General features: G+C 44.7%; 88 protein-coding genes, 1 other RNA gene and 2 pseudogenes. 75 read left to right on the forward strand and 16 right to left on the reverse strand.

The genetic code is table 11. From position 1 onward, the window contains the following. Positions 1-209: 209 nt before the first annotated feature. From HMPREF0581_RS05795 to HMPREF0581_RS09050, 4 genes are read right to left on the reverse strand one after another with little or no spacing between them, the layout of a single operon-like run. Positions 210-749, reverse strand: a complete 540-nt coding sequence (locus tag HMPREF0581_RS05795; protein ID WP_009644396.1) for a 2-oxoacid:acceptor oxidoreductase family protein — start codon at positions 747-749, stop codon at positions 210-212. Beyond that, entirely contained in the window at positions 746-1,483 is a 738-nt protein-coding gene (locus HMPREF0581_RS05800; RefSeq protein ID WP_009644387.1) for a thiamine pyrophosphate-dependent enzyme, read from the reverse strand. The genes HMPREF0581_RS05795 and HMPREF0581_RS05800 overlap by 4 nt, the downstream gene beginning before the upstream one ends. Then, the gene (locus HMPREF0581_RS05805; protein WP_009644412.1) at positions 1,473-2,573 is read right to left on the reverse strand and encodes a 3-methyl-2-oxobutanoate dehydrogenase subunit VorB; all 1,101 of its coding nucleotides are present in this window, start codon (positions 2,571-2,573) and stop codon (positions 1,473-1,475) included. The genes HMPREF0581_RS05800 and HMPREF0581_RS05805 overlap by 11 nt, the downstream gene beginning before the upstream one ends. Before the next feature lie 21 nt (positions 2,574-2,594). Next, on the reverse strand, positions 2,595-2,810 hold the full coding sequence (locus HMPREF0581_RS09050; protein ID WP_083844344.1) for a 4Fe-4S binding protein: 216 nt from the start codon (positions 2,808-2,810) through the stop codon (positions 2,595-2,597). A 231-nt stretch (positions 2,811-3,041) separates the two neighbouring features. Here HMPREF0581_RS09050 and HMPREF0581_RS05810 point away from each other — a divergent pair, with 231 nt between their 5' ends. From HMPREF0581_RS05810 to HMPREF0581_RS05820, 3 genes are read left to right on the forward strand one after another with little or no spacing between them, the layout of a single operon-like run. Beyond that, positions 3,042-4,193 (forward strand): Glu/Leu/Phe/Val dehydrogenase dimerization domain-containing protein, encoded by a 1,152-nt coding sequence (locus tag HMPREF0581_RS05810; RefSeq protein ID WP_036381318.1) that lies wholly within the window; start codon positions 3,042-3,044, stop codon positions 4,191-4,193. 39 nt (positions 4,194-4,232) lie between these two features. Beyond that, positions 4,233-6,356 (forward strand): acetate--CoA ligase family protein, encoded by a 2,124-nt coding sequence (locus HMPREF0581_RS05815; protein ID WP_009644445.1) that lies wholly within the window; start codon positions 4,233-4,235, stop codon positions 6,354-6,356. Positions 6,357-6,400: 44 nt separating this feature from the next. Further along, entirely contained in the window at positions 6,401-7,672 is a 1,272-nt protein-coding gene (locus HMPREF0581_RS05820; RefSeq protein ID WP_009644431.1) for an MFS transporter, read from the forward strand. A gap of 64 nt (positions 7,673-7,736) precedes the next feature. On the opposite strand, the gene HMPREF0581_RS05825 is transcribed toward HMPREF0581_RS05820, so the two are convergent. Beyond that, a complete protein-coding gene (locus tag HMPREF0581_RS05825; RefSeq protein ID WP_051426955.1) occupies positions 7,737-8,378 on the reverse strand; it encodes a GntR family transcriptional regulator in 642 nt (213 codons plus the stop codon). A gap of 209 nt (positions 8,379-8,587) precedes the next feature. Between HMPREF0581_RS05825 and HMPREF0581_RS08565 the strand changes: the two are divergent. The 7 genes and pseudogenes from HMPREF0581_RS08565 (at position 8,588) to HMPREF0581_RS05865 (ending at position 16,437) form a co-directional block, all read left to right on the forward strand. Continuing rightward, positions 8,588-9,287: pseudogene (locus HMPREF0581_RS08565) on the forward strand (DUF3114 domain-containing protein). Continuing rightward, the gene (locus HMPREF0581_RS05840) at positions 9,265-9,651 is read left to right on the forward strand and encodes a hypothetical protein (protein ID WP_036381324.1); all 387 of its coding nucleotides are present in this window, start codon (positions 9,265-9,267) and stop codon (positions 9,649-9,651) included. Before HMPREF0581_RS08565 ends, HMPREF0581_RS05840 begins: the two are co-directional and overlap by 23 nt. Positions 9,652-10,082: 431 nt before the next feature. Continuing rightward, complete coding sequence (locus tag HMPREF0581_RS05845) at positions 10,083-10,616, forward strand: gamma carbonic anhydrase family protein (protein WP_051426956.1); 534 nt, start codon at positions 10,083-10,085, stop codon at positions 10,614-10,616. 694 nt (positions 10,617-11,310) lie between these two features. Continuing rightward, on the forward strand, positions 11,311-11,577 hold the full coding sequence (locus tag HMPREF0581_RS05850) for a YdbC family protein (RefSeq protein WP_009644446.1): 267 nt from the start codon (positions 11,311-11,313) through the stop codon (positions 11,575-11,577). Between the two features lie 22 nt (positions 11,578-11,599). Then, positions 11,600-14,698 (forward strand): VaFE repeat-containing surface-anchored protein, encoded by a 3,099-nt coding sequence (locus tag HMPREF0581_RS05855; RefSeq protein WP_036381327.1) that lies wholly within the window; start codon positions 11,600-11,602, stop codon positions 14,696-14,698. A gap of 30 nt (positions 14,699-14,728) precedes the next feature. After that, complete coding sequence (mtaB, locus tag HMPREF0581_RS05860) at positions 14,729-16,081, forward strand: tRNA (N(6)-L-threonylcarbamoyladenosine(37)-C(2))-methylthiotransferase MtaB (protein ID WP_036381330.1); 1,353 nt, start codon at positions 14,729-14,731, stop codon at positions 16,079-16,081. A 14-nt stretch (positions 16,082-16,095) separates the two neighbouring features. Next, on the forward strand, positions 16,096-16,437 hold the full coding sequence (locus tag HMPREF0581_RS05865; protein WP_036381332.1) for a histidine triad nucleotide-binding protein: 342 nt from the start codon (positions 16,096-16,098) through the stop codon (positions 16,435-16,437). Positions 16,438-16,692: 255 nt separating this feature from the next. Here the strand turns inward: HMPREF0581_RS05865 and HMPREF0581_RS05870 are convergent, their stop codons facing one another. Next, positions 16,693-17,073, reverse strand: coding sequence for a desulfoferrodoxin family protein (locus HMPREF0581_RS05870; RefSeq protein ID WP_036381334.1), 381 nt, complete (start codon positions 17,071-17,073; stop codon positions 16,693-16,695). 794 nt (positions 17,074-17,867) lie between these two features. Here HMPREF0581_RS05870 and rpsJ point away from each other — a divergent pair. The 43 genes from rpsJ to HMPREF0581_RS06075 all read left to right on the forward strand — a co-directional run bounded on the left by rpsJ (position 17,868) and on the right by HMPREF0581_RS06075 (position 46,777). Beyond that, entirely contained in the window at positions 17,868-18,179 is a 312-nt protein-coding gene (rpsJ, locus tag HMPREF0581_RS05875; protein ID WP_009644436.1) for a 30S ribosomal protein S10, read from the forward strand. Between the two features lie 80 nt (positions 18,180-18,259). Then, a complete protein-coding gene (gene rplC / locus HMPREF0581_RS05880; RefSeq protein ID WP_036381337.1) occupies positions 18,260-18,895 on the forward strand; it encodes a 50S ribosomal protein L3 in 636 nt (211 codons plus the stop codon). 23 nt (positions 18,896-18,918) lie between these two features. Further along, positions 18,919-19,542, forward strand: a complete 624-nt coding sequence (gene rplD, locus HMPREF0581_RS05885) for a 50S ribosomal protein L4 (RefSeq protein WP_009644409.1) — start codon at positions 18,919-18,921, stop codon at positions 19,540-19,542. Continuing rightward, a complete protein-coding gene (gene rplW / locus HMPREF0581_RS05890) occupies positions 19,542-19,832 on the forward strand; it encodes a 50S ribosomal protein L23 (RefSeq protein WP_009644401.1) in 291 nt (96 codons plus the stop codon). The genes rplD and rplW overlap by 1 nt, the downstream gene beginning before the upstream one ends. 17 nt (positions 19,833-19,849) lie before the next feature. Then, entirely contained in the window at positions 19,850-20,683 is an 834-nt protein-coding gene (gene rplB, locus HMPREF0581_RS05895) for a 50S ribosomal protein L2 (protein ID WP_009644440.1), read from the forward strand. A 14-nt stretch (positions 20,684-20,697) separates the two neighbouring features. After that, complete coding sequence (gene rpsS / locus HMPREF0581_RS05900; protein ID WP_009644437.1) at positions 20,698-20,967, forward strand: 30S ribosomal protein S19; 270 nt, start codon at positions 20,698-20,700, stop codon at positions 20,965-20,967. A gap of 17 nt (positions 20,968-20,984) precedes the next feature. Further along, complete coding sequence (gene rplV / locus HMPREF0581_RS05905) at positions 20,985-21,371, forward strand: 50S ribosomal protein L22 (RefSeq protein ID WP_009644447.1); 387 nt, start codon at positions 20,985-20,987, stop codon at positions 21,369-21,371. Further along, positions 21,355-22,218: a 30S ribosomal protein S3 gene (gene rpsC / locus HMPREF0581_RS05910; protein WP_036381340.1), complete on the forward strand. Its 864-nt coding sequence runs from the start codon at positions 21,355-21,357 to the stop codon at positions 22,216-22,218. Before rplV ends, rpsC begins: the two co-directional genes overlap by 17 nt. A gap of 22 nt (positions 22,219-22,240) precedes the next feature. Continuing rightward, positions 22,241-22,672 (forward strand): 50S ribosomal protein L16, encoded by a 432-nt coding sequence (gene rplP, locus HMPREF0581_RS05915; protein WP_009644393.1) that lies wholly within the window; start codon positions 22,241-22,243, stop codon positions 22,670-22,672. Beyond that, the gene (gene rpmC, locus HMPREF0581_RS05920) at positions 22,672-22,869 is read left to right on the forward strand and encodes a 50S ribosomal protein L29 (RefSeq protein ID WP_009644418.1); all 198 of its coding nucleotides are present in this window, start codon (positions 22,672-22,674) and stop codon (positions 22,867-22,869) included. The genes rplP and rpmC overlap by 1 nt, the downstream gene beginning before the upstream one ends. 17 nt (positions 22,870-22,886) lie before the next feature. After that, positions 22,887-23,141 carry a 30S ribosomal protein S17 gene (gene rpsQ / locus HMPREF0581_RS05925; RefSeq protein ID WP_009644423.1) on the forward strand — a complete coding sequence of 85 codons (255 nt, stop codon included), beginning with the start codon at positions 22,887-22,889 and terminating at the stop codon, positions 23,139-23,141. 14 nt (positions 23,142-23,155) lie between these two features. Then, entirely contained in the window at positions 23,156-23,530 is a 375-nt protein-coding gene (gene rplN, locus HMPREF0581_RS05930; RefSeq protein ID WP_009644425.1) for a 50S ribosomal protein L14, read from the forward strand. A gap of 11 nt (positions 23,531-23,541) precedes the next feature. Further along, positions 23,542-23,847, forward strand: coding sequence for a 50S ribosomal protein L24 (rplX, locus tag HMPREF0581_RS05935; protein ID WP_009644415.1), 306 nt, complete (start codon positions 23,542-23,544; stop codon positions 23,845-23,847). Positions 23,848-23,863: 16 nt separating this feature from the next. Then, a complete protein-coding gene (gene rplE / locus HMPREF0581_RS05940; protein ID WP_009644411.1) occupies positions 23,864-24,406 on the forward strand; it encodes a 50S ribosomal protein L5 in 543 nt (180 codons plus the stop codon). 14 nt (positions 24,407-24,420) lie between these two features. Then, positions 24,421-24,606, forward strand: coding sequence for a type Z 30S ribosomal protein S14 (locus HMPREF0581_RS05945; RefSeq protein ID WP_009644441.1), 186 nt, complete (start codon positions 24,421-24,423; stop codon positions 24,604-24,606). 68 nt (positions 24,607-24,674) lie between these two features. Further along, positions 24,675-25,073: a 30S ribosomal protein S8 gene (gene rpsH / locus HMPREF0581_RS05950; protein ID WP_036381345.1), complete on the forward strand. Its 399-nt coding sequence runs from the start codon at positions 24,675-24,677 to the stop codon at positions 25,071-25,073. Between the two features lie 12 nt (positions 25,074-25,085). After that, positions 25,086-25,631: a 50S ribosomal protein L6 gene (gene rplF, locus HMPREF0581_RS05955; protein WP_009644414.1), complete on the forward strand. Its 546-nt coding sequence runs from the start codon at positions 25,086-25,088 to the stop codon at positions 25,629-25,631. A 19-nt stretch (positions 25,632-25,650) separates the two neighbouring features. Next, a complete protein-coding gene (rplR, locus tag HMPREF0581_RS05960; protein ID WP_009644419.1) occupies positions 25,651-26,016 on the forward strand; it encodes a 50S ribosomal protein L18 in 366 nt (121 codons plus the stop codon). Positions 26,017-26,029: 13 nt separating this feature from the next. Continuing rightward, positions 26,030-26,533: a 30S ribosomal protein S5 gene (gene rpsE, locus HMPREF0581_RS05965; protein ID WP_009644448.1), complete on the forward strand. Its 504-nt coding sequence runs from the start codon at positions 26,030-26,032 to the stop codon at positions 26,531-26,533. Positions 26,534-26,546: 13 nt separating this feature from the next. Next, the gene (gene rpmD / locus HMPREF0581_RS05970; RefSeq protein ID WP_009644444.1) at positions 26,547-26,729 is read left to right on the forward strand and encodes a 50S ribosomal protein L30; all 183 of its coding nucleotides are present in this window, start codon (positions 26,547-26,549) and stop codon (positions 26,727-26,729) included. Positions 26,730-26,742: 13 nt separating this feature from the next. Then, complete coding sequence (gene rplO / locus HMPREF0581_RS05975) at positions 26,743-27,183, forward strand: 50S ribosomal protein L15 (protein WP_009644390.1); 441 nt, start codon at positions 26,743-26,745, stop codon at positions 27,181-27,183. A gap of 2 nt (positions 27,184-27,185) precedes the next feature. After that, positions 27,186-28,466 (forward strand): preprotein translocase subunit SecY, encoded by a 1,281-nt coding sequence (gene secY / locus HMPREF0581_RS05980; protein WP_009644399.1) that lies wholly within the window; start codon positions 27,186-27,188, stop codon positions 28,464-28,466. Between the two features lie 14 nt (positions 28,467-28,480). Next, positions 28,481-29,143, forward strand: a complete 663-nt coding sequence (locus tag HMPREF0581_RS05985; RefSeq protein ID WP_009644405.1) for an adenylate kinase — start codon at positions 28,481-28,483, stop codon at positions 29,141-29,143. Between the two features lie 2 nt (positions 29,144-29,145). After that, a complete protein-coding gene (gene map, locus HMPREF0581_RS05990; protein ID WP_009644417.1) occupies positions 29,146-29,895 on the forward strand; it encodes a type I methionyl aminopeptidase in 750 nt (249 codons plus the stop codon). 13 nt (positions 29,896-29,908) lie between these two features. Continuing rightward, positions 29,909-30,130, forward strand: coding sequence for a translation initiation factor IF-1 (gene infA, locus HMPREF0581_RS05995; RefSeq protein ID WP_009644424.1), 222 nt, complete (start codon positions 29,909-29,911; stop codon positions 30,128-30,130). 17 nt (positions 30,131-30,147) lie between these two features. Then, on the forward strand, positions 30,148-30,261 hold the full coding sequence (gene rpmJ / locus HMPREF0581_RS06000) for a 50S ribosomal protein L36 (protein WP_009644389.1): 114 nt from the start codon (positions 30,148-30,150) through the stop codon (positions 30,259-30,261). Between the two features lie 121 nt (positions 30,262-30,382). Continuing rightward, positions 30,383-30,748 (forward strand): 30S ribosomal protein S13, encoded by a 366-nt coding sequence (gene rpsM, locus HMPREF0581_RS06005; RefSeq protein WP_009644385.1) that lies wholly within the window; start codon positions 30,383-30,385, stop codon positions 30,746-30,748. A 20-nt stretch (positions 30,749-30,768) separates the two neighbouring features. Beyond that, positions 30,769-31,164 (forward strand): 30S ribosomal protein S11, encoded by a 396-nt coding sequence (gene rpsK / locus HMPREF0581_RS06010; protein WP_009644391.1) that lies wholly within the window; start codon positions 30,769-30,771, stop codon positions 31,162-31,164. A 22-nt stretch (positions 31,165-31,186) separates the two neighbouring features. Then, complete coding sequence (gene rpsD / locus HMPREF0581_RS06015) at positions 31,187-31,774, forward strand: 30S ribosomal protein S4 (RefSeq protein WP_009644406.1); 588 nt, start codon at positions 31,187-31,189, stop codon at positions 31,772-31,774. Between the two features lie 77 nt (positions 31,775-31,851). Beyond that, the gene (locus HMPREF0581_RS06020) at positions 31,852-32,799 is read left to right on the forward strand and encodes a DNA-directed RNA polymerase subunit alpha (RefSeq protein WP_036381350.1); all 948 of its coding nucleotides are present in this window, start codon (positions 31,852-31,854) and stop codon (positions 32,797-32,799) included. A 21-nt stretch (positions 32,800-32,820) separates the two neighbouring features. Then, positions 32,821-33,162 (forward strand): 50S ribosomal protein L17, encoded by a 342-nt coding sequence (gene rplQ, locus HMPREF0581_RS06025; RefSeq protein WP_009644403.1) that lies wholly within the window; start codon positions 32,821-32,823, stop codon positions 33,160-33,162. Positions 33,163-33,427: 265 nt separating this feature from the next. Continuing rightward, on the forward strand, positions 33,428-34,102 hold the full coding sequence (locus HMPREF0581_RS06030; protein WP_156791979.1) for a YhgE/Pip domain-containing protein: 675 nt from the start codon (positions 33,428-33,430) through the stop codon (positions 34,100-34,102). Then, complete coding sequence (locus HMPREF0581_RS06035; protein WP_009644442.1) at positions 34,086-34,394, forward strand: hypothetical protein; 309 nt, start codon at positions 34,086-34,088, stop codon at positions 34,392-34,394. The genes HMPREF0581_RS06030 and HMPREF0581_RS06035 overlap by 17 nt, the downstream gene beginning before the upstream one ends. A 21-nt stretch (positions 34,395-34,415) precedes the next feature. Continuing rightward, positions 34,416-34,661: a CPBP family glutamic-type intramembrane protease gene (locus tag HMPREF0581_RS09105; protein ID WP_178978042.1), complete on the forward strand. Its 246-nt coding sequence runs from the start codon at positions 34,416-34,418 to the stop codon at positions 34,659-34,661. 447 nt (positions 34,662-35,108) lie between these two features. After that, complete coding sequence (locus HMPREF0581_RS06040) at positions 35,109-35,585, forward strand: pyridoxamine 5'-phosphate oxidase family protein (protein ID WP_009644416.1); 477 nt, start codon at positions 35,109-35,111, stop codon at positions 35,583-35,585. Positions 35,586-35,748: 163 nt separating this feature from the next. Further along, a complete protein-coding gene (locus HMPREF0581_RS06045) occupies positions 35,749-36,288 on the forward strand; it encodes a pentapeptide repeat-containing protein (RefSeq protein WP_276324512.1) in 540 nt (179 codons plus the stop codon). Positions 36,289-36,577: 289 nt separating this feature from the next. Beyond that, positions 36,578-37,300, forward strand: coding sequence for a hypothetical protein (locus HMPREF0581_RS06050; protein WP_036381357.1), 723 nt, complete (start codon positions 36,578-36,580; stop codon positions 37,298-37,300). Between the two features lie 143 nt (positions 37,301-37,443). Beyond that, positions 37,444-37,612: signal recognition particle sRNA large type (gene ffs, locus HMPREF0581_RS08575), an RNA gene on the forward strand. A 48-nt stretch (positions 37,613-37,660) separates the two neighbouring features. Then, a complete protein-coding gene (gene dnaX, locus HMPREF0581_RS08340; protein ID WP_051426957.1) occupies positions 37,661-39,451 on the forward strand; it encodes a DNA polymerase III subunit gamma/tau in 1,791 nt (596 codons plus the stop codon). Positions 39,452-39,482: 31 nt separating this feature from the next. Continuing rightward, positions 39,483-39,845, forward strand: coding sequence for a YbaB/EbfC family nucleoid-associated protein (locus tag HMPREF0581_RS06060; protein ID WP_009643313.1), 363 nt, complete (start codon positions 39,483-39,485; stop codon positions 39,843-39,845). 17 nt (positions 39,846-39,862) lie between these two features. After that, positions 39,863-40,465 (forward strand): recombination mediator RecR, encoded by a 603-nt coding sequence (gene recR, locus HMPREF0581_RS06065; protein ID WP_009643307.1) that lies wholly within the window; start codon positions 39,863-39,865, stop codon positions 40,463-40,465. A 60-nt stretch (positions 40,466-40,525) separates the two neighbouring features. Then, entirely contained in the window at positions 40,526-41,383 is an 858-nt protein-coding gene (mutM, locus tag HMPREF0581_RS06070) for a bifunctional DNA-formamidopyrimidine glycosylase/DNA-(apurinic or apyrimidinic site) lyase (protein WP_009643319.1), read from the forward strand. Between the two features lie 315 nt (positions 41,384-41,698). Continuing rightward, positions 41,699-46,777 (forward strand): leucine-rich repeat protein, encoded by a 5,079-nt coding sequence (locus HMPREF0581_RS06075; protein ID WP_036381360.1) that lies wholly within the window; start codon positions 41,699-41,701, stop codon positions 46,775-46,777. A gap of 166 nt (positions 46,778-46,943) precedes the next feature. Here the strand turns inward: HMPREF0581_RS06075 and HMPREF0581_RS06080 are convergent, their stop codons facing one another. Then, on the reverse strand, positions 46,944-47,705 hold the full coding sequence (locus HMPREF0581_RS06080; protein WP_036381417.1) for a tRNA threonylcarbamoyladenosine dehydratase: 762 nt from the start codon (positions 47,703-47,705) through the stop codon (positions 46,944-46,946). Between the two features lie 284 nt (positions 47,706-47,989). Here HMPREF0581_RS06080 and HMPREF0581_RS06085 point away from each other — a divergent pair, with 284 nt between their 5' ends. From HMPREF0581_RS06085 to HMPREF0581_RS06135, 11 genes are all read left to right on the forward strand, one after another. Further along, positions 47,990-48,868: a DUF445 domain-containing protein gene (locus HMPREF0581_RS06085; protein WP_036381363.1), complete on the forward strand. Its 879-nt coding sequence runs from the start codon at positions 47,990-47,992 to the stop codon at positions 48,866-48,868. 244 nt (positions 48,869-49,112) lie between these two features. Then, positions 49,113-49,589 (forward strand): peptidylprolyl isomerase, encoded by a 477-nt coding sequence (locus HMPREF0581_RS06090; protein ID WP_009643297.1) that lies wholly within the window; start codon positions 49,113-49,115, stop codon positions 49,587-49,589. A gap of 114 nt (positions 49,590-49,703) precedes the next feature. Further along, positions 49,704-51,359: a putative manganese-dependent inorganic diphosphatase gene (locus HMPREF0581_RS06095; protein WP_009643295.1), complete on the forward strand. Its 1,656-nt coding sequence runs from the start codon at positions 49,704-49,706 to the stop codon at positions 51,357-51,359. Between the two features lie 24 nt (positions 51,360-51,383). After that, positions 51,384-52,142: a threonine/serine exporter family protein gene (locus HMPREF0581_RS08930; protein WP_009643324.1), complete on the forward strand. Its 759-nt coding sequence runs from the start codon at positions 51,384-51,386 to the stop codon at positions 52,140-52,142. A gap of 1 nt (position 52,143) precedes the next feature. Next, on the forward strand, positions 52,144-52,605 hold the full coding sequence (locus tag HMPREF0581_RS08935) for a threonine/serine exporter family protein (protein ID WP_009643300.1): 462 nt from the start codon (positions 52,144-52,146) through the stop codon (positions 52,603-52,605). A 93-nt stretch (positions 52,606-52,698) separates the two neighbouring features. Continuing rightward, entirely contained in the window at positions 52,699-53,508 is an 810-nt protein-coding gene (locus HMPREF0581_RS06110) for a GDSL-type esterase/lipase family protein (protein ID WP_009643292.1), read from the forward strand. Continuing rightward, positions 53,508-54,005 carry a DUF4358 domain-containing protein gene (locus HMPREF0581_RS06115; protein WP_009643308.1) on the forward strand — a complete coding sequence of 166 codons (498 nt, stop codon included), beginning with the start codon at positions 53,508-53,510 and terminating at the stop codon, positions 54,003-54,005. The genes HMPREF0581_RS06110 and HMPREF0581_RS06115 overlap by 1 nt, the downstream gene beginning before the upstream one ends. Next, positions 53,995-55,398, forward strand: coding sequence for an MBOAT family O-acyltransferase (locus HMPREF0581_RS06120; protein ID WP_009643286.1), 1,404 nt, complete (start codon positions 53,995-53,997; stop codon positions 55,396-55,398). The genes HMPREF0581_RS06115 and HMPREF0581_RS06120 overlap by 11 nt, the downstream gene beginning before the upstream one ends. 68 nt (positions 55,399-55,466) lie before the next feature. Next, on the forward strand, positions 55,467-56,663 hold the full coding sequence (locus HMPREF0581_RS06125) for a DHHW family protein (protein ID WP_051426958.1): 1,197 nt from the start codon (positions 55,467-55,469) through the stop codon (positions 56,661-56,663). A 242-nt stretch (positions 56,664-56,905) separates the two neighbouring features. After that, entirely contained in the window at positions 56,906-58,162 is a 1,257-nt protein-coding gene (locus HMPREF0581_RS06130) for a PTS sugar transporter subunit IIC (RefSeq protein WP_207637011.1), read from the forward strand. Then, positions 58,128-58,991: an alpha/beta hydrolase gene (locus HMPREF0581_RS06135; protein WP_009643318.1), complete on the forward strand. Its 864-nt coding sequence runs from the start codon at positions 58,128-58,130 to the stop codon at positions 58,989-58,991. Before HMPREF0581_RS06130 ends, HMPREF0581_RS06135 begins: the two co-directional genes overlap by 35 nt. A gap of 76 nt (positions 58,992-59,067) precedes the next feature. Here the strand turns inward: HMPREF0581_RS06135 and HMPREF0581_RS08350 are convergent, their stop codons facing one another. Then, positions 59,068-59,787, reverse strand: coding sequence for a TIGR01906 family membrane protein (locus tag HMPREF0581_RS08350; protein ID WP_051426959.1), 720 nt, complete (start codon positions 59,785-59,787; stop codon positions 59,068-59,070). Positions 59,788-60,126: 339 nt separating this feature from the next. Here HMPREF0581_RS08350 and rd point away from each other — a divergent pair, with 339 nt between their 5' ends. Then, entirely contained in the window at positions 60,127-60,291 is a 165-nt protein-coding gene (gene rd, locus HMPREF0581_RS06145; protein WP_009643306.1) for a rubredoxin, read from the forward strand. Between the two features lie 58 nt (positions 60,292-60,349). Here rd and HMPREF0581_RS06150 read toward each other — a convergent pair whose 3' ends face one another. After that, the gene (locus tag HMPREF0581_RS06150) at positions 60,350-61,081 is read right to left on the reverse strand and encodes a DUF134 domain-containing protein (protein WP_009643309.1); all 732 of its coding nucleotides are present in this window, start codon (positions 61,079-61,081) and stop codon (positions 60,350-60,352) included. Positions 61,082-61,282: 201 nt separating this feature from the next. Between HMPREF0581_RS06150 and HMPREF0581_RS06155 the strand changes: the two genes are divergently transcribed. Together HMPREF0581_RS06155 and hisC are read left to right on the forward strand one after the other, a co-directional pair. After that, positions 61,283-61,597: a YerC/YecD family TrpR-related protein gene (locus tag HMPREF0581_RS06155; protein ID WP_009643302.1), complete on the forward strand. Its 315-nt coding sequence runs from the start codon at positions 61,283-61,285 to the stop codon at positions 61,595-61,597. A gap of 53 nt (positions 61,598-61,650) precedes the next feature. Continuing rightward, positions 61,651-62,709, forward strand: a complete 1,059-nt coding sequence (gene hisC / locus HMPREF0581_RS06160; protein WP_036381369.1) for a histidinol-phosphate transaminase — start codon at positions 61,651-61,653, stop codon at positions 62,707-62,709. 253 nt (positions 62,710-62,962) lie between these two features. Here the strand turns inward: hisC and nadE are convergent, their stop codons facing one another. Both nadE and hydF read right to left on the reverse strand, forming a co-directional pair. Beyond that, positions 62,963-63,700 (reverse strand): NAD(+) synthase, encoded by a 738-nt coding sequence (gene nadE / locus HMPREF0581_RS06165; RefSeq protein WP_036381372.1) that lies wholly within the window; start codon positions 63,698-63,700, stop codon positions 62,963-62,965. Then, a complete protein-coding gene (gene hydF / locus HMPREF0581_RS06170; RefSeq protein WP_036381375.1) occupies positions 63,690-64,925 on the reverse strand; it encodes a [FeFe] hydrogenase H-cluster maturation GTPase HydF in 1,236 nt (411 codons plus the stop codon). The genes nadE and hydF overlap by 11 nt, the downstream gene beginning before the upstream one ends. A 130-nt stretch (positions 64,926-65,055) precedes the next feature. Between hydF and HMPREF0581_RS06175 the strand changes: the two genes are divergently transcribed. The 5 genes from HMPREF0581_RS06175 to HMPREF0581_RS06195 all read left to right on the forward strand — a co-directional run bounded on the left by HMPREF0581_RS06175 (position 65,056) and on the right by HMPREF0581_RS06195 (position 71,335). Next, a complete protein-coding gene (locus tag HMPREF0581_RS06175) occupies positions 65,056-66,015 on the forward strand; it encodes a 3'-5' exoribonuclease YhaM family protein (RefSeq protein WP_036381377.1) in 960 nt (319 codons plus the stop codon). Positions 66,016-66,042: 27 nt separating this feature from the next. Further along, positions 66,043-68,268 (forward strand): SF1B family DNA helicase RecD2, encoded by a 2,226-nt coding sequence (gene recD2, locus HMPREF0581_RS06180; RefSeq protein WP_036381380.1) that lies wholly within the window; start codon positions 66,043-66,045, stop codon positions 68,266-68,268. 12 nt (positions 68,269-68,280) lie between these two features. Beyond that, a complete protein-coding gene (locus HMPREF0581_RS06185) occupies positions 68,281-69,093 on the forward strand; it encodes a ComF family protein (protein WP_156791930.1) in 813 nt (270 codons plus the stop codon). A gap of 253 nt (positions 69,094-69,346) precedes the next feature. Beyond that, positions 69,347-70,720, forward strand: a complete 1,374-nt coding sequence (locus HMPREF0581_RS06190; protein WP_036381383.1) for a class II fumarate hydratase — start codon at positions 69,347-69,349, stop codon at positions 70,718-70,720. 12 nt (positions 70,721-70,732) lie between these two features. Then, positions 70,733-71,335 (forward strand): hypothetical protein, encoded by a 603-nt coding sequence (locus HMPREF0581_RS06195; protein WP_009643316.1) that lies wholly within the window; start codon positions 70,733-70,735, stop codon positions 71,333-71,335. Between the two features lie 340 nt (positions 71,336-71,675). Here the strand turns inward: HMPREF0581_RS06195 and HMPREF0581_RS06200 are convergent, their stop codons facing one another. Continuing rightward, the gene (locus HMPREF0581_RS06200; protein WP_036381386.1) at positions 71,676-71,897 is read right to left on the reverse strand and encodes a hypothetical protein; all 222 of its coding nucleotides are present in this window, start codon (positions 71,895-71,897) and stop codon (positions 71,676-71,678) included. Positions 71,898-71,978: 81 nt separating this feature from the next. Further along, the gene (locus HMPREF0581_RS06205; protein ID WP_036381389.1) at positions 71,979-72,497 is read right to left on the reverse strand and encodes a hypothetical protein; all 519 of its coding nucleotides are present in this window, start codon (positions 72,495-72,497) and stop codon (positions 71,979-71,981) included. A gap of 413 nt (positions 72,498-72,910) precedes the next feature. On the opposite strand from HMPREF0581_RS06205, the gene HMPREF0581_RS06210 reads away from it, so the two are divergent. Continuing rightward, positions 72,911-74,005, forward strand: coding sequence for a M24 family metallopeptidase (locus HMPREF0581_RS06210; protein ID WP_036381391.1), 1,095 nt, complete (start codon positions 72,911-72,913; stop codon positions 74,003-74,005). A 27-nt stretch (positions 74,006-74,032) separates the two neighbouring features. Beyond that, positions 74,033-74,926: a proline iminopeptidase gene (gene pepI / locus HMPREF0581_RS06215; RefSeq protein ID WP_009643218.1), complete on the forward strand. Its 894-nt coding sequence runs from the start codon at positions 74,033-74,035 to the stop codon at positions 74,924-74,926. A 290-nt stretch (positions 74,927-75,216) separates the two neighbouring features. Here the strand turns inward: pepI and HMPREF0581_RS06220 are convergent, their stop codons facing one another. From HMPREF0581_RS06220 to HMPREF0581_RS09055, 3 genes and pseudogenes are all read right to left on the reverse strand, one after another. Then, complete coding sequence (locus HMPREF0581_RS06220) at positions 75,217-76,032, reverse strand: hypothetical protein (protein WP_009643189.1); 816 nt, start codon at positions 76,030-76,032, stop codon at positions 75,217-75,219. A 32-nt stretch (positions 76,033-76,064) separates the two neighbouring features. Next, positions 76,065-77,108 carry a hypothetical protein gene (locus HMPREF0581_RS06225; RefSeq protein ID WP_009643231.1) on the reverse strand — a complete coding sequence of 348 codons (1,044 nt, stop codon included), beginning with the start codon at positions 77,106-77,108 and terminating at the stop codon, positions 76,065-76,067. Positions 77,109-77,406: 298 nt separating this feature from the next. Beyond that, a pseudogene (locus HMPREF0581_RS09055) lies at positions 77,407-77,559 on the reverse strand (helix-turn-helix domain-containing protein); the annotation flags it as partial. A 773-nt stretch (positions 77,560-78,332) separates the two neighbouring features. Between HMPREF0581_RS09055 and HMPREF0581_RS08585 the strand changes: the two are divergent. Further along, a complete protein-coding gene (locus HMPREF0581_RS08585) occupies positions 78,333-81,695 on the forward strand; it encodes an IS3 family transposase (RefSeq protein WP_084645365.1) in 3,363 nt (1,120 codons plus the stop codon). Positions 81,696-81,817: the final 122 nt, after the last annotated feature.

Below are 81,817 nucleotides of genomic sequence, written 5' to 3' on the forward strand. Positions count from 1 at the left end.
CAGAGAAGGCGGAAGAACAGTAGGCTCCGGCGTAGTAACGGAGATCATCGAGTAATCCCGATATAGGAGAAAGACCGCCAAAAGAGTAAAAAGTACGGCTGTCGCACAAAATGTGTGACAGCCGTACTTTTTGTCAGAATATTCTTGCAGTGGAGAGGTGCCCCCTGCATTCGGTATCGGATATATCGGTTAATATGGGAGCGTCAGCTTTAGACAAAATCATACCCCGCTTTTAATGCTGCAGTATTTTTAGCGGTAAAAGCGGACTTCCCTTTATCGCTAAAATATTTAGTCATAGCATCGTTATATGCATCAAAAGATAAAATATGAGTCTTTTTCAACATAGCGCCGATCATTGCTATGTTAGCGCCCTTCGGATTATTAACTTCCGCAGCAAGAGCTTCGGTATCAACCTTTGTTACGTTAATATCCTCTCTATATTCCCTGTCATCAGGAACAAGCGAGGCATTAACAAAAAGATGACCGCCGCATTTGATTTGACCTTCAAACTTTGTAATTGCAGGTTCATTCAAAGTAACAAGTATGTCTATGTTTTTTACATATGGGCTCGCAATTTCACTGTCGCTCGCTTTAACCATGCAGTTGGCTGTTCCCCCTCGCATCTCCGAACCGTAAGACGGGTACCAAGTGATATTTTTACCGCTACGGTGAAAAGCATATGCCATCAGCATACCTGTAGTTAACACGCCCTGACCACCGAAGCCGGAGCAAATTATCTCAATATTCATACTTTTTCACCATCCTTTATAAACTCTCCCAACGGATAAACCCCTTTAACAACATTCTTCATATGATGAATTGCATCTATTGGAGTAACATTCCAGTTTGTAGGACATGGAGATAGGATTTCGATTAATGAAAAGCCTTTGTTATCCATCTGATTTTTAATCCCCTTGGCAATATAGGCTTTGGTTTTTCGTATATCTGAAGGGGTATCAACACTTCCTCTTGCAAGATATGCTATTTTATAGGGCTTAAGAGCCTCGGTAATATCAAATGGAGGACCGCTTCTTTTGATATCCCTGCCTGATGGAGAAGATGTTGTTTTTTGCCCTTCAAGAGTAGTAGGTGCCATTTGTCCTCCAGTCATTCCGAACACCTGGTTGTTCACCACAATTACCGTTATGTTTTCATTCCTTATCGCACTCCACACTGTGTGAGACATACCTATTGAATATGCTGCACCATCGCCGTGATATGCTGTAACCAGGTTTGATTTTCTGGCACGCTTAACCCCGGAAGCTGTAGGAAGAACTCTTCCATGAGCGGCTCCTACGAAATCCGCATTTGTGGAGTACATTAAAAGCGAGCAACAAGCTACGTCTACAACGGTAACTGAATTTTCTTCATAGCCCATCTCTACAATGTTTTCAAATAGCAGACGTCCAATAATGCCATGACCGCAACCCGGGCAAAATGACGTATTTCCCTGCATAATTAAGTCAGGTGCCTTAAGGTTCATAAACTAACACCTCCTCTGCATCATCGTTTAAAATCTTCTTTGCAATATCCTCTGTGACGCTGCTTTCAGGTACATCAACGGAGCTTAAATATGCGTATATCGGCAGTCTCCCTTTTGTTGCCACTACTACATCGGATTTTAACTGTGCTGATATACTCATTTCCACAAGTAATATTCCCTTGCAGTGATCGGATAGATGCTCAAAGGCTTTGGCAGGAAACGGTGTGGCTGTTTTTAATCTAATTAAACCAAGCTTAACGCCGTCTTTACGTGCGGATTGTACAGCCTCTTTACAAATCCTTGAACTGATTCCGTACGCAACGGCTACGATATCGGCATCTTCAACCTGAACTGATTCCCAACGTTGCTCATTTTCAGAAATCAATTTGATTTTATCTGCATAGATTTTTTCGTAGCCATAATAAGCTCCTTCGCAGAAATATGATACGTTAGTGATCTTTTTTCCGACTGTATTATTACTGCAGCCTTTTACAGTCCAATCAAATTTGTCAATATCATGTTCTCTCATTTCAGGGAGAACCACACCCTCCATCATTTGACCTATTGCAGCATCTGATAGAATTAAGACAGGATGTCGATATTTTTCTGCGAGATCATATGCAAGCAGGACGAAATCTACTGTCTCCTGAACAGATGCAGGTGTAAGAGTGATCACTATTGTGTCACCGTGACCATTCCCTTTTGTTGCTAATTCGTAGTCGCTTTGGCTTTGAAAAATATCTCCGAGTCCGCTACCCAGTCTGGCAACATCTACGATAACTGCCGGAAGATCTGCAGCAACCAGATAAGATATTCCTTCCTGGAGCAACGAAAAACCGGGACCTGCAGAGGTTGTCAAAACACGAGCCCCTGTCGCACTCGCTCCATATATCATATTGATTCCGGATAATTCATCTTCTGTCTGTATAAACTCACCTTCAACCTCCAACATACGCCAGGACATGTATTCCAGTATCTCCGTTTGAGGTGTTATAGGATATCCGCTGTAGAACCTGCAACCGGAGCGTATCGCAGCTTCAGCGAGAGCTTCGTTTCCTTTCATAATAACAGAGTTGCCTGTATTGCTCATAAATAATTCACCCTCCACATATCATATTGCTTTTTTAATAACGGTTAGTGCGTAATCAGGGCAAACGACGTAACATGTGCCGCAGCTTACACATTTCTCTTGATTGATTGATATCATCTCGTAACCGTTTTCGTTTGTTTGTCCCGATAAGGAAATCGCTTTTGTAGGACAATTATGGAGACAATACAAACAACCTTTACAACGAGATGAATCATAGTATACTTTTTGTTCAATCATTTAAATCTCCTTTCTCTGTCTTGCAACCAAATATAATTAATACATGTATACATATATTAGGTGTTTTTAGCAAACATGTTAAAAACAAAGGGATACAAGTCGAAATATCATGAATAATAGCGGCTATAAAATTAAAATCAAAGATTTTAATTTATGTTGACTATAGTTTAATGCAAGTATACAATAAAAGCAACCATTAAAGCGTTAATTGTTTGGACAGGAGGAGCAACCATGAAAGAATTAAAACCTTATGTGACTGTTGAATGGAATGATACCGAATCTGATGCTAAAGGATGGTTGTGTGCTTTTAATTTTGTTAACCATTATTGTGGCGGTGGTACGAGAATGCATCCTACCGTGACAAAAGAAGAAGTTGAGAGACTTGCTACTACAATGGGCTATAAGTATAAAGCATGCGAATCTTTGACAACAGGCGGTTGCAAAGGAGGCATTGTATATGATTACAAAAAGCCTGATGCAAAGGATGTACTCAGAAGATATATCCAAGCGATGGCTCCTTATATTAAAGCAGGAGTATCGTTGGGTGGCGATTTGGGTGTTGATTATGCGGATGTTCTGGAGATCTTTGATGATATGGGCATCGGACTTCCGGCTACACAGGAGATGAGAAATAATCCCAAAATCCAACAGGGAATTAAGGATCATGACTATCTGTGCGGTCAGAAATATGACGGTTTTCTGATGTACGATATGATAACCGGATACGGCTGCGCAGCAGGACTTGATGAAGCTTGGAAGGCTATGGGTAACGACAAGCCGGGAAGCGTTGTTGTTCAGGGCTTTGGTTGCGTTGGAGCATCAATGTGCAATTCTCTCGATAAGATGGGGTACAAAATAGTGGGAATTGCGGATGCCAATGGATTGGTTGAATGCCAAAGCGGACTTGATGTCAAAAAACTGATAGCTGGCAGGATGCCAAAGGGAGAACTGAATAAGAACGATTTTGAAGATAACTATATTTGGAGAAAAAACTCAGAGTGGCTTGATGTTGAATGCGATATTTTAGTGCCTGCCGCATTAGAGGATGTGATCAATGAAGACAATGTAGATCAAGTAAAGGCACAGCTTATTGTTGAAGCTGCGAATATTCCGGTGACTGAAGAAGCGGAAAAAATTCTGGAGTCGCGAGGTGTAAATATCGCGGTTGATTTCATAGTTAATCTGGGGGGAATAAGAATTTATGAGGTTTCTGTATTCGGGCTTGTGGAATGCAAACCGGAGCTGATCGTGAAAGACACAGAAGATTTGGTAAGAAAAGATATCAGAATTGTATATGAAAAAGCGAAGGCCGAAGGGAAGACTGCCAGAGAGGTTGCTCGTGAACTTTTCAGACCTGATACTTTTGACACGCCTGATATTTAGGGTTTAAAAGCGTTAAATGCGGTAGACAAGGGGTGTGATATGAGTATCGACAAATTGTTAAGGCCTAAGAGAGTAGCCGTGATAGGTGCAAGTGAACAAGAGGGCTTCGGAGGTGATACCTGTCGAAATATAATAGACATTATGGATAAAGACAGGTATTACTTTGTTAATCCAAACAGAGATCATGTTCTCGGTATAAAGTGCTACCATTCCGTGGAAGAGATTCCAAATAATATAGATTTGGCTGTCATTTGCACACCGATGAGAACAGTGGAAGACATTATTAAAAGCTGTGCAAAAAAAGGTGCGGGAGGCGCTGTAGTATACGCAAGCGGCTACAGCGAAGTAGGAACGGCTGAAGGCAAAAGGGCGGAGGACAGCCTCAAGAAGCTATGCGATGAACTGGACGTTTCTCTTATGGGACCAAATTGTGCTGGCTTTATAAACTATATTGACGAGGTGAGTTCCTTTGCCTTTATTTCAAACAAAAGAGATAGACGTGGGCACGTTGGTTTTATTTCTCAAAGCGGACAATTAGTATTGAGCATGATGGACAGGCCTGGAACCGGTTTTTCTTATGTTATTTCGGCCGGTAACAGTAAACTCGTTACTATGGACGATTATCTTGACTTCCTGGTGGATGATGAGGAAACAAGAGTTATAGCTATGTATTTGGAGGGTGTTAAGAATCCTTATACATTTGTGAAGGCTTTAAAAAAGGCAAGAGTAAAAAATAAACCTGTGGTCATATTAAAAACAGGGAAATCGAGAAAAGCTCAGGAAATCGCGGCATCGCATACCGGAAGTCTGTCGGGAAGCGATAATGTATTTGATGCGCTTTTTGAAAAGTACGGGGTAATCAGAGTTGATGATTTAGAAGAATTAACCTCTACATCTCAGGCCATTGCGTGTTTAAAGGATATGCCGAAGGGACATAAGCTGGCTTCCATCAGTCTTTCCGGCGGAGAGACCGGGATATGTGCCGACTTAGGAGAAATTTACGGTGTAGAATATGCGGATTTATCACAGAAGACAATGGACGATATAAAGGAGATTATTCCGCCTTATGCAGATCCCAACAATCCCCTCGATATAACTGCAACTCTGTCATATGACATTGGAAAGTTTTCCAAAGCACTGGAAATTTTGATGAAAGATCCAGAGGTTGCGATGGTGGCGATTGGTTATACGCTCCTTGATAAGATTGCAGATAACGCTATTTACTATATGTACGAGTCGATGAAAATAGTATCAGGGAATACGTGGACGAAGCCGATGGTCATGGTTCCTTTTGTTGAAATGTCGAGGAATATCGAGTATGTAAATAAGCTGAAGGGGATCCATGTTCCGGTTCTACCGCCTGCCCAGTACGCATTTAAGATAATATCAAATATTTTGAGACTATCGCTCAGGCATCCTCAGGATTATGAATTCATCCCTGACGACGGTTTAAAAAAAGAATGGACGGCATCGGAGGAAAGGATTGCATTGTCCGAGTACGAGAGCAAAAAATATCTTGAAGCAAGGGGAATCAAGCTTGATCTATACGATTTAGCAAAAAGTGAAGATGAATCTGTTGAAATCTTTGACAGGATAAGGCGAATGACCAATAATCCGTCAGCTAAAGTTGCAGTTAAAATTGACAGCAGGGATATTTTGCATAAATCGGATATAGGTGGTGTAATTTTGAATCTTGATACTGGAGAAGCCGTCAGGCATGCGTATAGAACTGTTCTTGACAGAGCTGAGCGGGAATGCCCGGAAGCTGTGATCAACGGTGTTCAAGTCGTCCTGATGGCAGAACCGGGGGTTGAAATGATCATAGGAGTCAATAACGATAAGAGCTTTGGACCGACAATTCTGTGTGGGCTCGGCGGCATATTTGTCGAGCTGTTTAAGGATGTTTCTCTGTCTATCGCTCCTCTTTCAAGAAAAGAGGCAGAAAACATGCTATATAAACTTAAGTCTTTTAAATTACTTGATGGATATAGAGGGGCTCCTAAATGCAACATCGACGATATGATCGACGTTTTAATTAAGATTGCAGATCTTGCCTTCAGAGAGAGAGAGAGTTTGTTAGAGCTTGATATTAATCCTGTGTTTGTAAGAGAAGATGGCATAACTATTGCAGATGCATTGGTTGTGTGTAGAGGAATTCGCTGAAAGATAAAAGATATAAGTCGCAGAAGGAGGACATAGCGGTAGCTATGTATGATGCTATGAACACGAATAATAGTAGAGCACAAAAATATTTGAGTATAATGGCACTGGGATTTGCGGGAGGAAGTATTTATTTAATTCCATTTATAAGGTATGTTTTTTATACATGGCAAGCCGATGCCATGATGATTACGAATCAACAATTAGGGATTCTGAGCACGATGTACGCTATAGGTAATACCCTTCTTTACATACCCGGTGGAATTGTATCGGACAAGTTTTCTACAAAGAAATGTTTGTTGTTCTCGCTTATGTCGACAACAGTACTGACATTTATGTTTGCCATGAGGGTTAATTCTTATTCGTTGGCTTTGGTCATTTGGTTGTTATTCGCATTTACTACTACCTTTCTTTTTTGGTGCGCTTTGATGAAAACGATACGCATGTTAGGCAGTGAAAGTGAGCAGGGCTTTCTGTTCGGACTGTATTATATGGGTAACGGACTTTCGGGCGCACTGATTAACACGATTGCTCTAAAGTTCACATCGGAAGGAGCAAGTGCTGTAAGTAATTTTAAAGTGGGAGTATATGTGTATGGAGCTTCCACATTGGTTGCATTTATCTTGATATTCTTTTTCGTAAAGGATACGAGAGGGAGCGAAGAAGCGGAAGATGAAAAATTCAGATTCAATCAGGTTGGAGCCTTATTGAGAAATCCGGCGTTATGGTTGTTTTCAGCCATCGTATTTACCGGGTATGCGCTGTTTTCATCTGCAAGTTATTTGACCCCGTATTTAACTGATGTAGTTGGACTTTCACCTACGCAGTCCGGTTATTTATCCATTGTTCGTTCATATATTTTCTATATTTTTTCACCTATTAGCGGCATTATAGCGGATAAAGTCTTCAAATCTACAAGCAAATGGTTTATGTTGTTGTACGTGATATTAACCTTGCTATATATAGGAATTATTTTGATTCCATCTTCTGTAAGTTCAGGTTTCATAGGCTTATATTCTTTGCTTCCGGGACTGTTCGGATTGGCGTTATATGGCATAATATTTTCAGTTGCCAGCGAAGCAAAAATACCGGTTGCATTAATGGGAACGGCAGTGGGAATTGTATCAATCGTAGGTTACTCATCGGACTTCTTTGCGCCGGCTTTATTCGGAAGATGGATTGACAATGCTGAGAAAGCGGGGAGCTTGACGCTGGGATATAATAAAATATTTATATTCTTAGCGATATGTTGTATTGTAGGATTAGTTGCTTCCGCATTGATATTCAGAAATACCAAAAGAAAAGCGAAAGAATGCTAATTGATATCAAAGGGTGTCTTGAAATTGGTTTTTAGACACCCTTTTGCGATTTGCGTAGCACCCGCTAAATCATGTCGGTATGTGCTGCATCCCAATGATTTTTCACCAGAAAATTTCTTAATTCCATCGTTTTCTTTTGTTTGATCAGACTTAATATCTCTCTATGCTGTGCGTTTAATTCTCTCAATACCGAAAACAGTTTATCACCCTCGGTTGAATGATAAAGATAAGTTGGAATACTTGATTTAACATATTCTAATATTTTGATCAGTGCATAATTATCGCATTTGTTTACATAGACATTGTGGAAAGCCTCTTGATGAGAGTTGTAGCTTTCGAATTTTCTATATTTTATGTCAATATCCATCAGATCAATATATTCGTTCATAAGAAGATAATCCTCTTCTTTTAAATTATCCAGAGAAAGCATAGCTGCATTTGCATCAAGTATTGCAATTACATAGTATGTGTCCAGTTTAGTTTTTATATCAAACTCCCTAACTTTATACCCTTTTTGAGGGACCTTGTCGAGCAGGTGACTTGCCGAAAGATGAATTAATGCTTCTCTTACAGGTGTTCTGCTTACATTGAGTTCTTCACATATTTTCGATTCTGAAATTATAGTATTCTCATCATATACGCAATTTCTTATTCTGGTAAGAATTTCATTCTCTATATACTCTTTTGTGGAAATCAAAGTATTCACTCTAGTTTTCCTCATAATAAAATAAATTTCCTATACATCTACGCACACATTCTAGCATATCTTTGTGTCTAAATCAATTTATACAATTCACAATTCGTTTCTTTATTAAAGAATGTGTAAGATCCTTTGTTAATATCAATAAATAGAAGTATGTGGTAAAATCATAGATAAATCAGCTTAGGGCAGTGGCAGGAAAGATATCCAAAGCCATGAGTTCTGATGATAAATTCTGGCGCAGCCTGGCAGGGACTGTAGAAACTGCCTTTTATCCGAGCGGGATGAAAGGCAACTTAGGCAAGCAGATTCATCTGTTCAGGTACATAATATCTTATCAGCAAGCAAAGTATATAGTGGATAACTACAAGGGCCGAACAGATGAAGAAAAGCTGATCAACTATAATAGTAAAAGAAAAAATCTGGAACTGGACAGCAGAAGAATCTGCAAGACTGCATCAAAAAGCGTACTACGATTCTGAAAAAGGAAAATTTATTTATCCAGAGGGTCACAGCACCACAAATGGAGGAATAAACCTCAAAGTTGTAACAAATGATAGATTTCGTTCTGAGTTTATCATTAATGGCGATGGGAAATTTCTCACTCTTTTGGACGAAGATGCTACACAGGATGGCAAGGTCAACTGCTCAAGTTTCAATTATGCACGTCATAATGATGATGTTCATAAGATTCTTGATGTTGAACCGTCAACCCCTAGCTTTGAACCTCAGTTTAGAGAGGAATCTCGTTATCAGCATGATAAAAATGGAAATAGAATAAAAGATAGTGATGGTAAAGAAACGAAGTTTGAGGTCTCAAAAGAGGTTAGTAAACAATATTATAATATAGATTGGGAGAAACGTGTAATTAACTTTGAAGCGAGGTGTAGTCATGGTAAGACTAACAGAACATAAAAAAGCAATTGTCGTTTGTATAATCCTGATTTTTATAATTACCACTATGGTGGACGTTATGTTACCAAAAAGAACTACTGAAATAAAGAAAAACACTGTATATATGAGTGGTGTGTATCTAGAATATCCTGACAAAGATGATCCAAGATATTACCTTGAGTTTAAAGATGACAATACATATGTATTAATGTACGATGATAGCAGACGTCGTGAAGAGAATTATAATGAAGACGGTGATGGTAGCCATCCTCGTATATGGATATACTTTGGCAAATATGAGGTAAAGAACAATAATTATCTTATTAAACCAACAGAAAGTGGGATGGTAGGATTTAAAGATACTGCTAATGTAAAAAAATTATAATTAACAGTTATGGCTGCAGAAATTATAAAAATGATAAGAGTATAAAAGGAAGAATCATATTTAAAACCAAGAAAGGGCATTATATATTGGGGGTGCCAAATGATAGCAGATCATCGTATAGAAGAGATACGCCTTATTCCATGCTCTACAATAAATCCGACATAAAGAAACTCCCTAGCTCCGTAGAAGAGTTCCGAAAGCAGTTCAAAATGGATAAGAAAGCAGAACAGGACCTCTTAAAGCGGCAAAGTAGCTAACATATTTATTATGGGAAGTTTGGCAGAAAGTTTCATATACTATGAGCTTTCTGTTCAAATTTAGGACTGACGAGCGTAAGGAAAGTCTCGAGATGCTTGAGAGGGGCTGGGAACTCGAGAGCAGCTTCGGTGACGGGCGATAATCTTAGATGATTGGAAAGAGGGCTATGTAATATGGATAATAAGGAAATAAAAAAACTGGGACTCTACGATGACAGTGTGTTTATCGCAGATGGCGTTCAAATAAGCGATCCGGAGGATATAAAACTCGGTGAGAATGTAAATATCTGGTATAATTCCGTTCTTCGCTCTAGCGGTAAGGAGATTGTGATCGGTGCGAGAACCAACATTCAGGACGGCTCTGTTGTTCACGTCTCGAATACCGGCGGGACCTGCATCGGCCATGACGTTACAGTCGGACACATGGCACTTATCCATGGATGTACAATTGGCAACTCAACACTTATAGGAATGGGAGCAATAATCATGAACGACGCTCACATTGGCAGCGAATGTATCATCGGTGCTGGATCGCTTGTGACGCAGGGGATGGTAATTCCTGATGGGATGCTTGCTGTGGGACGTCCTGCAAAGGTGATAAGAGAGCTTACCGGAGAGGAGCGTGCAAGCCTTCCGGGTGAAGCAGCCTCTTACGTCGAAGCAGCGAGCGCAGAGCAAAGCAATGCCCGCGAGCGCGAGATCAGGTAAGACAGGAAGTCTTCAATCGCGGCTGCGGAAGGTGCGACATTATCGCTGTTAAAAATCGGTTGAAAGCTACCTGCAGGAATCCACAACTTTACCATGAAAATAAAGTTGTGTCACTCACACCGTCCCGACTTTCCGAAAACCATCGCGATTTTCGTGCAAATCTCGCCACAATATACCGGTGTGCAGGTAGAGAAAATCTACACCTCAATACGCAAAAAAAGACTCCTATGTGTCATTCGGAACAAAAAATGTGCGTTTCATGACATGAGCAAACCTTTTCCAGCACACTTATGCTACTATCAAAACGTAATAAGTGTGTTAAATATAAATATCGCCATAAGGCGCTGAGGACCTCGCTCTGTGCAGAGGCCCTTTTAATTTTTTGATTTGAATCTGATATTTCGGTAAGAAAATTTTAAGAAGTGCAGCTACAAACAGATATAATAAAATGGTTTATCTGTACATAACCCTGCACTCTTTATAAAGCGAGTCCGGTTTAAAACCGTACCATTTAATCAATAAAATTCAACCGTAATTTCGCGAATTTTTTGCATCATAATTTCTTCACTAATAGTGCGCGCATCGTCATAAAAGGTGCATTTCTTGCATTGTTGAGCAACCGATAGAGTCATATAATTTGCCTACAAATAAGTGAGGTGCAGCTGCACCGTGTATAAATGGAAGGAGTTTTAGAATGGCAACTAATAGTGAAAGAAGTGTAACGTACAAGATTTTGGATCACATCGGAGTGCTCGCAACCTACAAAAACAATTGGAGCAAGGAACTCAACCTTATCCAATGGAATGACCGAAGTCCCAAGTTTGATATTCGCGACTGGGATGCCGAGCACGAGCATATGAGCAGAGGTATTACTTTACATGAAGATGAAGCGAGGGAGTTATCCAAGCTCCTTGGGGCGCGTTTTGAAGATATGGCACCGGTCAACAGTGAAGGTAACTAGGTTTTCAGACTTGAGGTGCGCAATGAATATCAGAAGATTATATAGATGTATTACATTCATGCTGTGTCTGGTTCTATTGCTCGGCACATCGCGAGTATTTGCACTTAATTCCGGAGCGGCTCCGGACGGAAGTGTAAATATCATTCCGCCTGACGCTACTGCTCGACTGCAGGTCAAATTGACGAATGCCGGGTCAAGGTTGTCGATAACAAAGGTTGGAAGCAAGATCAGTTCCGATTTGGACGCCGGCGGAACCTTCATCAAGAACGCGCGTCCGGGCGAGGAGTTTCAGATCAGTTACAGCAATGAAGCTGGTACAGGATTTAATATGACAGCAGAGGGTGAGTCCGCGGGCGCTAATGTGTATGGTGATCTTGATATGGCAGGAAGCTCTGCGACAAGCTTTAGGAGCAACAAACAGGAAGGACGCATAAATATACGTCTTACCGGCGGAGATGCGAGCTTCGTGATTAAGACTTATAGAAGCGAAGCTGACCAAGGTACAGCTGGAAGATCCGCAGTTGGCGATAGCGCAGGAGGACAAAAGGCTGAATCCAATATTGTTCTAACAGGTGAGTTTGACGGTACTAAGGGTAGAAGAGGTTCAGTTCACAACACCGCAAGCCTCGATTCGATTCCCGAAGCATTCTCGTATGATAGAATCAGCACTCGCATTACTATGAATGTAAAAAGGATGGCTGCGCCGGCCAGTGCAGAGCATGAATATACCAGCGGCACGGTGACATGGCACAAACAGTACAAGGACAACCACCACAATCATGCAAGTATATTTAAGCTCAACATAGGCGGTGTTATCCATGATGCAGCTTGTGCCGATGGCAAGAACTGGAAGACAGCCGAGACGGGACAGGCGGTATCATTGGCGAGGAAGGATGCCGGTACACTGTTTGCCAAGATTGCATACCTGGCAAGCATCGATACCTGGCAGAAGAGCAATTACAACGAACTTGACTATTATTTTGCTCTTGTCTGCGCAGCTAGAAGAGCTAACGGCAGGATCGCTCACGAGAGAGCCTTCTCCAAGCCTTTGACCGACAGGATGATGCGTGACGCTCAGAACTATTCGGGGACAATTCCTGATAACTTTAGAACGTATCTGGCATCCCCGACTAATGGCGCTCAAATGATGCTCGCATGGGGGCTCAGACCTTATGGAAAAATTGAGGTCATCAAGGCAGTTGGCAATAACGTCAGGATTACCGGCGAATGCGCAGGAGCATATTCACTCGCAGGAGCAGTCTATACAGTATATGATGAAGCCGGCAACGTTGTGGGAACTTTGACGACGGACCAAAATGGCAAGACAGGGTCGATAGATGTAAAGCCGGGGAAGTATACCGTCAAGGAGACAACGGCTCCGGTTGGATACGAACTGGATCACACAGTATATTCGGTTGAAAGCAAGGCTGATACGACCAGTATCGTCAAGTCGTATGACACACCGGTATTCGCCCCGGTCAAGATTTTCCTCGAGAAGAAATCCGGTGGTGACAGTTATATGAACCCCGGAGACATGACAGGCGCAGAGTTTGAGGTGAAATACTACGACACCATTGGCAAGCTGGACAATGTAAAAGCAATTCGCACTTGGAAGCTAAGAACGGGCAAGGATGCTTCCGGCAAATACGTCGCTGAGCTTAGAGCTAAGAATCTGGTAAAGGGCAGCGACGAGCTGTTCGTGACCGAGCAGGGAGATGCCGTAATTCCTAGGGGCACCGTCACAATTCGTGAGACAAAAGCTCCTGCAGGATATCTGCTTGACAAGACCGTTTATACCAAGAAAATTGATGGAGACGGAACAGGTTCAGTTGTATATTTCAACTCAGGTGTTCCATCGTCTCATGTTAACAATCCTGCTATACCTAAGATTGGCACCAGGGCTATAGATGTGGCAACTAAGGATTCGGTGGCTATGTACGGTCCGGAGACAACTATTCGCGACATAGTAAGCTTTACAGGGCTGTATGAAGGTGAGACATATACCGTTGAAGGCATCGTAATGGATAAGAGTACGGGAAAGCCGTTGGAGCAAAACGGTAAGAAGATCACTGCCGGCAGAGAATTTACAGCAACTGCACAGAACTCTAACATAGAGAACGGCATCGCCTCAGGTCATGTTGAAGTAGAATTCAAACTCGATACGACCAAGTTGGGCGGCAAGAATATTGTAATATTTGAAACGCTAAAATACAGAGGCAAGGAAATCGCAAACCATCGTGATTTACAGGATAGTAATCAGACGCTGCATCATCCCGCAGTCAAGACAGAGGCGCATTCCGCGGACTCCGGGGATAATACGGGCTCCCCGAGCAAGGAGGAGCTGGTAGTTGATAAGGTTAAATATTCTAATCTGGTTGTGGGTAAGAGATACAAAGTGTCCGGCGTACTTATGGATAAGGATCGCAAGAAGCCTATTCTGAACAAGGATGGAAATGAAATAACATCCGAAAAGGAGTTTTTGGCAGAGCATCCGAGCGGCGAAATAGAGCTGGAGTTCCGGTATGATTCAAGGCTGCGTCAAGATAAGACGACAGTGGTATTTGAAACTTTGCTTCATGAGAATGTTCCTGTGGCTGTTCATGCAGATATTAACGACGAAAGCCAATCTGTGCGTTATCCGCGCGTGGGCACTCAACTGACGGGGAAAGACGGAGTCAAACTGGTAGGTAAGTCAAAATTCGCGTCGCTGATAGATTCGATTAAGTACGAGAACTTGATAAGAGGGCGCAGTTATACAGCGCGAGGGGTGTTAATTGACAAATCAACCGGGAAGCCATATGAAGAGGATGGCAAGGCAGTGACAGGAAGTACGACATTTACGAGTGAAGGAACTTCGACGGTTCTGGTGGAATTTAAGCTAAACACATCCAAGCTAGCTGGCAGAGAGCTTGTGGCATTTGAAAGAGTGTACGATGACAAGGGACAGCTGATAGCTGCTCACGAGGATGTCAATAACCGCGACCAGACAATCATAGTAGCTCCACCTACAATCCCTAGAACCGGTGATGAAGCCTCACTATTCGCATATATAGTAATATTGATTACCGCATTCCTGACACTGGCTTCGTTGACCGCTATAAGGAGGTGTGTTAGACTTTAACCCATCATTTGTAAAGGACGGTTAAAGTACATGAAAATTGCTTTTCATACGCTTGGATGCAAGGTCAACCAGTATGAAACAGAGGCGATGAAGGAGGAATTCTCCTCTCACGGAGCGGAGATTGTTGGGGAGGACGAGGTTGCAGATGCCTACATTATCAACACATGCACTGTAACGAGTGTAGCTGACAGCAAGTCTAGAAAATATATAAGGAGAATGAAGAAGCTTAGTCCGGATTCTCTCATGGTCGTAACAGGCTGTTACGCACAGACTGCCGGTGAAGAGCTTAAGGCGATGCCTGATGTCGATATGGTGATTGGCAACAATCTTAAATCTACTATCTGCGACGAAGTAATATATCAACTAACACTGCGTGATGCGGGTAAGGGATTTGTAAAGGAGAGCAAAGTTTTACCGTTCGGCGAGCTTGTTGGATATGAGGAATATGGCATAGTCGTATCAAGTGAATCGCAGATGCAGAGAGCCTATATCAAGATTGAGGAAGGCTGTAACCGCTTCTGTGCTTACTGCAAGATTCCATACGCAAGGGGAACAGTTAGAAGCAGAGGCCTTGAAGAGATCATCATAGAAGCAAAGGCACTCGTAGGAAGAGGCTACAAGGAACTGGTGCTGACTGGAATCAATACAGCTCTATATGGATGCGAAGAAGGCTTCAAATTTGATAGACGTGCAGATGAGGTATGTCTTACAGGAATAGAAGCCGTGCTGAAGAGGCTTGATGAGCTGGACGGAGATTTTAGGGTAAGACTGAGTTCACTGGAGCCTAACGTCGTAGATAAAGAGCATATAGAGCGAATCGTTAAATACAAGAGGCTTTGCAGGCATCTTCATTTATCGATACAGAGCGGAAGTGACAAAGTCCTCAAGGCGATGAAACGCAGATACACAAGAGCAGAATATCTCGACATTGTTGACGAGCTGCGCTCATTCGACCCTATGTTTGGGATCACAACAGATATAATTGTTGGATTCCCGGGAGAAAGTGAGGCTGATTTTAATGATACGCTGGATCTGATTAAGCGTGTGAAGTTCGGCAAGGTGCACGCATTCAAATTCTCGCCTAGAAAGGGTACAGAGGCTGCTGCGTATAAGGAAACGGTGACGCCGACAGAGAAGACTGCCCGTATCAATAAGCTGATTGAAGAAGCTGAGAGCGTAGCTTGTGAATATCAGTCACGTAATTTCGGAACAGTACAGAGAGTTCTTGTTGAAACTTTTGAAGAAGATTATGCGACAGGATATACATCAAACTACATAAAGGTGTATATTAGAGACGGGGAGCGCAAGCTGGCCGCGGGCGAATTCGCAGAGGTTAGACTGGTCGCCATCTACAAAGAAGGCTGCTTGGCAGAAGTGGTCTAGAAAGGAGGAGTCGTATGGAAGATTGCATTTTCTGTAAGCTTGCAAATGGAGAAATTCCTACAGATGTGGTTTACGAAGATGACCTGATCGCGGTTTTCCGTGATGCTGCTCCGGAGGCACCTGTACACGTACTTATGGTTCCTAAGAAGCATATAGCATCTCTAAATGATTTAACGGCCGATGACATGAGGCTGATGGGACACATGATGCTCAAAATCAAGGAGATAGCAGTTCGGGAAGGGCTGGATAATGGCTACAGAACCGTTATCAATACAGGAGAGGATGGTCAGCAGACTGTGCAGCATCTGCATATCCATATTCTGGGCCGCAGAAAGATGACTTGGCCGCCGGGCTAAGCCAATCTATGCTCTGTAAAGCGGGTGCATATGCACTGCGAAGTGAGGATAAATGAGCGGAAGGCGTGGCCTTCCGCTCATTTTACACACATTTACACACAATTGCTATAAGTTAGGGACTGCGGGGATATCGCTGCCCGCTGTCTTGCAGTATTTCACCGGCAATATTGTCCTAATGTGTTGATGTGTTGCTGATTGATTCATTAACCCGGCATCAGGACAGCATCGGCTTTGCGATACTCGCGACAAATGTTGCTAATTTAGTTCATTAAACCAGAATCCATGCAGGTTGCAGTACTCATACGCCGCAACGACCTTTTCACCATCCTGAACAGCAAATGTAGCAACAGGTGCTCCGTCGGACTTGAGGCTCTTCCTTTGGAAACCGAGATTTGTCTCCAGGATTATAAACTGAATGTGATGCTCTTCCGTCATTGGATGAAGTGTGCTTCCTACGGTAACAGTAACTAGGTTGCCATTGCATTCAACTACAGGAACATGCTTCTCATTTGCCATCTCGGCGGTCTTAGGCACTAACTCGTCCATCTCTTCTCCGCAACATACCAGTGTGCCGCCACCATCGTATACCTTGCCTACGATGTTTCCACAGCGGTTGCATTTGTATAGCTTCTTCATTTTGTTAATACTCCTCTCAAAAATACTGAATACTCAATATCTTTCAAGTGGATTGTATCATATCCAAGCTGCGGTAGTCATCGACAAAAATATAAATACGGAAATATACAAAAATACACAAGCGTGTATGCCCTGCCTTGTGAGATGCAGCTGCGAAATAATGTAAAAGTTGCGAATATGCGAATAATTATAAAAACAGGTGTTTTGTTGTCACTGCTGTGAATAGCAAAATGATTTAAAAATAGTGATTTAACTCGAAAAAGTCATAACTATTACGCTGAAATTCCGGAGAAGGCCGAGGAAATATCAAACAAAAATATGCATTTTTTTTAAAACATAGCGAAAAGCCTCAGGTATCTATAATCGATCAATTAACGGAAACCGGTGGAAAATCGTTAGATTTATACAAAAAACATAAAAAAATAACCGGATTTTGATGAAAACTCAACAGTGAAGAAACGCACGAAAGAGTGTTAGAGCGATAGTCCTTGAACCGCTTGAAAACACTACACTCAGTTTCGCAAAAAAGTGTAAAAAAGCCTTGCATTGCAAAACTCACCAATGTATAATCTAAAAGCTTGTTTAAGGCGATGAAGCAGGAAGTTGCTGAGCTATCAGGTAATTTCTGCGGAGAATTGTCCTCGCGGGACGAGGGCGAGGGGGTTCGCCATTTTTAATTTGTGTAAACCTCGAGGAAACGCACGAAAGAGTGTAAGGAGCGAGGCGCAGCGAATAAAAACGGGCGGAGTCCTGTACAAGCATAGCGAAAACAGTACAAACAGGAGGAACTACTAATGAGCGAATTACAGAAAATCAGAATCAGACTGAAGGCTTATGACCATGCTCTATTGGACAAGTCGGCAGCAAAGATTGTTGAGACTGCGGAGAGAACAGGCGCTACAGTATCAGGCCCTATTCCGCTTCCCACTGAGAAGGAAGTCGTGACAATCATCAGAGCTGTCCACAAGTACAAGGACAGCAGAGAGCAGTTTGAGCAGAGAACTCACAAGCGTCTAATCGACATTACAAATGCTTCGACAAAGACAACCGACGCTCTTGCTAAGCTCGATATGCCGGCAGGCATTGACATCGAAATCAAGCTCTAAGCTAGATTTTAGAAAGATCGCATGAGAGGGCAATAGGGCCAAACCAGGGCGATCCGCTGTAAGACACTAGGAGGAGAATTATGAAAACACTTTTGGGCAAGAAGGTCGGCATGACACAGATCTTCAATGAGGACGGCGCTGTTGTACCAGTTACCGTAATCGAAGCCGGACCTGAAATAGTAACACAGGTCAAGACAGTCGAGACTGACGGCTACAACGCTGTACAGGTCGGCTACGAGGAGCAGAAGCCGCAGAGACTCAACAAGCCGATGACTGGGCATTTTGAGAAGGGCGGCACAACCCCTAAAAAGTACCTCGCTGAGTTCAGAGTTGAAGACGGAGAAACTTACGAGGTAGGACAGGAAATCACAGTTGCTGATTTCGAAGAAGGAATGAAGCTTGACGTTACAGGTGTTTCCAAAGGTAAGGGAACACAGGGTAACATCAAGAGACACGGACACCGCAGAGGACCTATGACTCACGGCTCCAAGCATAAGAGACTTGCAGGTGCTCTTGCTGCCGGTACATATCCATCAAGAGTCTTCAAGGGCAACAAAGCTCCGGGAAGAATGGGTAGAGATACCGTTACAGTACAGAACATCGTTCTCGTAAAGGTTATCGCTGATCGCAACCTACTTCTCGTTAAGGGTGCTGTTCCCGGCAAGAAGGGCGGACTCCTTAAGGTCAAGGGAGCGGTTAAAGGACAGAATAAATAAAAGGCAGAAAGGAGGAATCACTAATGGCAAAAGTAACAATGCTTAACATGGCCGGTGCTGAGGTGGGCGAAATTACATTGAACGATGAGATCTTTGGAATTGAGCCTAATGAATTCGCAGTACAGACTGTAATCAAGAATTACTTGGCAAACCAGAGACAGGGAACCCAATCTGCCAAGACAAGAAGTGAAGTAAGAGGAGGCGGACGCAAGCCTTTCAGACAGAAGGGAACAGGTCGCCATAGACAGGGAAGCACAACAGATCCTACACAGGTAGGCGGTGGAATTGTCTTCGCACCAAAGCCAAGGGATTACAGATATTCAGTCCCTAAGAAAGTAAAGAGACTTGCTCTTAAGTCCGTGCTCTCGGCAAAGGTTGCTGACAATGAGATCATCGTGCTCGATGAGCTGAAGTTTGACGAGCCTAAGACCAAGGAGATGGTCAAGGTTCTTGATAACATCAAGGCTGACAAGAAGACCCTCATAGTTATGGATGAGAAGGACGAGAACGTTGTCAGATCTGCTTCTAACATTCAGGGTGTGAGAACTGCACTTGTAGGCACAATGAATGTATATGAGATCATCAATCATTACAGCCTCGTGCTCACTAAGGCAGCAGCTGAGAGAATTGAGGAGGTATACGCATAATGAAGAACGGTTACGACGTAATACTTAAGCCTATCATCACCGAGCAGAGCATGGACATGTCGGCTGACAAGAAATATGTTTTCAGGGTTGCTGATACAGCTAATAAGACCGAGGTTAGGCAGGCTGTCGAAGATATCTTCGGAGTTGAGGTGGCTAAGGTAAATATCATGAACGTTAATGGTAAGGTTAAGAGAATGGGAAGAACAGTAGGAAGAACGGCTTCTTATAAGAAGGCAATCGTTACTCTGGCTAAGGACAGCAAAGAGATCGAGATCTTCCGGGGACTGTAAGATAGGAGGAGTAAATAATGGGAATTAAGAAATACAATCCAACCACTCCTGGTCTGAGAGGCATGACTGTTTCGACTTTTGAGGAGATTACAGTTAGCAAGCCGGAAAAATCCCTTACAAAGACTCTGAAGAAGCATTCAGGAAGAAACGTAAGAGGCAAGATCACCGTAAGACATAGAGGTGGCGGATACAGACCTAAGTACAGAATTATCGATTTTAAGAGAAATAAAGACGGAATTCCGGCAACAGTTAAGACTATCGAGTACGACCCAAACAGATCTGCAAACATTGCACTTCTGGTTTATGCAGATGGCGAGAAGAGATACATCATCGCTCCTAACAAGCTAAGCGTTGGAGATGTAATAGTTTCCGGCCCGGATTCGGATATCAAGGTAGGAAATGCTCTGCCAATTGCGAACATCCCGGTAGGTACTATCCTCCATAATATCGAGCTGAAGCCCGGAAAGGGTGCTCAGCTTGTAAGATCAGCCGGGAACGGAGCTCAGCTCATGGCTAAGGAAGGCAACTACGCTCAGGTGAGGCTACCGTCCGGCGAGGTCAGAATGGTAAGAATCAACTGCAGGGCTACAATCGGAGAGGTCGGCAACATCGAGCACGCTAATATCCAGATTGGTAAGGCCGGCAGAAAGAGACACATGGGTTGGAGACCTACAGTAAGAGGTTCTGTAATGAACCCTAACGATCACCCACACGGCGGTGGTGAAGGTAGAGCACCTGTTGGACGTAAGAGCCCGGTTACACCTTGGGGCAAGCCAACACTTGGTTACAAGACGCGTAACAAGCACAAGGATTCCAACAAGTACATCGTTAGAAGAAGAAATGCTAAATAAGAAAGGAGCATATAATGGGAAGATCGCTTAAAAAAGGCCCTTTCGTCGAAAAGAAACTCCTTAAGAGAATCGAAGCGATGAACGAGTCAAATGAAAAAAGTGTAATCAAGACATGGTCGAGACCATCGACGATTTTTCCTCAGATGGTTGGACATACGATCGCCGTTCACGACGGCCGCAAGCATGTTCCTGTATACATCACAGAAGATATGGTAGGTCACAGACTTGGAGAATTCGCTCCAACCAGAACTTACAAGGGTCACGCCGGTGACAAGGCTAAATAAAGAAAGGAGAAGCTGATATGGAAGCAAAAGCAATTGCTAAGTATGTAAGAATGTCTCCCAGCAAACTAAAGCCTGTTACTGACCTGGTAAGAGGAAAAGATTTGAACGAGGCATTGACAATCCTCAAGTTCACACCCGGAAGGGGCGCAGAGCTTGTAGAGAAGGTTGTTCAGTCCGCAGCAGCAAATGCTGAGAATAACTTTGACATGAATCCAGATGAGCTCTACGTTGCAGAGGTATATGCAAATCAGGGTCCTACGATGAAGAGGTTCAGAGCGGGAGCTCAGGGTAGAGCATCGATGATCCTCAAGAGGACAAGCCACATTGGTGTAACTCTTAAGGAAAAGGCTGCTAAAACAGTAGAAACAGTAGAAGGAGGTCAGCCAGATGGGTCAGAAGGTTAATCCACATGGATTAAGAGTTGGAGTCAACAAGAATTGGAGCTCAAAGTGGTACGCTGACAAGACTAACTTTGCTGATTTCCTTGTTGAGGATAATAAAGTAAGAAATTACGTTAAGAAGAAGCTTTACGCTGCCGGCGTTGCAAGTGTCGTAATTGAGAGACCTGCAGCCGATAAGGTGAAGATAATTATAGCAACAGCCAGACCGGGAATGGTAATTGGAAGAGCCGGAGATGGAATTGACGAGCTCAAAAAGAGTCTCATTAAGCTCACGGGCAAGACCGTAGAGATTTCCATCGAAGAGGTAAGAAGATCAGAGCTCGATGCGCAGCTGACAGCTGAAAGCATTGCACAGGCACTCGAGAGAAGAGTTTCTTTCAGAAGAGCTATGAAGTCCGCAATCCAGAGAACAGTTAAGGCCGGAGCTAAGGGCATCAAGGTTCTTGTTTCAGGAAGACTTGGCGGTGCTGAAATCGCCAGAAGTGAGAAGTACAGCGAAGGGAATGTTCCGCTACACACGCTCAGAGCTGATATCGATTATGGATTTGCAGAGGCTGATACTACTTACGGTAAGATCGGTGTTAAGGTGTGGATTAACCACGGCGAGATTCTGGATAAGGGTCTCAAGGAGACTATTCCTGAGCAGTCAAAGAACGATAGAAGAGATCGCAAGCAGAGAAGAAACGACAAGAGAGACAGAAAGAGAAGCTTCGGAAACAGAAGAAATGATCACCGCGAAGCAAGACCTGAGGTAAAGCCGGCAACCACAAGGGTTAGAAAGGCACCTAAGGTTACTGAGGCGGCTCCTGCTCCTGAAGTAGCTGAGACAGCACAGGGAACAGAAGAATAATCATAGAAAGGAGAGACTTGCCATGTTAATGCCAAAGCGCGTTAAACGCAGAAGAGTCCACAGAGGCAGAATGAAGGGTGTTGCGACAAAGGGCAACACCGTTACATACGGAAAGTTTGGTCTAGTTGCCGAAGAGCCTGCATGGATTGACTCCAAGCAGATTGAGGCTGCCAGAATTGCGATGACCAGATCTATCAAGAGAGGCGGAAAGGTTTATATCAAAATCTTCCCACATAAGCCAATCACTAAGAAGCCAGCAGAAGTTAGAATGGGATCCGGAAAGGGTGCTCCTGAATATTGGGTAGCAGTCGTTAAGCCGGGCAGAGTAATGTTCGAACTTGAGGGCGTAACTGAAGCACAGGCCAAGGAGGCTTTGAGACTTGCTTCTCACAAGCTGCCTATCAAGTGCAAGTTCGTTGTCAAGGGCCAGGAAGCAAAGGGTGGTGACGAATAATGGATCTGAATACAATAAGAAAGATGACTGATCAGGAGAGAACAGCCGAGCTCGCCAGAATGAAGCAGGAGCTCTTCAATCTGAGATTCCAGCACGTTACCGGACAGCTTGACAATCCTGTGAAGATGAGAGAGATCAGAAGAGATATTGCCAGAGTAAAGACTATAATCAGGGAAATGGATAAGCCTGAAGCTTAAAGGAAGGAGGATGTACAATGGAAAGAAATAGCAGAAAGACCAGAACTGGAGTAGTTGTAAGCGACAAGATGGATAAGACAGTTGTTGTTGCTACAAAGGATTCAGTAAGACATTCTCTTTACGGAAAGGCTGTTAAGAGAACTAAGAAGTTCAAGGTTCACGACGAGAACAATGAGTGTGGCATCGGCGATAGAGTAAGAATTATGGAGACAAAGCCTCTTTCTAAGGATAAGAGGTGGAGACTTGTCGAGATAGTTGAGAAGGCTAAATAGGGAGGCGACAAATCATGATACAGACAGAAACAAGATTGAGAGTTGCCGACAATTCCGGAGCTAAGGAGCTCCTTTGCATTCGTATCCTTGGAGGCACAGGCCGCAAGTATGCTAATATTGGAGACATCATTGTTTGCTCCGTTAAGGATGCTGCTCCAGGTGGAGTTGTTAAGAAAGGTGACGTTGTAAAGGCAGTTGTAGTTAGATCGAAGAGCGGAGCCAGAAGAGATGACGGAAGCTACGTTAAGTTCGATCAGAACGCTGCTGTAATTATCAAAGACAGAAGCGATAAGAACCCTGTAGGAACACGTATTTTTGGACCTGTTGCAAGGGAGCTTAGAGATAACGGCTTTATGAAGATTGTGTCTTTGGCACCGGAAGTATTATAGGGGGTGTACAAATGCAGATTAGAAAAGGCGATACAGTCGTAGTTATCTCGGGAAAGGACAAGGGCAAGGTTGGAACAGTTCTAAGAGCTATTCCAAAGGCTAACAAGGTTGTTGTTGAGGGCGTTAACGTACAGACTAAGCACGCAAAGGCTACAAGAACATCCGCATCCGAGATTAAGCATATAGAAGGGCCTATCGACGCATCCAATGTTATGTTCTACGAGAAGGACAGCAAGCAGGGTGTAAGACTGGGAACTAAGATAGAAAACGGCAAGAAGGTTAGATATTCTAAGAAAACCAATGCCGTAGTAGACTAGGAAAGGAGGAGAGACAGTGTCAAACAGACTAAGAGTTAAGTATGACGAAAGTGTTTTTGCAGCACTCAAGGAGAAGTTCAACTACTCCAACAGTATGGAAGTTCCGAAGCTGGAGAAGATCACAATTAACATGGGTCTTGGCGAAGCTAAGGACAATTCCAAGATCCTCGAAAGCGCTGTAAAGGAACTCGCTCTCATCTCCGGACAGAGACCTGTAGTTACTAAGGCAAGAAAGTCCATCGCTAACTTTAAGGTTAGACAGGGAATGCCTGTAGGAGCTAAGGTCACTATTAGAGGTGACAGAATGTACGCATTCGCAGATAAGTTCTTCAATCTTTCTCTTCCTAGAGTTAGAGACTTTAAGGGCGTTAGCAAGAATTCTTTCGATGGTAGAGGCAATTATTCAATGGGAATTAGAGAGCAGCTTATTTTCCCGGAAATCGTTTACGATGATGTAGAGACTATCAAGGGAATGAACATTGTATTTACCACAACAGCTAAGACAGATGAGGAAGCACAGGCGTTACTTGAGCTCCTCGGAATGCCTTTTGAGAAGTAATTTAGGAGGGGAACATGGCTAAAACTTCACTGAAAGTTAAGCAGACCAGAAAGCCTAAGTATTCAACAAGGGCTTATACAAGATGCAAGATTTGTGGAAGACCACATTCGGTTCTGAAGAAGTATGGCGTCTGCCGTATCTGCTTCAGAGAGCTTGCTTACAAGGGTGAAATCCCGGGTGTTAAGAAAGCAAGCTGGTAGGTTATTTTGCGCAGGCCTGTCACGCTTAACACGTGCAGGAACCACGTAGAGAAAGGAGAAACACTGTAATGGCAATGACAGATCCAATAGCAGATATGCTAACAAGAATTAGAAATGCCAACACAGCCGGACATGCTACGGTAGAAATCCCTGCATCCAAGATGAAGAAGTCTATCGCGGAGATCCTCAAGAACGAGGGCTTCATCAAGGATTACTCAGTCGCTCAGGACAATGCACAGGGGACCATCACTGTAGAGCTTAAGTACGGCCCAAATAAGGAAAAGACAATCTACGGGATCAAGAAGATCTCGAAGCCGGGTCTGAGAGTTTATGCAAAGGCAGACCAGGTACCTAAGGTGCTCGGCGGCCTCGGAATTGCTATCGTATCTACATCTAAGGGTGTTATCAGCGATAAGGAAGCGCGTAAGCTCGGAGTCGGCGGCGAAGTTATTTGTTACGTTTGGTAGGAGGTATAGGATATGTCAAGAATAGGCGTTAGACCAATTACAATTCCTGCCGGCGTGGAGATAGCCGTAGAGGAAAATAATGTAATTAAGGTAAAAGGCCCTAAGGGTGAGCTTTGCCACAAGATAGGTGAGACACTGACTGTGGAGATTGAGGAAAACGTCCTCACCGTTAAGCGACCATCCGATTCTAAGTTCGACAAGGCTCAGCACGGACTTGGAAGGACACTCATCAACAACATGATTGAGGGTGTTTCCAAGGGCTTTGAGGTAAAGATGACTGTTAACGGTGTAGGTTATACCGTTGCAAAGCAGGGTGACACACTCGTTATGAAGCTCGGATTCTCACATCCGGTTGAGATGAAGGATCCGGCAGGAATCACAACAGAGACTCCTGATGCAACCACCATTATTGTAAAGGGTTGCGATAAGGCGGAGGTAGGAAACTACGCTGCTAATATCAGAGCTTGGAGAAAGCCTGAGCCATATAAGGGCAAGGGAATCATCTACGATGGAGAAGTTATACACAAGAAGGAAGGAAAGAGCGGAGCTTCCGCATAGAGAAGGGAGGATTTGAAAAATGGCAAAAGCAAGCAGAAATGACAGAAGACTCAAGAGACATGCCAGAGTCAGAAAAGACGTTTTTGGAACTCCCGAGAAGCCAAGACTGTGCGTATTTAGATCAAACAGCAATATCTCAGCTCAGGTCATCGATGATGTTAACGGAACAACTCTTGTTGCCGCTTCGTCTCTCGATAAGGAGCTTAAGGCGAGCATTGTAAACGGTGGAAATAAAGACGCAGCTAAGCAGGTAGGCAAAGCGGTAGGCGAAAAGGCTGTAGCTAAGGGCATCAAAGAGGTTTGCTTCGATAGAGGCGGATACCTTTATCACGGCAGAGTTAAAGAACTCGCTGATGGTGCACGTGAAGCAGGATTAGAATTCTAAGGGAGGATACAGAATGCGCACGAGAATAGATGCATCTAAGCTTGAACTTACTGAAACCATCGTAAACATCAGACGTGTTTCGAAGACTGTTAAGGGCGGTAAGAACATGAAGTTCTCCGTAACTCTAGTAGTTGGAGATGGCGCAGGCCATGTAGGCATTGGCCTCGGAAAGGCTCAGGAGATCCCTGAAGCTGTAAGAAAAGCAACTGAAGATGCTAAGAAGAAATTAATATTCGTACCTATGGTAGGAACAACAGTTCCTCACCAGACTGTAGGAATTTTCGGAGCAGGCAAGGTTTTGATCATGCCTTCAGCAGAAGGTACCGGAGTTATCGCAGGATCTTCCGTACGTACAGTATTGGAAGCTTGCGGACTCAAGGACGTGAGAGCTAAGTCGCTTGGTTCGAGCAACACAGGAAATATGGCGCTGGCAACACTAGAGGGACTGAAAAGTCTTACAACAGTAGATGAGGTTGCTAAGCGTCGCGGTAAGACACCTGAGGAAATTTTAGGATAGGAGGAAGACGCAAATGGCAAAGACATTAAAGATTACTTTAGTAAAGAGTGTTATTGGCGCAACTCCTAAGCAGAAGAAGACAGTAGAAGCTCTTGGCCTCAAGAAGCTGCATCATTCGGTTGAATTAGCTGATTCATCCGCGACGCGCGGTGCAATTGCTAAGGTTTCTCATCTTCTAGATGTGGAAGAACTATAGGAGGTGCAGGACAATGAGACTTCACGAATTAAAGGCAGCTGAGGGAGCAACCAAGGTTCGCAAGAGAAGAGGTCGCGGTCAGGGTACCGGCCAGGGAACCACCGGCGGCAGGGGTATGAACGGTCAGAACTCGAGAAGCGGAGGCGGAGTACGTCTGGGCTTTGAGGGTGGACAGATGCCACTATACAGAAGAATTCCTAAGAGAGGATTTACAAATCGTTTCGCTAAGGAATTTGCTGAGGTTAATGTTGTAGACCTAAACAGATTTGAAGAAGGTACAGTCGTAGATTTCGACCTTATGCTTCAGTCCGGACTTGTTAAGCAGGTTAAGGATGGCGTTAAGGTTCTTGGTAACGGCGAGTTGAAGAAGAAGCTAACTGTAAAGGCTGAGAAATTCAGCAAGAGCGCTGCCGAAAAGATTGAAAAGGCAGGCGGAAAGGCAGAGGTTATCTAGTCATGGAACTTCTCAAGACACTCTCTAAGGCATGGCACGTAAAGGAGATTCGCGCGAAGATTCTTTTTACTCTCATGATAATGCTGATTTTCAGGATTGGATCCAACATTCCGGTTCCAGGGATTAATAGAGATTATCTTGCTCAGATGTTCAAGGGTCAGACAGGGCTTCTCGACTTGTTTGATTTGTTTTCCGGAGGAGCGTTTAGCAATTTCACAATATTTGCTTTGAGTATCACTCCGTATGTAACCGCTTCAATTATCGTCCAGCTCCTTACAATAGCTTTCCCGTACTTTGAGAGACTCTCGAAGGAGGGCAATGAAGGTCGTAAGAAGATGGCGACTATAACGAGATATTTAACCATAGTACTAGGATTGATTCAGGCAACGGGTTTGACGATTGGTCTTTTCAGGAGAGCGATTGTCAACCGCAGCGCCTTCTCGATGATCGTAATTATTATGGTCCTGACAGCAGGAACCGCGTTCCTAATGTGGCTAGGAGAGCAGATTAACGAATACGGAGTCGGAAACGGCATCTCGCTAATCATCTTCGGCGGCATTATTGCAAGGATTCCAACAGCTATTCGAGGAATTCACACGCAGGTCAAAGAAGGGGCACTAAGTGTAGTAGCTGTAATTGCATTAGTCATTGTGGCAGTGTTAATAACGGTTGTAATCATACTGATGCAGCAGGGAACAAGAAAGATTCCGGTACAGTACGCTAAGCGTATGGTAGGAAGAAAGATGTATGGCGGTCAGTCGACACACATCCCTATGAAGGTTAACCAAGCGGGAGTTATTCCAATTATCTTCTCGCTGTCGTTGCTTCAGTTCCCGCTCACTATAACTTATTTCGTTCCACAGTCTGCGTTTGCAAAGTGGATGTCGAAGTATCTATCCCCATCAGGAGATCCGGGAATCTGGGTTTATGCAATATTAAATATCACGCTGACACTGTTCTTCACATATTTCTATACGGCAATTACATTCAAGCCGGAAGAAGTTGCGGATAATATGAGACAGAGCGGCGGTTTCGTTCCGGGAATTAGACCTGGTGCAGCAACTGAGGAGTATTTATCCAGAATTATGTCGAGACTTTGCTTCGTAGGAGGCGTGTTCTTGGCAGCAGTAGCTACTATACCAACGGTAATGAGCGAGTTCACTCCGTTACAGCTATCGTTTGGTGGAACATCACTGCTTATCGCTGTAGGTGTAGCATTAGATACAGTGCAGCAGATTGAAAATCAGATGCTCAATAGGAACTATCAAGGATTTCTTAAGTAACCGTTTAGGAAAGGATGGCAAAGAAGATGCTAAGAGCTGTTTTACTTGGCCCTCCTGGAGCCGGCAAAGGCACACAGGCAGCCAAGGTAATTGAAAAATACAATGTTCCACATATCTCTACAGGGGATATCTTCCGAGCTAATATCAAGGAAGGAACGGAGCTTGGTAAAAAGGCACAGGGCTACATTAATGAGGGTAAGTTAGTGCCGGATGAGCTGGTAGTTGACCTAGTTACAGACAGACTTCAGCAGGATGACTGCAAGGATGGTTTCCTCCTCGACGGCTTCCCAAGGACGATCCTCCAGGCTGAGCAGCTGGATGAATTCCTATCTAAGAACGGACAAAAGCTGGACATAGTTCTTAACTTCAAAGTTAGAAAGGACGTTCTCGTTGAGCGCATTTCGGGTAGGCGCGTGTGCAAAGCCTGCGGTGCAAGCTTCCATGTAGTGAATGTTCCACCTAAGAAGGAAGGAATTTGCGATCGTTGTGGCGGAGAGCTGATCCAGCGCAAGGATGACAATCGCGAAACTGTAGAAAACAGAATTAACGTGTACGAGAGCGAAACTGCTGTGCTCATCGGATACTATGAGAAGCAGGGCGTGCTCGTTGACTTTGACGGAGAGAAGAGCCACGAAGAGGTCTTCGCAGACGTTGTAAAGGCAATAGAGGCTAAATAGGTATGGTAATAATTAAGTCGAAAAGAGAAATTGATATCATGCGTGAGGCTGCTAAGGTTACAGGTGAAATCCTTCGAGATCTCGAGGGATTCATCAAACCCGGTGTAACGACACACGCAATAGATAGTTTTGTAGAGGATAGAATACACCACTACAAGATGAAGCCGACCTTCAAGGGGTACGGTGGATTTCCTGCAGCGGCTTGCGTATCTGTCAATGAAGAAGTAGTACATGGGATCCCTTCCAAGAAGAGAATACTTCAGGAAGGCGACATAGTTAGTGTTGATACAGGATCGACATACAAGGGTTATTGCAGCGATGCAGCTAGAACATATGCTGTAGGCGAAATCAGTGACGATGCTCGTAAACTGATCGATGTGACGAAGCAAAGCTTTTTTGAAGGTGTCAAGTATGCCATGGTAGGATATAGACTACACGACATAGGGCATGCTATTCAAGAATACGCTGAGTCGAATGGCTTCGGCGTTATAAGAGACTATTTGGGGCACGGTGTCGGACGTAACCTTCACGAAGACCCACAGGTTCCTAATTACGGAGATGCTCATACAGGACCACACCTCAAGGAGGGAATGGTCCTGGCAATCGAGCCGATGATTACACAGGGTTCCTACGGAACCAGAGTCTTGGCTAACGACTGGACAGTTGTTACGGATGACGGACTCCTGGCTGCTCACTATGAGAATACCGTAGCAATCAATGACGGAGAGCCTGAACTGCTCACGTTAATATAAGGAGACTGAATTTATGTCGAAAAAGAATTCGATCGAAGTAATGGGCACGGTCATCGACGCACAGCCAAACGCAATGTTCAAGGTTAAGCTAGAGAACGGCTTCGAAGTCCTCGCCCACATTTCCGGTAAGATTAGGATGAATTACATCAGAATCCTCCCGGGAGACAAAGTAAAGGTAGAGCTATCACCTTACGATTTGACACGTGGGAGGATCACGTGGCGTGATAAGAACTAATTAAAGGAGGAGCCAAGATGAAAGTTAGAGCTTCAGTAAAGCCAATTTGCGAAAAGTGCAAGGTAATCAAGAGACATGGAAAAGTCATGGTAATCTGTGAGAATCCTAAGCATAAGCAGAGACAAGGCTAGTAAAATAGGTTATAATGCTATGACGTGCTGTTTTGCCGGGAACTCAGTACAGCTTTATTAAATGTAACCCCTGTCTATATCACCCCCGGGCTGGTGACGGAAGATAGGAAAGGAGGAAGAAATGGCAAGAATTGCCGGAGTTGACCTGCCTAGAGATAAGAGAATCGAAATCGGTCTCACTTATATCTATGGAATCGGTCTAGTATCATCTAAGAACATCCTCGCAAAAGCAGGAGTAGATGGTGACATCAGAGTAAGAGATCTTACAGAAGAAGATGCCGGAAAGATTAGAAAAGTCATCGAGACTGAGTATATCGTAGAAGGTGATCTCAGAAGAGAAGTTTCCCTCAATATCAAGAGACTGATGGAGATTGGAAGCTACAGAGGAATCAGACACAGAAGAGGCCTCCCGGTTAGAGGTCAGAAGACCAAGACAAACGCAAGAACTCGCAAGGGTCCTAAGCGTCTTGCTGGCAAGAAGAAATAAGGGCAAGGAGGTAGAGAAATATGGCAGCTGTTAAGAAAACAGTTAGAAAGAAGAAAAGAGAACGTAAAAACGTTGAAAGAGGCCAGGCTCACATCCAGTCCACATTTAACAACACACTAGTTACTCTAACAGACATGGACGGAAATGCACTATCATGGTCAAGCGCTGGCTCAAACGGCTTCAGAGGTTCGAGAAAGTCGACACCTTTCGCTGCACAGAGCGCTGCGGAGGTTGCAGCAAAGGCAGCTATGGAGCATGGTCTCAAGACGGTGGAGGTATACGTAAAGGGTCCCGGTTCCGGCAGAGAAGCTGCTATCAGAGCGCTGCAAACTGCCGGGCTCAATGTAACAATGATTAAGGACATTACGCCAATTCCTCACAACGGATGCAGGCCGCCTAAGAAGAGAAGAGTCTAAACGGAAGGAGGAGTAACAATACATGGCTAGAAATAGAGAACCGGTACTGAAGAGAGCTAAGGCACTAGGCATCGAGCCTCAGTACATGGGTATAAATAAGAAATCTAAGAGACAGGCTCAGCAGAGCAGAAGAAAGAAGAGCGAGTATGGTCTTCAGCTCAACGAGAAGCAGAAGGTTAAGTTCGTATACGGACTTCAGGAGAAGCAGTTCAGAAATCTCTATGCTAAGGCGGAGAAGAGAACCGGACAGGTTGGTACTAACCTTCTCGTAATGCTCGAGAGCAGATTTGACAACGTTGTATTCAGAATGGGTTTTGCAGCTACAAGAAGAGAAGCCAGACAGCTGGTTAACCATGGGCATTTCCTGGTTAATGGCAAGAAGGCAAACATTCCTTCAATGGAGCTCAAGGCCGGAGATGTAGTCACTGTAAAGGAAAAGTCTCAGTCATCTCCTAAGTTCAAGGAGCTCAAGGAAATGGTTATTACAACTCCACAGTGGATTAGCATTGATCTTGACAAGCTTGAGGGTAAGATCGTTACTACACCAAGCCGTGAAGACATTGATTTACCGATCGCAGAGCACAACATAGTTGAGTTCTACTCGAGATAGTCGTTCGATTAATTAATCATATCGCTTTTAGTATTAATTAATAAACGTTAGATCAGTAAATTTATGGGAGGAACAGAATGATCGAGATAGTAAAGCCAACAATTACTAAAGAAATCGACGAAAATGGCCGGTACGGAAAGTTCGTTGTAGAGCCTCTCGAGAGAGGATATGGAACGACGCTCGGAAACTGCATGAGAAGAATTCTTCTCAGCTCTTTGCCGGGAGCAGCTATCACCTCGGTCAAGATTGACGGTGTACTCCATGAGTTCTCGACAATCCCGGGCGTCAAGGAGGATGTTACAGAGATTATCTTGAATTTAAAGAGACTCGCTGTAAGAATCAATGGCGACGAGGAGAAGAGAGCAATCATCAACGCTGTTGGAGCCAGAGAGGTGACAGCAGCAGATATCATCGTTGATTCCGATATGGAGATTTTTAATCCGGATTTACATATTGCAACTCTTGCAGAGAATGCAACTCTGGTAATGGAAATGAATATCGCTTCGGGAAGAGGATATGTGCCTGCAGAGCAGAACAAGACAGATTCAACTCCTATAGCAGTTATTCCGGTTGACTCTATATTCACACCTGTTAAGAAGGTTAATTTCACAGTTGAGAATACGAGAGTTGGACAGGTGACTGATTATGATAAGCTGACACTTGAGCTTTGGACTGACGGATCAATTACACCTGAGGAGGGTGTTTCCATCGGTGCCAAGATTATGCTGGAGCACCTGAACCTGTTCATCGGACTGGGTTCAGAGGTGAACGAGATGGACTTCATGGTCGAGAAGAGTGAGGCTCGTAAGGAGAAGGCCCTTGAAATGACAATCGAAGAGCTGGAGCTCTCCGTACGTTCGTTTAACTGCCTGAAGAGAGCTTCGATCAACACTGTACAGGAGCTGACTCAGCGTACAGAGGAAGATATGATGAAGGTTAGGAACCTCGGAATGAAGTCGCTTGTAGAAGTGAAGAATAAATTGGCCGAGCTCGGTTTGAGCCTCAAGCCTAATGACGAAAACTAACTGAAAGGAGTAGACAGACTGATGAATGGTTACAAGAAGCTGGGCAGAAATTCTGCGCACAGAAGATCCATGCTAAGGAACCTCGTAACCGATCTCTTGAGAGAGGGTAGAATCACTACCACTCTTGACAGAGCTAAGGAAGCAGGTCGCGAAGCAGAGAAGATGATTACTCTGGCTAAGCGAGGAGATCTTCATGCAAGGAGACAGGTTCTCGCATACATCTTCGATGAAGATGTCGTAACGAAGCTATTTGACGAGATCGCACCGGAGTATGCAGAGCGTAACGGTGGGTACACAAGAGTTCTTAAGCTGGGACCTAGACAGGGAGATAATGCGGAGGTCGTATATCTCGAGCTCGTGTAAGGGCAGTTGTCTGATAGATATAAATGAGGGTTTCTCCGAGAGGAGGAGCTCTTTTTTTGTGGCCCCAAAATGGCTGTTAAGGCTATAAAAACATCCCATAAAATAGCTTTTTCTTAATTGACCTTGGCATACAAATTGATATCATGTGATAATAACGGCGAATATTTTGTGGTGTTTATGTGTTGGAAAATTTACACAGATTGATTTACATGCCGATTGGAAGTATCGAAATCTTGTAATAGTTTTCCGGATAAGGCAGGGAGTTTTGAAAAAGAAGTCAATTACATCGATAGTATTAGTTTTCGTAATGGTGATTTCTATGTCGTTAACAGGATGTTCTAAAGGCAGTAGCGGGAGTACAGATAAAGGCTCATCGCATAACAATTATATTGCCGTTGTTAATCAAGATATAGGTGTTGAGTATTCAGGCAAGACAGTTAATTACTCGGAGGAGTTCATCAAGACACTTGATAAGAAGAAGTTCAAGGTAGTTTCGGGTGCGTCTGCTGAAGAAGGCGTCAAGAAGGGGACATATGCAGGAGCTGTATTCTTCCCGGCAGACCTGTCAGCAAATATTCTGAATATTAACTACAGGAATCCACAGCCGATTAAACTCGAGTATAAGATTAGCAATAAACTGAGCAAAGCGTCACATGATGGCACATTTGATGGCATAGTTGAGACATATAACAAATTCAATAATAAGCTTTCATATGCATATATTAATGCACTGCTAGATGAAGTAGAGCTTGGACAGTACAACGTAACTGCTATTTTTAACAATGACGGCAGCAACATAGCAGCTGCAAGGAGGCTTGTGGCGGGTAATTATAGTGCTGATTTCAAGATGCCGAATATGCCTGAGCAGAATGTGAAATACGGCAATCAGGACACAAGGGCACTTGCTAAAAGTGGCGAGGATTATGTTAAAGATATTTAAGGATTTATATTTTGGAGCATACAAGTCTGCTTACGGCTCTGTGAAGAGCGATATCGAATCAACAGAAAAGCCTGACAATATAAATGATAAACTTAACAATATGGCATCGTCCATTAATAACGTTGTCGCCCATATCCATGCCGCGAATGAGTTTAAAGCTAAAGTTGAAGGATACGAGAAGGCGGTAGATGCATATATAGCGGATAATGCAGAAGAAAATAAGAAAGCTGTTGCTGAAGCGAAAGAGCAGGTTGATAATTATAAATTCAGAATTCAACCTCGTTGCACTTGACTTGACAATTCAAGTGCCATAATGCAGGAACGCCTTGTAAGAGGATACATATATCAGCTTTTGAAAGAGAGGTACAACCTGTCTGCAGCCGTTATTGTCACAACCGCGATTTTTATGCTTATGCATAGCGGAGCAGTTGAAGCGGGGGCCATTCCTGTAATAAATATTATTACAATGTGTCTTTTACTGCGGCGCTATATGAGTCGGAGTAAACGATCCTCGCACCTATCATGGCGCATTCAATATGTAATATCATCGGGGCTTTAGTTCTCGGCGGGGTAAGCTTGACTGATGATTATCCGAGCATGTTTGCTATAACGTCATCCGGAAACATTCTGTTGTCAGGATGTGTATACAACATAGAATCAAGTATCGTTGTTACGCTCTTGAATGTGATCTTAACGGCAATATTTTATATTCGATACCGAAAAGGAAAGCGAATCAAGATTCCGACATGAAACGAGCTGCGATTCCAGAGATCCCGACCGGCTTGTGCATCAAACATTGTTTTTCACAGTAATTCAGAAGAGTCCCGAAACAAAAAACGAAGAAATTTATATCATCAAATAAATTCGGATTTTGATAAAAGATATGACTCATAGCCTCTGCACGGTTACTTGGATGTTTTTGCAAATGCCATTATAATAGATTATAAGTCGTTTCTTAATTGTTGCATTTAGAAGGTATATTCAAGAGAAAATGCAGGAGGTAAAGATGTTCAGAGAGTTACGCAGAAAGAAAAAAGCAATAAGCTTGGAAGCAGCTAAGGAACTATTGGCAAGTTCCAGAAGAGGCATGTTGGCGGTTAACGGCGATGACGGATATCCATACGCGATTCCAATCAATTATCTGTATGACGATGAGCAGCAGAAAATATTCTTTCATAGCGCCGGTGCAGGTTACAAGGTGGAGTCGCTCATTAAGTCCGATAAAGTGTGCTTTACGGTATACGGTGACGAGATGATTAAGGATGAAGACTGGGCGCCTTACGTTCAGAGCGTAGTAGTATTCGGCAGATGCTGTCCAATAAAGGATAACGATGTGGCGATGGCTGCACTTAAGAACTTTGCGATGAAGTATTATCCGACAGAGCAGATGGTTGTAGATGAAATAAGGCATGCCGGCAGAGCAGTACAGATGTTCGAGATATTAGTGGAGCACATAAGTGGCAAGCAGGTGCAGGAGAAATAGAATCGGGGGAAGGCAGTGATTGTTGACGTAAAGTGGCTCACGGACGTTCTCAATGAACGACAACCGGAGAAGACTTTAGATCTTTCGCGCAAGCGAATATGTAGCGTCGACCTCAGCGGCATGAATCTGTCAAATATTGATTTTTCCTGACTCGTTTTGAAAAGTGGATTTCACGGATGCCAACATGGATCATCGTAATGTAAGCAGATGTTTTTTTGTAGAGTGCAGTATGAGAGGTGTCAGACTCACAAACGCTGACGCATCAGATGCTTCTTTTCGAGAATTGGACATGCAGGATAGTGATTTTTCCGGCACGAATTTCTACTATGCCGCCCTTGAATTCAGCAATTTGGAAAATGTGAAGGTTAACGAAAAAACAAAGTGGTTTGGTGATGCAGTTCCCCAAAAGGGTTCCTTCATCTGTTGGAAGGTTGGTGCTAATCACCGGGTTATCCAACTTCTGGTTCCGGCTGATGCAGGACGAGCCGAATTCGCAAAGGTTCTCTCTATTACAAATTCAGAACGTACGCAGGACTTTACTTGGGAAACAGCAATGGTAGACCATGATTTCGTTTATGAAGTGGGGAAAACTGTGTATCCTGATAACGGATTTTCTGCCTACGGTTGGATGGATGACTCCCCGGGGTTACATTTCTTCATGGATAGAGATATGGCAGAAGCCTTTGGAACGGGGAACTACTAGGTTTATGTCCGTACCCCCCGCTATATAGCTATATATTGTCACCGTTTATTGGCAGAGAGTGTCTTTGTTACATGGTGTTATATGGCGACCTAGATATACGAATCAACAGTAAAAACTTCTTGAGGGGGCTGTATATGGACATTCTAAACAAGGTCAAGATCGCATTCAAGGACTTAGAACATACAGATTTGATTGTGTGAAATTCGTGTGATAAAACGACTATGTGAATCAGTTTAGAGTTTTAAATCTACAGCTTAGCTGAATTATATTGGCTTTAAGGAATATATAAATGGAAAAAGGGATCAAACTTCACAGTATTTATTTTAGATACTTTATATTTGTATTGATGTTTGCCGTTACGAGCTTGTATGTAATTGCATACCATGAAGTAGGAGATCAGGCAATCACCATCAGCTTCGGTAAAGTAGAAATCAGCATGGCACCGGGACAGTTTGCGTGCCGAGGTTTTGGCGTTCTGATAGCTCTATCCGTTATTTTAAGCTTTACAAGCTGGAAGTTTTCGGTTGGAGGTTCAGGAATATACATCAAAAAGATAGATCTTCTCGTACCTTGGGATGATATAAACTCTGTCGCTCATGTCTGGGTAAACGAGTATAGAGCGTTGAAACCAAAAGCGAGTTACCTCTTCTATAATCGAAAGAGCCTAATCATCTACAGAAAAGAACTGAAACCGATATGTATCTATAATATTTCAGTGCTCAGCCTGTATGTGATAAAGCTCTTTAAACCGCAATTGCGCAGCAATATTTTGCCGGCAAGTTTGGCGACTCTCTCAAATGTACTGCTAAACGGAGCAATACTGTATGAGGGGCTCGTAAATCACTATGACATTAAAAGCAGCGTGCTGTTCATGGGTTTTATAGTGCTTTACCTCGTCAAATCTCTGTTTATTCCGCTGGCGATAACCGGACATCAAAATGCAATACACGGAAAACTTATCTTGCACGACACAGCCTACAAGAGGGATGGATCGAAGGCTGTAATTATATAGCATATAGCCTTTAAACAAGGGATTAGATATGGAAGATAAGAACATAGGATGGATGTCCGGGATTGTCACATATGTCTGACAATCCTGTAATTTGGCCGGATCGACTGCAACACGATTGATTGACACTGGTTGATATAGATAATATAATACTAAAGTGCTCTTAGGCAGCTTGCGGTTTATGGGGGGTCCTGCGCAATGGGAAACCGTGAACCATGTCAGGTCCGAGAGGAAGCAGCATTAAGCGGGACATCTCATGTGCCGCAGATTAGCCTCCTATCGGCCGCAAGGTACCTAAGAGCTCAATTAGTATATGGCCATCAACATGGTGGCGAACAGGCGAGTGAACCAGGAGGTAAAGACATGCATCTAGCATTGTACAGGTCTGAAAGGCCGGAGCGCTTTGAGGAAATCATAGGGCAGAAGCATATCGTCAAGATCCTCCGCAACCAGATCAAGAAAGGCACAGTCAGCCAGGCTTACCTATTTGCAGGAACCAGAGGCACGGGTAAAACAACTACAGCAAGAATCCTTGCAAAAGCTGTTAACTGTACTTGCGATGACCCGAGCATTGCTCTGCCGTGTGGTGAGTGCGCCAATTGCAGAGCAATTACTGCAGGCAGATTCCTTGACGTAGTAGAGCTTGATGCAGCTTCCAACAACGGAGTTGAGAGCCTGAGGCAGATTACGGAATCGGTGCAGTATCCGCCAACAGTCGGTGAATACAAAGTGTATATAATTGACGAGGCGCATATGCTCACGGACTCAGCTGAGAACGCCTTCCTCAAGACGCTTGAAGAACCGCCGGAGCACGTGATATTCATACTTGCGACAACTAATCCGGAGAAGATCAAACCAACTATTAAGTCACGTTGTCTTACACTCAATTTTAGGCACGTGTCGGAAAATGATCTGGTAGAGGGTATGGGCAGGATTTGCAACGAGAAGGACATAGCGATTGATACCGACGCTCTATCGATGATAGCTCGCAAGGCAGACGGTTCGGTTAGAGATGCGCTTAGCTTGCTTGAGCAGTGCATCAACGCCGGTGATGAGCTGATTACCGGAGACCTTGTGCTTGAGTATACCGGCGGCGTAGGCAACGATTTTTATCTCCGGCTGACGGACGCGATTAGAAATGGAGAGGCCGGCAATGCGTTGGCAGATATAGACAGCATGGTCAGAATTGGAAAGGATGCCAAGCAGCTGCTGGCGGACTGGCTCATGCACTATAGAAATTTGATGATCTGCAAATATGTGCAGGATCCGTCGGAGCTTGTAAATGCTTCTAACGAAAATACCGCCCGTATCGCTACTCAGGCAAAATCGTTCAGCGATCAAGACATAAATTATGGTATTAGGTTGCTCTCCGATGCGGTCAACAAGGCTAAGTACTCGACTATGCCGAGGATATTGCTTGAAACGTCAGTTATCAAACTGATAGTCGGTGAGAGCTCAGAGATTAGGGTGGAGCCGAGAGTGATTAACTCGCGGATATCGACCGGGACGACCGCAAGGCAGGACGCTCGCCCGGCAGCACACTCAGCATCGCACCGGACAGAGCCGGGAACGGAGCAGCGCGCAGCGAAAAAGACGGGGGTGCCAACCTGTGCAGACGGGGAGTACGATGTTCAATTCACAGAAGCCGAATCAGGGCAGAAGCCGGGCGAGGAACCGAAGCCTCTGTTTGAACCGAAGTTTAATCCGCTGGAGGGAGCAACGGAGGACAGACATATAGTAGAGTATGAGATGAATCCTAACCTGGACGAGATGTGGGATAGGATAAGCGACCGGATGCCGAGCGAGGACAGGATGTTCAAGGCGATGGTTGTTAAATACACCCGTCTGGTGGACGTGTATAACGGTGAGCTGACCGTGGAAGTCAAGAGAACTAAGCTGATGATGGCAGATGAAGCGCTTGACAGACTCAACTCGATAACAAAGGGACTGTATGGAGGGAATTTCTACATCAACCTTAAACCGGTTGACTACAACCCTGCGGATGCGAGGGAATTGAGCCAGTCAGATGAGCCTCATGAGGCTGCCTTTGCAGAGGATATCGTCGAGGAAACGGAGACGAAGGATGAGGTAGTCGAGGAGACGGCAAAGGATATTGCGGAATATTTCGGAGTGTCCGAGATAGAGATAAAATAGAGGTAATTATATAACCGGAAAGGACTAAATCATGGGCAAAGGAATGAGAGCAGGAAAGAAGAAGAAGGCAGGTGGAGGAGCCGGCAATATGCAGCAGCAGATGAAACAGCTGCAGGCTATGCAGCGCGACATGGAGGCTGCACAGGCTTCTATCTCCGAGCAGGAGACTACTGCGACTGCCGGAGGCGGTGCAGTTGAGGTGACAGTAAACGGAAACAAGGAAGTTACCAAGCTCGTCATCGACAAGGATGTAGTGGATCCGGAGGATGTAGAAATGCTGCAGGATCTCATCATGGCAGCTGTCAATGAGGGTATGCGTCAGATTGACGCTATCGCAGAGAGCGAGATGAGCAAGGTAACGGGCGGACTCGACATCCCGGGACTGGGACTATAGGCAGGACCGGTGCAGAGATGAGGCAGTATCCTAAGCCACTGAACAAGTTAATAAATGAGCTATCTAAGCTTCCCGGCATCGGAGGCAAGACGGCACAGAGGCTGGCATTTCACATACTGGCTCTCGACGAACATGAGGCAGAGGCTCTTGCAAATTCTATAGTTAATGCCAAAAAGAGCTTGCATTACTGCTCAATCTGCGGTAACTTGACAGATACCGATCCATGCGAGATTTGCAGTGGCGAGTCGCGCGATCACACGAAAATCTGTGTGGTCGAAAGCCCGCAGGATGTGATAGCGATGGAGAGGATTCGGGAATTTAAAGGACTCTATCATGTGCTCCACGGCACTATTTCTCCGGTGGAGGGAATCGGACCAAACGATATTAATCTCAAATCTATGATTACGCGTCTTCAGCAGCATGATGAGGTGGACGAGATAATCGTGGCGACCAATCCTAACATCGAGGGTGAGGCGACTGCGATGTATATTGCGCGTCTGCTCAAACCGTCCGGAATCAAGGTGACGAGGATTGCACACGGTATTCCTGTCGGAGGGGATCTGGAGTATGCAGACGAGGTGACACTGCTCAAGGCGATGGAAGGAAGAAGAGAGATATAGACCATAGCTGCTGTGCACGGGTTTACGCCGTGCGGCAGCTTTTTATGTGAGAGAAAGGATGTGGAGATAGTGCCGGAGCTGGTTGAGGTCGAAACTGCCAAGAGAATATTGGAACCGCAGCTGAGTGGCTGTATGATTGACGATGTGGAGATAGGGCTGGCCAAGGTCATCAGGAACTGTGCCCCGGAGGAGTTCCGTCGATGTGCTATTGGAAGCCGGTTCGACACAGTGCTGAGACGCGGCAAATTCCTGATATTCAACATGATAACTTCGGAGGATGCGGAGCTCAAATTCGTTGTTCATTTTCGCATGACCGGTGTGCTGCTCATAACTCTGCCCGGATACGAGCAGATCAAACATACGCATGTTGTGTTCAAGCTCTCGGGTGCAGCCGGCGACAAGCGGGAACTGCGTTATATCGACCAGCGTCGCTTTGGCGGCATCTGGATAGTGAGAACCGGAACAGAATTTGCAGCGACCGGCATAGGCGAGCTCGGAGCTGAAGCGACGGATGACACTTTGAGTGCGGATTATTTGCGTGAGCGGCTTGCCAAACGAGGGACGGCAATCAAGACGGGACTCCTCGATCAGCACGTTATCGCAGGGCTCGGAAATATTTACACCGACGAAGTCCTGTTCCGAAGCGGCATTATTCCTACTAGGCCTTGCAGCTCGCTCACATATGATGAGTGGAGGAGGTTGGCGAGGGAGATACCTCAGATGATGAGATTTATGATAGACAAGAATCAGATATCACCGGCAGACTATCTGGCAGGAAGAGGGATAGAATATCGCAACACTCCATTCCTTCAGGTATACAATCGTGCGGGGGAGCCTTGCATTAGGTGTGGAAGGCCTCTGGAACGGACGACTATCGCCGGCAGAAGCAGCGTGTATTGTCGTCATTGCCAGAAATAAATCCGGAAACAAATATGTAGAGAATAGCTTCAACAAAAGGATCAGACCGGCATGGAAAACTTAGAAGATATGCCTGTCGTTTATTTCAGATAGAATGCTTGATTATATATCTATTGCTATGGTAGACTAAAACTACAGTTGGGTTAGAGAACTCTAACCCAACTGTAGTTTTAGTTTTTATCACTCAAGCTTTAAGCATTAATTAATACGCGCCTGCGGAGCTCTAAACGTTGATTTTCTAATCATATCAACCAATTGGGAGTGCGGGTGGCGTAAGTAGCAGTCACTATTTATTAATTTAAGAAAGGATAAGGTATGAAAAATTTCAAGAAGAATGTCAGCTTAATCCTCACTGTGATAATGCTGTCGCTTAGCTTCGGTCCAACCTTCACTTTTGCCGAGACCGGACAGATTGCAGACAAGAGCGAACAGCCAGTGACAGAAAATGCTGTAGCGGCACCCGAAAAAAAGGAGCCTGTTGTTTCAGATTCAACTGACAGAACAGCTGTCCGGAAAGATGTTGACAAACAAATCTCTTCGGATGGCAGGACAGGCACAGAGAGTAAGACCGAGATAAAGAAGGGTGCTGCGAACCTGAGAAGTCAGCCGTTTAACGAAGATGATTTCTATATCTCCGGTGTCAATTTCAACGGCCTGACAGAGTCCGGTAAAGCCAAGCTCAAAGCAAAAAACGGCGTACTTGATTTTCCTGCACTCAAGACACAGCACGGATCACCTGTAAGCCGAATTGGCAGCAATGGGTTTAAAGACTTAGGTATCAAGGCTGTGAGTTTTCCGTCGGCAGTGACGGAAATAGATCCTCAAGCTTTCTATAATAATGAAATTAGCGAGCTTAGGCTCCCGGACACAATACAAAATATAGGCTATGGAGCTTTTAGCAAGAATAAAATAAAGAAACTCATATTGTCTAAGGGTATGAAAACAATATGGGGATTTACATTTGCAAACAACTATCTGGATGAAGTTGTTGTTCCTGCCAATATTACCAAGATTAGCTTCAATGCGTTTGAAAACAACAAGTCAGGCAACCCTAACGGAAAGCTGAAGCTTGTGGCTGAGAATCCTGAAACCCTTGCAATAGATCCGAAAGACAAGGATAAATATGATATAGTAGCGCAGAATTCACCCTCTGAAAAGTACAAGGAAGAGGATTTCGAGTATGAGATCGGGTGGGATCATGAACTTCAGAGAAATGTGTGCAAGGTGACCGGTCTGACAGATTCCGGTAAAGAAAAACGCAAGAAAAATCTTAATCTGATTATTCCCGATGCTATAAAGGGAAATAAAGTTGAGGTTATAGGTAAAAATGCATTTCTGGAGAGAAATTTATCATCAACGTCAAAGCTTGTATCGGTAACACTTCCTAAGAACATCCTCAAAATCGAGGACAGCGCATTTGCGGGCAATGCATTAACAGCCGTTACACTTCCGACGACTTTACAGATAATTGAACCAAATGCATTCTGCTATAACGATATAACAGAGCTTTTCATTCCGAATTCGGTAAGAGTGATTGCTCTCAATGCGTTTGGCGGAAATCCATTGACAAGTGTCGAGATTGATAACTACAAGGGTCGCGTTAGCGTCGATTTTCAGGCATTCGGGAATAACGTAAAGCCTAAATACCTTAGAGTCAAAGAGTCGTATAATATTACCGTCAAGGCTGATGCGGGAGTCACTGTCACGACTGATCCGAAAGACAAGGCTAATGACGGCGATAAAGTAAAGATCAACTATTCCATCACCGACAATAGCAAAGAGCTGCTGGATATCAAGGTAAAGAGTGGTGAATACAGCACGGTTCCCGTGAAGGACAACAGCTTTGTTATGCCTAAAAAGGCGGTGACCGTAGAGGTTAGATTAAAGGACAAATATACACTTGATAAATGGTGTGCTGAAGATTTTGAATACGGATATTATGAGCTTGGAACACCGGACGATGATTTCTACCTTTACGAGTATTCAGTCAAAGGGTTTTCTGAAAAAGGAAAGGAAAAGCTCAAATCCCTTAAATCCGTAATTCTCCCATCGCGTGATACAAAGGGCAATATCCCTGTTTGGGTATATGAAGATGCATTTAAAGGAATAAAGATGGATAGCGTTGAGGTTCCCGGGAACTATACGCATATCCAGAATAATTCATTTAAAAGCTGCGGCTTGAAAAAGGCTGTGTTACACGAAGGGCTGCTCTATGCAAATGATTCTGCATTTGAGGATAACAGATTAAGCGAGTTGTCATTACCTAACAGCTTCAAATATCCGTCAAAAGCAGCATTTAAAGGGAACAATCTCAAGCACATAAAGCTGCCGGAGGTTTGTGAATCGATCGGACCTGAGAGCTTTATGAACAATAGCCTCGAAAGTGTGGAGATGGGTTCAAAGGTAAGGCATATTTATTCAAAAGCCTTTGCCGGCAACAAGCTTACAGAGGTAAACATACCTAAGAGCCTCAAGAACAGGGAGAACGGCATTGACGGGATTAAGGCGGATGCATTTGATAACAATCCGGGCAAAAGGAATCCTCTTAAGCCGAATGAAAACAAAGTAATTCTATGGACTCCTAATAAGGATAATCCGAATAAGCTGGTCAACAGAGGTAATTATATAGTCGATCCTAAGCTGCCGCAGCAGGACGAAGAAAAGTGGCAAGCGGATGATTTTATATACAAGACACTCAAGCTCAATAAGCTTGAGAACGGGAAAAAGGTTCCTGTTGAATTGAATAGTGTTGCCGGATTTTCCGATAAGGGAAGAGAGAAGGTCAAGACTAACAAAGATTTGGTGTTGCCCAATATAGACACCAAGGGGAAGAATGTTGAGGCAGTTGATGACAGAGCTTTTGCGGGATCATTTGGTACTAAGCGTTTGAATACGCTGAAAATACCTGAAGGGTATGTATATATCGGAAGCACTGCGTTTGCATTTAACGGCTGCGGAGGCGAGTTGGTTCTTCCGGACAGCATGGAATATGTAGGACCGGCTGCTTTCTTCAGAAACGAATTCACCGGTCTTGTTGTGCCTGCCGGTATGGATGAGATTTCATCTGCAATGATGAGAGGAAACAGACTCAGCAGGATTATCTTCAAGGGTAATAATCTTGTGTCAATAGGTAGGCTGGCATTTGCTGAAAACAGACTTGAGGAGATCACTGTTCCGGATTCTTTAAAGTCAATAGGTGCTCAGGCCTTTACGACAAATACCGGTTCCGATAATTATAAGGGCAAGCTGATCATCCATACTGCGTCGGGTAAAAATCCTAATAAGCTGAAGGACGCAGAGAACTATCTGATAGATCCTAAGGAGCCGGGGGTAAATCCGGGTATTGATTATAAGAAGTGGACTGTAGATGATTTTGAATATGACGATACAACAGTAAAAGGCTTTTCTGAACAGGGACAGCTTAAAATCAAGAAGAACAAGAATTTGGTAATTCCGGATAAAACTCCTGACGGAAAACCAGTACTGACAATAGGCATAGATGCATTTAGGAACCTCAATAAAGGCTATGACATAGAGAGCATCAGATTGCCTGAAACCGTTACGGTAATTGAAGATTATGCTTTCCAGTTCAACAATATCGACAAGTTTAAAATGCCTCGTGATCTGAAGAAGTTGGGCATGGGTGTTTTCATGATGTCAAATGTAACGAAGATAGAATGGAACGATAAAATCGAATATATTGATCAGGCGTGCTTCTTCATGTGCGAACTGGGCAAATTGGAGATACCGGCTTCGGTGAGAACTGTAATGAACGCATCCTTCAGACGCTGCAATCTTACAGAGGTAAAGTTTGCTAAAGGCAGTAAGCTGAAAACTATCGAGAGCTTAGCCTTTGCTGATAACAAGCTAAAGGAAATTACGCTTCCCGATGGTTTGGAATCCATAGGCAGTCAAGCCTTCGGTGATAATCAGTTCAAGGAGCTTGATGCACCGGCCTCGCTCAAAAATATAGGGTTTCAAGCTTTTGTAAATAATCCGAGCAAGAAAAATCCCGCACCCGTAGTCGTGAACACTCCTGAAGGTAAGAATCCGAACGGGCTTACAGATGATCAGGGTAAGACCTTCGTTATCGATCCTAAGAAAAAGGCCGATCACGCTGACAAGGCAGAGCTTAAGAAGGCTATAGATGAGGCGGAAAAAATAGACAGTACGAAGCTGACATCCAAGTTCAAAGAAATGTTTGATGAGACGCTGCAGGAGGGTAAGAATATCTATGCTGACAGCGAGGCATCTCAGGCAAGTGTAAGGGGCAGCATCAAGTCGATCCGCTGGATTGTGAGAAGATCCGAATTAAGCAAATTGATGTTCAAGAAAGAAGAACTGGAACCGCAAAAGAACAAATATGATGCTGACAAGTGGGCAAATGTAGAAACCGCCTACAAGGAGGCCAAGGAAAATCTTTTCTATATTAATATTTCCGATGAGAAGGTAGCACATCTTATAAATACCTTATCTGTCGCACTTAAGGCACTTGACGAGGATACAGACGAGCTTAAGGATGCTAAAGCATATGAAGGTGAGTTCAGAGTTAAAAAGACCCATTATATCGAACCTTATACTATTAAGGTAAAGGTATGGGTCAAAAATGGAATTATCGTTCATGTTATCAATAACGGAACGGTTACAGATGACCCTAACGATGACGAGGAACATAACGGAGGGTATTTCAAGCAAGCTGTCGAGAACCTTTCAAAATATAAGGGCAAGAAGGTGTCTGACGTCAAGAATAGCAGCAGCAGTAAGGATTTGGGAATTGATGCGATATCAGGAGCTACTATAAGCAGTGTCGGCATTCACGAGGCTATTAGAAATGCACTTAGCAAGGTGCAGGAAGAGGAGCCAATCCCACAGCCGCAGATACGCATCACTGCAGATGACCCATCGATCAACATCAATAACGGAGTTGTTGCCAAGGGTAATCAAATCATATATACGAAGGGTAAGTCTAAAGGCGCCGAATTCAAGATAATAGGTCTGAACTTCGACAATGATAGCAATAACATCAGAGTTATGGTGGATGGACAAACAGTAGCTGATGGGAACGCATATACGCTGCGCTCAGGAAGTATAATAATCGGCTTCAAGAAAACTTATCTTGATTCACTTAAGGCAGGAAATCACGATATTGCAATTTCTACAGGGAAAGGGAATTTGCATGCGAGAATTCTCATCAGAGAGGATGATGTAACTGCTAATAAACCGTATGAGAATATTACATCAAAGAGCGGTACTATACATATTAAGCACACAAAATCTGTAAATTCAACGGTTAAGACCGGGGATTCCCGGAATTTCATCGGATTTACACTTCTCCTTGTTATGAGCGCTGCTTTAACAGTTGTGCTTGTGAAATTCAGAAGAAGAGAGGAGTGACTGCATTATCCCTGCCCCTGAGAGTGCAGCAATTAACTGCCGAACAGGAGCGACGGTGTGCCGAAATACACTTGTGCCTTTTATTTCAAAGTCGATGAATATGATAAATATCATGTTCAATTAAGATATGCAATTAAGGTAATTGGAAAAGGTCCGGCGAAATGGATTACCGTTTCGCCGGACCTTTTAAATGATTAATCGTTTGGTAGTCCGTGAGGTCGCGCACTACCTCACTTGCTATGATGAGACCGGCAGCGGCCGGCACGAATGGCGTTGAGCCCGGAGTTTGTCTGCCGGCAGCTCCGGTGCTTCCTGTCTGTTCACCATCCGAAACGATAGGGACAATCGGCGCTTCCGTGGAGAAAACCACCTTGACGTGTTTGATACGCTTGCCTTTGAGGCCTTTGCGGATGACCTTGGCAAGCGGATCCATGTGCGTCTTGGAGATATCTGCAATCTCCAGTCTGGTAGGATCGATGCGGTTGCCACAGCCCATGCTGGATATTATAGGTATGTTGAATGTCTTGCATTTCTCTATAATATCGAGCTTGGCAGATACCGTGTCAATAGCGTCAACCACATAATCGTAATCGCCAAAGTCAAAGGTCTCGGATGTTTCGGGAAGATAGAACACCTTATGTTTGTTGACGATGCAGTCAGGATTGATCTGATGAATTCTAGTCTCGCATATATCGACCTTGCTCATACCGATAGTCTCGTGAGTTGCGATAAGCTGTCTGTTGATATTGGTCAGACTGACGTCATCGTTATCGATAATATCAAGGGTTCCGACGCCTGACCTGGCTAGGGCTTCGACTACATAGCCCCCGACACCGCCGACGCCGAATACAGCTACTCTACTACGATTGAGACGTTCTATAGCCTCTCTTCCATATATTAATTCGCTTCTTGAAAATTGATTGAGCATCCATATCAGGGACTTGCACCCCTTTTGCCGTGCAGCAAGGCAGCATACCGTCAACATTGCACTTCGTATACTTTCAACATCGCGGTCATTATCAATGGGACACAGCGCCCCATCCCAAATAGCCTGACGTCGAAATGCAATGGCTGTGGTGCTTTTGAAGCTGTCGTGTGGGCAGAATTTTAAAACATAAATATTATAGTAAATTACCGGAATATCTTACATTATTATGCAATTTTCGTCCAGTTAGTGGTATAATTTCGTGCATGCGTAGGGGAGGCTTTTAGATGTTTAGATATATCGTTGCTCCGCTGATTGGAGCGCTTATAGGATATTGTACGAATTATATTGCGGTCAAGATGCTGTTCAGACCGCGTCGCGAGAAATACATCCTGGGACACCGAATACCGCTGACGCCGGGAGCTGTTCCAAAGGGCAAGTCGAGGCTGGCTAGAGCCGTGGGAGAAGTAATTTCCACCTATCTGGTTACAGACAAGGATATCGAGAGCAGAGCGCTCGCCGGGGAGACTGAAGACGCAATCGTAGACAGGGCTATGGAGCTGCTGCATGCCGATATAGACAGTGGATTTAGAGCAGCTACCAACTCTGAAGAGGAGTATGAGGCGCTTATGGGCAAGCTGGACGACATAGTGACAGAGCGGATTTCTGATGCTGTCAGGAGCATCAACTTTGCTGACATCATCAAGGAGAAGGGTGGACAGATTATAAATGAACAGCTCGGGGGTTCAATGATCGGAATGTTCCTCAACCCGGAAACCGTTCGCGGACTGCTCGGCTCTATCTCAGATAACATGGGCGTGTATATAAGCGAACACTGCTATAAATTTCTGGCGCCGGAGGTCAGCATCAATATGGGGAAGCTGCGCCGTGATAATGTGTACAACATCATGACGGGCGCCGGTGTGAGTGATGATGAACTGCGCGCTAAGATAAGAGAGATTTATAGGAAAACAGTAAGGGCAGTTGTGCCGGAAGTGATCTCTAAGCTCGACATCGCAGGAATGGTTAGGCGGAAGATTGATGATATGGAGGTGGAGCAGCTCGAGGATATGGTGATGGAGGTCATGCGAAAGGAGCTCAACACCATCGTCAATCTGGGGGCTCTGATAGGGTTCCTGTTGGGACTCATCAATTTGATTTTCTGATCATGGTGTACAAGGCTGCTTTCTGATTGAGCTCGAAAGATGTGCTGAATAAACGCTCTTAGATGTGCCGGCTTTACGTGCGAGGTATAGACTGGAGTTACGTGAAAGAATCGGCATAGATTAATCGAAAATTAAGGTTTACAGTTATTGCTACAACCAAATTCATGATGTAGAATCAGATAAGTGAGACGAATAATCCGAAGAATTTTGTATAGAGATTTGTATAGAGATAAAGGAGAAACCGATGAAGAATTTCGTAATTGAGATGGAAAACGGCGCGCGTATGAGCGGCGAATTATACGAGGATATCGCACCCAAGTCAGTTGAGAATTTTGTAGAGCTGTGCGAGAAGGGCTTTTACGACGGCCTTATTTTCCATAGGGTAATTCCGGGATTCATGATCCAGGGCGGGTGCCCGGACGGAACCGGTATGGGCGGCCCCGGATACAGCATCCCGGGAGAGTTTACAGCAAACGGATTTAAGAATGACCTCAAACACACTAGAGGTGTTCTGTCCATGGCACGCTCTATGGATCCTGATTCGGCTGGTTCACAGTTCTTCATCATGGTAGCAGATTCGCCACATCTGGACGGACAGTATGCAGCATTTGGCAAGGTCACAGAGGGAATGGACGAGGCGGATCGCATCGTAGGAGTACCTCGCAATATGATGGATAAGCCTAACGAAGATCAGGTTATCAGGACAATCACCATCAAGTAGCTCATTCACCCTCGGATGTAGGTGCCGGAGCAGCTACAGTCTGTTATATGCATAGTTTCGCCGCACTCGTATGAGTGTGGCGTTGCCAATTTATAAGATATCCGGGAGGATGACATGGATAGTGACAAGAAGATAATAATAACAGGACACAAGAATCCGGACACAGATTCAATCTGCTCGGCTCTTGCTTATGCCGAGATCAAGAATAGGATTACCAATACTGACAACTATGTGGCTCGACGCGCGGGTGAAATTAACGGTGAGACCAAGTTCGTCCTTGAAAAATTTGGTGTCGATGTCCCTGAGTACGTCGACAACGTGGCTACTCAGGTCAGGGATATGGAGATCCGCCGCACGCCCGGCGTCCCTAAGGAGATGACCATCAAGGAAGCCTGGGATATCATGGGCAAGAGCGAGGCCGTTACGCAGCCGATTACGGAGAATGATAAGGTCATAGGCCTTATAACCAAGGGCGATATTGCCAGAACATTTATGGATGCGGAAAGCAGTTCGTTCTTATCGACTACCTCTCCGAGATTCAATGATATTGCGGCAACTATAGACGGTAGGATAGTATCGGGAGAAGGCGATAGATTATTCAGCAAGGGCAAGGTGCTCGTGGGTGCTGCTCTTGTCGAAAGAATGCGGGGGGCTGTTCAGCCTCACGATCTCGTAATCCTGGTGGACAGAAGAGAGAATCAGATAGGCGCTCTTAATTCCGGCGCTGACTGTATTATACTGTGTCTCGGAGCGAAGGCCGCGGCAGATGTGATTGAATTGGCCGGGGAAAAAGATGCCGTCATAATCGAAACAGAGCTTGACACCTTTTCAGTATCCCGCGAGATCAACAAAAGTGTTCCACTTGGAGCGTTTATGACGCATGATTCAATCCGGAGCTTCAAATTAGATGATTACACAGATGATGTAAAATCAGCGATGGGAGCAACAAGGCACAGGGCGTTTCCGGTTACAGACAGCAGGGGACATTATATCGGAACGGTATCGAGACGAAATCTGTTGAATATTCGCAGGAAACAGGTTATTCTGGTCGATCACAATGAGAAGTCTCAGGCAGTGGATAATATTGACGATGCCGATATTCTGGAGATCGTTGACCACCACAGGCTGGGGACTATCCAGACCCTGCAGCCGATATATTTTAACCTGCAGCCTGTAGGGTGCACGGCAACGATTTTATACCAGATGTATATTGAGAAAGGAATAGATGTGCCAAAGCATATCGCCGGACTTCTATGCGCTGCAATTGTGTCGGATACATTGATGTTCAGGTCGCCAACCTGCACGACACAGGACAAGATGGCGGCGGGGGCACTTGCGCTGATAGCGGGAATAGATATAGAGAAATTCGCATCAGAGATGTTTGAAGCAGGTTCAGATCTCGGAGATAAATCCGCGGAAGAAATTTTCTATCAGGATTACAAGAAATTCACATTTGGCGGTACAAGCTTCGGTGTTGGGCAGATTAGCTCCATGAATGAAGGTGAACTTAATAAAATTAAGTCAAGACTTCTGCCTCTCATGGAACACGAGTGTGGAAAGAGCAACGTTTCAATGGTATTCTTCCTGCTTACAAATATCAGAGAATCGTCATCGGAGATGCTATATGCCGGTGATAATGCAAGAGAGTTAATCATTAATGCCTTTGGAGATGTATCTGAGACCGATGGCGGATTTGCGGTAGAAGGATTGTTGTCCAGGAAGAAGCAGCTTATTCCTGCATTTATGGACGCGATTCAGAACGTATATTAACATAAATTGAAAGAAAGGTTCAAAATGGATTACAAGAGGCTACTAAAGAACATACTTAATATCGGTATGGAAATGCTTCGTGCCGGTGCTGAAGTAGGCAGAGTTGAGGACAGTATGTACAGAATGTGTGAGAGCTACGGCTTCAAGCATTCAGACGTCTGGGTGATTTACAGCAATATTCAAGCAACAGTTGAGACTGAAGACGGGGATATTATCACGCAGATTAGACATATTCCCACGACATCGATTAATTTTGATAAACTGGATTATCTGAATAATCTGTCAAGGTGCATATGTGCCACAACGCCTCCGCCCGAAGAGGTTAAGCGTATGCTCCATGAGGTTCTGAATAGAAATCCTCAGCCGGCATATCTCGAATACCTAGCCGGAATTCTTGGCGGAGCAGGCTTTGGTGTGTTCTTCAACTGTGGATTTACCGATACCGTAGTCGCTGTGATGGCATCTGTAATCATTGTATTTCTCGGAAGAAGATTGTCGCGCAACGAGAATAACCCTCTGATATCGAATTTCATACAGTCATTTATTGTTGAGACTTTTATAATTCTGTCGGTATACGTTGGATTTGCAAACAAGTCAGGTAATATTACCGTAGGTGTAGTTATGCTGCTTATCAGTGCGCTCGGATTTACTAACGGGATAAGCGATTTTATGCACAGGGAAACCTTAGCGGGAATACTGAATATATCTAATTCGATAATCGGAGCTGCAGGGATTGCCTTTGGTATAGCTTCAGCAATTTTATTATTCAAGGGGGTGTTATAAGATGACTGAGCTAAACTCTAATATCATGATTCAGTTTATATCCTGCACCGCCGCTTGCGTGGGCTTTGCACTGTGGTTCAACGTCAGAGGTAAGCAGGTGCTGTTCTGCGGGATGGGAGCGTTCTGTACGTGGGGCGTGTACGTTCTTGCAGACGGATTGCTGCACAATTACTTTTTTGCCACTCTGATTGGCGCAATATTTGTTGCCGGCTATGCACAGATAATGGCCAGAGTAAATAAAGCGCCGGCTACAATTTTCCAGAGTGTCTGCGCTTTCCCGCTAGTACCGGGAAACAACCTGTACTTTATGATGTATGCGCTCGTGATGGATATGCCAAAGGATACTGCAAGCGAAGGGAAACAGCTTGTGCTCAATTGTCTCGGCATTGCGATGGGCTTTATGGTGGTAGAGATTATCAATAAGTACAGTGTGATATTTTACGGTATGCTTAAGAAGTCCTAGATGCCGGGTTCGCATTAATTCGAATAAGCAACTTACAGTATGATGTATAGATGATATACTGTACGATATGTAGTTTTATCCGGAAGAGAAGAAATGACTGATAACAAGAAGTTTAAATCGGTTGCAGAAGCAGTTGCCGATTATTTTAAGGATATGAACAGACATAGAGTAGCAATTCTGATTCTGCTGCTTTTTCTTGTCGTATTTCTGTTTAACCTGCTCAAATTCAACCGCAAGGTGTCGATTCGCAGCAATGAGATAGAGAAGAATCGTAAAAGTGTTGAGGCAATACAGAGCACCTCGGTAGCCGACGTTGAAGAAGCAGTTTCCGCTCTTGGTGGGGATGCTTCCTCGGGCGGACAGAGCAGCAAGGCCAGATACATGAGAAAATTCAAGGGAAGCGTGGTAATTGGAGATTCTGTTACGGAGGGGCTGAGCGTATACGGATGGCTCAGTTCCGATCAGGTATTCAGTAAGATCGGAACAAGTGTGATGACCGGGGATGACCTGTTTGCAAGTGCTGCCGGAACGTATCCTAGCACAGCGTTCTTTGCTTTTGGAATGAACGACATGGGCAATTATCGTGGAGATGAAAAGGCATTTATCAAGAAATATGCCGCCAGACTTAAGGCTTTTCATAAGGCTTCACCAAAGACAAATATTTGTGTATGCGGCATTTCAGCACCTACCGAGGCAGCAATGGAGAAAAACAAATCCATCAGTCATTACAGGAAGTTCAACAAGGCGATTAAGAAAATGTGTGTACAAGAGGGCTACATATATATCCCGACTGCTGATATTCTGCATGAGCATCCCGAGCTGTATGCAGGGGACGGTATTCATGCGCAAACGACATATTATCCATATTGGCTTAATAGAATGATTGAGGAGGCCGGACTGTAATGAGGGTAAGGACGCATCGAGAGACTGTAAGATACGGCAGAATACTCAAATGTGCACTCATCATCGTGCTGTTGGCATTTCTCGCCGTTGTCTACAACCATGAGAATGCCAAGGATGTACCGATGAAGCAAATCGAAGCGCAGCTTATCAAGAAGACTGAAATAGATAAGCTGGGCAAGCAGAAATCACGTGACCTGGTGCAGTTTATCGGATTGGACGCCAATAATTATGATTCCTTCCTGTACTACAAGAGCAAGGAAGCGCTTTCAGTTGATGAGGTTTTGATTATCAAGGTCAGGAATAAATCTGATATCAAAGCTGTACAGGACGCAATTGAAAAGCGCATCAACAGTCAGATTGAAGCTTTTGATAACTACGGACCTGAACAGGTCAGGGAGCTCAAGAACGCCATTATCACTTCAAGGGGCAGGTACGTGTTCTATGGAGTTGCAAAGGATCCTGATAAGTATGAGGAGGTGCTATTAAGTGTTATTTAGCAGTATTATCTTCATATTTTATTTCTTGCCGATTACGATGCTTCTGTACTACGTGATACCGAAGGAGAAGATAGGGGCTCGCAACATTGTGCTTCTTGCTGCCAGCTTGTTTTTCTACAGCTGGGGAGAGCCTGTATACTTATTCCTGATGCTTTATAGTGCTTTTTTCAACTATTTTATGGCGATACAGATTAATAACGAGCAGAGGCACGGAGGGTCGGGGAAGCGCAACCTCGTATTTGCAGTGATTGTGAATCTTTTAATACTCGGATTCTTCAAGTACTTCGGGTTCCTGATGGAAATAGTGACATCCCTGACAGGATTTCACATCCGTTACACAACACTGGCCTTGCCGATTGGAATTTCGTTCTACACCTTTCAGGCAATGTCGTATATATTCGACGTATACAAGGGTAAGGTGACGCCGCAGTACAACCTTCTTAAATTCTCGCTGTATCTTTCGTTCTTTCCGCAGCTTATTGCGGGACCGATTGTAAAGTACAGGGATGTTGAATTACAGATAGATAATCGTGATACTGATCCGGTAAAGTTTGGAGAGGGTGCATCGAGATTTATTCTCGGTCTGGGCAAGAAGGTCATACTTGCAAATACGTTTGGCTCTCTGTACACGGAGATTTCAGCTTTGCCACATGGACAGTCTTCGGTTGTTCTATACTGGATAGGCATAGCTGCATATACCCTGCAAATATATTTTGACTTCAGCGGTTATTCCGATATGGCGATCGGACTGGGCAGGATGTTTGGATTCGTGTTTGATGAAAATTTCAACTATCCATATATTGCATCCACAATCACAGAATTCTGGCGTAGATGGCATATGTCGCTCAGCACATGGTTCCGTGAATATGTGTATATTCCTCTTGGTGGAAACAGAGTTAAGGTTTACAGACATATTCTTAACCTGTTGATAGTGTGGTCACTGACAGGATTATGGCATGGCGCGAGCTGGAACTTCGTGCTGTGGGGCGCTTATTTCGGAGTGCTGCTGATCTTCGAAAAATACGTATACGGGAAATACTTAGAGAAGATTCCGACATGGTGTAGACATGTCTATGCCATCGTTGTGGTCATGATAAGCTGGGTGTTCTTCAGCATAACAGATATAAGTAAGGCGCTGTCGTATTTGGCGATTATGTTTGGACTGGGGAAGGTGCCATTTATCAACATAACGGCATTATACTACATCAGGACAAATTTCATAATATTGGTCATAGGAGCGGTATGCGCTACACCATACCCAATTGAACGATTCCGGAAATTCTGCAGTCAAAAATCGGCAGCAGGGACAGCGCTTGTATTTGCTGTGCTGATAGCATCGGTTGCCTATCTGGTATACGGATCATATAATCCTTTCCTTTATTTCAGATTCTGACCGCTAAATAGCAGCAAAGATGATAGCCGGTCGTCGGACCTGTTTGGCCGCCGTCGAAGGAGTGAATTTTGAAGAAGCTTAAGAGTTATATAAATAAAATTACGGGTGAGCAGGGGCAAAGCTCCGAGAACAAGACGGCAGCGTATACCGGTGTATTCTTTGTGATTACACTGGCAGCTGTTTTTCTGATCAATATTGTAATTCCGGACAAGTCGTTTTCAGCAGCAGAAAATCGGATGCTGCAGGAATTTCCACATGTATCCGCATCAAGCTATTTGGGAGGCAGACTGGAGTCTAAGATGGAGAGCTACGTCAATGACCAGTTCCTGATGCGGGGAGCCTTTATCAAGGTGAAATCTGCAATTGATACAACAGAGGGTGAGCTTAAGGCGAATGGGGTATACAGAGCCGGAGCCGGATACCTGATTGAGGATATTGTTATCCCAAGAAAGGAAACAATTGATGGTGCCGAAGCAGCCCTGAAGGACTTTAAGGCGAGATATCCTAATATAAATATGACATTCTTACTTGCTCCAAATGCAGGTAACGTATTGAAGGATAAGCTTCCTGCAACTGTCAGATTAGCGGATCAGAATAAGAGCATGAACTCATTTTACGAAAATATCAAAGCGTTCGGGATTAATACAGTTGATGTGAGGAATATTTTCAAGAAGAAGAAAAATGATGTTCAGATCTATTACAGAACCGATCACCATTGGACAAGCGATGGGGCGTACCTGGCGTACAGGGAGCTGGTGCCGGCTCTGGGTATCGGAGCACCGATTGACTTCAGGAGCAGGATTGTCAAGAACGATTTTGCCGGGACGCTGTATTCAAAGAGTGGATTTACGGGCGGCAGATATGACAGCATCAAGATTAATATTCCAAAGGATGAGAAGAGTGCAAAGCCTTCGGTTATTTACTATGCTGATACCAAGAAAAAGACGACGAAATTCTATCTACTCGGCAATCTGGGTAAAAAGGATGCCTATACTGTTTTTGGCGGCAGCAATCATCCGATGTATACGGTCAAGACCCCTACCGAATCCAATAAAAGACTGCTGTTGATCAAGGATTCATATGCAAACAGTGTGATTCCGATGCTTGCTCAGCATTACAGAGAAATTGTGGTTATCGATCCGCGGTACTATTTTGATAATGTGGATGATTTAATTGGTGCTGAGGGAATTACGGATGTGCTGTTTCTGTATAACGCAAATACCTTTTTTGCGGATGATTCGCTGAGGATGATGCTGAATGAGTGATTTTAGGTAAATAGATGCAGTCGCAAGCGTTGTCAGAGAAGTTCACCGAAAATATCAGTAATCATTTGTTGTCTATCAAAGAATCAATATCATGTGTGATATGATACGAGATATAGTAGCGGTTTTGTCTAAGCATGCATGTGGCATGCACGTGAACCGAAGGAGTATAGGATACAATCCGAGTTATTATGCAGCAGAAACTTATTAACATAATTCTATCAACAAGAAGACGCCGAATTGTCATGATTGCACAAAAAACGCTGGTTTCTATCTTCCCGTTCCTGCTTATCGCGACAATCGTTTTAGTGATTTCTGAGGCGGTCTTCAATGAAGGCGGATATATCAATAACCTGTTTAAAGTCTCAAGCTGGTTCCCTCGCTTCAATCTAATAGACCGGGTTACATCCAATCTGATATCGTTGCTGGGAGGTCTAACAGCTACGATTACCGCTTATTTCGCTGCAAAATACACAGCGAGAGCATATGAACGAAGTGCAGGAACTGCGGGGATCACTGCACTGATTTTCAGCTTGATCGTCAACTCGAGAGAGCTCTTTGCTAAATTTATAAATGATGGTGAACTCACAAGGATTAATTTACCTGTCAACTTTAATCTGTTTATTGCGATATGCATTGGCTATCTGATCGGTCAGAGCTTCCGCCTGCTCAGTCCTGCCGGTCACCGGATTGTCGATGACAATTACGTTTATCATCCACGAACCGGCCGCCCGGTTTTTGTATCGATTGCTGTAGCTGTACTGTGTAATGCTTTGATATCACTTGGAACACGTTATAACGTGTTTTCTTATATCGGCACAGTGTTCAGTAATTTCTTCAAGATAGGTTCAGGCGTGCGTCAGGTAGCGGTCGATACTGTGCTGAGGAGTGTGTCCGCGTGGGTCGGCAACAGCTCAGTGTATAACGAAATCGGTTTTATCAGTGATCCGGACGCCATCATCAATCTGAATTCTGCACTGGGAAGCGGAACGACAAGCTCTATACCAAAGCTTTTTACAGATACGAACCTTTACGCGGCATATGGAGGCCTGGCGGGGCTTGGCGGCACTCTGGCCCTGATCGTGGCTATTCTATGGAAATCTGCAAGTGATAAAGACCAGAATATCGGGATAAGAAGCATTTTCCCGGCTCTGTTTAACCATGGTGTTCCGGCGATGGTAGGAATTCCGGTCTTTTTAAATTTAATATACCTGGTTCCGTTTATTGTTGTACCGCTCGTCAATGTGCTGCTGGCAGCAGTTTTGTTGTATTTCAAAATAGTCCCTCCGGCGGTTTATCCCGTACCGGCGGGTACACCTAATATACTGTATGCGTTTGTAGGAACCGCAGGGAGCATACGTGCATTGACGGCTTCCATAGCGCTGTTTGTCTTGGATATATTGATTTATGTTCAGTTCGTCAAGCTGGATAATCGTGTGCATGAGATGCTTTTGAAGGAGGATATGGATGGAAAGGAAAATCGGGATGAAGAAATCGATTAAGCGCACCTTGCTCGGTATACTCCTGTTTGTTACAGTGCTCACTATCCCGTCGTTTACATGGACAAAGAGTAATGTTAAGAATATTGAGACCTTCTACAATTCCCGTTTATCGCCTATTATCATGATTCCGGGAAGCTCGGCGACTGAAGATCGATTTGACAGTCTGGTTGACAAGCTGAATATGAACAGGCAGGAAGACAAACACAGCCTGCTCAAGGTCAAGGTCTGGAATAACGGGAGGATTACATATTCAGGCAGCATCAGCCCTAATGATAATGAGCCTGTCATTGTCGTCGGCTTTGAGAACAACAATGACGGATATGGGAATATAAAGAAGCAGGCGTCCATGTTCAACTCAGCTTTCAATGACCTGCAGAATAAATATAGCTTTAATAACTTTAAGGGGTTGGGTCATTCCAACGGAGGTCTGATTTATACTGCATTTATTGAAAAATATTTAGGGAATTATGATGTGGAGCTCAAGCGGCTGATGACCATCGGAACTCCATATAATTTTTCTGAAACAAATATCAACAATAAATCCCAGATGTTAGCGGATTTCATAGCTAATCGGGGGAATATACCCACAGGCATGTCTATGTATTCAGTGGCAGGTACCATTACATATGATTCAGACGAACTGGTGCCTGACAGCAGTGTGAGTGCCGGAAAGTACATCTATCAGGGACAGGTTGCACATTATACTGAAACGACGGTTACCGGTGAAGATGCTCAACACTCTGATCTGCCGACCAATGATGAAGTTGTTTCTATCATTCAGCAACGCATCGAGGATCCGCAGGATCGTAACGATAAACGCAGACGATAGAGCTTCTTTATCTCACATGGCATATTAATTGTTTTTATAGGCGATAAGGACAAGGCAATTTGCTTTAATTCCTATCTTATTTGCAGCAGGAGTTTTGTAATACGCCGACAATCAGATTAACGGATATGACAATTACAGAATATATTCCAACGATAGTCAATGCCATATGTATGAAAAACGACTCCGGCAGCAGATTAATGAGATCATCGGTATTTGGATCCAGCAGCCAGTAATCATTTTTAAACAGTAAATGATGAAATATGGTAAATGCTTTGTCAAAATTTATAGATATTATCCCTATCAGAGATGCGAAAACGATATTCGTAATAACGCAGGTGAAGACGAAAAGTTTGCATAACGAAGCTGTTATGGAAGGACGGTGATCCTTAGGTTTTGAATTATAAAAAATTCCGGTAGCAATCAAATATGCACTGCTGATTGCGAATATAAGCGCAGACAGTCTTCTAATTCTATAAGATCTCAGAAAGATTCTTTTGACATCACTGAGGTGAAGCTTTTCACGCTCTGTATAAAATTCCTGTAAGCGAGAATCGGCTACAATCTTAATATTATTAAGAGTATTTCGATTTCCTCGCAGATATTCCAGCATACCGTTAAAGGCGGTCATTATGTTTTGCATGTCTGTTTCACGATTCAGATTGCCCTGTACTTCATTTTCTTCAAACTGATGCTGATAATACCCCGGAATATGGTATACAGCAATGTCTGCGGCGGTGAACAGAGCTGTTGTCATGAAGGCCAAAGCACAAATGATAGTAATTAGTCTGAGTTTCAAATCCTAATTTCCTTTCTTCCCGTCAATTAAATCTATCATTATCTGCGCATTTCTACAAGTAAATCGGAACATCTCAATAATTGTAATTACCGAATACAGGGTAGTGCCGAGATTGTTTCGCAGATTCAGTGTTGACAGCTCAAATTGAACGCTGCTCGGTGAATCAATACTTACCGACAGGCAGAGGCAGTCATATAGCTAAAAGATGCTGTAATATGACAATTAAATAATTATATGCAAAAGCAGAGAATATGCTTTACAATTAAATTGGATATGATACAATTGATTTACAAACAATTGATTGCAAAATTAAGATTTAATTTAGAGGAGGGCATTACTATGCAGAAGTATGTATGTGACGTTTGCGGATACGTTTATGATCCGGCAGTTGGTGATCCGGATAACGGAATCGAGCCGGGAACAGCTTTCGAGGATTTACCGGATGACTGGGTTTGCCCGCTTTGCGAAGTTAGCAAGGATATGTTTTCCGAGTATGAAGATTAATTAAACAGAGATCAAAAGACTGAATGCGGCAGGGTGCATCCCTGCCGCATTCATAGTTTTACAGGTTATGACAACCGTGGTTTCCGCATCCTCCTTCATGGTGATGATGTTCTCCGTGGTGGTTGCACTGAACATCCGGATTGAATTCCAGTTCATCCTTGAGCAGCATCTCGACAGCCTCGTCCGTATTCCCTGAAACTCCGCCGAACAGCTTGATGTCTGCATCTCTCAAAGCCTGTTGTGCACCGCCGCCGATTCCTCCGCATATAAGTGTATCGACCTTATTAGCAGTCAGAAATCCTGCAAGTGCGCCGTGACCTGCACCTTTGGTATCGACAACCCGAGATGTAATAACCTTACCGTCTTCCACATCGTAAAGCTTGAATTGTGAAGTTTTACCGAAGTGCTGAAAAATATTTCCGTTGTCATACGTTACTGCAATTCTCATAATTTGATCTCCTTTATCTGTTCTTGTTCCTATGTTGTAATCAACAACGTCATACTGCAGATGCACATGCCCCCCTTCGATCAGCAGAAGCTTGCCGTTTACAATTGCGTCAGCCAGCTTTGTTCTGGCTCTTTCATAGATAGCCGTAACTGTAGTTCTGGCCACATTCATCCTATTTGCTGCCAGCTCTTGATTCAGATGCTCAAGATCAATCAGCCTTATGGTCTCAAATTCATCTACAGATAGAACAATCTGTTCTCCATAAGTTATGCCTTGTGGCTCGAATTGCGTGTATTCAGGCATAGTTTCAACCTGTCTTGATTTGGTTTTTCTTCCGGGCATATTATTCTCCATCCACAATTATTGACATATGTCATTATTATGTTACAGCAGTCTGCATTTAAAGTCAACAATTATGACATATGTCGATAATAGTATTATGCAAATATGCCTCATGGTACGAGAGAATATGCTGTTTGAATTTAATACGCTAAAGTGGTAACATGAACACATATATTACGCTTAAGAATTCAGAGGTGTCATATGAATAAAACCGAATCAAAATGGCTGCATAATTTTGTTACTGCAATCCTATCCCTGGAGACTGAGGAAGAGTGCGAGAATTTCTTTGAAGATATATGCACTATCAAGGAGTTTCAGGATTTGACTCACAGACTTGAGGTCGCTCGGCTGCTATCTGAAGGCAAGGTCTTCAACGAGATCAGCAAACTCACAGGTGCCAGCTCGGCGACCATCACCAGAGTCAACAAGTGCCTCGTATATGGTGCGGGCGGCTACAAAACTGTACTTGAGAAAAATGGAAATTTTGCAGATGGAGAGGTAACAGAAGAACGATAGCATCCAAGTAACGATAGGCTGATAGTAATATTAGTAACAAGATCGAGATAAAAATGAGCAGATTTATTAGAGAATTATATAAGGATTTCAAATCATATATGCCGGGCGAGCAGCCTAAGGATCGCAAATACCTCAAGCTCAATACCAACGAGTCGCCATTTCCGCCGGCTCCCGAGGTCTATCAGGCGATGCGTGATGCAGACATGGAGCAGATGAGGTTGTATCCGGATCCGACGGGGAGCAAGCTCAAGGGCAAGCTGGCGCAGCTATACAAGGTGCAGCCCGGGAATATCTTTCTGTCAAACGGTTCGGACGACATACTCAACTTCGCCTTCATGGCTTGGAACGATTCAGCGGACACCTTGGTAATACCTGACGTCACATACAGCTTTTACGAGATTGCTGCGAAGCTGCACGAAGTGAATTACGAGATCAAGCCGCTCAAGGAGGACTTGACAGTGGACTGGCAAGGCTACATCGGGATCGGGAAGAACCTCATTCTTCCAAATCCAAATGCTCCTACCGGCATCGCACTTACCCGCGTTCAGATAGAGGCAATCGTCAACTCAAATCCTGACAACGTGATCGTCATCGACGAGGCGTACGCCGGCTTTGGCGCGGAGTCCGCAGTTCCTCTGACGGTGAAGTACGACAACCTGCTGGTGGTGCAGACCTTCTCCAAGTCGAGGAGCTTTGCCGGAGGACGGCTTGGTCTTGCAGTAGGAGACGAGGCGTTAATTCAGGATCTAACCAAGATGCAGTATTCCACGAACCCGTATGCAGTCAATGCGATGTCACTCATATTGGCGGAGGTGGCGGTCGATGCGGACCTCTACTATCAGGAGAACCTGCAATCGATCATAGAATCGAGAGAGTATACAGCGGAGAGATTGCGTGAGCTGGGCTTCGCGGTGCTGCCGTCTAAGGCAAACTTCCTTTACATCAAGCTGGAAGGCTTCGGAGGGCGGGAGCTGTACGAGAGGCTCAAGGAACGCGGGGTGCTCGTGCGTCACTTTGCTAAGCCGAGGATAGACGATTATATCAGGGTTACCATCGGCACAAAACCACAGATGGATGAGCTTATAGCCGTGATGTCAGAGGTTATCGGATGAGGATACTCTAATATATTCAAAAGACGAGCAAAATTAGATATTGAACAGGATGCATAGAAAACTTAAGGAAGAGGGAAGCACCATAATAATGGTTACGCATGATATGGAGCTGCTAAAATACGCAAGTAGAGTTATCAGTCTGTAAACGCGACTTATTTGCTTATAGCATAAAATTAATAAGAAAATGAACGAAGAGCTAAGCATTTGTTAGCTCTTCAAAATATTTGCAGATCTTTGGTAACAGGACTGATAACTATCCTTCATACTTAAAGCTGTCCATATATCTCAACTTAAAGAGATTGCGCTCATGAAGCGTATCGATGCGCTCCTTAGCTGTCGCATCCTCGATTTCACCGGTGCGTATGTAGCGGTCGAGTACCTCGTAAGTGAATCCGAGCTTGTCCTCATCGGACATTCCGCTCAATCCGTCTGATGGAACCTTTTCAATCAGAATATCAGGTACACCAAGCACTCTGCCCATGGCACGAATTTCTGCGGTTGTAAATGAAGAAATAGGGCTGAAATCTCCTGCCGCATCTCCGTACCTCGTCGAATATCCGACCCAGTCCTCGGAGAGGTTGCAGGTGTTCGCTACTCTGCCGTTCCTGGATTGTCCGACAGCGTAGAGTGTAGCCATTCTGAGGCGTGGAGCGAGGTTGATCAGCGAATCATTGCTCAGTTCACCGATTACGCACTCGATGTCCTTTACGGCGCCGTTGTATGCGGCCGCTATATTGATCACGTAGTGATTGATGCCCAGGTGATTGACGAGGAGCAGTGCCATATCCATGTCGCTCTGCTCGCCGTTAGGCATCATGATACCGATTACTCTGTCCTTGCCGAGAGCCTCTACCAGAAGTGCGGCGGTAATCGAGCTGTCCTTGCCTCCGCTTATGCCGATAATAGCGTTGCAGTCAGGTCCGTTTTCAGCGAACCAATCCTGAATCCATTTTACCGTTGCTTCTACAGCTTTGCTTGCATCAAAATCCATTGTCGATCCTCCGTAAACCAAATGGGCGTATCGCCCGTTCCAGTATGCCGTTGCAGTATGCGATGACCATTCCGTAGTTCGCAATAGGGACACCCTGCGCATCCGCTTCTCTGAGCCTATACTGCATCTCACGCCTATTAAGCATGCAGGCGCCGCAGTGGATGATCAGCTTGTATTTGCTGAGATCCCCGGGGTATTCGCCGCCGGAGGTCCAGTCAAATTCCACATCCGGCTGCACCTTGCGCACCAGCTTCGGAATCTTGACAGTTCCGATGTCGTTGCACTGGCGGTGGTGCGTGCAGCCTTCGCTGATGAGTACCTTGTCGCCCGCTGCCAGAGTACCGAGGGCAAGCGCCCCGCGGAGCTGCAGCTCCAGGTTGCCCTTTTGTCTTGAAAATATAATCGAAAACGACGTAAGCGGCATGTCTGCCGGGATGTCATTTGCCACTGACTTGAACGCCTGTGAATCAGTTATCACGATATCCGGAGATCTCCCGAGTGCAGCCAGCGCAGACTTTACCTCTGCTTCCTTGGACACCAGTGCCATTGCGCCCTTATCCAGTATGTCGCGGATTACCTGTTGCTGTGGGAGGATGAGCCTGCCCTTTGGTGCAGCTGAATCGATTGGAGTCACCAGCAGTACTACGTCTCCGGCGTTTACAATCCCGTCAGTCAGTCCAATCTCAGGCTCTTCGAACCGGGCGGCGCTGACGATGGCTTGTTTGAGTCTGTCTATACCGGTACCGTTTAGTGCGTTGGTACAGACCGGTGCGATGTCCGCGGGCAGATCGAACTGACTGCGAATCTCGGCCTCTTCAGCACCGCCCTCATATTTGTTAATAGCTACTACAGCAGGGAGCTTGCGCTTTCCGGCTTCCGCCAAAAACTCCCGTGCCATCTCGGGAAATTGCGATTCGTGCCTGGTTGCGTCGAGCACGAATACGGCGAGATCACATTTTCGCAGGATCTCGTATGACTTGTCAACTCTCTTGAGCCCGAGCTCACCCTCGTCATCAAGCCCGGCCGTATCTATGAACAGAACCGGCCCGAGCGGCAGCAGCTCCATGCTCTTGTAGACCGGATCGGTTGTGGTGCCGGCAACCTCGGATGTCAGCACTAATTCCTGCCCGAGAAGTTTATTAACGAGTGAAGATTTACCGGCATTGCGTGGGCCAAAAAGCCCGATTGTAAATCTATTTCCTGAAGGAGTATCGTTTAATCCCATTTTCAAGACCTTTCATCATAATATATGTAATTTTATCACATGTGCGAAGTGCCCTCAACGGAGGGCTGTATGGTGTGGCAGTGCCCTGTGAAGTGGTGTATAATCAATAGACGCATGAGGAGGTAAGCACATGAAAAATGTGAATGTAATAGATATTAAACCGGGCTCCAATATCACTGATTTTTTTATGATTAAGGCGACATCGATAAAGGTCGGTTCTAACGGCAAGGAGTATCATGATCTTACACTCACCGATGCGACGGGGGATCTCTCCGCCAAGAAGTGGGATGTCGATGAGAGCAACGTGGAGTTCCTCAAGTCACTCAAGGTTGGCGATGTGATTAAGGTCAGAGGAACAGTAACCGATTGGAAGGGGCAGACTCAGCTTAGGATAGGACAGATTAGACTGGCTACAGAAGCTGACAATCTCGTGATGCGCAATTTCGTTAAGTCTGCACCGGAGAAGCCGACCGATATGTACGATTACATCATTGGCGAGATTAACGCTATGCAGGATGAAGAGCTCAAAAAGCTTTGTCTGCACCTGTATGAGGGTAATAGAGAGAAGCTCCTGTATTATCCGGCAGCTATGTCCAACCATCACGCTGAATACGGTGGGCTGCTGTATCACATCAAGCGCATGATGATGAGCGCAAATCGCCTGTGCGAGGTATACACCAATCTATCCAGAGATCTTCTGTTAGCCGGGGTTGCGATTCACGATATCGAGAAGCTCAATGAGATCCTGTCTGATAAGAACGGAGTGTCGCCGGGATATTCGTTCAAGGGGCAGATGCTCGGCCACATCGTGCAGGGCATCACTCTTATAAATGATCTGTGTAAGGAGTTCGGCATCGGCGAGGAGAAGGCTGTATTGCTTGAGCACATGATACTCTCTCATCACTACGAACCTGAATTTGGAAGCCCCAAGAAGCCGTTGTTCCCAGAGGCGGAAATGCTTCACTATCTGGATATTGTCGATGCCAGGATGTTCGACATGGAGGAGGGGCTAAAGGGAGTAGAGGACGGAGAGTTCGGAGACCGCGTATGGCCGCTGGACAACAGAAGACTGTACAAGCGTACGTTCTAGCCCGACTGATCGGAAAGTTTATCACTGATGGCAACGACTGAAACCAAGATCGGCAAGATTACACAAGTTATCTACAATAATGAATCCAACGGCTTCGCAATTTGCCTGTTCGAGACGGAGGACGAACAATTTAAAATCTCCGGGACGTTCCATGCGATCAACAGGGAGATAACGTATAAGCTGGAGGGCTGTTTCAAAAATCACCCGCGCTACGGTGAGCAGTTTAACGTGTCCGGATATGAGGAGCAGATGCCGGACGACGCAGAGGGAATCAGAATATTCCTTGCATCCGGGGCGATTCGTGGTATCGGGCCCAATATGGCCGGGAGAATTGTAGATAAGTTTGGCAAGGAGTCGCTCGACATAATCGATGAAGACCCTGATGCGTTGCTCTGCATCAACGGTCTGGGTCCCAAGACGGTGGATAAGATAGTCAAGTCTTATCGGGAGTCGCGCGAATTTACCAAGATTTCGCTGGGGCTCGGAGAGTATGGCGTCATGCCGTCTCAGGCGGTCAGGATTTACAAGCTCTATGGGGATAAGTCACTCGAGGTGGTGAGGCAGAACCCGTACACACTGGTGGAAGATATTTATGGAATCAGCTTCAGCAAGGCGGATGAGATCGCCGGTAAGATCGGAATAGAGCAGGAGAGCGAATTCCGTGTACAGAGCGGTATCAAGTACGCGCTGTCAGTATTTGCAGGCAATGGCAGTACGCATGTACCCAAAGACGTGCTGATTGAGAGCTCTATCAGGCTGCTGGATGTATCTGGTGAGCTAATCGAGGAGAACCTGGTGGCGCTGGCTTTTTCCGGTCAAATAGAGACTGACTCGCTGGACGGAGTGCCGGTTGTGTATCAACACTTCTTCTACCGGGCAGAGCAGAGCGTCACCTTCCACATCAAGAGGATAATGAACGGCTTCATGCCACCGACGGCTGCGAATGTCGACAACCTCATCAACGCTGCCGAGGCAGGTGAACGAATCCGACTATCCGGAGATCAGTGCAAGGCGATACGCGCTGCACTGACCAACAAAATCACCATCATCACCGGAGGTCCGGGTACCGGAAAAACGACTATAATTAATCTCATCGTCAAGATTTTCAAGCAAATGGGTATTTCGGTTGCCCTTGCTGCTCCGACCGGCCGTGCGGCTAAACGTATAACCGAGACTGCGGGCGTTGAAGCGATGACGATTCACAGGCTGCTTGAATACGTGTACTCCGAGGATGATAACCAGATGGAGTTTGGCAGAAACGAAGACAATCCGCTTGAAGAGGACGCGTTTATTGTTGACGAGGCGTCCATGATCGACTTGATGCTGATGGACGGATTCCTGCAGGCGCTGGACAATGACAGCAGACTCATCATCGTCGGTGATGCGGATCAGCTGCCTTCAGTGGGGGCAGGCAACATCCTCCACGATATGATTAACAGTGAATATGTGCCTACGATCAGGCTTGAGGAAATATTCAGACAGGCCGGCGAGAGTCATATAGTTGTCAATGCTCACTCTATAAATAACGGAGAATACCCTGAGTTCAATGGTAAGGATAGCGATTTTTTCTTTATGCATAGGAGCGGTGAAGCGGATATCAGGGACACGATTGAAGAGCTCGTAACAGGCAGACTTGCAAGCTACTACGATTTCGTCAAGGACAGCAGCGATGTACAGGTTCTTACACCTACCAGAAAGGGCGGACTTGGGACGGCCAGTCTCAACGAACTGCTGCAGAGCGTGATTAACCCGGCGATGCCTGCCAGAAATGAGAGAAAATTCGGCAGCAAGACCTTACGAGAGGGTGACAAGGTCATGCAGATACGAAACAATTACCGGATGGAGTGGCGGCAGCTTGGCAGACAGAGCGGACGCGGGATTTTCAACGGAGATATGGGCGTTATCGACACCATAGATACCGACAACGCTAAGGTAATTGTTGATTTTGACGGCAAATTCGTGACGTACGACAACGAGGAATTGGACGAGCTCGAACTGGCTTACGCTGTAACCGTGCATAAGAGCCAAGGCTGCGAATTTCCCGCTGTAATCATTCCTATATCAGGATTTCCGCCGATGCTGGCTACGAGAAATCTTCTGTATACAGCGATTACCAGAGGCAAGAAGCTGGTAATCCTGGTTGGCTCCGAGGAGCGCATGCAGAGGATGATAGATAACAACAGAATAGATGAGCGCTATACGGGACTTGAAGACAGGCTGCGTGAGATAGATCTGGGGCGCGGCCTGACATAGGTCAAGCACAAAATGTGTGCTGAAGGGAAAATCTCCTGCGATATCATTGTATTAAGTGATGTCACAGGAGGTTTTGATTTGAAGCACATAATACTTGACTTGGTGTACCCGGTATCACTCTATTGTATCTGCTGCCACCGATTTGTCGATGAATCCATGCCATACAGTCTGTGCAGCACTTGCCTCAGTAAGCTGCGATGGGCTAATTCCAGGACCTGCGACAAGTGCGGTAAAATCCTAGGAGACCACAATCCGATGTCGATCTGCTATAGCTGCAGGGAACACGGACATTCATTTGACAGAGGATATACATGTGCGGAGTATGGGATGTACGAGAAGGAGATAATTTTCAATCTCAAGTACAGGCATAAGACTCATATTGCGCCGATTATAGCGGAAATCATGCACGACAGGATGGACGCCGTCGTGATGGAAGAGTATCCGGATGTGATAATTCCGGTTCCGATGCATGTTAACAAGGAGCGGAGGCGCGGATTCAATCAGGCTGCATTGATTGCCAAGGCTTTTGCGCGCCTAGAAGGTATGGAATACAGGGGAGATCTCGTCCTGCGCAGCAAAAGCACAAGGGTGATGAAGAGGCTATCGCCGGAGGAAAGACTGAACAATGTGAGGTCGGCGTTTGAGCTGTACGAAGGAACCCGACGATATATTTCCGGCAAAAATATCTGTGTAGTTGATGACATCTATACGACTGGAGCTACTGTTGACTCTATGGCGAGGCTTCTCAAGGGGGCGGGCGCGACGCGGGTCGATGTGATGACCTTTGCGGCGGGCGCGGACATGATTAAGGAAGAGGCTATCTGATTGTAAATACGAGGTCAAAAATGATATTCTAAAGCATAAGGATATGCAAGGTCATGTTCGTGGTTGAAAGTCCAAGCCAGCTACGGGCAAAGGGATCCACGTAAGCTGCTGCGGGGACGGCAGTGATCATGGCGTAGTTTAGAAGTAAGTCCTCCGAGAAACTCGGGTTAAGGCGAGTGTGGGGTCAAAGACCAGGTCGAGTGACCGTGCCGTATCCTTTATTTTTATTGAGAGCAATTCAGGGAGAAACAACATGGAATACAGGATTGAGCGAGATACTATGGGCGAGGTCAAGGTGCCGTCAGATAAGCTGTGGGGCGCTCAGACGCAGCGCAGCTCCATGAATTTCAAGGTAGGCAGGCACATGCCTGTCGAGATTATACGTGCTTTTGCGTATCTCAAGAATGCAGCAGCCTGCGCCAATATGGAGCTTGGAAAGCTGGCGCCGGAGAAGGCTTCATACATAATGATTATCTGTGATCAGATACTTAACGGTGAGCTTGACGACCAATTCCCGCTCGTAGTATACCAGACTGGCAGCGGCACACAAACCAATATGAATGTCAACGAGGTCATTGCCGGAAGAGCGAGAGAGATGGCCGGCATGGCGGTGCTCCATCCAAATGACGATGTAAATATGTCTCAGAGTTCCAACGATACTTTCCCGACAGCCATGAGCATTGCGGCGGTGTTTGTTATGGAGGATAGAGTTTTGCCGGCACTGTCTCAGATGATTGAGACGCTCAAGGGGCTGGAAGAAAAATACATGAATGTAATTAAAACCGGCAGGACTCATCTGCAGGATGCTGTTCCTATGACCTTTGGACAGGAGGTCAGCGGCTGGCGTTCAATGTTTGAGCACGATTACTGCAATCTTGAGAATTCCCTTGCCGGGTTGCGCGAGATTGCTCTAGGAGGAACAGCCATCGGTACAGGGCTCAACGCACCTCCCGGATTTGCAGAACGAGCTGCCGGTGCGTTGTCTGACCTGACAGGGAAGGCATTTGTGACTGCGCACAACAAATTCCATACACTCAGCTCCAAGGACGCATACGTATTTGCACACGGCGCGCTCAAGGGTTTGGCAGCAGATCTGATGAAGATGGCTAACGATATAAGATGGCTGTCCAGTGGGCCTAGGTGCGGATTGGGGGAGATTCATATCCCGGAGAACGAACCGGGAAGCTCAATCATGCCGGGCAAGGTTAATCCGACACAGACTGAATCAGCGACTATGGTTGCCGTAAGGGTTATGGGCAACGATACGGTAGTTGGCATGGCAGCTTCACAGGGTAATTTTGAACTAAATGTATTTATGCCTGTACTTATCGATGCCTTTATTGAATCGGCAAATTTGCTGGCTGATTCGCTGATTTCGCTAGACGAACATTGTGTTTGCGGGATAACAGTTAACGAGGACAAGATGAATGAAAACGCGAGTCGCTCATTGATGGTAGCAGCAGCCCTCAATCTGTATATAGGGTATGAAAACGCCGCAAAGGTTGCCAAGAAGGCATATGCAGATAACTCGACGCTCTGCGAAGCGGGAGTTTTGCTGGGGCTATTTACAGCTGAAGAGTATAGCGAATGGGTAAATCTGGCAGAGATGGCAGGAATTGATAAATAGGGAGAAGAGAGAATGGATAATAACGAACGTGATATTTATTACTGCCAGCTGCCGCTGGTCAAGATGCTGTGCAGCAAGTGGGCAGAGGCGCATCCAAACCGCAAGCGTGCTAATCGCACAGTGCTTGCAGCAATTATACTCGGATTCGGACTGATTTTAGTAGTGCTGTACTATTTAATTAAGAATCCGAATGCTTCACAGTGGTACCTGCACATCTCAATTTGGATTGCGGCGCTGTTAATCTATTTGTCAGGAAGACGCCGTAACGCAGAGAGTAACCCTCCCTTTAAGGGATTGCTCAATGTTAGATATGAGATGAGCGATGAGGGGATTTATTATATCTATCAGGAGAGGCTCACTGTATACACTTATTTTATAGCAGATAGCGACATCGATGAAATCGTGTACGATGAAGATTTCCAAGTGCTGCATATTATCGGAAAGGGCGAGGTGACGGCACAGACTAGAAAGGGCGCGACGGAACCTAAGCCTGTAAATGAATACTACTGCTTGTTGCCTTATGATAAATTTGATATCGACGATATCCTTGGGCCTTATGGCGAGATGATTAAAAAGGTGCACGGGGATTTGCGCAGAAAGTTTGCTGCAAAATAGGCTTAGCTTATAGGGCAAAAAGGAGCTATCGAGCTATCTGTCCGAAAGGCATTGGCAAAGCCGCTGCAATCGTTGAAATTTCAATGACTTCAGCGGCTGTGTCGTTTTGAAATAAGATATGGGGCGAATATCTTGAATGATATTCTATATTGAGACTGTCAATAGGGTCGCCAATTTCGGTGAGACTCTTCTCTAACTGCCATAGAAGGCTAATTTACAGAAAAAATCCCCCACCTCAAAGCATCTCATACACTCGGTGAATAAAATGTGCCGATTATGCAGCACTTGATAGCACCTGCAATCAGTAGCTTCTTCATCGAGCTTCACTCACACTTCACTGTCAGTTGAATCGTTTGTAGTACTTCCCGTTAAAACGCTTCTGCATGTTGATCGGCGGTTTACGATTGACATTGGTTTCTACGATGAACCCGAAGTTCTTATAGATATCTTTGTAAAGGGCTTCTTGGTCTATGGTGTTGATGTCTATTTCCTCTAAACCTGTTGATCCGTCATAGGCAAGGGTTAGATTAAATACTTCATTGAAATGATAATCTCTATCCATGATGTCAGAATAAATGTAGCGACTTTTTTTCTCTGCAGTATTGTAATTTATGATAACTCGTTCACTATCTGTAAATTTACATTAAAAACTTTTCTTTTCCCGTAAATACATATAGAAGGTATAATTGAAGCCCGACAAGAATCCCGCTCCAAGGTATCCGCCTCTTGGTAGATCCCGTGAACCGTTTAACCCTACCATTCCCGGCGTAGTATCATAGATAATACCGTCTTGTTTTGCTAAATTAGACGACTCCGGAATTAATTCCACGAGATTGGCGAGGTCGGTTGCTACACCTTGTGCGGTATCTATGTCAGAAGATATGAAGCTGAGCACTACGGATTGCTCATTCGTAGTGCCGTGTTCCACTATTCTGTAGTTTATAGAAATATTGTTAGCGTTATTATACAGAACCGATATAGAGTTGCCGATGGCATTAGGGAAGAACTGCTCTCCTGAGAATCCGATATCTCTAATACTCCCGTCCCTGTGCTGATATCTCCGATGTCCGCATAGTCCGCAGCCATTGCAATTGGACTTAGATTGAATAGAATAATACAAATTAAAATCAGTATAGAAGAACTTCTTTTTATCATTACACACAGCTCCTAACGTAAACCACACTCTAATATATTTACGTTAACACTTATAGCACTAAATTGATCAATATTCAATATATTATCCGCATGCTCCTAAATCTTTTTATTTACAGCTTTGCTATTGACACGCATCTCTGACGTCTCTGACGTCAATCTCACCGGGGCGTTCGAGGACTTCCGGCTTGAATGAGTTGCCATATTATATAAGATAAGCCTCAACAATCCTTTCATCGATGTACTGTCATTAGAATTTAATGGGGCTGCGGGAACTGCTTAAATGTTGCATCCCCAAACTGTTGACATTTACAAAATTGACTATTTTTACCAAATTATATATTCAAGCAATGGTTAGAGTTGTATAATAGATCTATCACTGATTTAACCCGTGCGAGAGCACGGAAGAAATGGAGGAACATTATGCTAGATAATTCTAAACTGGAAAGAATTGTTGCTAAGATGAAAGAGCAGGATATGCCTCAGATGATTATTTCCGATCCTGTAAGCATCTTCTATCTGCTCGGCAAGTGGATTATTCCGGGTGAGAGAATGCTCGCTCTATACGTCAACGTAAACGGCGATAATCACCTTGTACTTAACAAGCTATTCCCACAGACTGAGGACCTCGGTGTGCCTCTAACTTACTACGATGACATTGAGGATGCTGTTGAGATTCTTGCAAAGTTCGTCGAGAAGGACAAGAGGGTAGGTGTCGACAAGAACTGGCCGGCCAGATTCCTGCTCAGACTGCAGGAGCTCGGCGCCGGAAGCGCATTCACAAACGGTTCTGTAATCGTTGACAAGGTCAGACAGATCAAGGATGCCGGCGAGTACAAGACTATGAAGGAATCAGCTCTTAAGATCGATCAGGTTATGGACGAGCTAATCCCGTGGGTTGTCAAGGGGTTAACCGAGAAGGAGCTCAATGCTAAGTGCGTAGAGCTGTGCAAGAAGGTTGGATTCCAGGGGCTTTCGTTCGATCCTATCACGGCTTATGGTAAGGGAGGAGCAGATCCGCACCACATCACAGATGACAGCAAGGGTAAGTTTGGAGATTCCGTAGTACTCGATATCGGCGGTATGTGGAACAACTACGCATCCGATATTACCAGAACAGTGTTCATCGGCGAGATTAGTGACAGACAGAGAGAGATCTACAACATCGTTCTCGAGGCTAACAAGAGAGGTATCGCTGCTGCTAAGCCGGGCAACAAGATGAGCGACGTTGATAAGGCTGCCAGAGACTATATCACAGAGAAGGGCTTCGGCGAGTACTTCACACACAGAACCGGTCACTCCATCGGACTTGAGGACCACGAGGTAGGCGACGTGTCTCTTGCAAATGACGAGATTATCCAGCCGGGACAGTGCTTCTCCGTAGAGCCGGGAATCTATCTGTATGACGAGGGAATCGGGGTTCGTATTGAGGACATCCTGTACATCACAGAGGACGGCTGTGATGTTCTTAACGAATATCCAAAGGAAGAGCCAATCGTTGTTCCTGTGGAGAAATAAATATATTATTAAGGAGAATTTAGTTCAATGGCTAAAGTTACAGAAGGTTATATGCCTTTTCTCGATTACAGGACTTACTACAGAATCGTAGGCGAGAAGAAGGATAACGGCAAGGCTCCACTGATCTGTCTGCATGGTGGTCCGGGCTCGACACACAACTACTATGAAGTCCTCGACAACGTAGCAGATGATGACGAGCGCCAGATCATCATGTACGACCAGCTGGGGTGTGGGAACTCGTACTTGGACGGACATCCCGAGCTGTGGACTCAGGATACCTGGCTGGACGAGCTCGAAGCTTTAAGAGAGCATCTCGGTCTGGACGAATGCCACATCATCGGACAGTCATGGGGCGGTATGATGCAGATTGCATACGCAATTGAGAGAGCGCCTAAAGGTGTTAAGTCATTCGTTATTTCCAGCGGGCACCCATCGAGCAGCCTCTGGGAGAAGGAAGGTCTCAGACGTATCAAGATGATGCCTCAGGACATGCAGGATGCAATCAATCATGCCCTGGAGACAGGAGATTTCACAGGCGAAGCATACGACAGGGCTGTAGCCGAGTATATGCACAGGTACTGCGACTACTGGATCGGTGCGGATGCTCCGGAGTGCTGCACACGCCCTAAGAAGACAGGCGGCGAGGCTTACCTATATGGGTGGGGGCCTAACGAGTTCGCACCTACAGGCTCGCTCAGAGACTTCGAGTATGTGGACAGATTAGGCGAGATTAAGATTCCGTCGCTCGTTTGCAGCGGAATCTCCGACCTGTGCTCACCTCTCGTAGCGAAGACAATCGCAGACGGAATACCGGTTTCCAAGTGGATTCTCTGGGAGAACTCAAGACACACATGCTTCGTAGACAGACACGATGATTACTGCAGGGTGCTCATCGAGTGGCTTAACGAGCACGACAAGTAGACAACCCTTATGTGTGATAGAGGCTAATTATGATTAGTGGTTAGTGATTAAAAGCGCTTAGTTATTAAAAGAGTTATAGAGTTACAGGACAAAATATGTTGGCAAAAGCCGCTGCAGCCATTGAGATTTCAATGACTGCAGCGGCTGTGCCTTTTAAAGGGATACATTCACTACCTACCGCAGAAGGCTAATTACAGAAAAAGTCTCTCCCCCAGCTCGGAAAAGGTTCACATGCGTAGCTTATATGGTTATTTAGATAGAGTTTATATAATAAACAGCTTCTGTTACTGCTATTTCTTTCCAAACAGCTTGGATAGCAGACCCCTCTTCTTATCTGGCTTATCAGCCTCTGTAGCTGGGATATCATAATTGGACTTCTGATACACTACGTTTTCAGCTATTTCATCGTCAGTCATTCCAGTTGTTTCCCGAACTTGTGCCAAAGCCACATCGCGGTAAATGAGGGCGCCGCGTGGATCGCAGAAGCGTATATCCGAATAGCATGTTGATTTATTTAGATCAAAAGGCTGAACTTCCATTACCTCAGTTGCTTCAATAAGTCCACTATCTGTATTTGCAGCATCTTGAAGGGCAAATCGGAAAACGCCCAAGTTATCCGCACCAAATAGTTCAACGAGAATCTTGTGAACTTCTTCATTATTGTCCAGATCATTTAACAGCTCTTTAACGTGCTCCGAATCGATGAAAATGCCTGTCGAATAATTTTCCTCGATCAAATCGTTACCAGGTGCAGGAATCCATGAAGGCAGGACCTCCGACCAAGGTGTGCGGTATCTGTCCATTTCAGAATACCTTTCAATCACAAACGAAAATGCTGCGCCACGAACATACTGATAGTCGCGGAAAAAGCCTCCGATTATGGGAAGTCCGTATAACAAACCTTTCTCAGAGCGGTCTTCTGCATCAAGCGTCGCAAAGTATTTCATATGATCCAGGTACTTCTCGTGAAAAAATTCTTCACCTTGCGATTCGACAAAAGCATTTAGCACGCTCTCATCTCCATCTCTAAGAGCCTTTAATGGTGCAAAATACCATTCCTCCATCTGTGATTTGCTTATTGGATGATAGCTGATATCAAAACCCATATATACTCCTCCTTAAATAATTATTAGCCTAATTAAAATTGTACCGATATCTCCATGCAGATAGGTGGCTTCACTTTATGTTGATTCTTTGGATAATCCGAGTAATTGATCATCGGATACTGATTTAGATAAACTCTAAGAGCCTTGCGGATAGCTTGCATGTTAGAAATAACTCCGGACTCATCACCCCATTTTAAATAGCGCTTAAGACGCACTCCGTTATAGAGCTCGCCATCAAGGTTGTCTTGAGCAGATATTTCCAGATAACTTGAGGAATCATAATCATCTTTTGGGAAATTGAACACCAGATTGGCAAGCATGTCACTGTACAAGGTGTCTGTTAACTTACCTCTCTTACTTGCATTTGTATTCGCTGCCAGGTAGAAAGGCATATCCGGATATTCATTCAAAGTTACTTCGACTTCACCCTCATGTGAAACCTCATCTGACGGTACTTTCCTAAACGTATATGTTCCGCTTCCGTATTTCGAATCCAGATACGAAGTGATTTTCGTCCTACTAAGATTATCGCGCATTACCGTTTTTTTATATTTACGATCGGTAGATACACGTATTGGCATCTCATCGAAATACATCATCACATATTCGTCTCTGACAACGGCTCCGTAATTGTTATTCATATATTCGCACATCGCCTCGAGCTTCGTGCACATAGTTTCAACATCTGCATCGCTTTTTGCATTATAGCTAATCTTAATTATTCCATCTGAAAATTGGAGTTTCTTCCTCTCTTTTGAGCTGAAAAACTTGGGGACTACAATTCTGCCAACCTGTTTCATTCTGTCCTCGGTATATGTGTATGCGGGAACCGGAATTACACCGCCATGACCGATTTTCTGCTTAATAGTATACTTGATGTCGGGGTAATCCGTTGGCGAAATCTGCCAAGTCTTTTTATCTACTTGCCTAATCTTTGCCCTGCCTTCACCATAACGCTTATAGACCAGCTCTGTAATTCTCTCCGTAGTTAAAGGCTCTCCATCAGGCAAAATACATCCGGAACAAAATACCATGATTAATGCTATTATCAGTCCTAATATGTATATTTTTTTCATATACTACTCTCCATCGCAAAATCGGTAGTGTCTAACGACACCTATGAAAAATATTGTCTAACGCTTGTGTTTTCAGGAGGTTGCGCACAGTTTGCATTAAAAATGAGCAATACACCCTTTTCCCTGTATAATGGTAACGACCAAATCACCCCGTAACAGAAAGGATTTAAAGGATTTGTTGATCATGGCCATTATACAATTACTTATCGATGAAATCTATTATCTTACACATACTTCATCAGCCATATTCTGTAATTATTTAAGCAGGCTGGCAATCGTCTGGGGATACTACCATAATCTATGTGCTAGTCCTATATTCGCTTGGTATCTTTTTATATTGTTTCTTAAAGGCTACAGAAAGCTTGCTTGTATTGGCATATCCGAGCTTTTCCGCAATTTCGGCAATGGATAAACTATTGCCGGATAGCAAGACAAGTGAATGTTCTAATAGGTGTTTTCGTAATTATGTTGCTGTTTTAAGCAGTGTCTTTGAGATATTAACGACAAAATTTCAAGAGTCTTACTTTCATAGTATACCGCCGATGTAATTCCCTCTATCATTTTCTCGCGTATCTGCATGAAAATTCCGGTTATTTCAGGAGTATTATAATCTTTATACATCCGTTACACCACCTGATTTAGTTAACAATCATATTAGAGTTTTTACCTATATTCATAATGTCCGGAGACATCGACAACGTATACTCTCTCGGGTACCCACCCGAGCGGAAGATGCTCTCCTTTTCACTCGAAGCTTGGATTGGTTTTACGCTTTTCCGCTATGTATGCATTTCTGTGAGCTTGTTGAGCGGCCATACTGCTGAATTTCTGACCGCATCGGCATTTAAGTACCTTTCTTTCCTCGTAATGTCCCTGCTCGGGAACCCATACCTTTTGCTTCGCTTGAGTCTGAGCGCTGCCCGATGACGAAGCGGAACTGCCGCTTGAGCTTCCGCTCTTTTTGTCTTTTGTCTTATCCTTGCTCTTATCTGTAGCCTTATCCTTATCCTTGTTATCCTTTGTGTCAGACGAAGAAGAGGCTTCCGAATCACTATCTGAATCAGAACTGCTTGCAGAGCCGGACTCTGTCTGCTTATCGTTTTTGTCCTTGGCCTTAGCTTTATCCGCGTTCTTAATTGCTTTGCTGCTGCAGCCGATTAAAGAAACGTCGTTACCGGTCTATCCGAATCCGGAAAAGCCAAGCTCAAGAAGAACGATACCCTCGTGATTCCTGAAAGCAGTAATAGCGGTGTCAATATAACGGCTGTCGGAGATGGAGCTAATAATGTGCTGGCAAAGGAAGGTCAGGTTGGAACATTTGGATTTGTTGAATCCGGCAAGATATACGTTCCTAAAACCGTCAAGCTTCCATCTTCTATCAGGCAGATTGGAAACAATGCTTTTGCGGGAACTATCGATAATACAGCCAAGAAGATTTATGGTGTTACAAACATTAATCTGCCGGACGGTCTCGAGGCGATCGGTCAATCCGCATTCCAGAATGCGAGACTTACATCCATCATTCTTCCAAATTCCGTAACGAAGCTCGGAATTTCTGCGTTTGGCGGAACCGATTTGGTAGAGAAGATAGTTCTCTCCAAGTCGCTTAAAGAGATCCCGGATGTAGCATTCGGCAGGACGAATGACACAATAGGCATCGCCGATAAGGTGGCAGTTACTGACATCGTAATCCTTGAGGGGGTTACAGATATAGGCAGAAGAGCATTCGTTGGATGCAAGGCCAAGACAGTTAGTCTCCCGGACAGCTTGACCAAGATTGGCGATAATGCATTCATGAACAATCAATTTGAGGAGGTCACTATCCCCGGAAGTGTTACAAATATCGGAAAGGCATCATTCGAGAAGACTGCAGAGGCAATACCTGCGACACTTAAGTCGCTTAAGCTTAAGGAGGGGTTCAACGGCAAGATCGGCTCCAATGCATTTTTGAATCAGCTTCTGACCTCAGTTGAACTTCCTAAGTCATTCAATACGCTGAGCGGTATAGATAAGCGAGCATTTAGAGATAACCCCGTTAAGCCGACGCTGTTGACTGAAAATAAAGAATTGGAAGACGCCTATAACAATATGTCCAACAAGAATGAACTCACATACGTTGTTAAGTATGACAAGTTAGTGGGAACAGGCTGGGCAAGTGATGATTTTACTTACAGCGCGGATGGCTCAACCATCACCGGATTGTCGAGCAGCGGTACCGCCAAGAGAAATGGCGGAAATCATAAGCTGGTGCTTCCGGATGAATCGCCTGCAGGTGCAGCTATAACGGCAATCGCTGACGGCGCATTCGCTATTCCGGAGTCGGAAGTAATCGTTGGTAAGTATGATTTCACTTCCGAGAACGGCTTCGAAACGGTTAAGCTGCCTGCCAAGCTGAAGTCAATTGGAGCTAGAGCATTTGAGTATAATATGCTTAAGGAGCTTGACCTCAAGTCAGAGCCGGAGATGACCAAGATTGGAACCAGCGCATTTCATGGTAACCGCATAATGAGACTGCACATCCCGGATTCAGTAAATGATTTGGGCGAAGGGGCTTTCTCTGCAAATTCAATTATTGAGCTCAAGATGTCCAAGAACGTTAAAAAGATTCCACAGGCTGCATTCTCCATGAACATCCGTCTGCGTGAGATTGAGATTCCGGATACGGTAACTGAGATCGGTCAGATGGCGTTTGCAGGGGCAAGGCTTGAGTCGCTCAAGATTCCTGCATCTGTAACCAAGATAGGAGAGAAGGCGTTCCACCTGCATCACCTCACAGAGCTTACGATACCCGGAACAGTGAAGGAGATCGGAGACTCTGCATTTGAAGGAACCTATAAGGCGCTCACCCTCACCGATCTCAAGATTGAAGAGGGTGTGGAGCATATCGGAAAGTATGCGTTCAAGGAGGGACTCCTTACAAGTGTAGATCTGCCGAAGTCTCTCAAGACTCTTGGCAGTGAACCGTTCCTTAACAACACGGGGACCGACACAAATCATGTAGTAATCCTGAGGACCGAGAACCCGGATCATTTGGCTTTCAACAACGGTGCTGCAACACACAAGGTTATCATGACCAAGGCGATGATAACGTTCGATGCAAACGGCGGAACGATCGAAAAGGGATATGCTGTTCTCAATGCCGACGGCAAGGTTGATGCCCTTCCAAACCCAACTGCACCTGATGCACTTCACGACTTTGAGGGATGGTTCACAGAGCGCGAAGGCGGCAGAAAGGTTTCGGCTGCGGAGAAGTTTGCAGATGGAAACAAGCTGTATGCACATTGGAAGCTCAACACTTCATGGAATGAAGCTGACTTCACCACGGATGGTGATACTGTCACCGGGTTGACGGAAGCAGGCAAGGCTAAGTTAGCTGTAAATCCGGATCTCAAGATTCCGGCAGTAATCGGCGGTAGAGCTATCAGGAAGATAGGAGCCGGTGCATTCTCACCGTCCAAGACCGGTAACAAGACAATCAATACCATTGCAATTTCAATGGGTATAGAGGAAATCGGACAGGCAGCGTTTTCAGGCGCCAACCTCAAGATGCTGGAAGTTCCAAGCTCCGTAAAGATAATCGGCAGAATGGCATTTAACGGTGCACCTCTCGAGCAGGTGAAGTTCTCTGAAGGCCTCAAGAGCATTGGAGATTCAGCATTTGAAGGCCATAAGCTGACCGAGGTCAAGCTGCCTGACAGCCTCAAGACTATAGGCCGGTCGGCGTTTAAGACCAGGTCGGCAGAAAATGCGAGTATCACGGATGTTAAGTTTGGCAAGTCGCTGGAGTCTATAGGCAGAGAGGCTTTTGTAAACCAGAAGATCAAGGAGATTCAGATACCTGAGTCACTTAAGCATATACGCCGTGAAGTTGATCGGATATTTCTGGAAAACAAAGCCCGATATGGATATCGTAGGATACATGCAGAACTAAAAAAGATAGGGATAAAGGTATCGGAGAAAGTCGTCCGCAGAGTGATGAAGGAAGATGGTCTTGAAGTAAAAATCCGAAAAACGAAGAAATACAGTTCGTATAAGGGGGAAATCAGTCCCGCTGTTCCAAACGAAGTACAGAGGAACTTTCATAGCGAGAAACCAAATGAACTTCTTTTGTCGGATATTAGCGAGTTTGCCATTCCGTCAGGCAAGGTATATCTGTCTCCGACAGTAGATTGCTTTGATGGAATGCTTGTCAAGTGGCGAATAAGCGAACATCCAAATGCCGATCTCGTCAATGGCATGCTCGGCGATGTGATTGCGAATATGGGCGAAAAATCTAAACCAATCATTCATACAGATCGAGGATGTCACTATCGCTGGCCGGGTTGGATAGAGAGGATGGAGATAAACGGATATACCGGATCCATGTCACAGAAAGGGTGCTCTCCAGATAATGCTGCTTGTGAAGGTTTATTTGGACGAATAAAAAATGAGTTCTTCTATAATCAGGACTGGAAAAATATGACCATAGAGGAATTCTCACATGAGTTAGATAAGTACCTTCATTGGTACAATGAAAAAAGAATCAAGAAATCGTTAGGGTATTTGAGCCCTGTGGAGTACAGGCGATCTCTTGGATTGGCTGTCTAAGCTATCCAAAAAAACGTCCGCATACCCCTTTGAGGAGGAAAGACTGTTAAGCGTGGCAAACGCAAGGCAGGGATGGTACCGAATGGCTACTATCCGGGATATTAATTTCCTGCTAAATCCAA

This window comes from Mogibacterium timidum ATCC 33093 (genome assembly GCF_000525775.1).
Lineage (GTDB): Bacteria > Bacillota > Clostridia > Peptostreptococcales > Anaerovoracaceae > Mogibacterium > Mogibacterium timidum.

What these genes read in the sequence shown, in the direction of transcription:
- HMPREF0581_RS05795 (WP_009644396.1), bottom strand. Translation starts at nt 749, where the DNA reads ATGAATATTGAGATAATTTGCTCCGGCTTCGGTGGTCAGGGCGTGTTA.
- HMPREF0581_RS05800 (WP_009644387.1), bottom strand. Translation starts at nt 1,483, where the DNA reads ATGAACCTTAAGGCACCTGACTTAATTATGCAGGGAAATACGTCATTT.
- HMPREF0581_RS05805 (WP_009644412.1), bottom strand. Translation starts at nt 2,573, where the DNA reads ATGAGCAATACAGGCAACTCTGTTATTATGAAAGGAAACGAAGCTCTC.
- HMPREF0581_RS09050 (WP_083844344.1), bottom strand. Translation starts at nt 2,810, where the DNA reads ATGATTGAACAAAAAGTATACTATGATTCATCTCGTTGTAAAGGTTGT.
- HMPREF0581_RS05810 (WP_036381318.1), top strand. Translation starts at nt 3,042, where the DNA reads ATGAAAGAATTAAAACCTTATGTGACTGTTGAATGGAATGATACCGAA.
- HMPREF0581_RS05815 (WP_009644445.1), top strand. Translation starts at nt 4,233, where the DNA reads ATGAGTATCGACAAATTGTTAAGGCCTAAGAGAGTAGCCGTGATAGGT.
- HMPREF0581_RS05820 (WP_009644431.1), top strand. Translation starts at nt 6,401, where the DNA reads ATGTATGATGCTATGAACACGAATAATAGTAGAGCACAAAAATATTTG.
- HMPREF0581_RS05840 (WP_036381324.1), top strand. Translation starts at nt 9,265, where the DNA reads ATGGTAAGACTAACAGAACATAAAAAAGCAATTGTCGTTTGTATAATC.
- HMPREF0581_RS05845 (WP_051426956.1), top strand. Translation starts at nt 10,083, where the DNA reads ATGGATAATAAGGAAATAAAAAAACTGGGACTCTACGATGACAGTGTG.
- HMPREF0581_RS05850 (WP_009644446.1), top strand. Translation starts at nt 11,311, where the DNA reads ATGGCAACTAATAGTGAAAGAAGTGTAACGTACAAGATTTTGGATCAC.
- HMPREF0581_RS05855 (WP_036381327.1), top strand. Translation starts at nt 11,600, where the DNA reads ATGAATATCAGAAGATTATATAGATGTATTACATTCATGCTGTGTCTG.
- mtaB (WP_036381330.1), top strand. Translation starts at nt 14,729, where the DNA reads ATGAAAATTGCTTTTCATACGCTTGGATGCAAGGTCAACCAGTATGAA.
- HMPREF0581_RS05865 (WP_036381332.1), top strand. Translation starts at nt 16,096, where the DNA reads ATGGAAGATTGCATTTTCTGTAAGCTTGCAAATGGAGAAATTCCTACA.
- HMPREF0581_RS05870 (WP_036381334.1), bottom strand. Translation starts at nt 17,073, where the DNA reads ATGAAGAAGCTATACAAATGCAACCGCTGTGGAAACATCGTAGGCAAG.
- rpsJ (WP_009644436.1), top strand. Translation starts at nt 17,868, where the DNA reads ATGAGCGAATTACAGAAAATCAGAATCAGACTGAAGGCTTATGACCAT.
- rplC (WP_036381337.1), top strand. Translation starts at nt 18,260, where the DNA reads ATGAAAACACTTTTGGGCAAGAAGGTCGGCATGACACAGATCTTCAAT.
- rplD (WP_009644409.1), top strand. Translation starts at nt 18,919, where the DNA reads ATGGCAAAAGTAACAATGCTTAACATGGCCGGTGCTGAGGTGGGCGAA.
- rplW (WP_009644401.1), top strand. Translation starts at nt 19,542, where the DNA reads ATGAAGAACGGTTACGACGTAATACTTAAGCCTATCATCACCGAGCAG.
- rplB (WP_009644440.1), top strand. Translation starts at nt 19,850, where the DNA reads ATGGGAATTAAGAAATACAATCCAACCACTCCTGGTCTGAGAGGCATG.
- rpsS (WP_009644437.1), top strand. Translation starts at nt 20,698, where the DNA reads ATGGGAAGATCGCTTAAAAAAGGCCCTTTCGTCGAAAAGAAACTCCTT.
- rplV (WP_009644447.1), top strand. Translation starts at nt 20,985, where the DNA reads ATGGAAGCAAAAGCAATTGCTAAGTATGTAAGAATGTCTCCCAGCAAA.
- rpsC (WP_036381340.1), top strand. Translation starts at nt 21,355, where the DNA reads ATGGGTCAGAAGGTTAATCCACATGGATTAAGAGTTGGAGTCAACAAG.
- rplP (WP_009644393.1), top strand. Translation starts at nt 22,241, where the DNA reads ATGTTAATGCCAAAGCGCGTTAAACGCAGAAGAGTCCACAGAGGCAGA.
- rpmC (WP_009644418.1), top strand. Translation starts at nt 22,672, where the DNA reads ATGGATCTGAATACAATAAGAAAGATGACTGATCAGGAGAGAACAGCC.
- rpsQ (WP_009644423.1), top strand. Translation starts at nt 22,887, where the DNA reads ATGGAAAGAAATAGCAGAAAGACCAGAACTGGAGTAGTTGTAAGCGAC.
- rplN (WP_009644425.1), top strand. Translation starts at nt 23,156, where the DNA reads ATGATACAGACAGAAACAAGATTGAGAGTTGCCGACAATTCCGGAGCT.
- rplX (WP_009644415.1), top strand. Translation starts at nt 23,542, where the DNA reads ATGCAGATTAGAAAAGGCGATACAGTCGTAGTTATCTCGGGAAAGGAC.
- HMPREF0581_RS05945 (WP_009644441.1), top strand. Translation starts at nt 24,421, where the DNA reads ATGGCTAAAACTTCACTGAAAGTTAAGCAGACCAGAAAGCCTAAGTAT.
- rpsH (WP_036381345.1), top strand. Translation starts at nt 24,675, where the DNA reads ATGGCAATGACAGATCCAATAGCAGATATGCTAACAAGAATTAGAAAT.
- rplF (WP_009644414.1), top strand. Translation starts at nt 25,086, where the DNA reads ATGTCAAGAATAGGCGTTAGACCAATTACAATTCCTGCCGGCGTGGAG.
- rplR (WP_009644419.1), top strand. Translation starts at nt 25,651, where the DNA reads ATGGCAAAAGCAAGCAGAAATGACAGAAGACTCAAGAGACATGCCAGA.
- rpsE (WP_009644448.1), top strand. Translation starts at nt 26,030, where the DNA reads ATGCGCACGAGAATAGATGCATCTAAGCTTGAACTTACTGAAACCATC.
- rpmD (WP_009644444.1), top strand. Translation starts at nt 26,547, where the DNA reads ATGGCAAAGACATTAAAGATTACTTTAGTAAAGAGTGTTATTGGCGCA.
- rplO (WP_009644390.1), top strand. Translation starts at nt 26,743, where the DNA reads ATGAGACTTCACGAATTAAAGGCAGCTGAGGGAGCAACCAAGGTTCGC.
- secY (WP_009644399.1), top strand. Translation starts at nt 27,186, where the DNA reads ATGGAACTTCTCAAGACACTCTCTAAGGCATGGCACGTAAAGGAGATT.
- HMPREF0581_RS05985 (WP_009644405.1), top strand. Translation starts at nt 28,481, where the DNA reads ATGGCAAAGAAGATGCTAAGAGCTGTTTTACTTGGCCCTCCTGGAGCC.
- map (WP_009644417.1), top strand. Translation starts at nt 29,146, where the DNA reads ATGGTAATAATTAAGTCGAAAAGAGAAATTGATATCATGCGTGAGGCT.
- infA (WP_009644424.1), top strand. Translation starts at nt 29,909, where the DNA reads ATGTCGAAAAAGAATTCGATCGAAGTAATGGGCACGGTCATCGACGCA.
- rpmJ (WP_009644389.1), top strand. Translation starts at nt 30,148, where the DNA reads ATGAAAGTTAGAGCTTCAGTAAAGCCAATTTGCGAAAAGTGCAAGGTA.
- rpsM (WP_009644385.1), top strand. Translation starts at nt 30,383, where the DNA reads ATGGCAAGAATTGCCGGAGTTGACCTGCCTAGAGATAAGAGAATCGAA.
- rpsK (WP_009644391.1), top strand. Translation starts at nt 30,769, where the DNA reads ATGGCAGCTGTTAAGAAAACAGTTAGAAAGAAGAAAAGAGAACGTAAA.
- rpsD (WP_009644406.1), top strand. Translation starts at nt 31,187, where the DNA reads ATGGCTAGAAATAGAGAACCGGTACTGAAGAGAGCTAAGGCACTAGGC.
- HMPREF0581_RS06020 (WP_036381350.1), top strand. Translation starts at nt 31,852, where the DNA reads ATGATCGAGATAGTAAAGCCAACAATTACTAAAGAAATCGACGAAAAT.
- rplQ (WP_009644403.1), top strand. Translation starts at nt 32,821, where the DNA reads ATGAATGGTTACAAGAAGCTGGGCAGAAATTCTGCGCACAGAAGATCC.
- HMPREF0581_RS06035 (WP_009644442.1), top strand. Translation starts at nt 34,086, where the DNA reads ATGTTAAAGATATTTAAGGATTTATATTTTGGAGCATACAAGTCTGCT.
- HMPREF0581_RS09105 (WP_178978042.1), top strand. Translation starts at nt 34,416, where the DNA reads ATGCAGGAACGCCTTGTAAGAGGATACATATATCAGCTTTTGAAAGAG.
- HMPREF0581_RS06040 (WP_009644416.1), top strand. Translation starts at nt 35,109, where the DNA reads ATGTTCAGAGAGTTACGCAGAAAGAAAAAAGCAATAAGCTTGGAAGCA.
- HMPREF0581_RS06050 (WP_036381357.1), top strand. Translation starts at nt 36,578, where the DNA reads ATGGAAAAAGGGATCAAACTTCACAGTATTTATTTTAGATACTTTATA.
- dnaX (WP_051426957.1), top strand. Translation starts at nt 37,661, where the DNA reads ATGCATCTAGCATTGTACAGGTCTGAAAGGCCGGAGCGCTTTGAGGAA.
- HMPREF0581_RS06060 (WP_009643313.1), top strand. Translation starts at nt 39,483, where the DNA reads ATGGGCAAAGGAATGAGAGCAGGAAAGAAGAAGAAGGCAGGTGGAGGA.
- recR (WP_009643307.1), top strand. Translation starts at nt 39,863, where the DNA reads ATGAGGCAGTATCCTAAGCCACTGAACAAGTTAATAAATGAGCTATCT.
- HMPREF0581_RS06075 (WP_036381360.1), top strand. Translation starts at nt 41,699, where the DNA reads ATGAAAAATTTCAAGAAGAATGTCAGCTTAATCCTCACTGTGATAATG.
- HMPREF0581_RS06080 (WP_036381417.1), bottom strand. Translation starts at nt 47,705, where the DNA reads ATGCTCAATCAATTTTCAAGAAGCGAATTAATATATGGAAGAGAGGCT.
- HMPREF0581_RS06085 (WP_036381363.1), top strand. Translation starts at nt 47,990, where the DNA reads ATGTTTAGATATATCGTTGCTCCGCTGATTGGAGCGCTTATAGGATAT.
- HMPREF0581_RS06090 (WP_009643297.1), top strand. Translation starts at nt 49,113, where the DNA reads ATGAAGAATTTCGTAATTGAGATGGAAAACGGCGCGCGTATGAGCGGC.
- HMPREF0581_RS06095 (WP_009643295.1), top strand. Translation starts at nt 49,704, where the DNA reads ATGGATAGTGACAAGAAGATAATAATAACAGGACACAAGAATCCGGAC.
- HMPREF0581_RS08930 (WP_009643324.1), top strand. Translation starts at nt 51,384, where the DNA reads ATGGATTACAAGAGGCTACTAAAGAACATACTTAATATCGGTATGGAA.
- HMPREF0581_RS08935 (WP_009643300.1), top strand. Translation starts at nt 52,144, where the DNA reads ATGACTGAGCTAAACTCTAATATCATGATTCAGTTTATATCCTGCACC.
- HMPREF0581_RS06110 (WP_009643292.1), top strand. Translation starts at nt 52,699, where the DNA reads ATGACTGATAACAAGAAGTTTAAATCGGTTGCAGAAGCAGTTGCCGAT.
- HMPREF0581_RS06115 (WP_009643308.1), top strand. Translation starts at nt 53,508, where the DNA reads ATGAGGGTAAGGACGCATCGAGAGACTGTAAGATACGGCAGAATACTC.
- HMPREF0581_RS06130 (WP_207637011.1), top strand. Translation starts at nt 56,906, where the DNA reads ATGATTGCACAAAAAACGCTGGTTTCTATCTTCCCGTTCCTGCTTATC.
- HMPREF0581_RS06135 (WP_009643318.1), top strand. Translation starts at nt 58,128, where the DNA reads ATGGAAAGGAAAATCGGGATGAAGAAATCGATTAAGCGCACCTTGCTC.
- rd (WP_009643306.1), top strand. Translation starts at nt 60,127, where the DNA reads ATGCAGAAGTATGTATGTGACGTTTGCGGATACGTTTATGATCCGGCA.
- HMPREF0581_RS06150 (WP_009643309.1), bottom strand. Translation starts at nt 61,081, where the DNA reads ATGCCCGGAAGAAAAACCAAATCAAGACAGGTTGAAACTATGCCTGAA.
- HMPREF0581_RS06155 (WP_009643302.1), top strand. Translation starts at nt 61,283, where the DNA reads ATGAATAAAACCGAATCAAAATGGCTGCATAATTTTGTTACTGCAATC.
- hisC (WP_036381369.1), top strand. Translation starts at nt 61,651, where the DNA reads ATGAGCAGATTTATTAGAGAATTATATAAGGATTTCAAATCATATATG.
- nadE (WP_036381372.1), bottom strand. Translation starts at nt 63,700, where the DNA reads ATGGATTTTGATGCAAGCAAAGCTGTAGAAGCAACGGTAAAATGGATT.
- hydF (WP_036381375.1), bottom strand. Translation starts at nt 64,925, where the DNA reads ATGGGATTAAACGATACTCCTTCAGGAAATAGATTTACAATCGGGCTT.
- HMPREF0581_RS06175 (WP_036381377.1), top strand. Translation starts at nt 65,056, where the DNA reads ATGAAAAATGTGAATGTAATAGATATTAAACCGGGCTCCAATATCACT.
- recD2 (WP_036381380.1), top strand. Translation starts at nt 66,043, where the DNA reads ATGGCAACGACTGAAACCAAGATCGGCAAGATTACACAAGTTATCTAC.
- HMPREF0581_RS06185 (WP_156791930.1), top strand. Translation starts at nt 68,281, where the DNA reads ATGTGTGCTGAAGGGAAAATCTCCTGCGATATCATTGTATTAAGTGAT.
- HMPREF0581_RS06190 (WP_036381383.1), top strand. Translation starts at nt 69,347, where the DNA reads ATGGAATACAGGATTGAGCGAGATACTATGGGCGAGGTCAAGGTGCCG.
- HMPREF0581_RS06195 (WP_009643316.1), top strand. Translation starts at nt 70,733, where the DNA reads ATGGATAATAACGAACGTGATATTTATTACTGCCAGCTGCCGCTGGTC.
- HMPREF0581_RS06200 (WP_036381386.1), bottom strand. Translation starts at nt 71,897, where the DNA reads ATGGATAGAGATTATCATTTCAATGAAGTATTTAATCTAACCCTTGCC.
- HMPREF0581_RS06210 (WP_036381391.1), top strand. Translation starts at nt 72,911, where the DNA reads ATGCTAGATAATTCTAAACTGGAAAGAATTGTTGCTAAGATGAAAGAG.
- pepI (WP_009643218.1), top strand. Translation starts at nt 74,033, where the DNA reads ATGGCTAAAGTTACAGAAGGTTATATGCCTTTTCTCGATTACAGGACT.
- HMPREF0581_RS06220 (WP_009643189.1), bottom strand. Translation starts at nt 76,032, where the DNA reads ATGGGTTTTGATATCAGCTATCATCCAATAAGCAAATCACAGATGGAG.
- HMPREF0581_RS06225 (WP_009643231.1), bottom strand. Translation starts at nt 77,108, where the DNA reads ATGAAAAAAATATACATATTAGGACTGATAATAGCATTAATCATGGTA.